The sequence below is a fragment of the Dactylosporangium sp. NPDC049140 genome (assembly GCF_040648435.1).
The window spans coordinates 471,397-586,739 of record NZ_JBEZDS010000001.1; the positions used below are offsets into that span (position 1 = coordinate 471,397).

A 115,343-nucleotide genomic window follows, 5' to 3' on the forward strand; every position below is an offset into this window, starting at 1 on the left:
CGCGAAGCGAGGGTCCTCGCCATTTCTCCTGGGGCCCGAGCCCCAGACCCCACGATCGTGGGTGATCGCCGCGGCTGTTCTCCGCCGCTAAGCCGCGAAGCGAGGGTCCTCGCCATTTCTCCTGGGGCCCGAGCCCCAGACCCCACGATCGTGGGTGATCGCCGCGGCTGTTCTCCGCCGCTAAGCCGCTTAGCGGACCTGTCGAGGGGGAATCGCAGCTTGCTTGTCTTGCCGCCGAGATGGCGTGAGTAGGGTTCGCCGAGCGTCTCGGCGACGGGAGTCGAAGTCTTGGCGTCGCAACGCGACGAGTTTGCCGTGGCGCAGGCTGATGAACCCATGGTTGACACGTGCGGTGTCACAGAGGCACAGGGCAGGCGCCCTACCATGATCCGCATGACCTCAGACGCGGAACGCCGACTCCAACAGCGCGGCGTGTCGATCCAGGACGAGCCGGATGTCATCGGCGGTGTCACGGTAGAGCCGGTCGACGGGGCTGTGGCTGAGCTGCCGCCGTATCTGGACCGGCAGGACGAACTGGCAGCGGGCGACGTGCGCGGTCAGGGGGCTATGGCCCTGGTCGTCAGCCCGGAAGGCATCGTCCTCCATCTGCGCGACGACAAGTCCTGGATCCCCCATCCCGGGTGCTGGTCCTTGTTCGGTGGTGCGGTCGAGGACGGTGAGAACCCGGACCAGACGATAGTCCGCGAGCTATGGGAGGAACTGCACCTGACGGCCAGCGAATACCGGCCGCTGTGGCGGGTCGTCGACGCGGAGGGTGACGGCCGGTTACTGACGGTCTTCGAGGTAGTGACCTCCATGCTTCCTGCGGACATGGTGCTGACCGAGGGGCAGGGTCTGCGGGCCTTCAGCCGGGACGAGGCCCTCCGGCAGCGACTCGCACCCTTCTGCCGGCGGGTACTCGATCGGTACCCGGGCTGCAGCGGGATTCGGTAGAGGCGGAGGCATCATGACGACCGTCGACAGCTCGGCCAGCCCGGAGCGGCGACCGGCCGTGTGCCCGATCCGTGCCCGATCTTGTGTGGGCCCGAGTCGGAGCAACTGACCTGTATACAGGAGCGTAGACAGCTGCGTCTTCGGCTTGGTATATTTAGGTCATGGGTAGCGTGATGATTCGCGTGGACGAGTCCACCCGCGACGACCTGACCCGCGTCGCCAGCGAGGACCTCGGCGGCGCGACGGCGGACGAAGCAATCCGCCGGCTACTGGCTGAGCACTGGCAGATGAAGGCCATCGCCGCGCTCGACGCGTATCGGGCGAGCGACCCGGAGGGCTGGGCCGAGTACGTCGCCGAGGCCGACCGGGAAGACCAAGCCTCCGCGTCAGCAGCCGACCCATGGGACGAGGCTGCATGACGGTCATCCGGCCGTGGCAGGTCTGGTGGGCCGACCTTGACCCAACCGAGGGTCGTGAACAGGCTGGACGCCGCCCGGCTCTCGTGGTCTCCAGCGCGTTTCACCTCCGATTGACGGGGGAGGCGCTGGTCACCGTGCTCCCGGTGACGACGCGGGAGCGCTCAGGCTGGCTGCACCGAACTCCGGTGCACCCCGCCAACCGTCCAAACGGGTTCGTCATCACGGAGCAGGTGCGGACGATCTCCCGGTCGCGCCTGCAGGGACAACGGCCGGCGTGGGTGCTCACCGATGACGAGGTGACAGCCGTAAAGAATGTGCTCCGACAGATGATCGATGTGTAGCTCCAGTAGTCGAATTCTCACATTGCTGGTCAGCCCGTAGTTCGTCACGTCGAGTAGGGCGACGGGCCACTGAGACACGTCGGGCCATTAGCGGGCCATTAACCCGGGAAGTGGATGGCCGCCAGCGCCGGGTCCGCGCCCGCCACCACGCCGATTCCGGTCGTTGCGAGGCCGGCCAGGATCGTGATTCACGAGGCCGCGATCGTGGCCCGCCGGAGGCATTTCACCGCCCCGATTCGGGGTTGTCCAATGTGGTCGGACCGCGCATAATCGGCGCGCGCCGCTGGATGATCAGTGGCTGTGCAATCCCGCCGAGTGCCCCCGAAAGAGGAGCAGCGTGGGTAAATCGATCCTTTCCGGCCTCACGACCGTCGTGGTGGCCGCCGGTGTCGGGCTGGTCGCGGGGGCCGGCTCCGCATTCGCCGCAACGGCCCCGTTGTACGTCAACAACACCTTCGGCGCCGGCTGCTCCGACACCGGTGGGGGCAGCCAGAGTAAGCCGTTCTGCACGATCACGGCCGCGGTCGCGGCGTTGGCGCCCGAGCAGACGGCCCAGATCACCGGCGTGTTCAACGAGCGCGTGACCGTCAACAAGTCCACCGTCGTGCTGCGGGCCTCCGCGGCGGGGGCGGCGCGGGTGTCCGGGCCGAACGCCGGGTTCACCATCGACGGGCAGCACGACGTTGCCATTCTCGGCATCAACGTGCTGAACGTGGTGAGTGCGCCCGCGTTCGCGGTGAGCAACGGCGCGCGGATCTCGGTCGTCGACGCCAGTGTGACGATGGCGAACGAGGCGACCGGGCCGGCGATCAAGCTCGCCGCCGTGACGGACTCGGTGCTCAACGGCGTGAAGGTCAGCGGCGGTGCGGTGTCGGCCGGCGTGGCCGTGGACGCGGCGACGTCCCGGACCGTGCTCAAGGGGCTGACCGTCAGCGTCGGCAGTCCGGCCGGCAGCGTGGGCGTCGATGTCGCCGGCTCGAACAACACGATCCTCAACAGCAGCGTCTTCGGCGGAGCGGTCGCGGTCGTCGCGCTGCGGCCCGGGGCGGCGGGCAACACGGTCGTCAACAACACGGTGATGAGCGGCCACGGCGTCGGCATCCTCAACAACGGTGCCACCGGTACCGCGATCACGAACAACTCGCTGGACTTCAACTGCCTCGGGGGCATCCGCGTGGCGGGCGCCTCGACCGGCGTGTCCGTGCAGAACAACGTCGCGACCAGCAACGTGTCCTCCACGACCGGCTGCGACCCGGGAGTTCCGAGCGGCCCCGAGATCGGCCTGTACGACGGCGCGGCGGGCACCACGGTGGTCGACTACAACGCCGTCTCCCGGTCGGCCGCGCCGAACTCGCTGTACTGGTGGAACGGCCCGCTGGGCCTGACCGGCTTCCGGGCCGCCTCCGGTCAGGCCGCCCACGACACCGACGTCGTCGACCAGGCGCACATGGAGGACTCGGCGAACTCGGCCGCGCCCGGCTACCAGAGCACCGACGCCTACGGCAAACCGCGCGAGGACAACCCGGCGCAGCCCGACACGGGCACCGGTCCGGTCACCTACGCCGACCGCGGAAACTCCGAGATGATCCCGGGCCCGTACCCGATCATGACCATCACGGCGGACCAGGCCGCCAACTCGGTCACGGTGGACGCGTCGCGCTCGGCCCTCGGCTACGTGCCCATCGCCACGTACCGCTTCGACTTCGGCGACTTCACCGACCCGGTGACGCAGACGTCTCCGGTCGCCGCCCACCACTACTCGACGCCGGGGACCTACGGCATCTCCGTCACGGCCGTCGACGTCAACGGCTTCAGCGGGACCCGGCAACAGGTCAAGTCGCTGTGGCCGGCGGCCCGGACGTTCGCCCTGCTGGCGCACGACAACAACCGCTACGTCAGCGCCACCGAGGGTGGCAACATGCAGATGCGCGCGTACCAGCCCACGATCGGCGTCGGGGAGCAGTTCGAGCTCGTGAACGTCGGCGGCGAGCTGGTCGCGTTGCGGTCCCGTGTCAACGGCGAGTACTTCGCGGTGAACGTCGGCCCGGACGTTCCCGCCGGGTCGAACGTCGTGTGGGCCTGGAGCGAGTCCACGAGCAGCAACGACACGCTGTTCACGATCACGAACAACGCCGACGGCACGATCAGCCTGCGTTCGGTGGTCAACGACAAGTACCTGAGCAGCAACCACGGCGTCAGCATGATGACCGCCGACCGCGCCGCGATCGGCCCGTGGGAGGAGTTCAGCCCGGTCGACGTGGCCAACGCGGCGGTCTCCCTGCGCGCTCACGCCAACGGCAGGTACGTGACAGCGGAGAACGGCGGCGCCAACGCGCTGATCGCCAACCGCACCGCGATCGGCTCGTGGGAGCAGTTCGACCTGGTCGACGTGGGCGGCGGCTGGGTGGCGCTGTACTCGCGGGCCAACGGTCTCTTCGTCACCGCGGAGGCGGGCGGCAACCAGCCCCTCATCGCCAACCGGGCGAGCGTCGGGCCGTGGGAGAAGTTCAAGGTGATCGCCAACGCCGACGGCAGCATCAGCCTGCTGGCCGGGGTCAACAACCGGTATGTCACGGCGGAGAACGGCGGCAACTCGTCGCTGATCGCGAACCGCACGGCGATCGGCCCGTGGGAGGAGTTCGACCGCTGAGCTGATCGAACGCAAAGAGAGAACACAAAGAGAAACGCAAGAGAGAACGCAAAGAGAAACGCAAGAGAGAACGCAAAGAGAAACGGCAGGGTCCGCGTCAGTGCGGGTCCCTGCCGTTTCCGGTTGGGTTATTGGCGCCGGCGGGTGGCCAGCTGGCCGGCCGAGGCGACAACGGCCAGCGCGGCGCCGGCGGCCAGAACGGTCCACAGTGGAGCCGACGACGGGCGGGGCGCGTCGATGGACAGGGACGGCAGGAACAGGCCGATCGTCGCCCACGCGACGACCGCGGCCACCAGCCCCGCGACAACGCCGGCGATCACGACGCTGAGAGCGGTGGCCGCGTCGGTCCGGGCCGTCACCCGGCGCGACACACCCTGGACGCGCAGAACGCCGTACGCGTCGGTCGAAGACGCCGCGACCACCACGATCCCGGCCCCGCCGAGCAGTGCGGCCAAGGCGCCCGCGACGAGGAAGAACCGCAGGGCCAGCGGCGCCCCGCGGCGGCCCAGGGCGGCGCGCTCGTCGGCGACCGTGTGGTGGGCGACGACGGTGATCCCTCGCGAGGCCAGGTCGGTCTCCACCGAGGGCGGCGCGCCCGCGGCCAGCCACACCTGGCCCTCCGTGACCTCGCCGGAGTCGGTCGAGAGCAGGTCGGCGCGCTCCAGGTCGACGAGCACGCCGCGCCGGCCGAGGCCCGGTACCGCGCGCACCGGGGCGGCCACGGCCGCGGTGGCCGCGTCGCCGTCGAACAGGCCCAGCGCGCCGTCGGGCGGCAACGGGCCCGTCGACAGGACCGGCAGCGGGGCGGTGAGGTCCAGTGGGCGTACCGTGCCGGCGTTGCTGCGGCTCGTGCTCGGCAGTGTCAGCGCCAGGCCGTCGGCGGTCGCGGTGGCCGTTGCGGACGGGGCGGCCTCCCAGTGCCGGGTCAGGTCGACCGGGGTGCCGTCGGCGTCCAGGCGGTGCACGGTCAGGTGGCAGACGGGGCCGATGGCCGTCGTGATTCCGATCTTCAGGGCCACGAGGCGGCAGCCGGCGGCGCAGGCCGGGTCGTGGGCCTGGTAGGAGTGCCGGCCGGCCTGGAGGGCGCCGAACCCGACCGCCACCGCCGGGGCGCCGTTGTCCGGGGCCAGCACGGCGTACAGGGTCGACACCACCGTGCCGGGGTCGGCCAAGGTCAGCTCGACGGTGAGCGTCGTGCCGCGCAGGCGCATGGGATCGGGCGCGGGGCCGGCCTGCAGGCGCGCGGCCAGGTCGCGCAGCGGCAGCTCGGCGTAGCCGGGGCGCCAGAGCGCGACCGCGGGCAGCCGGGACGAGTCGACGGCGAGGACCGGGCGGGCGCCCGAAGAAAGGGCCGGCAGCGGTACCGCCGCCATCGCGAACCTTCCCCCGGGATCCACGGCCCGGGTCGCCGCCAGCAGCGCGGACCGGGTCGTGCCGTGCACGGTCAGCACGGTCGGAGCGCCGGCGGCCAGGGCGGCGTCCTGGTCCACGGTCGCGGCGGACACGTCGGTCGCGGTGGCCGCGAAGCCCAGCGAGCCGATCGCCACGATCAGCAGCACCAGCAGCCTCCGGCCGGTGGGCTGACGGGAAAGCCGGGTCGCCGTCAGGGCCGTGACCAGCCGCCCGCGGTGCAGCGCCCAGCCGGCGATCCGGGCGGCCAGCGGGCCGGCCAGCCGCGCGGCGATCAGGCCGACGGCCAGCATGAGCAGCGGCGGGGCGAGCAGCGCGACGCCGGACAGCGTGCCGCCGCGGGCCTGCACCTGGGCCACGGCGACCGCGGCCAGCACCACCACGAGGATCTCGAGGGTGAGCGAGCGCCAGTGACCGGAGCGCCGGTCGGTCTCGCGCAGCAGTTCGGCGATGGGGCGGCCGGCCGAGCGCAGCTGGGCGGCGACCGCGACCGCGAGCGCGCCCGCGGTGGTCACGCCGGCCGCGGTGAGCATGAGCGGGTCGGCGTACCGGCCGCCGAGCACGGCCACGGCCAGGTAGCCGATCGGCGCGCCGGCCAGCACCGCCAGCGCCGTCTCGGCGGTGGCGAACCAGCCGCGGCGCACCCCGGTGACCCCGCGCAGCGCGACGACGCCGAGCTCCTGGCGGCGGGCGCGGGCCGCGGCGGCGGCCGCGAAGACGACGAGCGCCCAGCTGAGCGCGGCCAGCGGTACCGCGGCCACGGGGGCGACGGCACGGGCCTGGGCGAGGTCGGCGTCGATCCGGCCGATCAGGTCGGGCAGGCGCGTGCCGAGCTGGGTGCCGCCGTCCTTCTGCGCGCCCGACGCGGCCAGCCAGGCGCGCAGGGCCGGCAGCGTGGCGACCGGGACGCCGCGCGGCGCGAAGTACGCGGCGAGGTGCTGCGTCTCGTCGGGGTGGTCGATCCCGTCGAGGGTGGACCGCGAGATGTAGAACGGTGCGTCGCCGACGGTGCCGCACCAGTACGGCTCGGCTCCGTCGCGGGCGCGCACGACCCCGACGACGGTGAGCAGGACGGACGCGCCGGCGGGCCGGTAGATCTGCTCGGTGCCGGAGTAGGTCCCGGCGCTCAGGTCGAGCGCATCGCCGAGGCGCACGCGGAGGGCGGCCGCGGCGCGCTCGGTGACGACCACCTCCATGCCGCCCATCAGGCAGCGGCCGGCCACGACGACGACGTGGTCGCAGAGGTCCTGCCGGTAGCCGACCCGCCGGGAGTCGGCCGGGGGGACCTTGTCCGGGCCGGCCGGGATCATCGTGATCTCGGCGCTGAACACCTGGGTGAGGCCGGGGCCGGCCAGGCGGGGCGTCGCGTCCCGCTCGAACCCGACGTCCAGGCGCGGTACCGTCGCCGCGAGCTCGACCGTGCGCTCGACCGTCGAGGCGGCCGCGAACTGTCCGGCGACGATCTGGGCCTCGACGGCGCCCAGGTAGGCCGGGGTGGCCACGGCGGCCGCGGTGGCCAGCGCGGCCAGGACCAGGGTCAGCCCGAACTGCCCGCGCCGGCCCCGCACCATGTCCCACAGCAGCCCGGTCATGCCGCCTCCCCGCGTCGCCGCGCACGGGCGGTGAGCAGGGCCACGGCGACGAGACAGAGCACGGCGGCCGCCGCGGCGGCGGCGAGCGGTACCAGCGCCGGGCCGGTCGGCGGCGGCAGCACCGACCAGCCGTCGGCGAACGGGTCCACGGGCGGGGCGGCGAGCAGGCGCGCGATCACGGCGGTGAGCAGCCCGATCAGCACCGCGGCGACCGCCGGCACCGTCGCCGCCACGAGCCCGGCGGCCCGCACCACCCGCTGCGGGGCGCCCTGCACGCGCAGCGCCAGCAGCTGTGCGTCTCGGTCCGGGCGCTGCGTGGCGCCGGAGACCGCGAACGCGCCGGCCACGAGCAGCAGTGCCAGTACACCCGCCAGCAGGTCAAAACGCAGGGCGGCGGCCGGACCGTAGCCGTCCAGGCGGCGGTGCGCCGCGGCCGTGGTGTCCTCGGCGACGATTTGCAGGCCGGCCGCGCGCAGGTCGTCCACGATGGACGGCGGCGCGTGCGGGGCCAGCCACACCTGCTGCAGATCGCCCGGGATCGCGGTGCCGGCCAGCCGGGCGGCGTACTCGAGGTCGACGATCGTGCCGTCGGCGCCCGCCCGGGGCAGTACCGCCGACGGGTCCGGCGCGATCGGCACGGCCACGCCGCCGAAGGGGCTGGCGGTGGCGGGGTTGTGCTCGTCGCCGACGGCCACGTAATGGCCCGTGACCAGGGCGGGCAGGGGCACCGGAGTGTCCACCGCGTACACCTTCGGGTCGGTCGAGCCGGCATTGCCCGGCGGGAGGGCGGTCAGGACCAGCGCGCCGTCGCGGTGGGCCGGGCTGACCGACGGCACGGTGTCGCCGAGCGCGGTGCGCCAGCGGGCCGGGTCGCCGAACACGCCGGCGGGCACGGTCACGGCGCCGTCGGCGCTGAGCTGCCGGATCGTGACGGTGGTGCGGGCCCCGGTGAGCTCGACGGTGGTCATGCGGCAGCCGCGCCGGCACTGAGGCACGTCCACAGTGGACGCACCGACCGGAAAAACCGCAGAAACCTTTTCGCCGGTACCGCCGGCAACGAGCCCGACCACGACGGACACGCCGGGCGCATCGGCGGTGGCGTCGAGCCGCAGCGCCGTGCCGGTCACGATCAGCGGCCCCGGCGCGGGCGGGTGCAGCCGGGCCGCGACGGCCGCGCCGATGCCGGTGACGGCGGCCAGGCGGGACGAGTCGACGGCGAGCACGGGCCGGCCGTCCGGCCCCGCACTCTGCACGACCGCCATGGCGAAGGTCCCGGCCGGGTCGGCGCCGCGCACCGCGGCGAGGAGCCGCTCCTGGTCGCCGGCGTCGACGGTGAGCACGCGCTCGGCCCCGACGGCGATCGCGGCCCGGTCGGCCCGGGCCTCGTCGGCCGCGACCCAGTCCTGCACGGCGACGGCGAACAGGCACGCGCCGGCGGCGAGCAGCGGCACGAGCCGGTGCACGGCGCCGCGCCGGGCGAGCAGCAGCACGCCGATCCCCGCGCCGAGCCGGCGGTGGTCGTCGCTCGCCACGGCGGCGGCGTGCCCGGCCCGGGCGGCGAGCGGGAGCAGCAGGCGGGACAGCAGGACCGCGGCGGCCAGCGCGAGCAGCAACGGCACGAACGCCTCGAGGCCGAGCCCGGGGTCCGGCCGCCCGTGGCGGCTGACCGCCTGGAACACCGCCGCGCCGGCCAGTGCGAGCGCGGAGACGTCGAACGTGGCCCGGCCGAGCCGCGAGACGTGCGGGGCGCCGGGCTGCAGCAGTCGCTGCACCGGGGTGCTGATGGTGCGCCAGTCGGCGACGATCATCGCGCCGAGCCCGCCGGCGGCGACCGCCGCGACGGCCGGCGGCGGGTACCGCCACGCGAACCCCCCGAGCGCGATGCCCGCCAGCAGCGGCAGGGCGCCCTCCCCCGCGACGAGGACGAGGATCCGCGAGCGCGCGGTGCCGTGCAGGGCCATGCGGGCGATGTCGAGCCGGCGCGCCTCGGCCGCGTACCGCGCGGTGACCGCGAACGCCAGCAGCGCGACCACGAACAGCTCCGCGGTGGCGAGCTGCACCCCGCGCCGCACCGCCCGCCCGTCGTCGGCGAGGTGGGCGTCGAGCTCGGCGGCGCCGGACGAGTACGCGAACTGCAGCCCGTGGAGGCGGTTCAGGGCCGCGTCGATGCGGCCGGGCTCGGCGAACAGCCCGGCGGGCAGCAGCGCGTCGAGCGCGGCGTCGGCGAAGCCACTGCCCGCCAGCACGGTGTCGGCGGTGCCGTAGAACGCGGTGCCGCCCGTCCCGAACCAGTACCAGTCGGCGGGGTCACGGGCCCGGTAGGTGCCGACGACCGTGAGCGCCAGCGGCTTCGCGCCGGCCTCGGCCGTGTAGCCGGCCCGGTCGCCGACAGTGATGCCGAGCGGCAGCTGCGCGCTGACGACGACCTCGCCCCGGGCGGCCGGGCAGCGCCCCGTGACCAGGACGGCCTCGCAGAAGTTGTCGCGGTACCGCAGGTCGGCCGCGATCGTCCGGCCGCCCAGGTAGAGCGTGCCGGCGCGCCTGAGCCCGATCGCGGTCCGCTCGGCCGGCAGTTCCAGCCCGACGCTGTCGCGGAACCGCCGCAGCGCCGCCGCCGCGACCTCGGGCCGGTCGTCGCCGCCGCTGCTGACCCGGCCCTGCACGCTCAGCGTCCGCTGCGCCGGGGTGGCGTCGCGGACCAGGGCGGCCGCGCTGTCCCGGGCCGCCGCGGCGGAGTACGCCGGCGCGGCCGCGAGTGCCGCCACGGCCAGGGCCGCGAGCAGCCCCAGGGCGAGCGACGAGACGCGGCGTGCGCGCACCGCGTCCCAGATCAGCTCCAGCACCGGAAAAGGGTACGACGGATCGGCGCGAAGCAATGCGCGAAAGTTTCACGAATGTGACGTCACTGGATGGGTTGCTCAGGAAAGCGCTTGCCTGGTCCGCGCCGGGCTGACATCGTCCGATGAGTAATCGACTTATCTGGATGCGTTGCCCTGGGAGGACAGATGCGTACCGGAAGAATCTCGCTGGTCGTGCTCATCGCCGCCGGCGCCGTGGCGGCCGGTGGGGGGACGGCGTCGGCGGCCACGACCGTCACCGTGGCCGCCGACGGCTCCGGCAACTACCGCACCGTGCAGGCCGCGATCGACGCCGCCCCGGCCGGTAACAGCAGCACCTACACGGTGAACATCAAGGCCGGCACGTACCGCGGCACGGTGAACATCCCGTCGAACAAGCCCTACATCAGCCTGGTCGGCACCGGCTCGGCCGCCACCGCCGTGGTGCTCGTCGAGGGCCACGCGTCCGGGCTGACCAAGCCGGACGGCAGCACCTACGGCACGGCCGGCAGCGCCACCGTCACCATCGCGGCCGCCAACACCACCGTGTCCAACCTGACGATGTCCAACGACTTCGACGAGGCCGCGCACAACCTCAGCGCCGAGCAGGCGGTGGCGGTCAACACCTCCGGCGACCGCGTGCAGTTCAGCAACGTGCGGATCCTGGGCAACCAGGACACGCTGCTGGTCAACACGTCAGGGACGGCGGTGCGCCGGCTGTACGTGCGCAACTCCTACGTGGAGGGCGACGTCGACTTCATCTTCGGCGGCGGCACGATGGTGTTCCAGAACGGCGAGGTGCGGTCGCTGACCCGCGGCTCGTCGTCGAACAACGGGTACATCACGGCCGCCGCGACGAACATCAACAACAAGTTCGGCTTCCTGTTCTGGGGCACCCACCTGACCAGCAACGCCCCGGCCAAGACGGTCTACCTGGGCCGGCCCTGGCACCCGGGCGGCGACGTCAACGCGATCGCCCAGGTGCTGTACCGCGGCGTGACGATGGATGCCCACATCCGCGACGACCCGTGGACGGACATGTCCGGCTTCTCCTGGCGCAACGCGCGCTTCACGGAGTACAGCAGCACCGGCGCCGGGGCCGTGGTCAACAGCAACCGCCCGCAGATGAGCGCCTCGACCGCCGCCCAGTACACCCCGACCCTCTACCTGGCCGGCTCCGACGGCTGGAACCCGATCCACTAGTCGTTCGGCCCCACCGGTTCAGCCGGCGAAATGCGGGTTCTCGATGACCCCGACGATCGTTCCGGTGGGGGCGACGACCGTGCCCACCACGATGGAGTCGCCGACGTCGTGCGGCTCCTCGCGGCCGGTCGCGCCCCGGGCCAGCAGCTCGGCGTACGCCTTGCCGGCGTCCTGGACGCCCCAGTACACGATCGGGCCGGCCGCGGGGTCCGTCGACGGGTCGAGCGCGAGCTCGTAGCCGGCCGCGTCGAAGCCCACGTAGTGGGGCGAGTCGTAGTAGGGCGGCTTACCCAGGACGCCGGTCCACCAGTCCTTGGCGTCGGTCAGGGCGGGGGCGGGGTAGACGACGGTGCGCAGGCCGGTGAACATGGGCGGACCTTTCGGGACTGGGAGGGTGGTACCGGTCACCGGCGGCGCGCGACGACCAGGGAGCTTCCGGCCCCGGGGAGCCGCTCGGTGCGCACCGGCGTGAAACCGCAGGACTCCGCGTCGGCGATCAGCTCGGCCGCGTCGAGGTCGAAGCACGCGCCGCGGGCCATCCAGTCGATGATGACGCCGCTGTCCAGGCGCGGACCGAGAAAGTCGTGTACCAGCAGCAGGCCGCCGGGCTCGAGGCCGTCGGCGATCCGCGCCAGCAGGTCGAGCCGCTCGGGCGCGTCCAGCAGGTGCAGCAAGTGCGAGACCAGGACGGCGTCGCCGCGGACCGGGAGCGGGTCGGTGTGCAGGTCCCACCGCACGACCTGGATGCGGTCCCGGAGCTCGGTGTGCCGCGCGACGCGGTCGCCCGCGTGGGTGAGCATGGGCTCGCGGTCCAGGGCGGTGACCCGGAGCTCGGGATGCGCGCGGCACAGGGCCACGGCGTACTGCCCCGAGCCGGCGCCGACGTCGACGAGGTGGCGCACGCCCCGCAGCTCCGGGCGGCGGCTGATGAGCAGGGCGGGCACCGCCCCGCCCACCTCGACCGCGGAGGCGAGCACCGGGATCAGCGGTTCGGGCAGCTCGGTCGGCACCTGCCGGCCCCGCAGTGCCGCCTGCAGGCCGGGCAGGCTCACGTGCTCGCGGGCGCCCCACGCCTCCAGCCGCAGCAGGTGGTTGAGCGACCTCGGGTGGAAGGCGCTCAGCCGGCGGCCGGCCTCGGTCAGTACGTAGCCGTCGGGCCCCTCGGCGACGAACCCCGCGCTGTCCAGCGCGCGCAGCAACGAGCGCAGCGGCGCGGGCAGGGTGCCGGTCCGCGCGGCGAGCTGCTCGACGGACAGCGGGCCGGACTCGTACAGCAGATCGGCGACGCCCTCCTCGACCGCGGCGAGCAGGCCCAGGAACAGCTTCGCCGACGACATCACGTCCAGGATCTCGGCCTTGGCCACGCCGGCTCAGCTCCTGACGGGTTCGGGCACGGGGTCGCCGGCGTCGAGTGCGCTCAGCGCGCCGAGCACCCCGACCAGGTCCAGCAGCAGGCGCTCGAGCTCGGCGTCGGTGAGGAAGCCGTTGTCCGCGAACAGCTCGAACCGGAACCCGCCGTCCGACCTGATGGCGGTCAGGTGCAGCCGGCTGTCGCCGGCCGGGGCCACGACGCCCCAGCTGAAGGCGGGCGGCCGGGGCGGGGCGGCCGTGCTTGGCCGGGTACCGGCGACGTCGTTCACGAAGAAGCACCGAAGGACCCGGCCGTGCCCGTCGGCGCTGATCTCGTCGTGGAGCTCGTCGACGGCATGGGGGTCGTAGAGGGTGTACCGCACGGCCCGCAACAGGGCCGCCGCGGACGCCGTGAGCAGCTGAGCAACGCTGCCGGGGGCCACGGTCAGCAGGAACGGGCCGTTGGTGGCGTACCGGCCCACCGCCGGCACCCGCGGATTGGCCTGGCTGGAGGAGATCACCTCCAGGAACGCGGTGTCGGACCCGGTCAGCTCGGTGAGCAGGAGCGAGAACGCGGCGAGCAGCGCGGCGCTCCGGGAGACGCCGTAGCGGGCGGCGAGGGTCTCCAGCGACAGGTCGGCCGCATCGCACACGAGCACGCCCTGGCGGAAACAGGGTTCGCGGTCGCGTGCGACGGTGCGCAGCTCCTGCTCCCGGACCGACCGCGTGAAGTGCTGCCGCCAGTACGTCACCGCCCGGGCGTTGCGCGCGACGCCGACCGGTCCGGTCTCGAAGAGCGCCTGGTCGAGCGGCTGCCAGCAGTCGCGCCGCGGGGTCATTGACGCGCCGCCGAGCCGGGCGAGCAGGTCGTCGGTCAGGGTGTCGAGTCCGGCCGCGTCGATCAGGAACTTCGAGATGAGCATCCCGACGTGGCACGCCTCGCCGCCGTGGGTCTGGATCACGAGCCGGTACAGGTACTCGCCGGAGGTCGGGTCGCCCACCTCCGGCTTGCGGGCGAGCAGGAGATCGCGCAGAGCCTCCGAATCCGCCGCCGCGGTCTCGACGACGGACAGCGGTACCGGGCCGGCCGGCTCCACCACCTGTTCGAGGTCTTGGCCCGCCGTCGGCCGGAAGATCGTACGGAAGATGTCGTGCTCCTCGACCATGGCGGCCAGCGCGGCCCGCACCGTCGCCAGCGGTGCGGCGGGCAGCGCGACCACCCGGATGCCCGACAGGCTCTCCGGCGCGTGGTACTCGTGCCGCACCCGGTTCCAGATGGCCCGCTGCGCCCACGTCATCGGGCCTGAGCGCCGAGCCCCTCCAGCGTCATCCATCGATACCCCTCATCTGTCAGCTCACGAACGCGTCGCGGCTGATCCCGTAGAGCTCGGCGTACAACCGGCCCGCCGCGACCAGGTCCCCGTGGCGGCCGAACTCTGTGACCTTCCCGCGCTCCATCACGACGATCAGGTCCGCGTCGGCGACCGTCGAGAACCGGTGCGAGACGATCACCGTGATCGTGCCGTGGGTGGCGCCCAGCCGGCGGGCCCGGGCGATGTAGTGGTCGAAGACCGCCGCCTCGCTCGCGGCGTCGAGGGCCGCCGTCGGCTCGTCGAGCACGAACAGCAGCGGGTCGGGCTTCATGCACGCGCGGGCCAGCGCCGTCTTCTGCCACTGCCCCTCGGACAGCTCCACGCCGCCCAGCTCGCCGCCGAGCGGGGTGTCCAGGCCGTCGCGCAGCAGCCCTGGAAGGTCCGCGGCGCCGGCCGCGGCGAGCGCCTCGGTGACCCGCTCGTCGTCGTCCATCCACGGTGGACGGCCGAGGCCGACCGCCGCGCGCAGCGTCGTCCGGTACCGGCCGAAGTCCTGGAACCCGACCGACACCCGTTCCCACCAGTCCGCGGCCGGTATGTCGTCGAGCGGCACCCCGTCGACCTCGATGCGGCCGGACCCGGGGCGGTACAGCCCGCACAGCAGCTTGACCAGAGTGCTCTTGCCGGAGCCGTACTCGCCGACGATCGCCACGACGCTGCCGGCCGGGATCTCCAGCGAGACGTCGTCGAGGGCCGGTTCGGTGGCCGCGGCGTACCGGTAGCGCAGCCGGTTCAGCGTGATCCCGCGGTGCAGCCGCCTTGGCACCGGGGCGCCGGCCGTGCGGGTGGACTGCGCGGCGGCGTACCGCTTCAGCCACAGGTACGGCTCCAGCAGCCGGCCGTGCCCGGCGGTCTCGGTGATCCGGCTGACCGCCCCCTGGATCGCGGCCCGCAGGTTCGTCGCGACCGTCACCGTCAGCACGATGTCGCCGAGGCCGGCGTGGTGCCGCTGCGCCCGCCAGATCACCAGCGCCAGCCCGCCGGCGAACCCGATGGTGAACACCAGCCAGCCCGCCGCGCGGGCCAGCAGCATCACGGTCTGGGCCCGCGAGCGCTCCCGCGCCACCTGCGCCCACAGGCCGGTGGCGCGCTCCGCCAGGTCCGCGCCGGCCCCGGTCAGGGCCAGCTCCTTGTTCGACCCGGGCGCGGCCAGCAGTTCGAACAGGTGCCGCTCCAGACGCGCCGCCTCGGCGGTCCTGGTCTCCGTCCGCACCACGACCCGCTGGCCGCGCGCCTCGAGCCACAGCGGCACCAGCGCGAACGCCGGCAACGCCAGCAGCCAGAAGCTGATGCTGCTGAGCAGCAGCAGCGCGGCGGCCAGGCGCAGGATGTTGAACACCGACTCGACGAGGCCCCAGGCGTAGTCCAGCAGGCCCCAGGAGGATCCGCGCAGCACCTCGAGGCGGTCGAGGTACCGCGGATCCTCGAGGTGGTGCACGCCCTCGATGCCGCAGATGTCGCGCACGATCTCGCTGTCGAGGTCGATGAGCGACACCCGCTCCACCACGTACAGCCGGAGGGTGTAGCAGACGCCGGTGAGGATGTAGTCGGCGCCGAGCACGACGGCGGCGCCCACGGCGGCGAACGCCGCGCCGCGCATGGACCCGCGCTGGGCCGAGTCGACCAGGTGCCCGAGCGCGAAGCCGCCGGCGGCGAAGGTGACCGCGGTCAGCAGCCGCAGGACGATCGCGGCCGTGGCGGACAGCGGCGTGGTCCGGAAGCACAGCGCGAGCAGCCGCGCCCCGACCGCCATCGTGTCCGCCGCCCGGCTCACGGCTCGACTCCGGCCGCCACGTACCGCCGGGACTGCGTGTTGAACATCGTGCAGTACCGGCCGCCCAGGGCCATCAGCTCCGCGTGGGTGCCGCACTCGGTGATCCGGCCGGAGTCGAGCACGGCGATGCGGTCCGCGTGCCGGACCGTGCTGAGCCGGTGGGAGATCAGGACCCGGGTGAAGTTCCCGCCCGCCGCGTTGATGCGCGTGAAGAACTCCCGCTCGGTCCGCACGTCGAGGTTCGCGGTGGGCTCGTCGAGGACGAGGATCTGCGCGCCCCGCCTGATCCGGTACAGCGCCCGGGCGAGCGCGAGCTGCTGCCACTGCCCGCCGGACAGCTCCACCCCGCCGGTCCGGTCGGTGCCGAGCACCGTGTCCAGGCCCTCGGGCAGCCGGGACAGCACCTCGTCGAACCCGGACACCGACAGGGCGTGGCGCAGTGCCGGTTCGTCCAGCGGGCCGTCCGGGCGGCCGAGCCGGATGTTGTCCGCGACCGACAGGTGGTACCGGACGAAGTCGGTGAACGCGAAGGCCAGCAGGCCCCGCCACCGCTCCGGGTCCAGCGCGTCCAGCGCCACGCCGTCCGCCTCGATGCGGCCCGCGTCCGGCCGGTACAGCCGCGCGAGCAGCTTGACCAGGGTGGACTTGCCCGCGCCGTTCAAGCCGACCAGGGCCAGCAGCTCCCCGGAGCGGATCTCCAGGTCGAGCCCGTCGAGCACGCGCCGGCCCGCCGCCGGATACCCGAACCCGACCCCGACCAGGCGGATCGTCGGCGGGCGGGCGGCGACCGGCGCGGACTCCGCCCGGGCGGGCGGGCCGGCCGGCAGCCGGCGCAGCGCCTGCCACGCCCGCACCGCGGGCATCGCCCCGGCGATCTCGACCGAGTCGACGACCGTGCCGAGGCTCGTGTAGATGCCGAACACCGAGGCCATCACGGCGACCTGCAGCCCGGCCGCGATCCGCCCGTGGATCACGTCGGCGGCGGCGGCCAGGTAGAGGGCGGCCATCGGGACGGCGGCGAGGAAGAAGATGAGCGACTGGCCGAAGAAGCCCTTGTGCAGGTTGCGCCAGACCGGCGCGAACATCGCGAAGACGCTGCGCCGGATGGTACCGACGACGAAGTCGGTGTACCCGAAGATGCGCACCTCCTTGCCCTCCGACGCCGAGGTGACAGCCTTCTTCCAGTACTCGGCGCGCCGGCCGTCGGTGATCCCGCCCGACCACAGCCGCAGCGCGGCGAGCAGCCGGTGGATGCGCAACAGCCGGCACGCGACGGCGGCGGCGAGCACCACGAGCGGGGCCCACCACGCGTACCCCGCCAGCACCGCGCAGAGCATCGCGGTGGACAGGTACTGCCCGATCAGGGCGAGCTGGGCGACCATGCCGTCGCCGACGGTCTTCTCGGTCCAGCTGCGCGGGTCCGTGGACGCGAGCCGGACGAGATCCTGCGTGCCCGGCTGCTCCAGCGTGGCCAGGTCCATCCCGCCGGCCAGCAGCGTGGCGAGGCGATGCCGGAACCGGCCGTCGATACGCGCCTTGGCCCGGTAGGTGAGCGCGCCGATCGCGGCCTCCACCGCGTGCCCGACCAGGTAGGCGGCGCCGAACAGCGCGAGCCAGACCCACGCCGCGGCGGTGGCCGCGTGGGCCACGAGCTGGCCCCAGGTCAACGCGATCCCGGTGGGCACCGCGCTCTGCAGCACCAGGCATCCGGCGAGCCCGGCGAACCAGCCCCGCCCGCTGCGGAAGAACCCGGACAGCAGGTCGAGGCGGTCGCGGAGGCTCGCGCGCAGGACCGTCACGGGGTGCTCGCGAGCTTCGGTGGCGTTTCCGGGGGTACCACACCCGTCACGAACGTGAAGATCCGCTCCTGCGGTGCCAGCGGCCGCGGCGGCCCCGCGTACCGGTTCAGCACCACGGCCACCGGATCGGTCTCCGGGTTGACGTACTCCTCCACGAAGCCGTTCGCGGTGAACCAGGAACGGATCGCCGGAACGCAGTCCGGCGCGCCGCGGTGCCGGGTCCACACCACCAGGCCGTCCGGGCGCACGGCGGACGCGGCGAACGCGGCGCAGCGTTCGATGTCGGAGAGCACGAGGTTGCCGAAGACACCGCACAGCAGCAGTAGGTCCACGGGGATCGCGCCGGCGTAGAGGCGCCGCAGTCCCGCGTCGTCCACGACGGTCTCCACGCGCCCGGCCCCGGCCTCGCGCACCAGTCGGTCGGCGATCTCGGCGTTGCGCGGGTCGAGCTCGATCATGCGGACGTTCACGTCGCCGGGCCGGGGCCGGCGCTGCAGGGCGCCGACGATCTCGCGACCCTGGCCGGCGCACAGGCTCAGCAGGTCGATCGGGCCGTCCGGCAGGCCCTGCAACGCCTGGAGGACGACCTCCTGCATCTGCGCCAGCCGCTGCGCACGCTTGGACGTGGGGTCGTTGTACAGCCGGTGCCAGGCGTACCAGTCGATCGCGACCATCACGCGGGTCCTCTCTCGTACGGGATCAGGGGTGGCGCAGCAGGCGGTTCCCCAGCACCAGGTAGTCCAGCCGCATCCCGGCGAACGCCTCGACGGCCTCCTCCGGCGTCTCGATGATCGGCTGCCCGGCGACGTTGAACGAGGTGTTGAGCAGCACCGGGACTCCGGTGCGGGCGGCGAAGGCCTCCAGCACCGCGTGCAGCCGCGGGTTTACGGCCCGTTCGAGGGTCTGCAGGCGGGCCGTGCCGTCCACGTGGGTCACGCCGGGGACCTCCTCCGGCCGGCGCACGCCGGCGACGAGCAGCATGTACGGCGACGCCTGGGTGATGTCGAAGTACTCGGCGGCGCGCTCGGCGGGGGTCACGGGCGCGAACGGCCGGAACCACTCGCGGAACTTCACCAGCCGGTTCAGCCGGTCCCGGATGTCGGCCGGGAACGGTGCGGTCAGGATCGAGCGGTGCCCGAGCGCGCGCGGGCCGAACTCCGAGCGTCCGTCGTACCATCCGACGAGCGCGCCGCCGGCGAGCAGCTCGGCGACCCGGTCCGGCAGGTCGTCGCAGGGCTCCTCCTCCATCCCGGACGCGACGGCGGCCGCGGCGACCCGGTCCGCGGGGTAGCCGGGCCCCAGGTACGCGTCGGCCAGGGCCGGCAGCTCGGCCATGGGCACCCCGGCGAGCTGGTGCGCGGCGTAGTACGCGCAGCCGAGCGAGATGCCGTTGTCACCGGCGGCCGGGACGACGAACACCTCCTCGAACGGTGTCTCCCGCAGCAGCCGGCCGTTGGCGACGCTGTTCAGACCGACACCGCCGGCGATGCACAGGCGGGTCATTCCGGTACGGCGGTGCAGCGCGCGGGCGGCGTGCAGGAGGGCGAGCTCCAGCGTCGCCTGCGCGGCGCGCGCGACGGCCGCCTTGGCCTCGAAGTCGCCGCCCTCGACCAGCCGCGCGAAGCACTGCTCGGCCTTCTCCGCCTCGATGGTGAAGCCGCCGTCCGCGGTGAGGGAGACCAGCTCCGCCACGTCGTCGACGAACCGCTCGTCGCCGTACGGCGCCAGCCCCATCGTCTTGCCGTCCTCGCTGATCGGCCAGCTGTCCGCACTCTCCTGATAGGACAGCCCGATGGCGAGGCTCGCGCTGCGGTAGAACTGGCCGAGCGAGTTGTCGGTCAGGCCCGGCCGGAAGAAGTCGGACTCGGTCCGCCCGTCCAGGTAGTGCCGGCCGCCGACGCGGTCGAGCAGCCGCAGGCCGTCCCGGTCGCCGGCGAAGAAGCTGAGCGTCTCGGCGATCCGGTCGCCGGCGCCGGCCCGCTCGCCGGCCAGCAGGCTGCCCGCGTTGTCGCACACCAGGACCGCGGCCTCCGGGAAGCCGGACGCGGCGAACGTGCTGTACGCGTGGGCCAGGTGGTGGTTGATCCGCTGTACCCGGCCGCGGAACGCGTGGGCGAACGAGCGCGGCACGAGGTCGCAGGCCACGACGTGGTCGAGCGCGGCCGGCTCGACCCCGGCCGCGGCCAGCACCGTGCGGCGGCTGACGCCGGCGAGCAGGTCGGAGCCGACACCGTACTTGCGCCGCGTAAGGCGCTCCTCGTCGATTGCGACGAGGAAGCCGTCGTTCAGGCAGCAGGACGACCAGTCGTGGCCGGAACCGCCCAACCCCAACACCGCCGTCATGGCGAGTCCACCCTTTCCCTATCGGATTGCCGTGGCCGGGCGCAGGTCTGCCGCGCGGTAGCAGGCGTCGATGACGGCGAGCACGTCGCCGGCCCGCGCGAGCGACCGCTGCGTCTCCGCCGCGGTGCGCGGCCGGAGGAACTCGTCGAGCTGCCGGTCGTACTCCTCGCCGGTCGCGTGCCGCCCGACGTCGATCTCGGTGACCGTGCCGCCCCGCTTCAGGCGCAGCGAGGAGCCGGGCAGCCGGTTCGGGCTGAACCCGAACGTGGTGCGCAGCTCGGCGGTGGCCTCGGTACCGTGCAGCTCGATGACGGTACGGTCGACCGCTTCGTGCGACGACCAGGCGAACGCGAGCGCCAGCGCGTAGCGCTCGGTGGTCACCAGGCCCGTGATCCGGTCCTCGACGTCGCCCGGGACGTCCGCGGGGCCGGCGGCGTCGGCGTGCCACGCGGCCAGCCGGCCGGGATCGTGCAGGAAGTCCGTGCTGGCGAACGCGGCGGCGTCGCGCACCGCGCCGGAGCCCCACAGGTCGAGTACCACGTCGATGAGGTGCCAGCCCAGGTCGAACAGCACCCCGCCGCCGGCGGACCCGGCGTGCCGGAACCAGCTCCCGCGCGGGATGCCGCGCGCACGTATCCAGCTCAGGTCGGCCACCCGCGGCTCGCCGAGCTCGCCCGCGGCCACGAGCGACCGCAGGGCCGTCACATCGCGCCGGTGCCGGGCCGCGGCGGAGAGCATGAGCGTGCCGGCGCCCGCGCGGGCCGCCTCGGCGAGCACATCGAGCTCGGCGAGATCCGTGCAGGCCGGCTTCTCCAGCAGCACGGCGAGGCCGTGGCGCAGGCACCAGGCGGCGATCCGGGCGTGGGTGCCGTTCGGGGTCAGGACGAGCGCGGCGTCGATCCCGTCGGCCGGCAGGTCCTCGTGGCCGCCGTACACGGGAACGCTCCCGAGCAGCCGGGCGGCGCGGGCGGCGGCCTCCGGGTCGGGCTCCACCCCGGCGACGACGGTGCAGTCGGCCCGCGCCAGCAGCCGGGGCAGCCAGACGGCGGTGGCCACCCAGCCGAGCCCGATCACGGCGATCCTCATGCGACTCCCACCGAGGACCGGGCGCCGAGCGCGGACAGCACCTTGTGCAGCGCGGCGGCCACGTCCTCGAGGTCCGCGGGGGTGCCGAGCAGCACGCGATGGTGCAGCCAGATGCCGTGGCGGCCGAGGTTCTCCGAGACGGGGCAGCGCTCGGCGTACTCGTCCGGGTGCCCGGGCTGAGGGGTCGGGGCGGCCCAGAACGCCTCGGTGCGGTACACCGGCGGGTAGTTGAGGAAGGCCGGGATGCCCTCTGCGACCAGGGCCTCCACCACGCGGTCGCGGTTCACCCCGGCCCAGACGGCCGGATCGACGGTGAACATGGCCATGTAGTGCGGGTCGAGGTCGCAGCGGGGGTCACGCCCCTGCGGCGTGACGCCGTCCAGCGCCGAGAGGAGGCCCTCCAGGACCTGCCAGCTGCGCTCGCGGCGCTCGTTCTGCTCCGGGAGGCGGGCGAGCTGGGCCCGCAGCACCGCGCCGCTGAACTCCGTCATGCGGAAGTTGCTGGAGACGCTCTGGTGCCGGTACGCCAGGTCGCCGATCGGCCGCCCGCAGCTGTGCCGGGCGAACGCCTCCGGGTACGCGTCCGCGTCGGCCAGCAGGAGCGCGCCGCCCTCGCCCGCCGTCATCAGCTTGCCGTTCTGGAAGCTGAAGCACGCCGTGGTACCGAGCTCGCCCAGCGGCCGGCCGCGCCACCGCGCACCGTGTGCGTGCGCCGCGTCCTGGATGACCTCGATGCCGTGCGGCCGCGCCCACGCCAGGATGGCGTCCATGTCGGCGACGTTGCCGGCGAGGTGGACCGGTATGACCGCCCGGGTGCGATCGCTGCGCACGGACTCCAGCAGCGCCGGGTCGAGGCAGTAGGTCTCCCGGTCCACGTCCACGGGGACGGCCACGCCGCCCAGTCGCTGCACCGCGATCGACGTGGAGATGAAGGTGAACGCCGGCACGATCACCTCGTCGCCGGGGCGCAGGCCGATCATCTCGAGCGCCAGCTCGAGCGCGTGCGTGCCGTTGGTGAGCGCGATCGCCGCGGGTGCGCCGTGGAAGGCCGCGAACTCCCGCTCGAACGTGGTGACCTCGTTGCCGGCCACGCGCCACCACTGCCCCTGCTCCAGGGCCCGGATCAGGCCCTCGCGCTCGGTGTCGTCGTACTGGGGCCAGGCAGGGAACGGGGTGCTGCGCGTCGGTGTACCACCATCGATGGCGAGCGTCATCGCCACTCTCCTCCGTCTGACGGGTCTGATGACGGGCCGGTCGAAACCGCCCGCAGGTAGCGCGCGGGATCCCCGGCCGGGGACAGGAGTTCGGACAGGGCGGCGACGGCCGGGTCAGGGTGGCGGTCGTGGAAGCGCCGCAGGTTGGCCTCGTGCTCGTCCCACCGCGCCGGCCGGGCGTGGCTGAGATGTACGCCGTCCGCCTCGGCCGCGTACCGGAAGGCCGCGCCCGCGGCGTGCAGGCGGTAGCCGAACTCGAGGTCCTCGCAGCCCCACACCTGGCCGTAGCCCTCGTCGAAGCCGCCGAGCCGCCGCCAGGTCGCCCGCGGCAGCGAGACGTTGGCGCCCACGCACGCCGCCCACGGCACGGGGGCCGGGAGCAGGCCCTCGGCCATGTCCCGGATGAGCCGCTCCAGGCTGTTGACCACGGTGCGCCCGTAGCGCCGGGACATGGCCGCCGCGTACGGGTCGTCCGGAGCGTCGGCGACCAGGCGGGCCGAACCGGGCAGCTCCCGCAGCGGACCGTGCACGACACGTTCGCCGTCGCGCCGCGGACCGAGGGCCACGGCCGCGGTGGTGTCGCGGTGCGCCCGGACGTGCGCCGCGACGAAATCCGGCGGGGTCAGGATGTCATCGTCGAGGAACAGCAGCAGGTCGCCGCCGGCCGCGGCGGCACCGGCGTTGCGGGCCCCGGCGCGCCCGACGCCACCGCGGTGCACCACGTGCAGCGGCGGGCCGGCGGGCCGGTGGGCGGCGAGCATGGCGCCCGTCCCGTCGATCGATCCGTCGTCGACGACCACGATGTCGAACCGCTGGTACGACTGGGTCGCCAGGCCGCCGAGGGTCAGGCGCAGCCGGTCCACCTTGTCGCGGGTCGGGATCACGACGCTCACGGACTCGGCGCCCGCACCCGGATCGGGGCTCAGCCCCATTCGAGGCCGCCGGGGGCCGCCCGTTGCCGCTGTTCCATCACGTCCTCAGCATCGCGTCCGGTCCCGGCGGTGTCAGGAGGTGTGCGCTGCGCGGAAACGCTCTGAGAGCAACCTGTCGGACGGGTCAGCGGGTGGTCCTGGCGGTACTGGAAATCGAACCGCAGGGCCAGCTCCGCCTTGGCCAGCTCGGCGCCGAGGTAGCCCGCGTGGGCCGGGTCGGTGAGCAGGCCCGCGCGCACCAGGCCGAGCACCAGCGCCTGCGCGCTCCGGCCGCTCATCTCGCGCCCGCCGCGCAGGTCGGTGTCGTAGTGGCGCACCACGATGCGGCGCGCGGCGGGGTCGATCGAGACGACGAAGTACCCGTCGTCGTCGGTGTTCGGGGGCCGGGCGCCGCCGGCCGGGACGCGGTGCAGCCGCGCGACGCTGGCCGCGAGCTCGGCCGCGAGGTCGAGGGCCGGTTCTTCGGCGTGGCGGGGCAGGTCGGCCACGGCCGCGGCGAGCACCTCGCGGTCCCGGACGCCGACCAGGTCGTGCACCGCGACGCGACGGCGGAACTCGGCGACCACCCGGGGCCGCAGGTTGGCGACCCGGGCCCGGTAGCCGGTGGCGCCGACGATGGTGCCGTCCCCGCGGCAGCCGTTGGCGGCCAGGGCGAGCAGGCTCTGCCCCTGCCGGAAAACCGGCGAGTCGCGGCCGCACACCACCAGGTGACCCAGGCCCGGGGCGGACACCATGGCGAGCACGAGCTGCTCGATGCCGAGGTTCGCGGTGGCCAGGGGCGCCGCGACCGCCAGCCGGGGAACGCCGCCGAGCGCGGCCGCGAGCGCGTGGTCGGTCAGCGTGCAGGCGGCCACGTCGGCCCCGCCTACCATGTCGGCGCGCCGCCGTTGTACGTTCGCGGCGCACCGCCCGCCGAGGGCCGCGGCAGGCTCGAGCTGATCGCGGAGATGTCCGCCCCGATCCGGTGCAGCGCCATGCCGACCCGCAGCTGCGCCGTGCGGATCGAGTCGATGGCGGCCCGGAAGCGCGCCTCGACCTCGGCCACCTGGCGGCCGCGCTTGGCCTCGTCGATCCGGTCGGCCAGCACGTCGTCGAGGTTCTCCATGAAGAACTCGTAGTTCGCCTGGCCCATCGCCTGCCGCCGCTCGTGCAGGAACGAGGTGAAGCCAGCCAGCGTCTCCCGGGCCCCGGGCAGGTCGTGGAAGCGCCGGTAGATCCGGGACACGAAGGTCTGCACCACGACGTTGAAGGTCTCGAACTCGAAGACCGCGGACTGCTCGGTGATGACGCCGTGCTCGTGGTAGCCCTCATTGTTGTACAGCGAGGCGAAGTGCAGGGCCAGGCGCTGGACCCGCTCGTCGGCGTACCGGTAGTCGTACGGGTCGAGCGTCTCGGCGTACCGGTCGCCGATCAGCCCGTCCTCGGTGAGCCGGGCCACGATGCCGGTCCCGGGGTAGATCTCCAGCCGCTCGGTGAGCCGGCGCAGGTTGTGCCCGGAGTGCGCGCGCAGGAACTCGGCGTTCTGCACCAGAGTCTCGGCCGTCGCGTACGGGTGGAACGGGATGAAGCCCATGGCGAGGTAGATGCCGTGCTCCCGCAGGAGCCGGATGATCCTGATGTTGTCCTCGACGGTCGCCCGCTTCTCCCACAGCTCCAGCTCCGCTGGTACGCCGGACTCGATGCCGACGTTCACCTTCTCCAGGCCGCTGCGCACCAGCAGGTCGAGCAGGTCGTTGTCCTCCGCGGTGTCGGCCCAGTTCTCGGCCCGCATGCAGACGTTGTAGTAGATGTCCAGGCCCCGGTCGAGGATGCCCTGGGCGATCTGCCGGACGCGTTGCTTGCCGACCCGCCCGCCGTCCGGGTCCTCGAAGGTCGAGTCGACGAAGTCGAGCGTGCGGAACCGGTGCGTCCGGACCAGGTGCTCCACCTCGTCGACCACGGACTCGGCGGTCCGGCCGCGCCACGCCTTGCCCGGCTGCACCCGGTTCCCCAGATTGGGCGCGGAGCAGAAGGTGCACCGGGCGACGCAGCCGCGGCTGGTGCTCAGCCGCACGTACTCGAGCTTGTTCCCGTGCGCGACGAGCTGGTCGCGGGCCGGGTACGGCAGCGCGTCGAGGTTGTGGATGAGCGGCCGCGGCGGGTTCTGCCGCAGCCGGCCGTCCGCCGCCCGGTAGGCCACGCCGGCGACCGTGTCCAGCGGCTCGCCCAGCGCGATCCGCTGCGCCAGGTCGAGGATGATCGGTTCGCCTTCACCGGTCGCGACCACGTCGGCGAAGGGGTTGACCCGCAGCACCTCGGTGCCGGTGAAGGTGCCGGCCGGCCCGCCGCAGGCGATGCGCACGTCGGGGCAGACCGCGCGCAGCCGCCGGCAGAACTCCACGCAGCTGGGCACGTTGAGGCTCATCAGCGTGAAACACACCAGGTCCGGCGGCCGGCGGCTCAGTTCGGCCACCGCCTGCCCGTGCTGTCCGTGCTCCACCTCGTGGATCGCCACGGTGAACCCGGCCTCGCGCAGCACCGCCGCCATGTAGGCCACGCCGAGGTGCTCGGGCGACATCACCAGGTCGCCGTCGAGGAGGATGACGAACGCGATCCGGGTCGCCGCGGGATCGGCGATCCGCTCGTCCCGGACGATGGCGAACTCGCCGGGCGGCGGCGTGCGCCCCACCGGTGTCAGGCTGATTGCCATGCGGGTGCGATTCCCTCCATAGTCCGGGGCGGTTGGATGCCCAGCGCGGCGAGAATCGCCGGGGCGACGTCTCGCATGTCCGCCGCGGAGGTGCCGAAGTCGCCGCGCGACCAGAGCAGCGCGTCTTCCCGGGTGTGCGTGCCGGTGAGCGGTCCGTCCACGGCGAGCGCATCGGTGGTCCAGGCCCCGCGGACCTGTACGCCGGGGGCGGCCTCGACATACAGGTCGCAGGCCGCCGCGGCGCACGGACCCCGGTAGAGCTCGGCCCCGCGCAGCACCCGCGCGACGACCGGCTCGCCCGGGCCGGCCGCGGTGATGGTGCCGTCCGCGGCGCGGCGCAGCGCGAGCAGCCCGGCGCTGATCCGGGCGAGCGTCTCCTCGGCGGGCAGGTCGCGCCCGCGGGGGAAGCGGTCCCGGTGGTTGAGGAAGATCCGCCCCGGGTCGAGGGCGAAGGCCGTGGTGCGCTCATCGATCTCGGTCAGCGCCGTGGCCGTGCTGGGCAGGGCGAGGTACCCCGCCTCGCGCAGCCAGGCGTTCACGTGGAACTGGGTGTGCACCGGGCCGAAGCCGTGGTCGCTGACCAGCATCAGGCCGCCGTCGCCGGCCGCGCCGGCCAGTTCGGCGATGGCCGCGTCGAGGCGGCCGTAGAAGCCGAGGATCCGGTCACGGTACGGCGAACCGGGGTCCATCAGATCCCGCCAGAGGAAGTGGTGGATGCGGTCGGTCTCGGTGAAGACGCATATCGCCAGCCGCGCCTCGGGCTCGCGGTCCAGCAGGTGCCGCAGGCCGCGGCGGCGGCCGGCCAGGGCCTCGTCCACGCGGTCCAGGAACGCGGGCACGTCGGCCCGCACGTCACCGACCTCGACGTCCAGCTGGTAGCCGAGATCGCGCAGCGGTCCCCGATGCTCCGGCGGCGCGATCGCCCGGTCGAAGTCGGGGGCGACGAAGCCCGACACGAGCGTGCCGGTCAGGCTCGGGGCGGGATACGTGCCGGGCACGTTCACCACGAGGCTGCGCCCACCGTCGGAGGCCACCGGCTGCCACAGCGGCGGCGCCTTGAGGTCGCGCAGGTTCGGGAAGTAGGTGGCGTAACCGCCGGGCACGAGCTCGACGAACCCGTAGATGCCGTGCCGGCCCGGGTCGGCCCCGGTGAGGAAGCCGGCCCAGGACGTGGAGCTGATGTCCGGGATCGGCGCGCGCAGCGGCCGGAGCCCACCCTGGGGCAGCACGGCCGCGGTCGCCGGCATGACCCCGGCCTCGGCCAGGTCGCGCAGCAGCCAGAAGGGCACGCCGTCCAGCCCGACCACCAGCATGTCGCCCGGGCGCCCGGTCATACCGGCACCCCGTTGCCCCGGCCGGCCGGCGCCGCCTGCGCGACCCCGTCGACGAGGCCCAGACCGACCGCGACGCCCTGCACGTCGCAGAGCATGAACCGGCCGGTCGCCGGGCAGTGGCGGGCCGGGTCGGCCGCCGCGGGGGCGTCCAGCCGGATGCGGCCACCGGCGATCTCGGCGAAGCCGATGCCGTCCGGGGGATGGGTCGCGTCGAGCACGCCGGACGCGCGGGCGCTGGCGTAGCGGATCGTGCACGGATCGCCGGCCCGCAGCGGCCGGTCGCCGATGTTGAGCAGGCGCACCGACCACAGGTCCCCGAACATCGGCGGATCGGCGGGCGGGGCGAGGATGGCGCCCGCGGCCGGCGGCCCACCGCTCACCCGCAGGCCGACGCTGTCGCCAGGACCGGCGCGGTCCAGGGGCGGCTCGCCGTACCGCTCGATGGCCTCCACCCGTACCGGCGGCCCACCACCCACGGCGACGAGCTCCACCCCGGGGCGCAGCACCCCACTGGCCACGTGGCCGAGGACCCGGGCGCCGAGGCGCGACTGGACGGCGAAGCGCACACAGGCCGAGTCCTGCCGCCGCGCGCCGACCTGACCGACGGTGTCGAGCAGGGACGGCCCCCGGTACCACGGCATCTGCGGCGCCGGCGCCTGCGTCACCAGGGCGCCCTCGAGTGCGCTGACCGGCACGCCGGCGACGAGGTCGATGCCCACCTCGGCGGCGATCCGGCCGACCTGCGCGGCCACCGCGGCGAACGCCTCCTCCCGGTACCCGGCCAGGTCCATCTTGGTCACCGCGCAGACCGCCGCCGTGACCCCGAGCAGCTCGAGGATGCGCAGGTGCCGGCGGGTCTGTTCGGCCGCCCCGGTCACCGCGTCGACGACGACCACGCCGAGGTCGGCGCGGGAGGAGCCGGTGACCATGTTGCGCAGCAGCGCGAAGTGGCCGGGCACGTCGATGAACACGACCACCTGGTCGCCGACCGTGACCACCGCCTCGGCGGTGTCGAGGGTGAACAGCTCGGCGCGCTCCTCGGCGAGCGCGTCGAGCAGGAACGCCAGGCCGCCTTCCCGGACCGGGACGGCCAGGCGGCCCATCGCGCCTCGGGTGTCGAGCAGCAGGCGGCCGACCAGCGTCGACTTGCCGTGGTCGACCTCGCCGACGAAGGCGATGCGCAGCGTGCGGGCGGAGCTGGGGGCTGACATCGAACCTCACATGTATCCGAGGGCGCGCAGCTTCTGCATCGCCGCCGCGTCCTCCTTGTCCTGGGCACGGCCCTCGCGCTCGCCCTGCTTCGAGCCGCGGATCTCGACGAGGATCTGCGGTACGGTGCCGGCCTCGCTCGGCATCGGCGCGCAGCAGCAGGCGCAGCCGATCGAGCGGTAGCGGCGGCCGCCGTCGGAGAAGTACAGGTCCGGCAGCGGGATGCCCTCGGCCGCCACGTACTCCCAGACGTCGATCTCGCGCCAGCGCAGCAGCGGGTGTACGCGCACGTGACCCTCGGGAGCGACGGCCACCTGGTGCTGGCCCCAGAACTCGGCCGGCTGGTTGCGGTAGTCCCAGGCGAACGACGCGTCGCGCGGGCTGAACACGCGCTCCTTGGCCCGGACCCCGTGCTCGTCGCCCCGGATGCCGAGCAGGACGGCGTCGTGGCCGTGCACCGCGATCGCCTGCTTGAGCGCGTCGGTCTTCAGCGCGGTACAGCACTCGAGGCGACCCCGCTCGGGCCCCATGCCGCCGGCCAGCGCCGCCTCGTTGCGATGGACCCGCAGGTCGAGCCCCCACTGCTCGGCGATGCGCTCGCGGAACTCGTACATCGCCGGAAACTTGTACGACGTGTCGATGTGCAGGACCGGCAGCGGTACCTCACCGAAGAACGCCTTGCGGACCAGCCACAGCAGGGTCGTCGAGTCCTTGCCCATCGACCAGAGCAGGGCCGGCCGCTCGAAGCGCTCCACGGTCTCCCGGATGTGGTGGACGGCCTCGTCCTCGAGCTCCCGAAGCATGCTAGGCGCCCTCGTGCACGGCGCCGACCCGAGCGTCCACATAGGACGTCAGGGTGTCGATGGAGTCCACGAGCTCCAGGTTGAGGTCGCCGTCGTCGATCTGGATGTCGAACTCCTGCTCCACCTGGATGAGCAGCTCGACGGCGGCCACCGAGTCGATGCCGAGCGTGTTGCGAAGGCCCTCGTTGGGGATCGTGTCGGGATCGCAGTCGAGGTTGAGCGCGGTGATGATGGTGCGCCGAAGGCGTTGTTCGGTCTCGTTCATCTGGATCCTCACGGTCGGTGCCACGCCTGTCACTTGTCCGGGTCCCCTGTCCGGAGACTAGGAATCGGGCCGGTCCGGCACAATGCGCCGGTCCTGACCGGTTCCGCTCACGACCCGAACCGCTCGGCCGGAGCACGGATCCGTCGCCGGGCGAAGACGGGACAGTGGGAGGCGTGCATCGGATCGTGCTCAGCCCGCACCCGGACGACGCCATGTGGTCCTGCGGCGGCGCCATCGCGGAGTGGGCCCGGTGCGGCGACGCGACGACCGTGGTGAACGTCTTCGACGGCGACCCCGCCCGCCGGGCCGAGGACTCGGCCGCGTTCGACGGCTGGCCGGTGGCCCGGTCCGGGCTCGGTCTCGCGGACGCCGTGGGTCGCCGCGCGGACGGTGCGCCGCTGTACCGCTCGCCGCTGGCGCTGCGCCGCCGCCCGCACCCGGCCGACGCGTGGCTGGCCGAGGTGCTGATCGCCGCGCTGCGGCCGATCGTGGCCGGCGCGGACCACGTCTACGCGCCCATCGGCCACGGCGCCCACGTGGACCACGTGCTCGTCCGGCTGGCCGCCGACGCCGTGGTCGGCCCGGGCCGCCTGTGCCTGTACGCGGAGTTCCCGTACCGCGTCGCGCCGCCGCGCGAGCTGGTCCGGGTCGACGCGACGGTGGACTTCACGCCGTGGCTGGGCGGGGGTCTGGCGTACCGGTCCCAGGTGGCGGCGATGTTCGGCGGCCCGCTGGCGTTCGCCCGCACGCTGGCCCGGCACGCCCGGCTGCGGCCCGACGGCACGTCCCGGTGGCCGCATTGGCGGTCCGCGCCGGCGAATGCGCCGGTGTGAGCCGAGGGTGCCAGGTCACCACCGGGCGCCGCCGTCGACCGCGATCGTCTGCCCGGTGATGAAGGCGGCGCCGGGACCGGCGAGGAACGCGACGGCGGCGGCCACCTCCGCGGCCCGGCCGAGGCGCCGGACGGCGGTACGCGCGGCCGCCGTCTCGTCCTCCGCCGCGCTGTACGCGCCCCCGCCGTTCTCCGGGTCCGGCTCGACCGCGCCGGGCGCCACCACGTTCACCGTGATGCCGAACGGCCCCAGCTCCCAGGCCGCGCTCGCCGCCCAACCGGACAGCGCGGCCTTCGTCGCCGCGTAGTCGGCCTGCCCCGGCAGGCCGACCACGCCGGCGCGCGAGCCGAGCAGCACGATCCGGCCGTACCGGGCGCGCAGCATGCCCTTGGCGGCGACCCCGGCCAGCGCGAGGCCGGCCTCCACGTTCAGCGGCCACAGGTCCGCACCGTCACCGGCCGGCCCGAGCAGGGGCCGGCGCAGGGTCGCGCCGTGCGCGCACACCAGGATCTGCGGCGGCCCGGCCAGGCCCCGCACCTGCGGAAGGAGCGCCGACCTCGCGGCCGGGTCGGTCAGGTCCGCGGTCACGACATGCGCGACGACACCCTCGTCCGCGAGCCGGGCGAGGCTCGGCGAGGACCCGCGGCCCGCGCCCACCACTGTCGCGCCGCACTCCGCGAGCGCGCGGCAGATCGCGCGGCCCAGGTGGCCGCCCGCCCCGGTCACCAGGGCCACGCGCCCGGCGAGCTCGTCCTTGCTCACGACGGGACCTCCGGAGTCATTTCGCCGGCCGTGGCCAGAAGCAACGTCACTGCAGGTGTACCGGTGGGGACGGCCCGCCGCACCGAGAGCCCGACCCGGGCCAGGCCCCGCTCGAGCGCCGCCACCGTCGGCCAGTACAGGCCGCCGTGGGTGAGCCAGTCCAGCCGTACCACGCCGGGAATTCCGCCGTCGACGGCGAGGAACACGTCGTCGAACAGCAGCCGGCCGCCGGGCGTCAGGCGGGCCGCGAGGCCGGCCAGGTCGCTGCCCGCATCGGACAGGTGCACCGCGTTGCTCACCACCACGACGTCGAACCGCTCGTCCGGTTCCGGCTCCTCCGGATCGCCGCCGTCCGGGGGCGGGCTGAGCGGGCCGACCCGCAGCAGCCTTCCCGCGGTACCGGCCGCCCGCGCGTACCGGCCGGGACCGCAGGCCACCTCCAGCAGCCGTTGCGACGGCCGGTAACCGGCCAGCGCCAGCCCCAGCCGGGTGCGCCGTTCGGCGGCGGGCGAGTTCATCGCCGCCTGGTAGACCGCGGAGATCTCCTCGGGGCCGGTGTCGCCGGCCTTACCCAGGGCCATGTCGACGAGGCGTTCCCGGGTCACGAACGAGCGCGACAGGAGGTCCTCCAGGCGCAGGATCGGGGCCGACGCCACGTGCGGCCCGCCGTTCGCGTCCGGCCGGTCCGGTCGCACGATGCCCAGCTCGGCGGCAGTCTCGAGCAGCACGTCGCACACCTGGCGGTCGAGGCCCAATGCGGCGGCGATCGCGGCGGCCGCGGACGGGCCGCGGGTCAGCAGGTCCAGGACGCCGAGCCTCAGCAAGGCGAACACGAGCTCGCTGCGCTTGTAGGCCAGCGCCTCGGCGACAAGCGCCGCCTCGTCGCCCAGCCGGTACACCGGTTCCGGCAGCACCTTGCCGGAGCCCCCGCGGGGCACGGCCGGCACCACACGGATCCGGTCCGGCACCTTGTGCGGGGCGAGCCGGGTGCGCAGGTGGTCCCGCAGCGCCGGGAGATCCGTCGCCGCCGTGCGCACGCTCACCACGTCCATCTCGAGGAGGGTGGACCCGGCCGCCCCGGGGGTCGTACGGCAGCGCGCGTCCACCACCTCCGGATGGGCGCCCGCGACCGCCTCAACCTCCTCGGGCGCGACCCACCGGTCCCCGCGGCGCAGCGCCCGGGTGCGCCGGCCCACGATGCGCCCGCCGCCGGGCTCGAAGAGCGCCACGTCACCGGTGTCGTACCACTCCCCGGCGTCGACCCGGACCTGGAGCGTGCCGGCCTCGCCGTCGGGCATCGGCGCGCCGTCCGCGTCCACGATGCGCGCCTCGACACCGTCCATCGGCACGCCGATGCCGGCGTCGGGGCAGCCCGGGCGGCCGGCGAACAGCGCACCGGTCTCGGTCGACCCGTAGTTGCGCGACAGTCCCACCCCGAACGCGTCCCGGAACCGCCGCTCGAGGTCGGCCGAGACGGGCCCGGCCCCGACCACGGCGAGGCGCAGGGAGTGCCCGGCGCGCAGGCCCCGGGCCGCGCGGGCGGCGAGCGGCGACACCGTCGAGGGCACCAGCGCGAGCACCGTGCAGCCGTCGTTGACCAGCTCCAGCGTCCGGCCGGGGGCCCCGGGCGGCCCGGCGTGCAGTGCGCAGCCCGCCTCGGCGGCCGCGTGCACCCAGCCGAGGGCGAAGGCGTGCCACATCGGCAGCGGCAGCGCGACCCGGTCGTCGGGCGTGAGCGGCGCCCAGGTGACGTACCGGCGCCCCTCGGCGTCCAGCGAACCGACGCCGCGCCGGACCAGCTTGGGCGATCCGGTGCTGCCCGAGGTGCACAGCAGGACCCCGCCGGGCTCGTTCCGCGGCTCCGACGGGGTGCCGAGCAGCCGCAGCTCACCGTCCGGGGACTCGGCCAGTGTGCGGGTCGCGCCGGCCAGCGCGAGCCACCGCTCCCGCTCCGCCGCCGGGCTGGACGGGTCGAGCAGCAGCGGCACGGCGCCGGCGGCGAGCAGCGCACGGTACCCGTCGAGCCAGCCGGGCCCGTTCTCCGCGACGAGCGCGACCACCTCGCCCGGCCGCACATCCACGTTCAGCGCCGGCTCGCGTCGTACTCGTGCTTACGCTCCTCGATGAGTGCCCGGATTCCCGCGGGTGCGTAGGTCGGCGCGGCACACAGCTCGTCGAGGGTGATCTCGTCCTCGAAGTACATGGACAGCGTGTCCCACGGCGTGAAGCAGCCGTGGCAGGCCTTCAGCCGCGGCCGGGGCGCGAGCAGCGCGTCGTACATGGGGCTGTGGCCGACCTTCGCCAGCGCGCTCGGATAGTCGTCGTCCAGCAGGTTGCCCATGTCGGAGAACCAGATGTTGGGGCACGGCGTCACCATGCCGTCGCTGAAGGTCGAGACCACGAGCCGGGGAAGGTGGCAGCGGAAGGTGCGGCGCCCGTTGTGGAAGAAGCTGAGGAGCCGGTCGAAGTACGGCCGCGGCGGCAGCACCGGGGCGAACTCGTCGTACCGCTGCACGAAGCGCTCCACGTGGCCCAGTTGGTCGGCGCGCACCATGAACTCCTGCGCGCCCGGGCCGCGGACGGGGAACGGGAAGAACACGCAGGGGTTGGCCCGGCCGGCCAGCCACTCGGCGAACGGCTCCAGGTCCTCCACGCTGCGGTCGTTGAGCACCGTGTAGATCTCGACCGGCAGCGCGCTGTCCAGGATCGCCTCGACCCGCCGGAGGACCTTGTCGTGCAGCGACTCGCTGCCGACGCGGTACGAGTTGCCGTGGTACCGGTGGCTGTCCAGGGAGACCTGGAGCACCACGTTGCCCCACGACTCGAACTCGGCCAGGTACTCGTCCTTGACCAGCACCCCGTTCGTCTGCACCACCAGCACCTCGTGGTGGTGCGACTGCTCCCGCAGGAACTCCATGATGCCGGCGACCAGGAAGATCTCGCCGCCGGTGACCTTCAGCAGCGGTACCCGGAAGGCGTCGTCGATCCGCTTGTCGATGAGCGGCAGCCGGGTGCCGAGCGGGGTGCCCGGCGCGTAGCGGTCCTTGGTCGGTGGCTGGAATATCAGCTGGTCCACATGGGACTCTTTGAGGTTGCTCTGCCCGGTCAGGCAGTACGTGCAACTGAGGTTGCACGAGTCCTCGTTGACGACCAGGTCGTTGCCGACCAGCGAGTTGATCACGTGCGCCCCCTCGTCACCGCGCCTGGATACGAATACTTCGCGAGGGACCGCACCGGGGCAATGCAATGCGGTGAGCGCATGTGCTCATGACCGGCACCTGCCAATGTGAGGTCCTGGACAGCGGATACGGCGGGTGGTCGACTCGCGCCAGACGGCGCGAAGGAGGATGGGCCCTTGTCCGGCAAGCCCGTGACCGCAGTCGTGTTCGACCTGGACGGCGTGCTCATCGACAGCATCGAGCTGATGCGCGCGGCCTTCCAGTCGGCCTATGCGGAGGTGGTGGGCGACGGTCCCGCACCGTTCGAGGAGTATCTGAAGCAGCTCGGCCGCCACATGCCCGACATCCTGGCGATCATGGCCCTGCCCGCGCGCATGTACCCCGCTTTCGTCCGGCACAGCAACGCGCTGGTGCACCTGACCCCGGCCGCCCCGGGCGCCCACCGCCTGCTCGACGAGCTCGCCGACGCCGGCCTGGCCCTCGCCGTCGCCACCGGGAAGTCCCGGGAGCGGGCGGAGCAGGTGCTGGCCGTGGTGGGGCTGCGCGACCGCCTCGACGCGGTGTGCGGCTCCGACGAGGTGCCCGCGGGCAAGCCGGCGCCGGACATCGTGGAGCTCGCCCTGCACCGGCTGGGCGCGGCCCCGGCGGAGGCGATAATGGTCGGCGACTCGCCGCTCGACCTGCGGTCCGGGCGCGCCGCCGGCACCCGTACGGCGGCGGCGCTGTGGGGCCAGGGCTCGGCCGAGGAGCTGCTGGCCTGCGAGCCGGACCTGGCCGCGGCCTCCTGCGACGACCTGCTCGCCCGGCTGAGCGCGCTCATCGGAGTACGCCGATGAGCGTGCGACCGGCTACGTGCTGGCCGCCGACGCCCGCGCCGCGGCGCTGCCCGCTCCCATCGACCGCAGCCAGCCCCGTTCCGCGGCCCGTACTCCCGCCTGGAACCGGCTGCGCGCCGACAGTCGCGCCATCAGGCCGGCCATCTGCCGGCGCACCGTGCTCAGTGACACGCCGAGCCGGCGCGCGACCATCTCGTCGGTATGGCCCGCGCACAGCAGCTCGAGCAGGTGCCGCTCGGTCGGGCTCAGGCCCTCGTCGTCCCGCGCCACGCTCTGCCCGAACGGCAGCGCGGCGTGCCACAGCTGCTCGAACAGCGTGATGGCGAGGTTCACCAGTCCGGGCGCCGTGACCTCGATCGCCCCCGCGCCGGCGTCGGCCGGGTCGATGGGGACGATCACGCCCTGACGGTCGTACACCACCATGATCGACGGCACGATCGGCACCGTGCGCACCTCGCCGCCCATGGACGTCATCCAGTCGGCGTACTTCACCAGATTCGGGTAGTTGGTGAAACTTTCCTGATAGATGCAGCGCACCTGGGCGCCCCGTGCGAAGAGCATCTCGTTGAGCGGCCGGCTCGCCGCCTTCGCGTCGGGCGACTGCGCGGAGACCGGATTCATCGACAGGCACTCGTGCCGGATCTGGGTGGCCAGCCGCTCCATGTGCCGGCGTACCGCATCCAGGCCCATCAGCCGCACGAAGCCCTCCCGGCTGGCCCGCTCGGCCACCTCGGTCGACAGCGCCACCATGGCCAGCCGCACCGACTCGATGTACTGCCGCTGGGCCTGGATGTCCGCCTCCGCCCGGGAGACCAGAGTGGCCAGGCCGAGGGCCGGGTCCACCAGCCTGAACGGCGTCGGGCTCGTCTCCGAGCGGGTCAGCAGCGACAGGTCGGCCAGCTCGGCCAGGGCCGCCTCGACCTCAGCCTCCGTGCTGGACAGATGCGCGGCGATCTCACGCGCGGTCCAGTCGGCGTGCGTGAACATTGCGCGGTACACGGTCTCGGTCGAGGCGTCCACGCCGATCGCTTCGAGCAGCCGCCCTTGGCCACCCTGACAAGAGCAGAATTCGAGATCCATCATGCGCTCCCCGTTCCGGTGGACAGGCTTCGTCGCGGCCGGCGGCATGTGGGCACTGGCGCTGCCGCGGGCCGCATGACGGTCGTGATGTCTGCCAACTCCGGTGGCGTCCTCGAAGGCGTCGAATACAATCGAATCGCTTCGATAGGCCGGTCCGACCTTAAGTTGCTCATGCTTGCCCGTCAAGGGCGTGACATCTTCCGCTCGCGAGCGCTTGCACTCAGGACCGGCCCCCCTTTCCTCGTGAACACTGGAGTTCGACGACGGCTTCAGAGGGGGGCCTCACCATGCCCGGGAACCGGGTCATCCCGCCCACGGCGCTCATCATCGGCATCGACGGCGGCGGCCTCGACGCGATCGAACCGCTCGTCGCCGCGGGTCGCCTGCCCAACCTGGCGACCCTGCTGGGCGCGAGCGTCCACGGGCCCACCACCACGACCTGGCCCGCGCACACCGCACCGGGCTGGTCGACCTTCGTCACCGCGGAGCAGCCGGGCGGGCACGGCGTCTTCCAGTTCTTCGACACCCAGCACCCCGAGTACGGCGACCGGATCACCACCAGCGCGCAGCTCGGCGCCGCCACCGTCTGGCACTGGCTGGCCGACCAGGGGTACACGAGCGGCCTGATCAACGTGCCGATGTCGCACCCGGCCCTGGATCTGCCCGGCTACCAGGTCACCTGGCCGCTCGTGCCCACGCTCCGGTACAGCCGGCCGCCCGGCCTGATCGGCGAGCTGTCCGCCGCCGGCGTGCCGTTCACCAGCGACCTGCTGACGATGTACCAGGGCCAGGCCGACTACGCCGACCGCGCGGTCGGCAACGTCGCGGCACGCCGGCGCTCCATCGCCCACCTGCTCACCACGCGCCCGGCCGACATCGTCATGGCCGTCATCACCGAGGTGGACCGGGTGAGCCACCACTACTGGCACCGCGCCGACCCGACCCACCCCCGGCACGACCCCGCCGACCCAGCCGGCCGCGACGCGATCACCCGCGTGTACGCCGCCGTCGACGAGCTCGTCGGTGAGCTCCTCGACCTGGTCGGCGAGGAGACCGCCGTGATGCTCGTCAGCGACCACGGCTCCGGCCCGGGCTACACGCATCTCAACGTCAACACCGCGCTCGCGGAGGCCGGCCTGCTGAGCCTGGGCACCGGCCACAGTGGACCGGCGAGCTGGTTCACCGACCCGGAGACCGGCCGCACGGTGGACTTCGCCCGCACCACGGCGTACATGCCCACGCCCGGCTGCAACGGCGTGAACCTGAACCTCGCGGGGCGGCAACGGCTGGGCCCGGTGCGGCCGGCCGACGTACGGTCGCTGACCCGCGAAATCACGCAGCTGTTCACGGAGATGATCGACCCGCACTCCGGGCGCCCCGCCTTGTCCGCGGTGCTCAGCCGCGAGGAGGCGTACCCCGGTCCGTACTGCGCCGGGGCGCCCGACCTGCTCCTCGTGCCCGCGGTGGAGACGGTGCTCGCCGATCCCCGGCCGGCCCGCGCCGTGTGGAGCCCCAGCCACCAGACCGGCATGCACCGGTACACCGGCATGTGGTCACTGCGTCATCCCGCGCTCCCCCCGTCGCGGCTGGCCGGCCCGGTCGCCCTGCACGACCTGGCCCCGACGCTGCTGCACGTGCTGGGCCTGCGCCGGCCCGGCGACGTCCTCGGCCGGCCCGTCCAGGCGGTACTCGACGGCCACCACGAGTCGCAGCCGCTGCCGGCGAGCGCGCCGCGCCCGGGCGAGGTCCAGGACGAGGTGTACCTCCGCGACCACGAGGAGACCCGGAGCATCCTCGCCACGATGGGCTACCTGTGAAACGGAGTCGTTAACATGCCTCCCATGCCATCGCGATTCAACGGCACCTGCCTGATCACCCGCGACGTGCCGGGCCTGGCCGCGTTCTACGCGGAGGTGCTGGACAGCGAGGTGAGCGGCAGCGAGGTGTTCGCCACGGTAACGGTGACCGGGGCGGTGCTGTCGTTCTTCGCGGCCGGCAGCATGGAGCAGATGGTGCCCGGATGCCTGGAGGGCGCGGGCAGCGGGAACTTCACGCTCGAGTTCGAGGTCGACGACGTCGACGCCTGCCACGAGCGGCTGCGGGAGCGGTACACGATCGTGAAGCCGCCGACCAGCCAGGCGTGGGGGCGGCGGTCGGTGTGGCTGCGCGACCCGGACGGGAACATCGTCAACCTCTACCGGAACGTGCCGGCTCCGCAGGAAGCCTGAGCACCGCGGGTCAGGAGAACCGGATCCGCACCGGGCTGGCGGAGGCGGACCGGGGCGCGTAGGCGAACGCGGCCAGGGCGTCCTTGACCACCGAGAGCGTCTCGTCGCCCACGAGCTCGACCCAGGAGCGTTCCGCGGCGGCGCCGGCCGCCCGCATCCGCGCGACCGCCTCCGTGCCCGCCGGCGTGAGCGCCAGGCGGCGGCTGCGCGCGTCGACCTCGTTCGGCTGGCGCTCGAGCAGGCCCTCCACAGCCAGGGTCGCGCAGATCTTGCTGATCGCCTGCGTCGTCATGCCCAGCCGCTCGGCCAGCTGCGTGACCGTGTCCAGGCCGTCGCCGATGAAGAGGGCCGCGAGGGACTGCGACGGGGTCAGGTGGCCGTAGCCGACGCCCGCCAGCTCGCCCAGGATCTCGCGCACGAGGCGCTCGCAGGCGGCGGCGAGCAGCACGCCCAGGTCCGGCTCAGCGGTCATGGCCAAACCCTAGCCAATCCTTGACCAGGAAACCCAGTTACGTATCTAATGTTGGTAACTCAGTTACGCATGGAGGGAGCGGGTCATGGGAATCGACATCGACGGGCTGCGCGGCGACGGCAAGGGACTGGTCCTGTACTTCATTCGAGCGGCGAACTGCCCGGTCTGCCTGCGTCACGCCAGGAGCCTGGCCGGGCTCGGGCTGGCGGCCCGCGGGGTCGCCGCCGCCGTCGTGGTGCCGGGCGGGCCGGCCGAGGCGGAGAAGGTGCGCCGGGTCGCCGGCGGGCTCGCCGTCGTCTCGTCGGAGGGGGTCGCCGCACACCGCGCCGCGGGGCTGGACAAGACGCTGATCATGCAGCACAGCGGAACGCTGCTGTTCGACGCGGCCGGGCAGGAGCGCTACCGCCTCGTCGCGACGCTGCCGACCGGGAGCTTCGACGCCGCCGCCCTCGGCGCGGCCGTCGACCGGCTCTGAACGCCGGCCTCTCGTGCGGCCTCGGCGGGCGAACCAGCCGGGCGGCTCCCAGATTCGGAAGCCGCCCGGTGCGAGGTCAGAACCTCATGTTGAACTTCTCCCACGCGCCGATCGCGGTGCGGTTCGCGATCAGCGGCTGCTTGCCGCCGGCCTCCGCGGTCACGTACTTCCCGTTGACCCCGGCCGCCAGGGAGCCCGTGCCGTCGTCGTTGCGGACGAGCCGGAACTTCTCCCACGCGCCGATCGCGGTGCGGTTCGCGATCAGCGACTGGTTGCCGCCCGCCTCCGCGGTGACGAACCGGTAGTCGGCGTGGGCCAGGATCGCGACCCAGCCGTCGCCCGCGTCGATCAGGTCGAAGGTCTCCCAGGAGCCGACCTGCGCACGGTTGGAGATCAGGGGCTTGGCCCCGGCCGCCTCGGCGGTCACGTAACCGTTCACGCCGAAGATGAACGTGCTCACGGAATGGGCGGTCGCGAACTGCTCCCACGGGCCCAGCGCCGGGCGGTCCGCCGTCAGCGGGCCGGTGCCGTTGTTGCCGCTCACGAACATCCCGTTGCCGCGGTACCGCAGCCCGAACGCGCCGTTCGCGCCCGTGACGAGCTCGAAGCGGTCGGGAACGGCGCTGTCGGCCCGCAGGCGCGTCGTGCCCGGGTCGACCGTCAGGTACTTGGCGTTGGTGTAGGACTGCAGGCCAACGTCCCCGTGGCCGAGGTCGACCAGGTCGAAGACCTCCCACGGGCCGGCCTCGGGTCGGTTCGCGACCAGCGGCTGGTTGCCGTTGTCCTCGGCGCTGACGAACCGCAGGTTGGACAGCGACAGCAGCGCGGCCGACCGGAGGTGCGACAGGGCGGGGGCCGTTCGCGTGGAGGTGCTCGTCGCGCCGGCGGCGTCGGTGACCGTCAGCGTCACGGTGTAGTCGCCGGGCTGCGCGTACTCGTGCGTCAAGCCCCAGTCCGCCGTGGTGACGACGGTACCGTCGCCGAAGTCGAAGGTGTACGAGCTGATCCGGGCCAGGCCCGCGATCGATCGCTGGCCGTCGGCGAAGACCGTCGGCTTCGGGCCGCCGGCGGCGACCTCGAGCTGGGCCACGGGACCGTCGGCGGTGATCGCCCCGACGGCGATGCCCACCGCGGCGTGACCGAGCGGGATGGCCGCGGCCGCGGTGTTCGTGGTGGTGTCGATCGGCGTCACCGAGTCGCCGGTGACGTACGCGCGCTTGCCGTCGCCCGCGATGTCGACGCCCTTCGGGTGAGCGGCGACCGGCACCGTCGCGACGACCGCGTTTGTCGCCGTGTCGATGACCGACGCGGTGCCGGCCCCCGAGTTGGTGACGTAGGCGCGCTTGCCGTCCGGCGTGAACGCCACGTCGTAGGGCTCGGCGCCGACCGGGACGGTCGCGGTCACCGTGTTCGTCGCGGTGTCGATGACCGACACGGTGGCGCCGCTCAGATCGGTGACGTAGACGTGCTTGCCGTCCGGCGCGACGGCGACGCCCCACGGGCGGGAGCCGGCCGCGACCGTGGCGGTGACCTGGTTCTTCGGCGCCTCGACGACCTGCACGCCGCCGGCGGTGGTGACGTAGACGTGCCGGTTGTCGGGGGCGACCGCGACGCCCTGCGGGTGCTCGCCGACGGCCAGCCGCGGATAGGGCGAGTAGGAGAGGCCGTCCAGGATCGCGAGGGTGTTGGCCGCGTAGTTGGCGACGTAGACGCGGTAGCCGTCCGGCGAGACGGCCACGCCGTGCGGCTCCGTCCCGACGGTCACGGACCGGACCACCGCGCTGCGGCTCGGTTCGATCACGCTCAGCGTGTCCAGGTCGGAGCTGGCGGCCAGCACGTAACCGGTTCGCGGGGCGAACGCGATCTCGCCGTCGCCGCCACCGGTCGGGATCGCGTTGAGATCCTTGCCGGTCGCCGCGTCGAGCACCGATGTCGTGGTCGACCCGGTGCCCGACACATAGAGAATGTCCTTCGGACCCGCCGCGGCGGCGGGAGCGGCGCCGGCCAGCAGGCCGACGCCGGCCGTCACGACCACTGTCGTGAAGCCGGCCAATATGCGGTTGTGCACGACGGGATTATTGCCGGTCTTGAATAGCGTCGCTGCCCGTATTTCAGGCGGGTTGGGGCTCGTTGACGACCGGCGCGCCGACGACCGCGGTAAGCACGTCGTCCAGGGTCACCACGCCCAGCGGCACGCGGCCGTCGCTGACCAGCACGATGTGCTGACGCTCGCGGCGCATGGCCAGGAGCAGCTCGGCGAGCGTACGGGTCGGCGGCACGATGCCCAGCGGGCGGATCAGGTCAGCCGGAATGGGCGCCCGGCGCTGGGGGCCGACGAAGCCGAGCACGTCCTTGACGTGGACGAAGCCCAGCACGCGGCGGCTGGCGCGCTCGACCACGGGGAAGCGGGATCGGTTCGTACGGGTCGCGAGGACCTCCAGCGACGCCGGGGAGACGTCCTCGGCGATCGTGGTGATCTCGGACCAGGGGCGCAGGGCGTCGCGGGCGGTGCGGTGGGACAGGGCCAGCGCGCCCGTGATGCGGGCGTGCTCCTCCGGGGCCAGCAGGCCCTCGGTGGTCGCCTGCGCGGCCAGGCCGGCCAGCTCCTCGGCGGTGAAGACGGTCTTCACCGAGCCGGTCGCCTCGATCCGCCACAGCGACAGGATCGTGCGCGACGCCCACTTCATGGCGACGAGCACCGGCTTGGTGCCCATGCAGAAGGCGTACATCGGCGGGCCGAGCCACAGCACGGCGCGCTCGGGGTTGGCCAGGGTCAGGTTCTTCGGCACCATCTCGCCGGCCACCGTGTGCGCGAACACCACGACCGTCAGGGCCAGGGCGAACGCCACCGGGTGCACCAGGTTCTCCGGCAGGTGCACGGCCTCGAAGGGGCCCTGCAGGCCGTGGGCCAGGGCCGGCTCGGCCATGGCGCCGAGGCCCAGGGTGCAGATCGTGACGCCCAGCTGGGCACCGGCGATCATGAGCGGGATCTCGTTCATGGCGCGCATGGCGGTGCGGGCCCGCCGCGATGTCGCCGCCATCGGCTCGATCACGGTGCGGCGGGAGGCGATCAGGGAGAACTCGCCCGCGACGAAGAAGCCGTTGCCGAGCAGCAGCACGATGGTGGCGATCAGCTCAATCATCTTCGGGGACCTCCGGACGCACCACGCGGACCTGCTCGATGCGGCGGCGGTCGACCTCGACCACGGTGAACTCCCAGCCGTCCTCGTTCCAGGTCTCGCCGACCGTCGGGATGTGACCCAGCCGCGCCATCAGGAAGCCGGCGAGCGTCTCGTACGGCCCCGGCGGCACGTGGAACCCGGTCAGCTCGGCCAGCTCGTCCTCGCGAAGCACGCCGTCGACCAGCACGGTGCGCTCGGCGCCGGGCGCGGTCAGGTCGGGCATACCGTGCGCGGTGGCCGGCTCGTCCTCGACGTCGTGCTCGTCGGCGATCTCGCCGACCAGCTCCTCGACGAGGTCCTCGACGGTGACCACGCCATCCGTGCCGCCGTACTCGTCCACGACGATCGCCACGTCGGAGTTGCCCCGGCGCAGCGCCGCGAGGACGCCGTCGAGGTCGAGGCTCTCCGGCACGAACAACGGCTCCCGGGCGACCGCGCTGACCCGGGTGGTCGGGCGGCGCACGGGCGGCACGCCGAGCGCGTCGGTCACCGTGACGACCCCGGTCACCTGGTCGAGGGTCTGCTCGTAGATCGGGAAGCGGCTGTAGCCGGTCTGCACCGAGGTGGCCAGCAGGTCGGCCACGGTGGCGTCGGCCCGCAGCGACACCACGTCGACCCGCGGGGTCATCGCCTCCGCCGCGCGCTTGTCGCCGAAGCGAATGGTGCGCTGCAGCAGCACCGCGGTCTCTTTCGGCAGTGCGCCGGCCCGGGCGGAGATCGCGGCGAGCAGGCCGAGCTCCTCGGGCGAGCGGGCGCTGGCCAGCTCCTCCTGGGGTTCGATGCCGAAGCGCCGCACGATCCAGTTGGCGGAGCCGTTGAGCAGCGTGATCAGCCACGAGAAGAACTTGGAGAAGCCGCGCTGCGGTCCGGCCGTGGCGCGGGCCAGCGGCATCGGCTTGGCCAGGGCGGCGTTCTTGGGGACGAGCTCGCCGAAGAGCATCGAGAGCAGGGTGGCCACGATCAGGCCGCAGACGTGCGCGGCGGTGTCGGTCACCGAGCCGAAGATCGGGTGGAGGGCGGGCTCGAAGAGGCGCGAGAGGGCGGGCTCGGCCAGGTAGCCGGTGAGCAGACCCGCGAGAGTGATGCCGAGCTGGGCGCCGGAGAGCTGGAACGACAGTTCGCGCAGGGCCTGACGGACGGTGCGGGCCTTGCGGTCCCCGGCGTTGGCACGCTGCTCGATCTCCGCGCGGTCGACGGTGACGAGCGAGAACTCGGCGGCGACGAAGGCTGCGTTCGCGGCGGTGAGCAGCACGAACGCGAGCAGGGGCAATAGTGTGGTCAACACGCTCGCGCGATGGTCCCTTCAGGTGTGATCCGATTGTTCCACGTGAACCCAAGCCGTGCTGAAGCTGCCCACGGGTCCGTGTCGAACGAGCCACCCGAAGATCGAGATACGTAGATCACCTTCCCTCTTTCGAGGGCTTTGCGCCGTGTTGAACAGCGCCGATGCCGGTGCCAGCGGGGGTCATAGCAAGCATCGAGGGGAACTTTGATGGGTGCGGCGTTGATCGGCGCGTGTACAGCGCTCGCGGTGGGCAACGCCGGCGCGAGGGCGAAGCGGGCCCGTCTCGACTATGTGCGCACCAAGGCGCTGGAGCGTTGACGCAGGGCGCCGAACCCCTACTTCTGCACCGCCCGGAGCAGCACGGACGCCACGTCGACGACCTCGACCTCCTCCGGCGCGGCCCCCGCGGCCTTCTTGCCGGTGACGCCGTCGCCGAGCATCGTGAGGCAGAACGGGCACGCCACCGCGACCGTCTTGGCGCCGGTCGACAGCGCCTCCTCGACCCGCTCCACGTTGATCCGCTTGCCGATCCGCTCCTCCATCCACATGCGCGCGCCGCCGGCGCCGCAGCAGAACGAGCGCTCCGCGAACCGGTCCATCTCGACCAGGCCCTTGTTGTCGTCCGCCGGCCCCGCGACGGCGCCGAGCACCTCGCGCGGCGGGGCAAAGACGCGGTTGTGCCGGCCCAGGTAGCAGGGGTCGTGGTAGGTGACGGCGCCGTCGAGCGGCTGGACCGGGGTCAGCTTGCCGGCCGCGACGAGCTGGGCGAGCAGCTGCGTGTGGTGAATGACGTCGTAGTGCCCGCCGAGCTGGCCGTACTCGTTCGACAGCGTGTTGAAGCAGTGCGGGCAGGTCGCCACGATCTTCTTCACGCCGGCCTCGTTGAGGGTCTCGACGTTCTGCTGGGCGAGCATCTGGAAGACGAACTCGTTGCCGATGCGGCGGGCCGGGTCGCCGGTGCAGGTCTCGCCCTGGCCGAGGATGGCGAACTTGACGCCGGCCTCGTGCAGCAGGGTCGCCACGGCGCGCGTGGTCTTCTTGGCCCGGTCCTCGAATGCGCCGGCGCAGCCGACCCAGAAGAGGTACTCGAAGTCGCCCTCGTCGATCTCGGCGACGTTGGGGACCTCGAAGTCCAGCCCCTTGGTCCAGTCGTCGCGGGTGGACTGGGCCGCGCCCCAGGGGTTGCCCTTGTTCTCGAGGTTGCGCAACATGACGCCGGCCTCGGTCGGGAAGTTCGACTCGATGAGCACCTGGTACCGGCGCATGTCGACGATGTGGTCGACGTGCTCGATGTCGACCGGGCACTGCTCGACGCACGCGCCGCACGTGGTGCACGACCACAGCACGTCGGGGTCGATGATGCCGTTCTCCTCGGCGGTGCCGATGAGCGGCCGCGCCTGCTCCGCCAGCGCGAGCGCGTTCACGTGCGAGTGGTCCTCGCCGGCGAGCAGGTACGGCGCCTTGGCGTAGGCGTGGTCGCGCAGGTTGAGGATCAGCAGCTTCGGCGAGAGCGGCTTGCCGGTGTTCCAGGCCGGGCACTGCGACTGGCACCGCCCGCACTCCGTGCAGGTGGTGAAGTCGAGCATGCCCTTCCAGCTGAACTGCTCGACGGTCGCGACGCCGAACTGGTCCTTCTCGGGGTCGGCCTCCTCGAAGTCCAGCGGCTTGCCCTGGCTGGTCATCGGGCGCAGGGCGCCGAGGCCGGAGCCCTTCCGGCCCGGGGTGCGCTTGAAGAAGATGTTGAAGAAGGCCAGGAAGCGGTGCCAGGCCACGCCCATTGTCACGTTGCTGGCGATCACGATGACCCAGGCCATCGAGATGATGATCTTCAGCATGGCCACGATGCTTACCGCGGCCGGCCAGGCGGGCAGGATCGAGCCGAGCGCGTGGCTGACGGGCGCGGCCCAGGTCGGCCACTCGAGCTCGTCGTTGGCGGCCTTGAAGCCCCGGATGAAGAAGCCACAGATCAGAACGCCGAGGATGGTGTACTCGACGTAGTACGCCTGCCACATGGTCGAACCGGTGAAGCGCGACCGCCGGTTGGGGTTGCGCGGAAGGTTGCGCAGCCGGATGCCCATCAGCACGAGAATGCCGATGAAGCCGAAGACGCCGATCCACTCGGTGACCAGGCCATAGACGTTCCAGGCGCCGATCAGCGGCAGGCCCAGGCCCGGCTTGACGACCTCGAAGTAGGCCTCGACCACCAGCAGCGAGAGCGCCAGGAACGCGATCATGACGAACCAGTGCGCGGCGCCGACGACGGTCCAGCGCAGCATGCGCGTGTGGCCGAGCGTCTCGGCGAGCATGGTGCGAAGCCGCAGGCCCTTGTTGTCCCCGCGGGTCGGGTCGGGCTGGCCCAACCGGATGACCGCGAGCATGCGCCGGACGGTCCGCACGACCAGGACCGCCGCGACGATGGTGATCGCCGCGGCGACACAGGTCGTCACGATCTGCACTGCACCCATGCCGAAGCCTCCCACGGTCCGGGCTGGAACATCTCCAGAAGGACCTTAGTCCCTCTTGTTACCCATGAGTAACGTGAAGTTTGTCGCAGCACGAGGGGGCGACGGTCAGTTGATCAACGCCACCTGGAGAAGACCGCGAGCGACGCAACGAGGAAGCCGAAGCCGATGGCCAGGTTCCAGTACTTCAGGTCCGCCAGCGTCGAGAGCCAGTTGACGTCGAAGAACCCCTGCGTCAGGTAGTACGACACCAGCCACGCGATGCCGATGACCACGAACGCGACGGCGAGCGCGGGCACCCACACCGGGCTCGGCCGGCGCCTCGCGGACACAGTCTCCTGCGGTCGGAGCTCCGCCGGGGCGGTGTAGACCTTCTTCTTACGAACTGTCGACTTCGGCACGGCGCTCTCCTGGAGGGGTCGTCTGGCCAACACTATCCACGTGACGCCGCCACCTCCGCCAGCGTCGGCCTGAATAATGTTCTCCGTCTAGCGTAGTCAAGTCGGCACGCGCATGCGGGGAGGGGTCGTGGTGGAGTACACATCGGGCGGCTCTTCGTGGACCCACGCCCTGCGGCGGCTCGGTCGCGCTATGCTTCCGCGCCGCCCTCAGAAACAGGGTTTCGCCTGGTCAGTGCTGACGCCGGTGGTGCTGCTGGTGGCCGGGACGCTGTTCTCGCTGAGCGCCGCGACCGCCCACGGCACCGACCTGCGCGACGACCGGCGGCCGGAATTGACGAACCTCATCACCGAGCGGAAAAAAGAAATCGCGGACGCCCGGTCCCGGGCCGCCCGGCTGCGCGCCGAGATCGACAGGCAGCAGCAGGGCCAGGCGGGCGCCGACGGACAGGTCGACGAGCAGCGCCGGCGCGGCGCCGCCGAGCAGGCGGCGGCCGGGCTGACCGCCGTGCACGGGCCCGGCCTGCGGGTCACGCTCAACGACGCCCCGCGCCGCGCCGACGGCACCCGTCCCGCCGGCGCCACCCCCGATGACCTCGTCGTTCACCAGCAGGACGTGCAGGCCGTGGTGAATGCCCTGTGGGCCGGCGGGGCGGAGGCGATGACGCTGATGGGCGTCCGGGTGATCTCGACGAGCGCGGTACGCTGCGTGGGAAACACGCTGCTGCTCGACGGGCAGGTCTACTCCCCGCCGTTCGAGGTCGCCGCCATTGGCGACCAGGCAGCCATGCAGCGCGCGCTCGACGCCTCCGAGGGGGTCCGGTTGTTCAGTGAGGCCGCCAATTCCTTCGGGCTCGGCTATCAGGTGAAGGTGGAGGCCGACGTGCAGGCCAGGGCGTACGACGGCTCGACGGCACTGCGCGCCGCGCAGGCCGGGTCCTGACCGGAGCCGCGGCCGTGGACCCGCACCGCCCCCGCCACCGCGCGCTCGACCAGGACGACATCGCCACGACGGTGATTCCGCGCCTACCACCGGCTCCGACGCCGCCGCCTCCCGCTCCGGAGCCGGACGCCACGGCCGTGATTCCGCGGATTCCGGCGGCTCCGGAGGCGGACGCGACCGCGATAATCCCCAAAATCACCTCGGACGCCGCCGAAACCGCCTATATTCCGAAACTCAGCGACACCTCGACGGCCGGTCCCTCCGCCGCCGAGGCCGAGAAACTTCCACCGACTCCCACCCCCGAGGACGAGGACCAGCCGGCCGCACCGCCGGCGCCGAAGGGCGCCGTGGTGGTTCCATTGCGCCCGGTCCGCACCGAGGAAGGGTACCGGAGCGTGTACTCCGAATACACCAGGACCACGTTCGGCTCGGTGGTCCGCGCCATCAGCCGCGGCACGGGCGAGGTGCTTATCACCTTCGGCCTCGTCGTGCTGCTGTTCGCCGGCTACGAGGTCTGGGGCAAGTCCGCGATCGTCGACGCCCACCAGAACGACCTCAACCGCCAGCTCGAGCAGCAGTGGGCCCAGCAGCCCACCGTCGGGCCCAGCACCGGAGCCACGCCGCAAGTGGTCAAGCCGGCCAACGGCGCCGTCATCGCCTCCGTGCACATCCCGCGACTGAAGAAGAAGTGGGCAGTCGTGCAGGGCGTGACCCCGGCCGACATCCGCTACGCGCCCGGGCACTACCCGGACACGGCCCTGCCGGGGCAGATCGGCAACTTCTCCATGGCCGGGCACCGCACGCCGGCCATCTGGTGGGACCTCGACCAGCTCAAGCCCGGCGATCCCGTGCTGGTCAAGACCGCCGACACCTGGTACGTCTACAACGTCACCGGCCACGAGATCGTCCTGCCCACCGCCGTGCAGGTGGTGGCGCCCGTGCCCGACAAGCCCGGCGAGGTGCCGACCAAGGCGCTGCTGACGATGACCACGTGCAACCCGAAGTTCAACAACTACCAGCGCCTCGTGGTGCACGCCGAGCTCGCCCGCACCCAGCCCGCCGCCGACGGCGATCCCGCCGAGCTGAAGGGCTGAGCGCGTGTACTCCTGGCTCTGGCGCCACATCCCCTTCAAGCAGTGGCAGCTCAAGGCGCTCGTCTCCGGCGTGCTCGCCCTCGGCGTCGCGGCGCTGCTCTGGTATCAGGTCTTCCCCGCGGTCGAGCCGATCCTGCCGTTCGACGACGTGCAGGTCGAGACCAACGACCCGGGCGCGGACATCACGATCGAGAGCCCGGCCGCGTCCGTGGCCCCGTCGGCGAAGACGGGCGGCACCAGCCCGGCCCCCCAGGTGGTCCTCCCCAGTTAGGAACAACGTGCGCGTCCTGGTCATCGACAACTACGACTCGTTCGTCTTCAACCTGGTCCAGTACCTGGGCCAGCTGGGCGTCGAGTGCGAGGTCCGCCGCAACGACGAGATCACCGTCGCCGAGGTGGCCGCGGCGAACCCGGCCGGGGTGCTGCTCTCCCCCGGGCCGGGCACCCCGGAGCGCGCCGGCATCTGCATGGCGGTCATCCAGGAGCTGGCCGGGAAGCTGCCCATCTTCGGCGTGTGCCTGGGCCACCAGGCCTTCGGCGCGGCCTTCGGGGCCACCGTCACGCGCGCACCGGAGCTGCTGCACGGCAAGACCTCGCTCGTCGAGCACACCGGGCAGGGCGTGCTCGCCGGACTGCCGAACCCGTTCATCGCCACGCGGTACCACTCCCTCGCCGTTCTCGAGGAGACGCTCCCGCCGGAGATCGAGGTGACCGGGCGCACGGAGTCGGGCGTCGTGATGGCGATGCGCCACCGCGAGCTGGCGATCGAGGGCGTGCAGTTCCACCCCGAGTCGGTGCTGACCCAGGGCGGCCACCAGATGCTCGCCAACTGGCTGGCGACCTGCGGGCGGCCGGACGCGCTCGAGCGTGCCCCGGAGCTCGTCGCCGAGGTCGAGGCCCGCCGGGTCGCCGCTTTCGCCTAGGGGTTGTGCACAACCCTGTGGATAACTGCCGAGTTATCCACAGGGCACGGACCGTCAGGGTCAGCCGCCGGCGCTCTTGCTCGGGTTGGCCGACGCCGGTACGGACGGCGTGTTGTCGGCCTGGCCGACCCGCAGGACGATCTTCTCGGTCTTGAGGTAGACCTTGCCGATGGTCTGCGTCGCGCCGACCACGAGCCCGACCTTCGAGTCGTCGGTGACCGTCACGTTCTGCGTGGTGACGTTGGTGAAGCCGTTGGCCTGGAGCAGGCCCTGGGCCTCGCCCGGGCTCTTGTCCAGCACGTTGGGCATGGTCGCCTGGTTGAACTTCGAGACGTAGATGGTGACCGTCGAGCCGACCTTGACCTGGGTGCTGGCCGCCGGATCGGAGTTCTGGACCTCGTCCTTGGGCTCGATGCCGTCGCGCTCCTGCACCTGCACCAGCAGCTTGAGGTTCTGCAGCCGCTGCATGGCCTCGTTCTTGCTCAGGTGGGTCAGCGGCGGCACGGTGACCAGGGCCGGCGCGCCACAGACCTCGTAGTCGACCTGCGAGCCGTGCTTGACCTCGGCGCCGGGCGTCGGGTTCTGCACGGTCACGACCCCGGTCTGGCAGTTCTCGGTCGAGCCGGCACGCGGGTCGCCGGTCAGGCCGGACTGGCGCAGCACCTCGGCCGCCTCGCCCTCGTTGCGCCCGGTGATCTGCGGCACCCGCACCGGCGGCTCCTGGTTGGCCAGGTAGAGCCCGATCGACAGCGCGGCCACCGCGAGCAGGCCGAGCACCGTCAGCGCCACCACGACGCCGGTGGAGCTCTTGCGCTTCTGCCGCTGGTTGGCCCGGGCCGGCTGGCGCGAGGCCGGCGGCGGCCGGTACTGCGCGGTCTGCTGCTGGGCCATGACCGCGGCCATCTCGTCCTCGGTCATCACCGGGGGCGCCGAGACCGGGCGGCCGGCCGCGGCGCGCATGACGTCCGCGCGCATCTCGCCGGCCGACTGGTAGCGGTTGAGCGGGTTCTTGGCCAGCGCCTTGAGCACGACCGCGTCGATGTCGGGCGTCACGTCGCGGTTGCTGGAACTCGGCGGCCGCGGGTCCTCCCGCACGTGCTGGTAGGCCACCGACACCGGGTTGTCCCCGACGAACGGCGGATGGCCGCAGAGCAGCTCGAACAGCACGCAGCCGCTCGCGTAGACGTCGCTGCGGGCGTCGACCGGCTCGCCGCGGGCCTGCTCCGGGGAGAGGTACTGCGCGGTGCCGATCACCGCCGAGGTCTGCGTCATCGTCGTGGCCCCGCTGGCCAGGGCCCGCGCGATGCCGAAGTCCATCACCTTGACCTGGCCGGTCTGCGTGAGCATCACGTTGCCCGGCTTGATGTCGCGGTGGATGATGCCGTGCCGGTGGCTGAACTCCAGGGCGGCGCAGATGTCCGCCGTGATCTCCAGCGCCCGGCGTGGCATCAGCCGGCCCTCGGCCGCCAGCACCTCCTTGAGGGTGCGGCCGTTGACGAACTCCATGACGATGTACGGAAGTTCCTCGCCGGCCGGCCCGCGCTCCTCGCCGGTGTCGTAGACAGCGACGATCGCCGGGTGGTTCAGCGAGGCGGCGTTCTGCGCCTCCCGGCGGAACCGCAGCTGGAACGTGGCGTCGCGGGCCAGGTCGGTCCGCAGGGTCTTGATCGCGACGTCGCGGCCGAGGCGCAGGTCACGACCCCGGTGGACCTCGGCCATACCGCCATAGCCGAGCAACTCCCCGACCTGGTAACGGCCGCCGAGGAGGCGTGGCTGGGCGGTCATGTCGTGTCGTCCTTCAGTCATCGACTATCTACCTTGCCACGTCTTGCGACCGGGGCACATTCGAGGTGGTGAAACCTTAACTCCGGTCATCCTCCGACGCAGGCGCCGTTGATCACGATCTTCGGCGGCTCGCAGGTCACGCTCGCCTTCGGACCGCCGTTGGACTGCGTCGCGCCGGGGTTGCCGGTCGGGTTGCCCGTCGCCGTGGGCTCCTCGTCGATCGTGCCCTGGTTGACCGTCAGCGTGATCGTGGTGCCCTGCGGGATGTTGGGACCGCACGGCTCCACCTTGGTGACCGCGTTCGGGAACGCGCCCTTGGTCGCCTGGGGCACGAGGGTGACCTTCATGCCCTTCCGCTCGAGTTCACGCTTGACGATGTCGCCGGTGCCGATCGGCCTGCACGCCACGTCGATCGGCTTGCCCGTCGCCTTGGCGGAGGTGGCCGCCTGGGTCGGGGCGGCCGACGTGCCGGTGCCGCCGACCGGGTTGCTGGGCTTGTCGTCGCCCTTGGTGGCCAGGTAGATGCCGCCGATGCCGACGAGCACCAGCAGCACGACCGCGGCCACGCCGATCAGGATCATGTTGTTGTTGCGGCCGCTGCCACCGGACGTGTTCCGGGGCGGCGGGGGCTGGTAGCCACCGGTCGAGCCGAGGTAGGTCGCGGTGTCGTTGGACGGCGGCGGGGGCACGCCGGCCGCGCCGCGCGCCTGGTGGCCGCCGAGACCCGCGGCCGCACCGGCGGCCGCGCCCGGCACGGCGCCGGGCATGATCCGGGTGCCGCCGCCGCCCGAGGTGGGCGGGCCGGACATCGGCGAGCCGGACATCGGCTGGTTGCCGTAGCCGGGCGAGACGGGCGACGCGGAGACCGGGCCGCCGGAGACGGGGTTGCGGCCCATCGGCGAGCCGGGCGGGCCCATCGGGGCGCCCATCGGCGGGACCGCGGGGCCGGTGGCCGTGCCGCCGGAGAACTGGCCGGAGACGCGCCGGGCGGCCTGGGCGAACGCGGCGGCGCTGGGCCAGCGGGCGGCCGGGTCCTTGGCCATGGCCCGCTCGACGAGCTGGGCCACCGGCGGCGGGATGTCGGCCGGCAGCGGCGGCGGCATGTCGCGGACGTGGCGCATCGCGATCTCGAGCGGGTTGTCGCCCTCGAACGGGCGAACGCCGGAGAGGCACTGGTAGGCCACGACGCCGAGCGCGTACACGTCGGACAGCGGGGTGGCCTGGGAGCCCGAGGCCTGCTCGGGCGAGATGTAGGAGGCGGTGCCGAGCACCGAGCCGGCCGCGGTGAGCTGCGCGACGGCGGCCGAGCGGGCGATGCCGAAGTCGGTGAGCACCAGCGTGCCGTTGGGGCGCACGAGCAGGTTGCCGGGCTTGACGTCGCGGTGGACGATGCCCTTCTCGTGCGCGGCGTGCAGCGCGTCGGCGGCCTGGGCGATGAGCGCCATGGCGCGCGCCGGGGTAAGCCGGCCGACCCGGGAGAGGGTGCGGGAGAGCGCGTCGCCCTCCACGTACTCCATGATCAGGAAGGCGGTGCCGTTCTCGCTGCCGTAGTCGTAGATGTCCACGACGCCCGGGTGGTTGATGGTGGCCATGGTGCGGGCCTCGCCGCGGAAGCGCTCGGCGAAGCCGGGCTCCTCCATCAGCGCGGACAGCAGCACCTTGATGGCCACCGTGCGGCCGAGCACCTCGTCGGTGCCACGCCACACGTCACCCATACCGCCGCCGGCGATGCGCTCGTCCAGGCGGTAGCGACCGCCGAGGGTGGTGCCGGCGCTCAACATGTCGCGCACCTCATTATCGAATGCCCTTTTCGTCCGCGTATGCCTTCATGATCAGGCCGGCAATCCGAGCCGCCTCGCCGCTGCCGCCCTTGCCAGCGTTCTCGAGGAAGACCGCGACCGAGATGATCGGCTTGCCGTCCTTGAGCGCGAAGCCGATGAACCAGCCGTGGTCCTCCGACTCCTCGCCGTTCTCCGCCGTACCGGTCTTACCACCCACGTCCAAACCCGAGATGCGAGCGCTGCGGCCGGTGCCGTCGTTCGACGTCACGACGCTGAACATCATGGTCTGCAGCTCTTGCGCCACGCTGCCGCTGATCGGCGTGCGCAGCTCCTTGGGTTCGGTGTGGTCGGCGATCGACAGGTCGGAGTTCTGCAGACGGTCGACAATGTAGGGCCGCATCTGCTTGCCGTTGTTGGCAACCGTCGCCGCAATCATGGCGCCTTGCAGCGGAGACATCTTCACCTCGCGCTGTCCGATGCTCGACTGAGCGACGGCGGGAGGGTCGACGCGGTTGTCGGTGCCGGCGGTCATGGGGCCGGTGTGGCTGGCCACGATGCCGCAGTAGTTGCGGTCCTGGTCCTCGATCAGGCGGGGCTCCTGCTCGAAGCCGAAGGCCTGGGCCATCGCCTTGAGCTTGTCGGCGCCCACCCGCTCGACCCCCATGCGGGCGAAGACGGTGTTGCACGAGACGGTCAGCGCCTGCTTCACCGTGATGCTGTCGGGGCAGATGCCTTCGTGGGAGTTCTTGATGCGGAACGACGAGGTCTCCGGCGGCTGGTAGAACTCGCCGCCCTGCACGCTCGAGTCGGGCGTCAGCGAGGAGTCGGCCGTCATGGCCGCCGCCGAAGTGATGATCTTGAAGGTCGAGCCGGGCGGGTACACCTCGGAGGTCGCCCGGTTGAGCAGCGGCTTGTTGGGGTCGCCGTTGAGCGTCTTGTAGTTCGCCGCGGCCGCGTTGATGTCGTGCGTGCTCAGCAGGTTGGGGTCGTAGCTGGGCATCGAGACCTCGGCGAGGATCGCGCCGGTGGCCGGGTCGAGCGCGATGGCCGCGCCCTTCTTGATGCCGAGCTTGTTCGTCCCCAGCGCCTGGTAGGCGGTGTCCTGGGTGCCCTTGGACAGCGTCAGCAGCACGTTGCCGCCGGCCGGCTCCTTGCCGGTGAACATGCCGGCGATCCGGTCGGCCGCCTGCTTGTCCGAGGTACCGATAAGGAAGTCGTTGTTGAGCTTTTCAAGCTTGGTGGCGCCCAGGTTGACCGGCTTGTAGCCCAGGACGGAGGCGTACTCCTCCTTGAGCGGATACGTCCGCAGGTACTTCAGCGAGTCGCCGGTCAACTGCGCGTCCGCGAGCACGTTGCCCTTGGCGTCGACGATCTTGCCGCGCGGCCGCTCGTACTCGGTCGCCTGCACACGCCCGTTGCGCGAGCTCGTGCGGTAGTCGTCGGCCTTGACCACCTGCCGGTAGTTCAGGTTCAGGAACAGCATGGCGAACAGCACCATGACCACGACCCCGACCCGGCGCAGCGGGGCGTTCATCGCACGACCTCCGTGGGCATCTCTTTGATCTGGACCGGCGCGCCGCCGCCCCCGCCGGACGCCGAGCCGCCGAGCCCACCCGAGGGCGCGCCCCCGGCGGGCCGGCGCGACGCGTCGGAGATGCGCAACAGCAGGCCGATCAGCAGCCAGTTGGCCACCAGCGACGAGCCACCGGCCGAGAGGAACGGCGTGGTCTGCCCGGTCAGCGGGATGAGCTGGCTGATGCCACCCACGATGACGAACACCTGCAACCCCAGCGTGAACGCGAGGCCACCGGCGAACAGCTTGCCGAAGGAGTCGCGCACGTTTATCGCCGCCCGCAGGCCGCGCTCGACCAGCAGCAGGTACGTCACCAGCAGCGCGGTCAGCCCGAAGAGCCCGATCTCCTCGCCGAGGCCGGAGAAGATGAAGTCGGTCCAGACCTCGGGCACCTTGGTCGGCTGCCCGGCGCCGGGTCCGGTGCCGGTGAGCCCGCCGGTGCCCAGCCCGAGTAGCGACTGGACCAGCTGGTAGCCCTTGTTGTCCGCGTCCGCGAACGGGTCGAGCCAGGTGGTCGCGCGCTCGGAGAAGTTCAGGAAGGGGCCGCCGACGGTCTTGCCCAGGAAGTACGCCAGGAAGGCCCCGCCGAGGAAGAGCCCGAGACCGATGATCAGCCAGCTGACCCGCTCGGTGGCGACGTAGAGCGTCACGACGAACAGGCCGAAGTACATCAGCGAGGTGCCGAGGTCCTTCTCGAAGATGAGGACCATCAGCGACATCAGCCACACGACCACGACCGGGCCGAGGTCGCGGCCGCGGGGGAAGTCGATGCCGAGGAACCGCTTGCTGGCCAGCGACAGCACCTCGCGCTTGCGCACCAGGTAGTAGGCGAAGAAGACCAGCAGCGCGATCTTGGCGAACTCGCCCGGCTGGATCGTGAAGCCCGGCAGCTTGATCCAGAGCTTGGCGCCGTGGATGGCCGAGTACCGCGCGGGCAGCACCGCCGGGATGAGCACGAGCACGATGCCGGCCAGGCCGAGGGTGTACGCGTAGCGCGACAGCGAGCGGTGGTCGCGCACGATCGCCATCAGCGCGACCGCGCCGACCACCGCCGCGGCGGTCCAGCCGAGCTGGCGGAAGCCGTCGCCGCCGAAGACGCTGAGGTCGGGCCGGTCGGCCACCTTCGTGGTGGCCAGGTCGAGCCGGCGCAGGAACCCGACGCCGATCCCGTTGATGAGCGCCACGGCGGGCAGGATCACCGGGTCGGAGTACGGCGCCAGGAAGCGCACCGCCACGTGTGCGGCGAGGAAGATGATCGCGATGACGGCCGTCTGCACCCAGAAGTCGCCGGTGACCTTGCCGATCGCGTTGCCCTCGACGACCGCCGCGTAGATGGCGAGGATGGCGATCACGAAGAGCAGCAGACCCAGCTCCACGTTGCGCCGGGTCTGCGGGCGGGCGGAGGACGCCGGGATGCCGGCTCCGCCGCCCATGGGCGACGGAGCCGGGATGGCGGTGGCGGTCACGACTGTCTTCCTTTTCGCCTCAGCACGTCAGCAACTGGCGCCGGGGGCCGGGGTCGGCATGGTGGACGGGTCGGTGGTCGACGACGGCGGGATGGCCGGGTCGCCGCCGGGCACGGACACGCCGCCGCTCGGATTCGCTGTCGTGGCCGACACGGAAAGAGACGCCGAGCTGGAGTCGGAAGGTTGCGCCGTCGGGCAGGCCTGCTTGCGCGAGGGGTTGGTCGGGTCCTCGAGCTGCGACAGCTTGTCCTGCGCCTGCGCGAGGGTGTCGACCTGGATGCCCTGCCTGACGGTGCCCTGCGCGGCCGGGGTCAGGTCGTCGAGGGTCAGCGTCGGGCTCTCCATGTAGACCTCGGAGAGCTTGAGCCAGGCGATCTTGCCCGGGACACCCTTGAAGATCGCGACCCGGCCGGCGTCTGTGGCGCCGACGTAGTACTGCGACTGCGTGACGCTCCAGCCGTACCAGAGCCCACCGCCCAGCAGGCCGAGCAGCACCACGAGGAGGATCGCGGTGCGCACCGGGTGGCGGCGGGAGCGCTGCTCGCCGTCCTCGCGGTTGCCCGCGCCGGCGCCGCGCTGGTCGACCTCGTCCTCGGGCACCGGCGGGCGCGGCGCGGCCAGCGCGGCACCCCGGGCCGAGGACATGGACTGGTCGGCCGAGGTCGCCATGCCCCGGTCCTGGGCCGCCGCGCCACCCACGATCGGCCGGGCCTCGACGATGTCCTCGTCGGTGACGTCGGCGATGATCACGGTGATGTTGTCGGGCCCGCCGCCGCGCAGCGCCAGCTCGATGAGCCGGCCGGCGCACTGGTTCGGGTCGACGTACTCGCGCAGCGTGGACTCGATGGTCTCCGCGCTCACCACGCCCGACAGGCCGTCGCTGCAGAGCAGGTAGCGGTCGCCGGGCTTGACTTGGCGGACGGAGTACTCGGGATCCGCGTCGCGGCCGTCCAGCGCCCGGGTCAGCAGGGAGCGCTGCGGGTGGCTGTTGGCCTCTTCCAGACTGATGCGGCCCTCGTCGACGAGCATCTGGACGTAGGTGTCGTCCTTGGTGACCTGGGCGAACTCCCCGTCGCGCACGAGGTACGCGCGAGAGTCGCCGATGTGCACCATGCCCATCTTGGAGCCGGAGAACAGCATGGCGGTCAGGGTCGTACCCATGCCCTCCATGGCCGGGTTCTCCTCGACCGCGTCTCGGATCTGCTGGTTCGCCAGATCGACGGCGCCCCGAAGGGTGTCGATCATGGCGTTGCCCGGCACATCCTCGTCGAGTGGCGCCATGGTGGCGATGACGATGTTGCTGGCGACGTCACCGGCGGCCATGCCGCCCATGCCGTCGGCCACGGCGAGTAGCCGCGGTCCGGCGTAGACGGAGTCCTGGTTGCCGCTCCGAATCAGACCGCGGTCGCTGCGGGCCGCATAGCGCAAGGTGAGGGTCATGGCCGTAACTCGAGAGAAGTGCGCCCGATGCGAATCGGCACGCCGAGGGGGACGGGGGTAGGCGCGCTGACCTTGGTCTTGTCGAGGTAGGTCCCGTTGGTGGAGCCCAGGTCCTCGAGGTACCACTGGCCGGCGCGCGGCACGAGACGGGCGTGCTTGGACGAGGCGTAGTCATCCGTGATCACCAGCGTCGAGTCCTCGGCGCGCCCGATCGTGATCGGGGCCTCCCCGAGGGTGATGCGGGTGCCCGCCAGCGCGCCGGCGGTCACGAATAGCTGGTTGGCGGTCTTGCCCCGTTTCACCTTCGCCGGACGGCCGGGAGCCGCCACCGCACCAACCCCCCGGGGTGCGGCGACGATCCGGCTCGAACGCGAGCCCGCGAACAGGTCCCGGCGGATCACTCCCACTACCGTGAACACAAAGATCCACAGCAGCACGAGCAGCCCGTACCGGGCGACCGTGATGACGAATTCCATCTACGACGCGCTCATTCAGATCCGCCTACGTGAAGTACGGTCATCCATCCACGCGGTAGGTCAGCGTGGTCGTGCCGAGCTGGATCATGTCACCCGGGTTCAACGCGACGGCAGAGACGCGCTGACCGTTGACCATCGTGCCGTTCGTGGAGCCGAGATCGGTCAGCACGACCTGAGCCCCGTCGAAGTCGAGCCGCGCGTGGCGACGCGAGATCCCAACGTCGGGGAGCCGCATGTTGGCCTGGTCGCCCCGGCCGATCACGGTCGAACCGATCGACAGAGGGTAGCTTCGCCCGTCGCCGGACACCAGTCGAACATTGCGGGCCGGCCCACCGGGCCCCCCGGGCGGCGGCCCGTAGCCCCCGGCCGCCTGCTGCTGGTTGTACCCGCCGTAAGGGTCCGGGGTCGGCGGCGGCGCGACGTCGGCACCGGTGTAGACCTCGGCGGTCACCCGGAACATGCCCGTGTCGAGCCCGTCGCCCCGCTCGATCTCGACGATGACGTCGCCGTAGACCGTCCAGCCCTGCTCGCCGATGAACTCGGCCTGCGACTGGGCGAGCTCCTGCGCGAGCGCGGCGGCATAGGGCGCCAGCCGGCTGTGGTCATAGGGCGACAGGTCGATCACGTAGCGATTCGGCACGAGCGTGCGCCCGCCGGCCAGAATCGCCTTGTGGGCTTCCGCCTCACGTTGCATGGCGTTGAGGATCTCCACGGGGTGGACGACCCCCTTGAAGACCTTGGCGAAGGCCCCCTCGACCAGGCCCTCTAGGCGCTTCTCGAAGCGCTGCAGCACACTCACCGGTTCCTCCTCGGGTTCCGAGGTCATGATGGTATCCGGACGTCGCACGCCCGTATGCAAGCTGACCGGTTGGCCCGTGCTACTCTTCCGTGGCGCCCAGGGAAGCCTAGTGCCTACCCGGTGATTCTGCCGAGTGGGGCTTAAGTTATGCTCTGACGCGCAAGCCACTGGGGAAGTGGCGGAATGGCAGACGCGCACGGTTCAGGTCCGTGTGCCCGAAAGGGCGTGGGGGTTCAACTCCCCCCTTCCCCACCACGATAGGCGGCTCCTGCTCACCGGCTGGAGCCGCTTTCGCCGTTTCGTGGCGGCATTCCTCGCGCTCGCTCCGCATCGCTCCCCATTGGGGGGCTCCGCCCACCCAAACCCCCGGATCCCGGGGCTGGGGTCTCAGGTTCTCAGGTCCTCGGGTCTCAGGTCCTCGGGTCTCAGGTCCTCGGGTCTCAAGTCCTCGGGTCTGGTCCTCGGGTCTCAGGTCCTCGGGTCTCAGGTCCTCGGGTTTCTCGGGTTTCTCGGGTCCGTCGGGTTCATGACTCGTGTCTCTGCTTCTGCGGTTGGTTTGCGGGGTGGAGGGCGCTGGCCGGGCCACGGGTATGCTGCCGTCTCGTGAGCGTTGCACTAGTCACCGGGTCGGCCGGACTCATCGGATCTGAAGCCGTGCGCCACTTCGCCTCGCTGGGGCTGGACGTTGTCGGCATCGACAACGACATGCGCAAGCGCTTCTTCGGCGCCGAGGCCTCCACCGCGTGGAACGTGGTCCGCCTAACGAGTGATCTCGGCGAGGCCTACACCCACCACGACGTGGACATCCGGGACCGCGACGCGCTCGCCTCCATTTTCCAGCGGTACGGCAAGGACATCGCCGTCGTCATCCACACGGCGGCCCAGCCGTCGCACGACTGGGCGGTCCGCGACCCCTTCACCGACTTCGACGTCAACGCCGGCGGCACCCTCAACCTGCTGCAGAACGTCCGCGAGCACTGCATCGAGGCGCCGTTCATCCACTGCTCGACCAACAAGGTCTACGGCGACCGGCCCAACTCCCTGCCCTACGACGAGCTCGAGACCCGCTGGGAGATCCAGGCCGGGCACGAGTACGAGGGCGGCATCAAGGAGGACATGTCGATCGACGCCTGCCTGCACTCGGTCTTCGGCGCCTCCAAGGTCGCCGCGGACGTCATGGTGCAGGAGTACGGCCGCTACTTCGACATGAAGACCGCCTGCTTCCGGGGCGGCACGCTTACCGGTCCGGCGCACTCCGCCACCGAGCTGCACGGCTTCCTGGCCTACGTCATGCGGTGCAACATGGAGCGCCGGACGTACCGGATGTTCGGCTACAAGGGCAAGCAGGTCCGCGACGCCATCCACAGCCACGACGTGACCAGCGCGTTCGAGGCGTTCTTCCGCAACCCGCGCTCGGCCGCGGTGTACAACCTCGGCGGCGGCCGGCACTCCAACACCTCGATGCTCGAGGCGTTCGCGCTGGCCCAGTCGATCACCGGCAACGAGATGACCACCGAGTACCACGAGGCCAACCGGGTCGGCGACCACATCTGGTGGATCGGGTCCAACGAGCGGTTCCAGCTGGACTACCCGGACTGGAAGCAGGTCTACGACGTGCCCATGATCTGTCAGGAGATCTACGAGGCCAACGTCGGCAAGTGGACGCCGGAAGCCTGAGCCGTGATCGATCAGGGCAAGCAGAACGTCCTCGGCGTCGAGGTCAGCGCGGTCGACTACGACAGCGCCGTCGACAAGGTGATGAGCGCGGCCCGGGACGGGCGTCCGCTGGCCGTCACCGCCCTCGCCGTGCACGGGGTCATGACCGGCGTGCAGGACAAGGCGCACGGGGCCCGGCTGAACTCCTTCGACCTCGTGACGCCGGACGGGCAGCCGGTGCGGTGGGCGCTCAACCTGCTCCACCACGCCCAGCTCGCCGACCGCGTCTACGGCCCGGACCTGACCCTCAAGGTGCTCGCCGCGAGCGCCGAGGAGGGCCTGCCGGTGTACCTCTACGGCTCGACCCAGGAGACCCTGGAGCGCCTGGCCGCCAAGCTGCACGAGCGCTTCCCGGCCCTGAAGATCGCCGGGATGGAGCCCTCGAAGTTCCGCCCCGCCGCCGAAGGCGAGCCGGAGGAGATCGCGGCCCGGATCAAGGCCTCGGGCGCGCGGGTCGTTATGGTGGGCCTCGGCTGCCCGCGCCAGGAGGTCTTCGTCTACGCGATGAAGCACCTGGTCGACGCGCCGATGCTGGCCGTGGGGGCGGCGTTCGACTACCACGCGGGCGGCCTCAAGAACCCGCCTGCCTGGATGCAGCGCTATGCCCTCGAGTGGCTCTGGCGGCTCGGGCTCGAGCCGAAGCGGCTCTGGCGGCGGTACATCCTGCTCAACCCCAACTACCTGGCCCGCCTGGGCGCCCAGAAGGCCCGGCTGTGGCGGGCGGCGCCCCCGGCCCCGGCGACGGAGCCGCTGAAGACGTTCGCGGTCTGAGCGGCCGCTCACGCCGACGGGCGCCCGCGTGGGGCGCCCGGTCCGCAAATTGGGGATTTGTCACACCAAGCGGACAATCCCGCAGTGTGGGAATTAGCGACCCGTGATCGCGTCGACCTTGGCGGTGCGGCGCTTGAAGGTGCCGCGCTTGTCGAAGGCGCGCTCGGCCGGCCAGAGCATGAGCGCGAGCGGAGCGGCGATGTACCAACGGTCGAGCATCACGTAGGCCACGATGTTCGCGACGACGCCGACTACGTACAGACCGATCAGCCAGTCGACTCGCTTCTCGCCGACACCGCGCTTGTGATACGCGTCCAGCACACCGAAGGCCCCGACGCTGAGGGCCAGCAGGCCGAAGCCGCTGACACACGCGAAGATCAGATCGGTCACGTCAATCCTCCTTGCTGCCCGTTACGTCACCGGGAACTTCGACCCAAGCTAAGCGGACATTTCAAGATCGACCATCAACTTTGCGACACGGCCCTCGGCCGAAAGGGGCGCGACCAATCGGACATTCGGCCGATACTACTGATCTTGCCCACCATGCTGCATCGGCCGCGTACTCGCGGTCTTGAGGCGTCTTTGCCGTCATGTGGGCGCCGGCCGCGCCCTGGGTCGAACATCGGTTGCACGGGGAGCACGTGAGGTGCAAGGGCCACTCATGACGGGCCCCGGCCACGCGGTCGGCGCACCCGGAGCCCGTCCGACCTCCCCAGGTCGAGTCCTCCCTGCTTTCTACAGGGTGCGGATCGACCTGTCGATAGACGGGCAAGGTGCGCGCTCGCGCTACTTCAGCTGCCGCGACTCCTGGGAGTAGATGAGTTCCAGGATGCTGCGGGCCGCCGGCGACCGTCACAAAAAACGACCGGCCCGGCCCGCGGGCGAAAACGCCGCGGACACGGGCCGGCCGGTTACGTCGGGCGTGTCGTCACGCCAGGTCGAACTCGCCGTCCTTGGTACCGCCGACGAAGGCCAGCCACTCCTCCGGCGTGAACAGCAGCACCGGTCCGGTCTTGTCCTTAGAGTCGCGGAGCGCCACTGCCCCGCCGACGAACGCGACCTCGACGCAGTTGTCCGAGTACGGACCGCTGCGAGTGCTCTTGCGCCACGCGGCACCCTCGAGGTTCACGCTGAAGCCCTTGGCCTCGGTCTCCACTACAGCTCCTTTGTCAGCTTGACGAACATCGACACTGACTCGTCCGGACGGAGTGCATTGGCGCGCAAGTAGTCAAAGATGAATCCGTAGCGCTGAAGCTCGTCGTCCTTCTCGAGAAAGAGGCCGCCGGCCGCATTCGACGCGAATACGAAGTTCTGCCCGGCAGACTCGTCGTACAGCAACATCGTGAACGCCCCGTCCATCCCCGCGTGGGATCCGGCGGAGAAGGGCAGGACCTGGAGGGTCACGTTCGGCCAACTCGCCGCCAAGCTCAGATGTTCGAGCTGGCGACGCATGACCGCCCTTCCGCCGACCGGGCGCCGCAGGACCGCTTCGTCCAGCACCACCCAGAGATCGATCGGGTCATCCTGAGTGAGTAACGACTGTCTGCCCATTCGGACACGCACTCGTTTGTCGACATCTGTGGCGCCGATGTCGGGACGGGCGGCGTGGATCATGGCCTGGGCGTACTCCTCGGTCTGCAACAGGCCGGGTACGACGAGCGCCTCGTAGGAGCGGATGTGGTCGGCGGCGGCCTCGAGCCCGACGTAGGCGCTGGTGAGCACATCGCCGTACAGCTGCCACCAGCCCTTCTGCCGCGCCTCGCGCGCGATCTTCAGCAATTGATCGGCATATTCCGGGTCGACCCCGTAGATATCGAGCATGTCGCGCACATCGCGCGGCGTGACGCCCGTCTGCCCGGTCTCGATCCGTGAGATCTTCGATCCGGAGCACTCGAGCCGCTCGGCGACGTGGTCGATCGTGACGTGGGCGGCCTCGCGCAGCCGCCGCAGCTCCATGCCCAGCTGCCGGCGCCGGAGGGTCGGGCTGCCTCGTCGACTTGCCACGTCTGTCGTACCTCCGCGCCGCGGGACCTACGTAGATGACTTACGTATAGATCAGCGCAACATCGTAAAGCCGCGCAAGGCGACTCGGCACAACAATCTGTGACTCATACCTGCGGTGGAAAATTCGGGTTGCAAGTTGCATTGATCACCGTTGTGGGGCAACCTGTCCGTGTGGCTGGGGTCACGGATTGTTCATTCGCTCGACCAATCCGCCTCAGGTGGACGCAGCGACAAACGATCGAACCGATCGGCGGTTACGGGACTTCCTCCGCGAGGGGGTCCCGCGGCCGACCTTCCCCAAAGCCGACGGAAGACGGGAGTCCCACCGTGTTACCGAGGACCGGTGACGTGCTGCGCGTGACGAAGACCGCGAGTGTGCAGTTCACGCAGCCCATGCTGTTCCGGGTGATCCGCGTGCACGACTGGCAGACCTATGACGGCTGGGCCTGGCTCGACGGGTACCAGCTCAATGCCTCGGGCGACGCCGTGGAGCGCCGCTCGATCTTCGTGCTGCTCCAGGGCCTGCAACCGGGCTTCGTCGCCCGCAACCAGCGCTCCGCCGCCCCCGCTCGGGCGGGCGTTCCGGTCGCCGTGGGCTGACCGGCCACACAGTTTGTCGCGCGAAACTCCGCCGTAGCCCCGGGCTACGGCGGAGTTTCCGCGTCTACCCGCTCGCCGAGGCGCTGGGCTGCGGCTTCGTGGACGGCGGCGGTGGGGCCACCGCGACGTACAGGGTGATCGTCTCCCCCGGCAGCACCGTCGCACCCTCCCCGGGCCGCGCGGACAGCACCTCGCCCGGCGGCAGCGAGTCGTCGGCCGTCCGCTCCACCCGCACGTTGAGCCCGAGCGCCTGCAGCTTGACCGTGGCCTCGGCCAGCGAGTTGCCCCGCAGCGGCGGGATCGTGACCGGGCCGGGCGGAGCACTCGCCGGGGCCTCCGAGGACGGCGCGGCGGTGGACGGGGCCGGCGCGCTGGCCGGCGGCGCGGACGAGGTGACGGCGGACGCGGTGCTCGACTCGACGACCCCGGGCGCGTTCCGGCCGTCGGCGGTGGCGCGGTAGATGAGGTACAGCCCGATACTGAGCGCGCCGACCAGCACCAGCGCGACGATGCCGACGACCACCGGCATCAGCCAGGAGCGCCCCTGGTACGGGTCCTCCTCCTCTTCCACCCACTCCTGCGGGGCAGACCGGCGCAGGGCCGGATCGCCGGGCGCGGGCACCCCGGCGCGCGCCGACCAGCGCTCGCGCGGCTCGTCCTGCTTCTCCTGCTCGATCCGGGCCGTCGGGCGTACCGGCCGCGTGGCATCGCCGGGATCCTGGATCCGCGTCGCGTCCGGGTCGGTCTCCGGGCCGTGTTCGTCCTGCTCACCCTCGAGGGGCGAGAACGGCTGCGTCGAGGATTCGTCGTCGCGCTCGTTCGCCATGTCTCCAGTTCACCACCATGTCCAACTTGTCCGCCGCAGCGCCGCGACATGCCCACCCACGCGCCCCACCCTGGGGTCTTGACGTACCCCCGACAAGGACTCGCCGACGTGGACCGGTGGGCTTATGCTGCGCGGCATGGCGGCGAGAAGCTGGGCTACCTCAATATCTACGGCGATCGGCGTCGCGGCCGGCGCCGGTGCCGCGCAGCTCGGGCTCGGCTACGGGCTGGGCATCATCTCCTGGCAGCCGACCGGCAACAGCGCCACCGTGTGGGTGAGCAGCCTCGCCTGGGTGGCCTGGCTCGCCGCATCGTCGACGGTCATCGGCGCCATCTGCGCCGACCGGCTCGCCGGCACCGGGGCGCCCGTGCCCGCCAACCCGGACAGCGCCGCCGGTCAGGCCCTGGTCGTCGCCTGGCGCGTGGTCGTCGCGCTCGCCGCGGCCGTCGGCTCGCTGATCATCGTGCCGCTCGTGGCCATCCCGTCGCGCCTGCCGCGGCCGGACAACGCCGCGCCGTACTTCACCGCCGGCGGCTACGCCATCGCCGGCATCATCGTCGGCCTGCTCATGGCCATCGGCGCCCTGACCGCCCGCGCCATCGCCGCGAACGTCATCGCCTCGTCCGCCTGGCTGTGGGCGCTGGCCGTGGTCGCCGTCGCCGACGTCGTGCGCGCCGACGGCGACACCAGCACCGCGGCCCAGCTCGGCACCTGGCAGTTCACCGACGCGACGTGGATCCACGGCATGGTCAACCTGCCGGCCGCGCTGCTCATGATCCTGATCGCGCTGCTCATCGGCGCGCTGGCCGCCTGGCCCGCCGCCCGCCGGGGCGACAACCGCGTCGGCGTGGCCGTGTCCGGGCTGGCCGGGCCCCTGCTGGTGGCCATCGCCTACCTGCTGGCCATCCCCGGCCTCGGCGACAACGACCAGCACCTGTCGGCATTCGTCATCTCGCCCTACGCGGTGCTGGCCGGCCTGGCCGGCTCGGTCATCGTCTCCTCCATCGGCCCCCGCGGCTCCCGCGCCCAGGCCCGGGCCAACCGGCGGGCCGCGGCCGAGGCGCGCGACGCCCGCGCCGCCTCCGACTACTCCGACTGGCACGCCGCGCTCGCCGAGGCCGACGCGAAGGCCGACGCCAAGGCCGACGCCCGCCGCGACGGCGAGGACGAGCCGTCGCCGGACTCCTGGACGAAGGAGCCGGTCGCGGTCGGGGCCGCCCCCGAGCTCGACTCGGCCACCGACCTGGAGTCGGACGCCTACGCGCCGTCGCGGGCGTACGGCACCAGCAGCGTCGAGCCCACCGGCCGCACGTACTCGTCGGACGCCTCCAAGCGCGCGTACGCCGAGGACACCGTCGACGACGAGCCCGCGCCCGCCGCGAGCGGCGCGCCGGCCACCTCCACCGGGCGCGCGTCCGTCACGCCGCTCTGGCCGGAGGAGTCGAGCACCGCGGACAAGCCGGCCGACAAGCCCGCCCGGGGCCGGGGCCGCGGCCGCGGCAAGCCGTCCTGATAAACACGTCCGAGCGAGCACGGCAACCGTCCGAGTGGCCGAGCCCACGCGTACGGCCGATGTCCGGCCGTACGCAAGCCGTGCTTGCATACTCCGATGTTCGCTGCGTGGGTCGCGAAGCTCCGCTGGGTCGTCGTCGGTCTCTGGCTGGCGGTGACGATCGCCGGTGCCGTCTTCGGGGGCGGCCTGTTCGACCGCCTGGCCACCACCGGCACGAACCGCGCCGACAGCCAGTCCGCCGTCGGCCAGCGCCACGTCGACGAGCTGACACCGACGGGATCGCACGTCTACGCGGTGGTGGAGGGGCTGGCGCCGTACGACCCGAAGCTGGTCGCGAGCGTGAGCGCCGCGGCCCAGGAGATCCGCGCGATGCCCGGGGTCAAGGAGGTCAACGACCTCTACACCGGCGTCGGCGGCCGCATCGGCGCGGACAACCGCAGCGTCAGCGTCGAGGTCGAGCTCGACCCGGCGCTGGCCGAGGCCCCGCGCGAGGCCCTCGAGGACCGGGTCCACGACCGCCTCGAGCGCATCCAGGCGCCCAGCGTGCACGTCGGCGGGGACAAGCTGGCCGAACGCGCGTTCGCCGACCAGTCCGTGCACGACCTGGCCATCGGCGAGAGCGTCGCCTTCGCCGCCCTGCTCGTCGCGCTGTACCTCTTCTTCGGCGGCTTCCTCGCCGCGGCGCTGCCGCTGGCCGTCGCGGTCGCGAGCGTCCTCGGCTCGCTGCTCGTGCTGCTCGGGCTGAGCCACGTGACGAAGGTCAGCGAGTACTCCCTAAACGTCGTGACGCTGCTCGGCATCGGGCTGGCGGTCGACTATTCGCTGCTCATCGTGGCCCGGTACCGCGAGGAGCGGCAGCACCGCGACCCGGACGAGGCGCTGCGCGTGGCCGTGCGCCGGGCCGGCCGCGCGGTCGCGATCTCGGGCCTCGCGGTGACGCTGACCCTGGCCGGGCTGACCACCTTCGCCGAGCCGCTGCTGGCCGCGGTTGCGCTCGGCGGGGCCGCGGTCGTCGCGCTGGCGACGCTGGCCGCCCTGACCCTGGTACCGGCGCTGATCTCCCTCACCGGCGACCGGATCCGCCCGGCCGCCGCGGTGCGCTGGGGCGGCCTGCTGCCCCGGCTGGCCGCGCGGGCCCAGCGGGACCCCGCCCGGGTCGCCCTGCTCGCGACCGTCGGGCTGCTGGTGCTGGCCGCGCCGCTGCTGGGGGCCAACCTCGCCAACTCCGATGCGCGGGCGCTGCCCGGCTCGAACGAGGCGCGCCAGGCGTACGACGTCATGGAGTCGAAGTTCCTCAACGACGCGCCGCCGCCGGTCTCGGTGCTGCTGCAGGCCGGGCCGGAGCGGGCCGACGTGCGCGACCTCATGAACCGCATCGCCGCGCAGCTGCCGGGCGAGCTCCTGCGCCAGGACGTGCGCAGCGACGTCCCGGCCGGCTGGACGATCCTCGACCTGACCCCGAAGGGCAAGGTCGGCGACCGGCCCGGCTATGACCTCGTGCGCGCCATCCGCGCCATGCCGACGCCCTTCGCGAAGTGGGTGACCGGCCCGGCGGCCGAGGTCGTGGACTACCGCGACTCCATCGCCGGGCGCCTGCCCGGCGCCGCGCTCGTCGTGCTGCTCGTCACCGTGCTGCTGCTGTTCGCGCTGACCGGCTCGCTCGTCATCCCGCTCAAGGCCGTGCTGATGAACCTGCTGACCCTGGCCGCGACCCTCGGGGTGATGGTCGTGCTGTTCCAGTGGGGCTGGGGCCAGGTGCCGCTGTTCTTCGACTCGTGGGGCGGGCTGGACCTCACCACGCCCGTGCTGCTGTTCGTGTTCATCTTCGGCCTGTCGATGGACTACGAGGTCTTCCTGCTGGCGCGGATCAAGGAGGAGTACGACCTGCGCCCCGACACCGAACGAGCCGTGCTCCGCGGCATCACGCACTCGGGGCCGGTCGTCACCGCGGCCGCCGTCTGCATCGGGATCGTGTTCCTGGGCTTCGCCGCCGGCGGTCTCGTGGCGGTGAAGGAGATCGGCGTCGGCATGGCGGTGGCGATCCTGATCGACGTGACGGTCGTGCGCGGGCTGCTGCTGCCGGCCTTCATGGGGCTGTTGGACCGGGCTAACTGGTGGCCGCGCGGCCCGGTTAAATATTGACATTCGTCGTAGTTCTGACGCCCAGGTACTGCGCCGCACCCAAGCTCAGTACCCTTCCAGAACATGTCTCCAGTTGCGGATCATGATCCGCGCAACGCCGGGGCAGGCTTCGCCGCGACCTTGCGGGCCAGCCGCCTGGCCAGGGGACTGACCCAGGACGAGCTGGCCGCGCGGGCCGGCCTCGGCGTGCGCACCCTCCGCGAGCTCGAGCGGGGCCGGGTCGCCCGGCCGCAGCGCAACACCGTGGCCCTGCTGGCCGACGCGCTGGACCTCACCGGCCCTGCCCGTGACGCCTTCCTGAGCTCGGCGACCAGCCGCGCGCCGCTGCCGCCGAACGGGGGCCGGCACGACAACGTGGCCCGCCGGTCGCGCGCCGGCAAGCCGGCCGACGTCGTGGAGCCGCCGGTGCTCGCGGGGCTCGACCCGCCGCTGCCGGCGCCGAGCCACGCGGCGCGCACCGCGCTGCCCCTGCCCACGATGCCCCCGCTGGTCGGGCGCGACGCCGACATCGCCGAGCTGCTGGGCCGGCTCGGAACGCAGGCCGAGGTCATCGCGCTGATCGGGATGGCCGGGGTGGGCAAGTCCGGGCTCGCGCACGCGGTCGCGCACCGTGCGGTCGAGGCCGGCTGGACCGCGGTCTCCGTGACCGTCGTGAACGTCTCCGAGCCCACCGACATCTTCTCCGCCGTCGCGGCTGTCTTCTGCGTGGCCCGCGCCGAGGAGCTGGGCGAGCGGTTCGGCGGTCCCGGGGCCCCGCCCGCGCTGCTGGTGCTCGACGGCGTGGACCGCGCGCCGCGGGCCGCCCTCGAGGCCATCGCGTGGCTGCGGGCCCGGGTGCCGGCCGTGCGCATGCTCCTCACCAGCCGGCAGCCGCTCGCCGGGGTGCTGCCCGGGGCCCTGGACTGGCAGGTGCAGCCGCTCGAGGTACCGGTCGGGCGGCGACTCGAGCCGGCGGCGCTGCGCGAGGTGCCCGCGGTGGCGCTGTTCGTGGAGCGGCTGCGGGCGGTGCGCCGCGAGCCCGCCCGCGACGACGAGCTGTCAACCATCGCCGAGCTGGTCCGGCGCCTCGACGGGCTGCCGCTCGCCATCGAGCTCGCGGCCGCGCGGGGGCGGGTGCTGGAGCTCGGGGAGCTGCTGGCGCGGTACGGCAACCGCGTCCTCGACCTCGCCGCCACCGACCCGGCCGGGCGCCGGCTGCGCGACGCCGTCGCCGACAGCTACGCACTGCTGGCCGGGCACGAGCAGGCGGCCCTGCGCCGGCTGTCGACGTTTCGCGGGAAGTGGTCCGTGGAGCTCGCCGAGGCGCTGCTCGACGGCGTGGTCGACGACGTCGAGGCGGTGCTCGACCGGCTGGTCGGGCTCGGGCTGGTGAGCGTGCGCGGCCCGGGCGACCTGCGCTTCCGGCTCCTCGACGTGGTCTTCGACTTCGCCGCCGAGCGCTGCGCCGACGCCGGGGAGCTGCGCGCGGCCCGGCTGCGCCACGCCGAGGTCGTGACGCGCACGGTGGTGCGGACCTCGGCGGAGCTGACCGGGCCCGGCACCGCCGCGGCGGTCCTGCGCCTGGACTACCTCAACAGCGACATCCGGACGGCGCTGCGGTACACCTCGGTGCGGGAGCCCGAGCTCGCGCTCCGGCTGGTGGGGGCCATCCCGCGGTGGTGCCGGCTGCGCGGGCGGGACGTCGAGGCGTACCAGCTGCTGCACCGGCTTCTGCGGGACCGCCGCACGCAGGGCTGCGACCCCGCGACCCGGGCCTGGGCGCAGGTCGGCGCGGCCATGCTCGCCACCGCCCACGGCCGCGGGGTCGAGGAGCTGTGCGCGACCGAGGCGGCCCTGCTCGTGCTCGCCGAGCGCGGCGACGTCACCGGCGAGCTCACCGCCCGGGCCCTCCTCGCCGGGATCTGGCAGGCGCTCGGCGGCAGCGACCAGGCGCGCGCCCACAACGAGGCGGCCCTGACCCTGGCGATCCGGGCCGGGCGGCCGCGCGAGATCGCGGTCGCGCAGAACAACCTCGCCTGGCACGACGTGCTCGCCGGCGACCTGGGCACGGCCGGGCGCCGGCTCGAGGGCGCGGGGCGGCGCGCGCTGGACGTGGGCGATGCCCGGCTCCGCGCACTCACCGAGGCCAACCTCGCCGAGATCGCCCGGCTGGACGGCCGCTTCGACGAGGCGATCGCGCTGGCCCGGCGGGCCGCGACGGCGATCGCCGAGGTCGGCGACCCCACGCACCGGGTCCGGGTGCTGGGCACCCTGGGTCAGGCGTACGCCGAGACGGGGCAGGTGGGCGAGGCGTCCGCGGTGCTGGCGGAGCTGGCGGCGGTGCCCGGCAGCGCCGGCGCGGCCGCGCTCGTCAGCGGCTACCTAGCCCTGGGGCGCGGCGATCGGCCGGCCGCGGCGGCGGCGTTCGAGACCGCCGCCAACTTCCTGGCCGCCCGCGACGACGTCCGCGATGTGCTCGAGGCGCTCGTGGGGCTGGCGGCGAGCGCCGGGCCGGCGGGGCGGGAGCGTGCGCTGTCGGACCTCGCGGGGGTGCGGGAGCGATCAGGGATCCGGCTGCTGCCGCGGGAGCATCGACTGCTCGACGCGGAGTTTGGGCGCACGGACGAAGACCCCCTGGTGGCACTGGTACACCTGCCCACCTAACTTCGCCCGTGCCGGGAGAGGCTAGACGAGCCCCGATCCGGCGTAAGCGAAATGTCGGACTTGCCCCCGCCGCAAGTCGCGGACCTGCCGGTGGTTCTGCCGGTGCGGGTTCAGGCGGCGGTGCGCATCGACGGCACACCCGACGTGGCGTCCGGACGCACCGCGTCGCGGATGGTGCGCAGCCCGCCCAGCAGCCCGTCGAGCTCGTCCGGCGCGAGGCGGCCGGTGAACCACTCCTCGATCAGCGCGAGATGGCCGGGCAGGATCTCGCGCATCTTGGCCAAGCCGCTCGCGGTGATGACGGTGAACGAGCCGCGGCGGTCGGTCGGGCAGGCCCGGCGCGTGGCGAAGCCGTCGCGCTCGAGGCGGTCGACGACCCGGGTCACGCCGCTCGTCGAGAGGCCGGTCTGCGCGGCGAGGTCGGTCATGCGCAGCTCACCGCCCGGGGAGCGGGCGAGGCGCATCAGCACCTCGAAGTCGACGTTGCCGAGACCGTGCTCGGCGAGCTGGACGTTGAGCCGCGCGTTCACCCCTGAGAAGGCCTCCACGAAGAGGCCCATGGCGGTGATTCGCGGATCGTCCAGCATTTCGTCGGTCACAGTGCGAGTCTAACAGAAGAGCTTGACGGACGAGAGTCTGTCGAGTGTATATTTGCTTCGGCAATCTTCTTTACAACCGCACAACTGAGGGAGTCACCATGACGGCACCCGTCAACACCCGCGAGTACAACGGCCTGACCATCCCCACCGCCGGCAAGTTCGAGATCGACCCGGCCCACACCCGGGTCAGCTTCGTCGCCCGGCACATGATGGTCAGCAAGGTACGCGGCGGCTTCACCAGCGCCAGCGGCAGCATCGTCGTCGCCGAGGACCCCCTGGAGTCGAGCGTCGAGGTCACCATCGACGCGGCAAGCATCGACACCGGCGTCGCCGACCGTGACGGCCACCTGCGCAGCCCCGACTTCCTCCACGTCGAGCAGTGGCCGAACCTGACCTTCAAGAGCAAGCGCGTCGTGGGCCTGTCCGGCGGCGAGTTCAAGCTGGTCGGCGACCTGACGATCCGTGACGTCACCCGCGAGGTCGAGCTCGACGTGGAGTTCGAGGGCCACGCGAAGAGCCCGTGGGGCCAGGAGGTCATCGGCTTCTCCGCGACGACCGAGATCGACCGCGAGGATTTCGGCATCACCTGGAACCAGGCCCTCGAGACCGGCGGCGTGCTCGTCGGCAAGAAGGTCAAGATCGAGATCGGCGCCGAGGCCGTCCGCCAGGGCTGACCCAAATTGCCGGAAACTCCGGCAATTGCCGGAGTTTGACCATCGTGCAGAGGGTGGGCGAAATCTCCCACCCTCCGCAAGGTTTCGCTCACCCTCGGCTGCCATGATGTCTGTTTTGTCCCTAGCGGTACATCTGGACTACTCCTAACGTGAGGGGTCCAAGAGGGCCGGAGGGCAGGGCATGGGCCAGGACGTCACACGGGGAGCTTTCTCGCGTGAGGACCGCGCTCGATACCGACGCAAAGTGCGGCGCTGCCTGGACGTTTTCGCGCTCATGCTCAACGATTTCCGCTTCGACTCCGACCGGCCGATGACCGGCCTCGAGATCGAGGTCAACCTGATCGACCCGGATGCGCAGCCCGCGATGCGCAACGCCGAGGTGCTGGCCGACCTGGCCGATCCGACCTTCCAGACCGAGCTGGGCCAGTTCAACCTCGAGGTGAACGTCGCGCCGCGGCTGATCGAGGGCGACGGGCTGGAGGTGTACGAGCGCGAGGTCCTCGCCAGCCTCGTGCACGCCGACGAGCGGGCCCACAAGTCCGACGCGCGCCTGGTGCTGATCGGCATACTGCCGACGCTGCGCCCCGAGCACCTCGTGCTGGCGAACATGTCGGACAACCCGCGGTACCGGCTGCTCAACGACCAGATAATCAACGCCCGCGGCGAGGACATCGCGCTCGACATCCGCGGCCACGAGCGGCTGGAGTCGCAGTCCGAGTCCATCGCCGGCGAGTCGGCGTGCACGAGCGTCCAGTTCCACCTCCAGGTCGCGCCGGAGGCCTTCGCCCAGCACTGGAACGCGTCCCAGGCCATCGCGGGCGTCCAGGTCGCGGTCGGGGCGAACTCGCCGTTCCTCTTCGGCAAGCGCCTGTGGGCCGAAACCCGCATCGCGCTGTTCGAGCAGGCCACCGACACGCGGCCGGAGGAGCTCAAGGCGCAGGGCGTGCGGCCTCGGGTCTGGTTCGGGGAGCGCTGGATCACCTCGATCTTCGACCTGTTCGAGGAGAACGTCCGGTACTTCCCGCCGCTGCTGCCGATCACCGAGGAGGAGGACCCGGTCGCGGTCCTGGAGGCCGGCGGCGTGCCCCGCCTCGGCGAGCTGCGGCTGCACAACGGCACGATCTACCGCTGGAACCGCCCCGTGTACGACATCATGAACAACCGCCCCCACCTGCGCGTCGAGAACCGCTGCCTGCCGGCCGGCCCGACCGTGGTGGACCAGCTCGCCAACGCCGCCTTCTACTTCGGGCTGGTGCGGGAGCTGTGCGAGCAGGACCGGCCGATCTGGACGCAGATGTCGTTCTCGGCCGCGGAGGCGAACTTCCACACCGCCGCCCGCGAGGGCCTCGATGCCCAGGTCTGGTGGCCCGACCTGGGCGAGGTGCCGGTCGGCGACCTGGTGCTGCGCGAGCTGCTCCCGGTGGCCGCGGCCGGGCTCGACCGCTTCGGCGTGGCCGCCCCGACCCGCGACCGGCTCCTCGACGTCATCGAGGGCCGGTGCCGCACCGGGCTCAACGGCGCCACCTGGCAGACGCTGGTCGTGCAGGACCTCGAGGCCCGCGGCGCGACCCGGCCGGAGGCACTGCGAAAAATGCTGCAGCGGTACACCGAGGGCCTGCACGAGAACGTGCCGGTTCACACCTGGCCGGTCTAGAGCCCCATCGACCTCGAAATGATCATGCGCTGGACCTCGGACGTCCCCTCGCCGATCTCCAGGATCTTGGCGTCGCGGTACATCCGCCCGACCGGCGTCTCGTTCATGAAGCCGTACCCGCCGTGCACCTGCGTCGCCTCGCGGGCGTTGACCATGGCGGCGTCGCTGGACGCGAGCTTCGCGATGGCGGCCTGGCGCTTGAAGTCCCGGCCGTTGACCAGGCGGCTCGCCGCGTCGTAGTACGCCAGCCGCGCGGTGTGCGCCCGGCTCTCCATATCCGCGATCTTGAACTGGATCGCCTGGTACTCCCCGATCGCCTTGCCGAACGCGTGCCGCTGCCGGGCGTAGGCCACCGACTCGTCGACGCAGCCCTGCGCGAGGCCGACCCCGAGCGCGGCGAACGCGACCCGGCCCTCGTCGAGGATGCGCAGGAACTGGGCGTAGCCGCGGCCCCGCTCGCCGAGCAGGTTCTCGGCCGGCACCCGCACGTCGTCGAAGCTGAGCTCGTGGGTGTCCGAGGCGCACCAGCCGACCTTGGAGTACGCCGGCTGCACGGTGAACCCGGGGGTGCCGCTCGGCACGATGATGGCCGAGAGCTCCTTGCTGCCGTCGGGGTTGACCCCGGTGACCGCGGTGACCGTGACGAGCACCGTGATGTCGGTGCCGGAGTTGGTGATGAAGGCCTTCGACCCGTTGATCACCCACTCGCCGGTCCCCTCGTCGAGCACGGCGCGAGTCACGGTGCCCGACGCGTCGCTGCCGGCGCCGGGCTCGGTCAGGCCGAACGCGGCGAGGGCCTCACCCGAGGTGAGCCGGGGCAGCCAGTGTTCCTTCTGGGCCGCCGTGCCGTACCGGTAAATCGGCATCGCGCCGAGCGAGATCCCGGCCTCCAGGGTCACCGCGATCGAGGAGTCGACGCGGGCCAGCTCCTCCAGCGCGATGCACAGGGCGAAGTAGTCGCCGCCCATGCCGCCGTACTGCTCCGGGAACGGCAGCCCGAACAGCCCCATCTTGCCCATCTGGCGGACCAGGTCGTAGGGGAAGGCGTGCCGCTCGTAGTAGTCGCCGATCACCGGCGCGACGACCTCGCGGGCGAACTCGCGGACGCTCTCGCGCAGCGCCTCGAGCTCCTCGCCGAGGGTGTAGTCGACCATGACAGTGCCCTTCTATACCGGTGTCACGCCGTGACGGCGACGAGAGAACGTGCGGTCCTTGCCCCGGGCCGCGGCGAATCGGCGCACCAGCTCACCGCGCAGCGCCGCCGGTTCCACGACGGTGTCCACGACGAGCTCGCTGGCCAGCCGCATGATGTCGATGTCGCGCTCGTAGTCGGCCCGCATCTGCGCCACGAACGCGGCCCGCTCGGCCTCGTCCTCGATCGCGGCGATCTTGTTGGCGTAGACCGCGTTCACGGCCGCCTCGGCGCCCATCACCGCGATCTTGGCGGTGGGCAGCGCGATCGTGGCGTCGGGCTCGAAGCCCGGGCCGGCCATCGCGTAGAGGCCGGCGCCGTAGGCCTTGCGCAGCACCACGCAGATCTTGGGCACGGTGGCCTCGGAGATCGCCGTGATCATCTTGGCTCCGTGGCGGATGATGCCCTGCTTCTCCACCGCCGAGCCGACCATGAAGCCGGGCACGTCGGCGAGGAAGAGCAGCGGCACGTTGAAGGCGTCGCAGAGCTGGACGAACCGGGTCGCCTTGTCCGCGGAGTCGACGAAGAGCACGCCGCCCTTGAACATCGAGTTGTTGGCGACCACGCCGACCACGCGCCCGTCGAGGCGGCCGAAGCCGACGGTGAGCTCGCGCGCCCAGAGCGCGTGGATCTCGAAGAAGGAGTCCTCGTCGAGCAGGCCCTTGACGACCTTGCGCATGTCGAAGGCCTGCCGCTCGCTCGCGGGGATGTCGGGCATCCCGGTCTCGGCGCGGGTCTCGGCGGCCGGCGGCTCGGCGGTCCAGTTCGGCGGGAGGTAGGACAGGTACCGCCGGATCGTCTCGATCGCGTCCTGCTCGGTCTTGCACAGGAAGTGCCCGACGCCGCTCTCGGCGCAGTGCACCCGGGCGCCGCCCATGGCCTCGAGGGTGGTCTTCTCGCCGGTGACCATCTCGACCATGCGGTCGGAGCCGAGGTACATCGAGGCGTTGCCCTCGACCATGGCAACGACGTCGCAGAAGGCGGGGATGTAGGCGCCCCCGGCCGCGGACGGGCCGAAGAGGGCGCAGGCCTGCGGGATGCTGCCGCTGGCCCGGACCTGCGTGTGGAAGATCTTGCCGGCGCCGCGCCGGCCGGGGAACAGCTCGACCTGGTCGGTGATCCGCGCGCCGGCGGAGTCCACCAGGTACACCATCGGCACACCGGTGGCATAGGCCTGCTCGATGATGCGGATGATCTTCTCGACGGTCCGGGCCCCCCAGGAGCCCGCCTTGACTGTCGAGTCGTTGGCCATGAGGCAGATCGACCGTCCGTCGACGGTGGCCGAGCCGGTGATCACCCCGTCGGCCGGGAGCCCGTCGGCCAGCGCGTTGGCGAAGAGCCCGTCCTCGACGAAGGAGTCCTCGTCGACGAGCAGGGCCACCCGCTCGCGGGCGAACAGCTTGCCGCGTGCGGCGTTGGCCGCGTGGTACTTCTCCGCGCCGCCGGCCTCGACCCGCTTGCGCGTCTGGATGAGGGCATCACCCTCCATGGTGCGACCTCCGCGTCGGCTGCCTGAACGATCGTTCATGTCTAACGATCGTTCAGGCTAGCCGACGCGGAGGTGAAGTTCCAACCTTCGCGTAGGACCGCTACCGGACACGGGTCCGGCCGGAGACACACCACAACACCGGGCGAATCGGACACAAGCCTCACAGGGGGAGGCGGGGACCCGCCTTGAGCACGCCCGACGGGAGTTCGCGGCCGACGATTTCCTGGGCCAGCCGCGCGGCCTCCAGCAGCTCTCCGAGGTCGACCCCGGTGTCGTACCCCATGTCGTGCAGCATGTGCACCACCTCCTCGGTGGCCACGTTGCCGGTGGCGCCCGGCGCGTAGGGGCACCCGCCGAGCCCGCCCACGCTCGCGTCGAACTCGGTGACCCCCAGGCGCAGCGCGGTCAGGATGTTGGCCAGCGCCGTACCCCGGGTGTTGTGGAAGTGCAGCAGCAGCGGCAGGTCGGGCTGGCGCTCGCGGACCAGGCCCACGACGTCCTCGACCCGCCGCGGCGTGCCCATCCCGGTGGTGTCGCCGAACGCGACCCGGTCGGCGCCGTCGGCCACCACGCGGTCGACGATCCCGGCGACCCGCGCGGGGTCGATGTCGCCCTCGAACGGGCAGCCGAAGCTGGTCGCGATGATCACCTCGGCGCTCGCCCCGGCCGAGTGGAGCAGCTCGATGAGCCCGGCGATGTCGTCGAGCGACTCGCCGGTCGAGCGGTTCACGTTGCGCCGGTTGTGCGTGTCGGACGCGGAGACGACGACCTCGATCTCGGTGAACCCCGCGGCGAGCGCGCGCTCGGCGCCCTTGCTGTTGGGCACCAGCGCGCTGTACCGAACCCGGGGGTTCTTCTTTGCTCTTTCCCACACCTCGCCGGCGTCCGCCATCTGGGGAATCGCCTTGGGGTGGACGAACGAGACCGCCTCGATCCGCCCCACCCCGGTGTCGGAGAGCGCGTCGAGCAGCCGCACCTTCGCGTCGGCCGGGACGGGGTCCTCGTTCTGCAGCCCGTCGCGCGGGCCCACCTCACGAATGGACAGGAACGTCATTTCTTGCCCTCCCGCATCCGCCCGACGATGCCGGTGTCGTAGTCGCCGCCGACGAACTCGGGGTTGTCCAGCAACTCGGCGAAGAAGGGCAGGTTCACCTTCGGCCCGGCGATCTCGAACGCGGCGACCGCGGCGCGGAGCCGGCGCAGCGCGTCGGCCCGGTCGGCGCCGTGCACGACCAGCTTCGCCATCAGCGAGTCGTAGTTCGGCGTCACGAGGTTGCCGGCGGTGTACCCCGAGTCGACCCGCACGCCCTCGCCGGCCGGCTCGACCCAGGTGGTGATCGCGCCCGGCCCGGGCAGGAAGCGCCTGGGGTCCTCGGCGTTGACCCGCACCTCGATCGCGTGCCCGGTGACGGTGAGCGCGTCCGGGTCGAAGCCCGGCGCGAGCCCGGAGGCGACGCGCAGCTGCTCCTCGACCAGGTCGAGGCCGAACACCGCCTCGGTGACCGGGTGCTCGACCTGCAGCCGCGTGTTCATCTCGAGGAAGAAGAACTGCCCGGCGGCCGGGTCGAACAGGCACTCGACGGTGCCGGCGTTGCGGTACGCGACCGCCTCCCCGGCCCGCACGGCCGCCTGCAGCAGTGCGCCTCGCTGCTGCGGGGTCAGCGCGGGCGACGGGGTCTCCTCGACGAGCTTCTGGTTGCGCCGCTGCACGGAGCACTCGCGCTCGCCCAGCGCCACGACCCGCCCGTCGGCCAACCCCAGAATCTGTACCTCGATGTGCCTGACCCGCGGGAAGTAGCGCTCGATCAGCACCGAACCGTCGCCGAACATCCGCTCCGCGAAGGCGCGCACCTTCTCGTACTCCGCGCGCAGCCCGCCGGCGTCCTCGGCGACCGCCATGCCCATGCCCCCGCCGCCGGCCGCGGCCTTGACCATGACCGGGAACCCGATCGCCACGGCCGCCTCCAAAGCCGCGTCCGCGCTCGTCGCCGGGTCGGTCGTGCCGGGCGCCACGGGTACACCCGCCGCCGCCATCAGGTTGCGAGCGTTGATCTTATCGCCCATCGCCGCGATCGCCTCGGGCCCGGGCCCCACCCAGATCAGCCCGTTGTCGACGACGGCCCGGGCGAAGGCCGCGTTCTCCGACAGAAAGCCGTACCCCGGGTGGATCGCCTCGGCGCCGGTCGCCTTCGCCGCGGCGAGGACGGCCTCGGCGTTGCGGTAGGACTGGGCCGGGTTCGCGGGCCCGATCGGCACCGCCTCGTCCGCCTCTTTCACGAAGGGCAGATCGGCGTCCGCCTCCGAGTACACCGCGATGGTCCGCACATCGAGCCGCCGCGCGGTGCGCAGGATCCGGCGGGCGATCTCACCTCGGTTCGCGACGAGCAACGAGCTCAGCATGTCGGCGTCTCTCCTGTGGACAACTCTGTGGAAAGGAATGCGGCGCACCTGTGGATAACCCGATTTACCCAGGTCATCACGGTGACGCTCGTCGTTACTTCGGTTGGCCGGCCATCCCCCGGGCGTTCAACCACACGACGCATTCCCGTCCGCCCGAGTTAGCCCTGCAACGCCGAGAGCGTCGCGGCGCGCAGCAGTTCGGCACGGCGGGTGCGGTCGACCTCGCCCCCGAGGAACGGCGTCGAGTTCATGAGACCGAACGCGGCGTGCGCCAGGACCCGGGCCTCGCCGTCGTTGAGCTCCCCGGACCGCAGCGAGGTCAGGGTGCTGACCCACTCCTCCACGTAGAGGCGCTGGAGCCGCCGGATCTGCCGCCGCGGCTCCTCGGGCAGCCGGTCGAGCTCGTGCAGGTGCAGCGCGATGACCGCGGGGTTGGCGAGCGCAAACTCGACGTGGAAGTCCACGAGCGCGGCGAGCGCGGCACGGGGGTCGTCGCCGGCCTCGACGATGTGCGCCTGCCCGCCGGCGAGCAGCTGTTCACTGACGGGGATGAGCGCGGCCGCGAGCATGGCTTCCTTGCCCGCGAAGTGGTGGTACAGCGCGGGCCCGGTAACCCCGGCGGCCGCACCGATGTCGTCCATGGAAACGCCGTGATACCCGCGCGCGGCGAAGAGCCCGACGGCGATCTCGAGGATCTCGTCGCGCCGCGAACGCCGCCGAGGCTGACCGCCCTGCTGCTGACCAGCGGCCCCGGCCCCGCGAGACTGAGCGGGCGGACGTACGGCTTGCCGTTCCAGCGTCATTGGAAAAGCCTATCCCCCTGTCAAGCCTGCGGCTGAACGCTCGTTAAGTACTGTACCTCTAGCTCGCTGGCGCTCACGGTGGGGGAGCTTCGCTCCACCCACACCCCCTCAAGATCTACGCCACCGCACTCGATCGACGGACGGGCGCGCAATGACGGGGCCGCCACGCTCGCGACGACACGACTGGGGCACTGCCGGTCCATGCACGCCAGCGGGCGCATCACGCACGGCTCGGCCGCACGGACCCCCGCCGCACGGCCGACCCCCGAACCTCACAGGGCCGCCGACCTCACGAGACAACCGACCCTCACGGCGCCGTCACCTCCCACGGCGCGACCCGTGCCCCGCACGGCGCGGGCTCCGCACAGCGCAACGCCGCGCAGACCGATGCCACAAGGACATTGCGCAGCTCATGACCCACTCAAGGCCCAGGCTCCGCACAGCGCACGCCGCTCGCGGCCGGGGAGCCGCGCACATCAAAGCCACACGCACATCGCGCGGCGCAAGGCCCACCCAACGCGCAGCGCAACGCCTCCGCACACGTGGCACGGCGCGACACAGCGCCCGACGCGCGCTGTGCGGAACGAGCCGCCGCGGGGGCGTTGAACCATCCAAATGGTATTTATGCCCTGTCGGGGTATAAATACGATAAGTCGCGGCGCGGAGCGCCCGACTTATCGACCAACCAGGAAACTCGGCCGGCGTCACGAGGACCAGAAGCACCCGGCCTCCGCGGACAAGGACCTAGGCCAGATACTTGCCCCGGACCTCGTCCGCCTCCTCCGACCGACCCTGCGCCTCCAGCGACTCCGCCAGCATCCACGCCGAGTTCTGCTCCAGCTGCGACCCCCGGGGCGCCGCCCCCAGCACCGACCGCAACCGTCCCTCGGCCCCGGCCGGATCCCCCGCACGCATCAACGTCTCCGCGTGCAAGAAGTCCGCGTCCAGGGCGTCACTCAGCGAGCCGATCGACCGCAGCGCCTCCGCCGCCCCCGCCGAGCGCGTCGCGGCCTCGTCCAGGCGGCCCGCGCCGATGTAAATGCGCGCCGCGTCGCTGTTCAGCATGGCGCGCTGCCAGATGAGCCAGGGCTCAGACGCGTCGACCTGGCCGTTGAGGGAGTGCGACAGGTCGTCGGCCTCCGCGAGGGCGGCCAGCGCGGCCTCGATGTCGCCCGCCCAGCGCAGGGACAAGGCCCGCAAGCGCCGGGTGTACATCTCCGCCTGCACGATGCCCGCCGCGCGGAACGCCTCCGAGGCGGCCGCGAACCGCTCTGCGGCCTGGGCGTCGCGGTCGGCCTCGTAGAGCAGCTGACCCGCCTCCTGCAGCATGCGGCCCCGCGCCGGGAGGTTGTCGAAGCCGTCGAGGTTTGCCGCGAGCGTCTCCAGCAGGCCGAGCGCCAGGTCGAGCTCGTCCAGCTCGCGGTACACACTCGAGAGCAGGTACCGCGTCTGGTCCGCCTGCTCCTGGGCGCCGGCGCGGTCGAGGGCGTCCAGGGCGCTCTCCGCCGCCTCGGCCGCGTCCGTGGGCTGGCCGGCCTGGTGGTACGCGGTGGCGAGGTCGTAGCGCAGCAGCGCCGCCGGCACGTCTTCGCCGTGGGCGACGTGGTCGGCGACGGCCTCGACGAGGTCGTCGACGGCGGCGGCCGGGCGGTCGGCGGCGAGGCGGGAGCGGGCCCGGCCCACGAGCGCGGAGAGCCGGTAGTTGCGGTCGGAGGCGAGCGTGAGCGCCTGGTCGAAGCCGGCGGTCGCGTCGCCGAAGCGCTCGAGGTTGCCCAGCGCGTGGGCGCGGATGAGGGCCGGGATGCCGGCCGCGGGCGGGGTGCCGATCTCGGCGTACTGCCGCAGCGCCTCCTCCGCCGTGGCCACCGCCTCGTCGTACCGCTCCAGCATGAGCAGGGCCCGGGAGCGCCGGGACACGAGCTCGGCCCGCAGCGTCGCCTTCGGCGGCTCCTCGGCGATGGCGGCGTCGATGGCCGCGAGCGCCTCGTCCGGCCGCTCCAGCCGCATCAGCGCGCCCTCGGCCCGCAGGCGCGCCTCGGCGCGCAGGTCGGCGTCGGCGCCGGGGTGGGCCACGATCCGCTCGGTCAGCGTGGTGAGCTCGGCCAGCATCACCTCGTCGGCCTCGCGGGCCAGAACCTCCCGAGACTCGGCGGCGAGTGCCTGCACGTCGTGGCCGAGCGCGCGAACCTCGTGACCGAGGGCCTCCGCCTCCTGGCCGAGCGCCCGATGGGCCCGGGCCGTCTCCTGGAACAGGGCCCCGGCCGCCGGCCCGCCGTCGTCGCGGATAGCGGTGAGCCGGGCCTGCCCGTCGAGGCGGCGCACGGCCAATTCGGGCGGCGGCTCGGGGTGCAGCTCGTCGAAGCGGGCGAACGCGGCCTCGACGGCGTCGATCCGATGCTCGTCGTACAGCGCCCAGGCCCGGTCCATGAGCGCCGCCGCGTCGGTGGGCAGCTCCTCGACCGGCACGGCCGCGGCGGTGGCGGCCGGGGTCGCGGCCTCGGTGCGGCGCGCGACGGCGCTGAGCGGCAGCTGCCCGATCAGCGGCGGCGCGCCGAGCAGCGCCTCGATCCGCTCGGAGACCGCGGCCGAGCCGTTGCGCTCGTCGAACTTGGCCGACCACTCGCGGGCCCGCGCGGCGAGGCGGGCGCCGAGCTCGCCGGCGGTCGTCGTGCCCAGCGGCAGGGCCGGGTCGATCCGGCCGAGCAGCAGCGCCGACGCGGCGCAGAACCACATCTCGGCCTGCGGGCTGGGCGCGCGCTCCAGCCACGGCAGGTGCCGCTGCACGATCTCCAGGCCGCGGGTCTCGTTGCCGGTCCGGGCGCAGAACTCGATGTGGTCGGCGATGCTCTGCATGTCGGCGAGGTTGCCGCGCAGCCGCCGGTAGGCCTGCCGGTGCGCGTCCGCGGCCTCGCTCAGCCGGCCGGTGCGCACGTAGGGCACCATCAGCGAGGTCAGGATCGACTGCGGCTGCTCGACGCAGGTCAGCCGGCCGGCGAGGACCGGGGCGGCCATCGCCACCGCCTCCTCGTCGCGGCCCCGGCCGACGAGGTGGTCGACCTTCTCGCCCGGGTCGCAGCCGGCACAGTCGGAGTTCTGGTCGCGGGGCGCGGCGCTCCACTTGCCGTACCAGTCGTCGGCCGCCGGGTCGCCCACGTGCGCGGCGACCTGGTACCGGTACGCGTAGACGGCGTGCAGGCTGTGCCCGCCCGCGCGGAACCGGCGCTCCATGTCGTCGAGCACGTCGTAGGTGCGCCCCAGCGGCACGGCGGGGAACTTCAGCAGGCCGTTGACCATGTACTTGAAGTGCCAGAGCAGCATGTGCTCGTCCTGCTCGTCGAAGCGCTCCGGGTGCGCGTCGTACTCCGAGCGGCACCACGAGAACGTCACGAACGACTTGGCCGTCTCCCCGCCGTGCACGTAGGCCGTGGTCGCGAACAGCCGCGAGGCCAGCCGCAGCTCGTCGTGGCCGCCCGCGTCGGCGTGCTGCATGACCTGCTCCACGAGCGCGATCTGGGCGCCGCCGTAAGGCATCTGGTAGGCCTCACGGAGCAGCGACCACAGCTCCTCTTCAGTCTTCATGTCCGACCGCCTTGTTGAGCAGGCCCAGGAACGAGCCGTTGAGCAGCGCGGCGTCGGCCGGCCGCAGCGGATGGTGGCCCAGCAGCAGGGCCTGGCCGTAGAGCCCCTCGACCGCGAGCCGCACCAGGTCGGCGTCGGGGATCTCGGTGACCCGCCGCACGAGCGGGTTGCGGTAGTTGAGGACCAGCTGGGAGCGGTCCTGCTCGTCGGTGCGGGCCAGCGCGTCGAGCACGTCGGCCCACACGTCGTCGACGCGCTCGCGGGTGGCCCGCAGCTCGGCCGCGAAGGAGGCCGAGCGGCTGGTGAGGTACATCGCCGGAACCCCCGCCGGGTCGAAGGCGCGCAGCACCACCTCGCACCCGAGGCGGTCCAGCGCCCGCTGGGCCAGCTGCACGAAGGGCCGCTTGGCCAGCTCGACCTCGGGCTCGAGCGCGTCGAACGCGGTGCTCAGGTCGCCCGGCTCGACCCGCTCGATGAGCGCGCCCGGCTCGACGTGCGGCAGCCGCTCGATGATCTCGGTGTCGTAGATGTATCCGGCGTTGACCAGCGGCATCCCCTGCGCCGCGGCGACCGCGCCGATCTGGCGGAACTCGTCGAGCTGGGCCGAGTAGCGCACCAGGCCGTGCTGGGCGCGGAAGTCGGCGAGCGTCATCCGGCCGGCGTTGGTCTCCATCGGCCACCAGCGCTCGACCAGGCGCAGCATCTCGTCGTCGTGCAGCGCGAGCGCCTTGACCCCGAGGTGGTGCACGTCGAGGAACTCCCCGAGCCGGCGCGGGTTGCGCCCGGCCAGCTGCATCAGCCAGCCGCGCAGCTGGTCGCCGAGCGCCTCGCGGGCGGCCTCCAGCAGCGAGTCCTCGTAGAGCGCCTCGCGGCTGGCGGTCGGGCGCAGCTCGCTGGTGTCGATCACGCAGCGGGCGAAGAACGCCCAGGGCGGCAGCACCCCCTCGGCCCCCTCGGCCAGCAGCATGCGCTTGAGATAGACGCGATGCCCGGCCCGGGCCGCCGGATTCGCCGGCGTGGGCAGCACGAACGCGACCCCGGTCAGCCCGGACTCGGGCACCGTCAGGTCGATGACGTCGAAGGGCACAAAACCGAAAACCTCGCGGCAGTACTCGCTGAGCCTCTCCCGCCGCCCCGCGGCGCCCGGCGCCCAGGGCAACCCGTCTCCGCTCACGGGCACGCCGGCGATCTCGACCCGGAAGGGCAGCAGCGAGCCGTAGAGCGCGGCCAGCTCGGCGACCGTCCGCCGCTTGAGCCACTCCTCGGCGTCGCGGCGCGGGATGAGGGTGACCGTGGTGCCGACGTCCGCGCGGTGCTGGTCGTCGGTCTGGACGCTGTAGCGGCCGTCCGCATACCCGCGCCAGAGCACCGCCGGCCCGCCCTCGGCCCGGGTCAGCACCCGGATCTCGTCGGCGACGAGGAAGCAGGACAGCAGGCCGATGCCGAACTGCCCGAGGAAGTCGTGCCTGGCGAAGCCGAGGTCGTCGCGTTTGGAGCTGCGCCCGATGGTGGCGAGGAACTGGTGCACCTGCTCCTCGGTGAGCCCGATGCCGGTGTCGATGACCCGCAGGGTGCCGTCGCCGGTGACGTCGGGCGGCTCGATGAGGATCGCCGCGGGCGCGCCCGGGTCGTCCGCGCGCCGGGCCGTGATCGCATCGACGGCGTTCTGCAGCAGCTCCCGGACGTAGACCCGGGGGCTGGCATAGAGGTGGTGGCTGAGCAGGTCGACGATGCCGCGCAGGTCCACTTGGAACGTCCGATCCACGCGGGCACGCTACCGCGTGGGTCTGACATTTCCCGCCCCGTTTATCTTCGGTCGATGAATCGTCACGCCGCGGCCGCGAGTCTGACCGGTCTGTCCGTCGGCGACGCACTGGGTGCGCCGTTCGAGATGAAGCCCGCGCTGGCCGACGGCGCGGTGTTCGAGCCGCCGCCGGCGCCCTGGCGCTGGACCGACGACACCGAGATGGCCTGCACGCTGCTGGAGGCGCTCGAGCGCGACGGGCGGGTCGACCAGGACCGGCTGGCCCTCGCGTTCGCGCGGCGGTGGAGCGCGGACCGCGGGTACGGCCGCGGCGCCGTTTCTTTGCTGGCCTCGATCCGGGACGGGGTTCCGTGGCGCACGGCGGCGGGCGCGCTGTTCTCCGGGCGCGGGTCGGCCGGCAACGGCGCCGCGATGCGGGTCGCGCCCCTGGGCGCCTTCTTCTCGGCCGACCCGGACCTGGCCGCGCGCGAGGCGGCGCTCTCCGCGGAGGTGACCCACCGGCACCCGGAGGGCGTGGCCGGCGCGGTCGCGGTCGCCCTCGCCGCCGCGCACGCCGCCGGCGACCGGGCCGGGGACGCCCCGGGGCTGCTGCGTGCGGTACTGCACCACCTGCCGCCGTCGGACGTCCGCGACGGCATCGGCCGGGCGACCCGCATCGCGCCGGGCACCGACCCGCGCGTGGCCGCGGCCGACCTCGGCAACGGTTCGCACGCGCTGGCGCAGGACACGGTGCCGTTCGCGCTGTGGGTGGCGGCCGCGCACTTCGGGGACTATCCGGCGGCGCTGGAGGCCTGTGTGCGCGCGGGTGGCGACGTCGACTCGATGTGCGCCATCACCGGCGGGATCGTCGCGGCTCGGGTCGGTACCGCCGGCATTCCGCGTGAGTGGATCGTCGCCCGTGAACCGCTCCCGGATTGGCTCCAGGCACCCACGTAACCGTACGTGGTCAATGAGCTGTCGCGCAGGCGAATGCAAGATATTGACCACTATCGTTGGTTTACGCGGGGTGAAATCGGGCATGAGCTGCTGATCGACCAAGTTCGGGCACGTTCCTCATCCGGGCGAATGAAGGTTTTTCGGAGTCGCCCGGGGTAACAATGTGCTCATGCCACACCCTGCCGTGACCTATCGACTCGGTATCGTGTCGACCTATCTGCCTCGCCAATGCGGTCTCGCGACGTACACCGCGGACCTCCGCGAGGCGCTGGGTGTCGCCACCGACGATCTGGAATCAGTCGTCGTGGCCATCGACCGTGACGGGCTCACCTACGGCGACGAGGTCGTCGCCACCATCACCCAGGACCGCATCGAGGACTACTCGTCGGCGGCCCGCATCCTGCGCGAAGCCGGCGTCCAGGTCGTGCTGATCCAGCACGAGTACGGGATCTTCGGGGGTCCGGACGGCTCGCACCTGCTCGAGCTCACCCGCGCGCTCAACGCGTGCGGCATTCCGTACCTGTTGACGCTGCACACCGTCCTGCCGCACCCGTCGCCGGGCCAGGCCGCCACGCTGCGCGCGCTGTGCGCCCGCGCCGCCCGCGTCACGGTGTTCACCGAGACCGCGCGCCGGGTCGCCATCCGCACCGGCATCGCCGCCGGTCACCAGCTGGTCGTGGTCCCGCACGGCGCGCCCGACGCGATGCGCCGCCCGCCCGCGTCCGACACGCTGCGGCCGGCCCTGCGCGGCCTGCTCGACACCGTGCGGGGCAAGCCGACCCTCACCACCTTCGGCCTGCTGGGCAAGGGCAAGGGCATCGACATCGCGATCGACGCGCTCGCCGAGGTCGTGCGCAAGCACCCCGACGTGCAGTACATCGTCGCCGGTACGACCCACCCCGAGATCAAGCGGCAGGAGGGCGAGGTCTACCGCGACAGCCTGCACGAGCAGGTCCGGCGGCTGGGGCTGACCGGCAACGTGCACTTCGTCGACGCCTTCCTCGCCCTCGACGAGCTCTCCGCGATCCTGCACGCGAGCACGCTGTTCGTCACGCCGTACCGCCAGCCCGAGCAGATCTGCTCGGGCGCGCTCACGTTCGCGCTGGGCGCGGGGCTGCCCGCGGTCTCGACGGCGTACTCCTACGCCGAGGACATGCTGGCCGGCGGGGCCGGCCGCGTCGTGCCGATCGGCGACGGGGCCGCGCTCGGCGCCGAGATCATCGACCTGCTCGGCGACACCCGGGCCCTCACCGCGGCCAAGACGGTCGCCGAGGCGTGCGCGGCCTGGCTGCCGTGGCCCGCGGTCGCCGCCCGCGAGGCGGACCTCATCGCCGACGTCGTGCGCCAGTCCGAGGCGGCCAGTGCCCGCCCGGGGCACGCGACCGCGGCCGCGCCGCCGCTCAACCTCGACCATCTCGTCCGGCTCACCGACGAGATCGGCATCATCCAGTTCGCCACCGGCCCGAACCCGGAGCTGTCCTCCGGATACTGCGTCGACGACGTGGCCCGGCTGGCCATCGTGGCCGCGGACCTGCTCGCGGTCGGCACCGACGCGCGGCAGACCGCGGAGGCGACCCGCTGGCTGCGGCAGTCGATCCGGTTCCTGACCGCGGCCTACGACCCGTCCGGGGCGATGCACAACGTGCTCAGCTACGGCGGCACCTGGCAGGACTGGCCGCACATGGGGGACCACGTCGGGCGTACCGTCTGGGCGCTGGGCGTGCTCGTGGGCACCCCGGCGGTACCGGACGACATCCGCCGGCCGGCCGCGGCGCTGCTGGACGAGCTCGGCCCGCGCACCGATGCGCTCGGCGCGCTGGGCCTGCGCTCCGCGGCGTACGCGCTGATCGGCCTCGCCCGGGCCGGCCGCACGGAGCTGGCCGCCCCGCTGCTCAACCGGCTCGACGAGGCGCTCGTGGAGACGTCGACGGCCGACCCGGCCTGGCGCTGGTTCGAGCCCGAGCTGACCTACGACAACGCCCGCCTGCCCCAGGCGATGCTCCTCGGCGCGGCACTGCTGGAGGACGACGCCGCGGCCACGCGGGCCCTCGCCGCCCTCGACTGGTACGCCCAGCACGTGGGCCTCGCCGACGGCACCCTGCGCTGCGTCGGCAACAAGTGGCACCACCGGGGCGAGCCGTCGGGGCTGTGGGTGGCCGACGATGGCGACGAGCAGCCGCTGGACGCCGCCGCGGTGACCGAGGCGCTCGTGGACGCCTGGCAGCACACGTCCGACCCGCACCTCGCGGGGCTGGCCGGCTGGGCGTTCGCGTGGTTCCTGGGCCGCAACCGGGCCGGGGCTCGCATGTACGTCGACGCGACCGGTGCGTGCCATGATGGTTTGTCGTCCACTGAGCCAAATGGGAACCAGGGGGCCGAGTCCACGCTAGCCTATTACCAAGCGCTCTTCAGCCTTCTCCGGGCCGGTTTGGCCGCCCTGCCGCATCCTGTGGCGGCTACGACACCGGTCCCGACCTCCCTGCCGTCCACTACGCTCGCCAAGCCCACCAACAAGGGGCGAGTGGTCGGACGGGCGTCGGCGGGCTACAGCGCGACCGCGACACCGCCCCGTCTGCGTTCCACGGAGGACCATTCCGATGCACTTTGACGCGGAGCTCTTCCATCGGGAAGCCACGAACCCCCTGCTGAACGCGGGGGACTGGCCCTATCCGATCAACAGCGTCTTCAACCCGGGCGCCTGCATGTACAACGGCGACACGGTCCTGCTCTGCCGGATCGAGGACCGCCGCGGCATCTCCCACCTGACCGTCGCCCGCAGCAAGGACGGGCGCACCGGCTGGGTCGTGGAGGGCAAGCCGCTCATCACCGACGACCCCACCGACGCCCACAGCTGCTGGGGCGTGGAAGACCCGCGGGTCACCTACGTCGAGGAGCTCGGCGGCTACGTGATCGCCTACACGGCGTACGGACCGGGCGGCCCCTGCGTCGGGCTGGCCCGGACCGAGGACTTCCAGACCGTCGAGTCCCTGGGCATCGTCATGCCGCCCGAGGACAAGAACGCCTCGCTGCTCCCACGCAGGATCAACGGCGACTACGTGCTGTTCCACCGGCCCGTGTCGGTCCTGTCGGCCCGCGCCGACATTTGGCTGTCCAAGTCCAAGGACCTGCGCTCGTGGACGACGCCCGAGCCGGTGATGCAGTCGCGCTCCGGCCCCTGGTGGGACGCCACCCGGATCGGCATGGGCCCGCCGCCGGTCGAGACGCCGCACGGCTGGCTCGCGGTGTACCACGGCGTGAAGCAGATGGTCGCGACGTCGATCTACCGTGTCGGCCTGATCATGCTCGACCTGGACGACCCGACCAAGGTCATCCGTCGTACCCCGAGCTGGGTGCTCGGCCCCGACGCCGACTACGAGCGCGTCGGGGACGTGCCCAACGTGGTCTTCCCGACCGGCCTGGTCCACGACGAGACCCGCGACGAGCTGCGGATGTACTACGGCGCGGCGGACCTCACCGTAGCGATGGCGAGCGCCAAGTACTCGGAGGTCGTCGACTACCTGGTCTCGCTGCCACCCGAGGACGAGTAACGCGGTGCGGGGCCCGGTCCGGCTACCTTGTGACAGCTACTTGGGATCGGGCCCCTTCACCACCGGAACGCGAACCAGGTTCCCCCACTCCGTCCACGACCCGTCGTAGTTGCGCACGCGCTCGTACCCGAGCAGGTGCGTCAGCACGAACCAGGTGTGCGACGAACGCTCCCCGATGCGGCAGTACGCCACGATGTCGTCGTCCTTCGCCAGTTCCCCGTAGAGCGTTCGCAGCTCGTCGGCCGGCTTGAACGACCCGTCATCGCGCGCCGCCTGCTTCCACGGCCTGCTCACCGCACCCGGGATGTGGCCACCGCGCAGGGCGCCCTCCTGCGGATAGTCCGGCATGTGGAGCAGTTCGCCGGTGTACTCCCCCGGCGACCGCACGTCCACCAGCGGCCGTTCGGTGCGAATATGCTCGAACACGTCCTCGCGGAACGCGCGGATCCGGGCATCATTCCGCGGTACCGCCGGATAGTTTGTGGTTTCCCGGACCGGCACGTCCCGGGTCATCGCCCGCCCCTCGGCGATCCACTTCGAGCGCCCGCCGTCGAGGATCCGCAGGTCACGGTGCCCGAACAGGGAGAACACCCACAGGGCGTAGGTGGCCCACCAGTTAAAATTGTCGCCGTAGAACACGATCGTGTCGTCCGGCCCGATACCTTTGGCGCGGCAGAGCGAGGCAAAACCTTCGGCGTCGAGGTAGTCGCGGGTGACCTGGTCGTTCAGCTCGGTGTGCCAGTCGACCTTGACCGCACCGGGAATGTGCCCGGTGCCGTAGAGCAGCACGTCCTCGTCGGACTCGACCACGACGAGCCCGGCGTCCCCGAGGTGCTCAGCGAGCCAGTCGGTGGTGACGAGCCGCTCCGGGTGCGCGTACGCCTTGAGCTCCGGCGCTGAATCGGATGCAACAGCCATGATTCCGACCCTAGCTCCAGATCCCGGGACCTTCGCGCAGTTGGCTGGGCTCGACCTACCCGACCCGACGACACTGTGGATACGTGCACTTTGACGGCCGGCCGGGACGCGTGGAACCACGCCGCGCGGCCAAAGCGTCCGCGGCTTGGGCACGCGCGGACTCATCGCCGAGCGCGGTCAACGTTGTGGCTGGAGTCGTTCGGTCAGCCAGGAATGGAGCAACGCCACCTGGTCGCGGCTTGCCCAGCGCACGGTCGTTGCCAGGCCGTAGACGATGACCACGCTCCATGTAAACCCTTGAGCCCGGGGCGACACATACGTGGTGAGTGTCGTCTACCCGGGGAGGGCTGTGTGGAGCGGGGCGAGGAGTGGTTCACCCGGCTGTTTGCCGCGCACTTCGAGGCCGTCGTGCGCTATGCGTTTCGGCGGGTTTTCGATGCCGGGGTGGCTACCGACCTGGCGCAAGAGGCGTTCATCGTGGCCTGGCGGCGGCGGGATGACGTGCCCGTGCGGGAGTTGCCGTGGCTCTACGGGGTTGCCCGGAACGTCATTGCCAATCATCGGCGGGGAAAAGCGCCGCCCGTTGTACCGCACGAAACCGCGCTGCGCGCGGGGTTTGAGGACACCTCGGCCGAGATGGTCGACGTGCTCCGGGCGATCAGTGCGCTGCCCGAGCGGGACCAGGAGATTCTCCGGCTCGTGGCGTGGGAGGAGCTCGAGCTGCGCGAGGCCGCCGTTGTGCTCGGGTGTTCCAAGTCGGCCGCCGCGGTGCGGCTGCATCGGGCGCGCAAGCGGCTTCAGGCGGCGCTGGGTGAGTACAGGGAGGTGGAGCATGTCTGATCAGCAGAAGGTCACCGAAATGCTCCGGCGCTTCGATCCGGCCCGGGGGCTGCAGGTCCGCGCCGTCGACGCCCGGGCGCTCATGGTCGATGCGCCGGGGCACCAGCGGCGGGCGTCCCGGCTGGTGCTCGTGGCCGCCGCGGTGCTCGTGCTGTTGGTGGGCGGCGGAGCAGTGGTGGCGCTCCGAGCGATTCACGCACCGACGGGCGCCACGCCGGAAGGGGCCGTCGTGGATGACATGGCGCTCGACTTCTGGCCCGTCGTCCGGCCCATGGCGTTCGAGCAGGGTGATCCGCCGGCGGCGCCGAAGGCCGCGGCTTACGAGTCGCAGCACGGGAAGTACACCCACATCGGCGTCGTGTCGTGGAACCAGGTGTTCGACGACGCGCCCGGCGGCAACTCGCAGATCATCGTTCCGCAGGAGCGGGACATCTGGTTCGACGAGCAGGGGGCCGGGCGCATCGTCACCCGGCAGCTGCCGGCGGTCTTTCCGAACGAGGCATCCCGGCAGTACTGGAAGAACAGGAAGCAGCCGACCGGGGAGCCCGGGCCGCACACCGATGACCTCGGCGCCGGCATGGTGGGTTCGACCAAGCCGCTGCCCACCGTCGACCACCTGTTCGAGCGGGGGCCCGGCGAGGCCTGCTGGGCGATCCGGGACCTGTTCAGCGTCCACGTTGTCCCGCTCGACCTGCGGGCGCGGCTGCTCGACCGGCTCGCGCACACCGAAGGCGTCGAGTGGGTCGGGCGGACCGTCGACCGGGCGGGGCGCGCCGGCGTCGGGGCGCGGGTGCGCAACGGGGACATGACGGAGGTGCTGGTGTTCGACCCGACGACCGGGGTGCTGCTCGCGTGGGACGAGATCGACCAGCACAACGCCGTACAGGGCGCGACGCTGTTCCTGAAGACCGAGAGGACCGATCGGCTCCCGGCGTAGTGATCGTTAAGAGATTCGTGAGTTGGGTAACAAGTCGGCAACGAGGTTCTGGAGGGTCTTGGCGATGGCGATGCAGACAGTCCGGGACGTGATGACCACGAATGTGGTCTATCTGCCGAGCGAGACGACTCTCGCCGAAGCGGCGCGGACCATGCGGGAGCAGGATATCGGCGATGTGGTCGTGGCAGACGGGCCCGAGCTCACCGGGGTGGTGACCGACCGGGACATCGTGGTTCGGGCCGTTGCCGAGCGGTGTGACCCGGCGGCCACGACGATCGGGGAGATCGTCACCAAGGCGCTGGTGACCGTGCGGCCGGAGGACTCGATCCACTCGGCCGCGCTGCTGATGCGCGACCAGGCCGTACGCCGGGTGCTGGTCTGCGACGACAACAACGGCCTGGTGGGCATCGTGTCGATCGGCGATCTCGCGGAAGAGATCGACCCGGAGTCGGTGCTCGGCGGAATCAGCAAGGCCGCGCCCAACAACTGAAGACAGCGCAACAGAACACGCGCGCCCCGGCTAATCGGAGTCGAGGCGCGCGTGTACGTGCATGTCGTGCCAGCCGTCCTGGTGCAGCAGCGAGCCGCGCTGCACGCCCTCGGCCGGGAAGCCGGCCACGGTCGCCACACGGCACGACGGCTCGTTGTCCATCGAGTGCCGGACCTCCAGCCGGTGCAGGCCGAGCTCCCCGAACGCCCAGGCCGACAGGGCCGCGAGCGCCCGCGGGGCGACGCGCCGGCCGCGGTGGGAGGGCAGCACCCAGTACGACACCTCGGCCTGCCCGTCGGTCAGCTGCAGGGCCCGGAGCGAGATCTGCCCGGCCACCTCCTCGCCGTCCGTCGTGATCGCCCAGCCGGCGCGGGTCTCGGTGCTCCACCGCTCCGGCCAGGCCGCGAGCCAGGCGGCCGCCTCGTCGTCGTCCATCGCGCGGCAGTGCCAGCGCTGGATGGCCGGGTCCGAGTACGCCGCGACGACCGCGGGCTGGTCGGCGAGCCGCCACGGGCGCAGCAGCAGGCCGTCGGCGGGCAGGACGGGCTGCGGCAGCGCGGCGAGCCGGCCGGGCACAACCACATCTGCGACAAGGTTCGGCACAGCGGTACGTTAACAAGGTGGAGATGCCCGGCAAGCTGGCCGCGATCGTCGAGGAGTTCGCCTCCGCGCCGCGCGATGTGGTGCTCGAGATGTTGCTCGAGTTCTCCGACGCTGTGCCGCCGCTGCCGCCCGAGCTCGAGGGGCACGCGGGCATGGAGCAGGTGCCCGAGTGCCAGACGCCCTTCTTCCTGAAGGTCGAGGTCAACGAGCAGAAGACCGTTCGGCTGTACTTCGACTGCCCGCCCGAGGCCCCGACGACCCGCGCGTTCGCCGGCATCCTGGCCGAGGGGCTCGAGGGCGCGACGGCCGACGAGGTGCTCGCGGTACCGCCGGATCTCTATCAGCGCATGGGCCTGGCCGAGGCGATCAGCCCGCTCCGGGTGCGCGGCGGCACGGCGATCCTGCAGCGGCTCAAGCGCCAGGTCTCAGAGAGCCAGGCCGTCCACGACGGTGGCGCCGGGCATTGAGGCCAGCACCGCGCCGGGCAGCACGATCTTGCTGCCGCGGATGCCGGAGCCGATGACGGCGGCGTCGACGGACGTGACGCGCGCGTCGACGTACACGGGCCAGCCGACGGGCAGCCCGATCGGCGTGATCCCGCCGTACTCCATCCCGGAGAGCCCCACCGCGTCGTCCATCGGCGCGAAGCTGGCCTTGCGGGTGCCCAGCAGCCGGCGGACCGTCCCGTTCACGTCGGCGCGGGTGGTCGCCAGGATGACGCACGCCGCGTAGACGCCGGCGGGCTTGCCGACAACGATCACGCAGTTCGCGGATTGTTCGAGGGTCACGTCGTACGCCGCGCAGAAGGCCGCCGTGTCGGCGAGCCCGGGATCGATCGGCGCGACCCGCACCTGGTCGGCGCCGGGCAGCGACGGCAGCGCGGCGAGGACGGGCGGGGCGAGCAGCGCGGGCGTTTCGAGCGCCGGCGAGAGGTCGAGGTTCACGTTCAGCGCCCGTCGTCGAGGGCGAGGGCCTTCATGAAGATGTCCCCGATCTTGGACGGGTCGGGGGCGATGAAGACGGCGCCGCCCGTGGCGTCGACGACGCGCTGCATCTCGGCCTGGTTGACCTCGGAGCCGACCCCGATGACGATGATCTGCACCGGCTGGTCCTGGTGCTCGGCCTTGTGCAGCGCGGTGACCAGCCCGTCGAGCGAGAGCCCGCTCGGATCGTTGTTGCGGCCGCCGGTCACCACGACGACCGAGTTGCCGCGGCCGGAGTCCCAGCCCTGCTGCACCGTCTGGTACGCGGCGAGGATCGTGTCGTACAAACCGCTGCCGCCCTTGGGGTTCGGCTTCAGACCCCCGAGGGCTCCGCGCAGCTGGTCGCGCTGGGTGGTGAGCGGGCCGATCGGCACCAGCTCCTGGTAGTCGTGCCCGCCGGGCATGGCCGTGGAGAAGCACCACAGCCCGACGGCCCACGAATCGGGGAACAGGTCCAGGCCGCCCTGCGCGGCCTGGACGGCGACCTGCCCCTTGGTCAGTCCGCCGGCCGTGGGCACCGGCGTCTTCATCGCCGCCGAGACGTCCACGACGGCCAGCATGCGCGACGGCTGGGTGATCTCGGTCCACATCTGCAGGGCCTTGGAGATCATCTGGGCGTCGGGCACCGGGGTGACCTGACCGCCGGGCGGGGCGCTGGGGCTAAGCGTCATGCCGGTGCCGACCGTGCCGTCGTTCGCGCGCAGCTGGTGCTGGGCCAGCAGGTTGCGGAACGAGGAGCCGGTAAGCTGCTGGCGGAACGCGTCGGCCGCGGCCTCGCGGTCGGGGGCCAGGCGGGGCATCGCCGCGTACGGGAAGTCCAGGGCGATGGGGGCCGGGTCGGGGTACACCGCGATGAGCGGAACGGCCGGTCCGGCGGCGTTGTAGGCGTGCAGCGCCTGCTCGGACAGCGGCGCGAGGGTCACCGCGGTGGACAGGGTCTTGGGGTCGGCGTCGCGCGGGAACCGCCCGATGAGGCCGGACTGCTGCTCGTTCTTGCCCGACATCAGGGACTTGACCGCGCCGACGGTCAGCGAGTCGCCCTCGGGGCCGAACTGGTCGCGCACCGAGGCCATCGCCACCAGCGTCGACACGCCGACCGAGTCGCGGTTGGGGTCGACGATGCCCGGGATGATCTGGCTGTTGCCGACGATCTGCTCGAGCACCTGCTTCCAGGTGACCTTGTTCTCGACCCAGCCGAGCTGCTTCGCGGTCGGCTCGGGCACGGCCAGCACGATGGGGCTGCGGGCCAGCGACGGCGACGCGAGGGTCACCAGGTCTTCGCGGGCCGCGCGCATGCGCTGGATCCAGATCGACGAGTCGGGGATCCAGACCTGGGGTACCTGGGTCTTGCCTTCGGCCTGGCCGAGGCCGGGCACTGTCGCGCCGCTCTCTCCGGCGATGGCCGCGGCGACCTCGCTGGAGGCGACCGAGACCACGTCGACCGCGACGCACTCGTCGTTTACCCGCGGACCGGTCTTCACCCACCGGGCCGCGACGTCCTTGATGACCGGCGCGATCTCCGGGCTGGCGGCGATGGACAGGCGCACCGTCCCCGCGCAGCCCGACGTCGACATGGCGTGGTACCCGCTGTAGACGGCACCGATGGCGACGAGGGGAAGGATCATGCCGGCCGCGAGGGCGACGAACCCGTTGCTCCTCAGGTCCGTGGCCCGATGCCGTCCTCTCACAGCTACCAATATTCCCTAGACAAGCGCTTCTTGGGTCACGCGTTCGGCCAATCGTGAAGGTGTTTCGCGGGCGCTCAATACACTGTGCTTTTGTGCGATTACTTTGAGTTCGAAACTCTGTGGGTTTGCTTTAGAGACTCTTAGTAAGCGCGGCGATCAAATTCCGCCGTTGAGCATTGCCGCCGTCGGGCCGCCAGGTGCAGGCGATGTCCAGGCCGGCCACTCGCCCGGTGGCCACGAGCTCGCGCACCGAGGTCAGGAGCGCGTCCGCGGAGGGCCCGCCGCCGACCGGATACATCAGCCCGGGCAACTCCGTCGGATCCACGACGTCCAGATCCACGTGAACGAGAAACTTACCGTCCGGAGGACGAATTGCATTGATGTTGTACTGCACAAGCGTAGCCGTGGCCAGATATTCGATCTCGGCGGGATCGAGATCCCTCGCTCCGGCGAGCACCGCACGCTCTTCGGGCACGGCCCGCAGCCCGAGCCGCTCGGCGATGAGCTCGCGGCGATACCCGACCAGCAGGCGCAAAGGCATGCCGCCGATGTACCCGGAGGTCGTCGTCTCCAGCGTCTGCACATCCCCGTGCGCGTCGAACCACACGACGCCGACGTCCTCGCCGGCGCGCTGGAGCCCGGTCACGGCCGCGAGCGAGACGGTGCAGTCACCGGAGACGACGATCGGCGTCGTCTCCTGCGCCGCGACCACGTCGGCGACCCGGTCGTACAGCGCCGCGAGCCGCGCCCAGACGTCGCCCTCGGCCAGCTCCGCGGTCACCGTCGTTCCGGGCGCGGCGGGCAGGTCGGCCTCGAGCCCGGACAGCCGCTCATCGAGGTGGTACGGCACGAAAATCATGATCCGACCCTAGTTGTGCACAGCTTTTCCACAAGTACACAGGCGTTATCCACAGGTACCACCGGTGAAAGTGTGGTGTGCGGCAAAGTCGCTTTCGCACGTACTTGGGCCCTGAAAGGATGCGGAACGGGGGTTTTGTCAACGGGGAGGAGCACGACCTTGGAGCGGTGGGGGAGCTTTGTGGCGGTGGGCGACAGCTTCACCGAGGGGCTCGATGATCCACGGCCGGACGGGAAGGGGTACCGCGGCTGGGCCGACCTTGTGGCCGGCGTCTTGGCGGTCGGCCGCCCCGAGTTCCGGTACGCGAACCTGGCCGTCCGCGGCCGCCTGTTCGACAACATCGCGGCCGAGCAGGTCCCGCTGGCGGTGGCCATGAAGCCCGACCTGATCAGCTTCGCCGGCGGCGGCAACGACGCGCTGCGCCGCAACTGGGAGCACGAGGGCATCGTGGCCCGCTTCGACCGCACCATCGAGAGGCTGTGCGCCACCGGCGCCGACGTGGTCATGTTCCGCTGGGCCGACATGACGGGCCGCATGCCGGGCGGCAAGATGCTGCGCCCCCGGGTCGACCTGTTCAACAACGCCATCGAGGCGGTGGGCGACAAGTACGGCGCGCACGTGGTCTCGCTCTGGGACGACACCGAGTTCGCCAACCCGCGCCTGTGGGGGATCGACCGCCTGCACCTGTCGCCGGCGGGCCATCGCCGCGTGGCCGCGCACGTGCTGAGCAAGCTCGACGTGGCGTGCGACCCGGACTGGCTGGCCGCGCCACCGCCGCCGGAGGAGCTGTCGTGGATGTCGCGCAAGGCGGCCGACGCGAAGTGGGCGACCCAGCACCTGGCCCCGTGGGTGAAGCGCCGGCTGACGGGCAAGTCCTCGGGCGACATGGTGACCGCGAAGCGTCCCGAGCTGGCCCCGCTCTCCGAGGCCTGAACGTCTACGTCTACGGATACGACCGTAGAAGGCTGCGCGGGATGCCCTCCCGGGCAGCTACGGTGGCACGATTCGGGGATTCCATCTACTACCTCTCTTAGTAGTGTTCTTCATATCGGCGCTGACGAACGGCGTCGAGCGGTTGACCACCACCCCGAGAGGAACACGCAGATGAGCGAGTACGGCGACTACAGCATGGGTCACGAGTCCGGTGAGCTGGAGCAGGTGCACCAGGAGGCCGGCAGCGAGCAGGACTACAACTCGCAGTTCGGTGTCTTCGCCCAGGACCACAGCGCGGCCGAGTCCACGGACTTCGAGACCGGCCGCAGCGTCGAGTACACCGGCGCGGACGGCAGCCACTTCGAGTCCAGCGACTACACCAGCTACTCCAACGACTCGCAGGAGTCCGACTCGGTGTTCGCCGCCCAGGGCAGCGAATCGTCGCACTTCGCCGAGTTCTCCGGCCTGGACGCGCTGAAGGCGCAGTTCGAGACCAACTTCGCCGAGGGCACCTTCGCTGAGGGCCCCGCGCTCGGCACCGGCGACGGTGGCCTGTCGATCGCGTCGAGCTGAACGTGAATGGCTGGGCTGATCTTGTTCCCCCGGGTCGGCTCGGCCATCTACTATCGTGGCCCGTAGGCGACGCAGCGGAGGTGCGCATGCAGGGACTCGGCGAGCTCGAGGCGGCCCTGATGGACCTGATGTGGAGCCGAGGAACCGCCACCACCGTCCGCGAGGCGCTGACCGAGCTGCAGTGGCATCGCGAACTGGCGTACACCACGGTCATGACCGTGGTCGACAGCCTGTACCGCAAGGGCTGGCTCACCCGCGAGCCGGACGGCCGCGCCTACCGGTACACCCCGACGATGACCCGCGACCAGTACGTCGCGAAGACCATGCACGACGCCCTGGTTGACAGCGGCGACCGGCTGGAGGCCCTGACCGCCTTCGTCGGCAAGATGACAATGGACGAGGCCGCGGCACTGCGGGCCGCGCTGGTCAGCTACGAGCATCGGATCAGCGGCCGGTGAGTCCGCTGCTGCTGCTCTTCGCCGGCGCCGTCGCCGCGCTGGCCCCGCGCCTGGCCGCCGCCGACTGGCCGGTCCGCGCCCCACGGCTGGCCGTGCTGGTCTGGCTGGCCCTGACGAGCGCGATGGTGAGCAGCGTCGCCCTCGCGGGCCTGTCCCTGGCCTTGTACTGGGACCGCACCCACGACCTCGTCGACGGCGCGTGGCACGTCTGCCTGGACGCCCTCCTGGGCCACCACGGCTGGCCGGGCCGGGTCGCCGCGGCGGCCGGCCTGCTGGGCCTGGTACTGCTGGCGGCCCGACTGGCCCTCAGCGCGTGGCGGCTGCTGGGCGCCCAGCGTGCCCGCCGGTCCCAACTGCGGCTGCTGGTGCGCGTGGCCGCCGTACCCGGAGCGCTGCCCGGCGCCACGGTGATCGACCACCACGAGCCCGCCGCGTACCTCATGCCCGGCAGCGCCGACATCATCATCACCTCCGCGGCGGTCGAGCAACTCGGCGAGGCGGAGCTGTCGGCCGTCCTGGCCCACGAGCGCGCCCATCACGCGGGCCGGCACTACGCGCTCACCCACTGGATGCGGCTGCTGTCGCAGGCCTTCCCCTGGGTCCGCTGCCTCCAGCTGGGCCGCCGCCAGGTCGACCGGCTGGTCGAGCTGTGCGCCGACGACCGAGCGACCCGCAGCAGCTCGAGGCTGGACGTGGCCCGGGCCCTGGTGACCATGGCCCAGCCGACATCCAGTTCACCGCCAGACGGCCTGCTGGCCATCCACCCGGGCAACAGCATGGAGCGGCTGCAACGCCTCCTGACGCCGCCGCCAGCCCTGTCAAAAATGAGAAAAGCACTGCTCCACGGCGCGGTCGCGACCCTGCTGCTGGCCCCGATCGGCCTGGCCACCGTAGACCGCTACGCCGCCTGGCTGCCAAACTTGCTACCGCTGTAACCAGGCGCTGGCCAAGTAAGGCGACGAATCCCAGAGGCCAAAGCGACCAACTGGCTCTGCGAGCGAAGCGAGCGGGAAGGACCCACCGTCGCAACGGCGAACAGGGCGCCGACCTGTGAGCAGGGTGCGCCCATCGACGGTGGAAGCGAGGGACTCGAACCCCTGACTCGCCCACCTATCTGAAGATCACCCGAATCGGACAGAGGGTGACGCGATGGACGACTGGCCACGCCGGCACACGGACCTTACCCGGTGCTGCAAGCCGCGCTCGACGGTGTCCACGGGCCGCCTGACACCGGCGGCCGGGTGACGGGCGCGGCCGGCAGGCGTTATGCCCGCAACGGAAGCTTGGATGCCACGATGTCGGTGTGGGTGAACGACGGCGGCCCGGCGAGCATCTCCAGATACGCGTTGTTGGTAACCCGGATCTTGCCGGCGTCGAGATGGAATTGCCGGCCGGCGTCATCCGGAAACGCGTCAACTACCGCGAAGCTGGTCGGCCCGAGACGGATCGCCAGCCAGGCCGTGGTGTCAGGTTCCGCAAGAACCGCAGCGAGACCAGACTTGAGGGACGCCTCGAGGTCCGCCTCCCGGCCGGGCTTGGCCTCCAGCCGGACGAAGAGCCCCTTTGTCACTTCCGGTCCGACGTTCGCGGTGTGCTGGGCCATCTCTGTTGCTCCTTCTGGGGTTTCCATTCTCCGACTCCCTTTTTGTAACGTCGGGTCAAAAATGCGGGTGCGATAAGTCATCTGATCGGAAGATCAGGTCAGAGGACTGCCATCACCGCGTCGATGGTTCGCCGCAACCGTTGCGCATCCGCGGTCTTCGCCAGGACAGACATGCCGATGAACGAGGCGAGGATCAGGCCAGCCAGCTGCTGGGAATCCCGGCCTGCCGCGATCTCTCCACTGCGTTGCCCTTCCTCGATCACCGCCCGGAACGCAGCCTCGATGCGATCGAACAACCGCCCGACCACCTCGGCTGCCGCCTCGTCCTGGCCGGCCAGCTCCACGGCCGTGTTGACCCCAAGGCAACCACGGGAGGTCAGCGTGACATCCGCGTCGGCGAGCCGCCGCAACGCCACCCGCAGGCGTTCGGTGACCGGGCCAGGCCGTTCCAGCGTCTCGACCACGCCGGCCACCCGCATCTCGACGTAGCGCCGCAGCGCAAGGTCGAACAGGGCTCGCTTGCTGGCAAAAGTGTTGTAGAGACTGCCCTTGCCGATATCCAGCTCCGTAACGAGATCCTGAGGTGTGGTCTCGGCGAATCCTTTGCGCCAGAAGAGTTCCATCGCCTTGTTCACGGCTACGTCGGGATCGAACTGCTTCGGCCGGCCCATGTAGGTGACGCTAGTCATTCTGTACCTACAAGTCAAGAATCCGGAGCGCGGTCGCGGGTCTACGGCCAGCCTCCGCGCCCATCTGGAGCACGGCCGGGACGAAGCCGTCCGCGCCGCGCAATGGGATCAGGTGGGTGAGGTCGACGACGCGATCCGCGAAGTTGAGGAAGCAATCGCGCCGTCGTACGACAGGCCGACGGAGCCGAAGCGGCAGCGGTCCACGAAGCGGCGGCAGGACGCACCCGCACTGCCCCGGCAGAAGGTCGACCCGCGCACCATCGGCCGGGTCTGCACCGCCCCGGTTCGCCCGGACGGCTCCCCTGTCGACCCGAACAGCTACGACTACCGGCGGGCGGCGTGGGTCGCGATCGCCTTCCCGCGGCTGCTCGACCGGTTCTGGCGGGAACTGCGGGTCACGCCGCGTCGCCTGGGTCCGCGCTCGGCGTCGAAGCGCCCGAGCCTGAGTCGCCGGCGCCGGTTGCGTGGGAGCTGGCCCGGCCGAACGATCCGGACCTGCCGCCGATGCGGCACCGGCTCCTCCGCGCGCTCGCACAGCGCATCCAGTGGCGCAACGCCCTCAACGCCGCTCGGGACCGGGCCGCGCAGTACGAGGGCAGCGGCGGCGACGTCGGGTGGTGGCCCAAGCGGGTCAAGGCGCGCGGCATCTTCGGCGAGGCTCTGCTGGCCGCGCGCGGCAGATGAGGTTTACCCGAGACTTACCGGGCGATCTTGGCGCCTGCGCAACTGCAGGTCAGACGCCGTTCATGGTGGAAGCGAGGGGACTCGAACCCCTAACCCCCGCCTTGCAAAGGCGGTGCTCTGCCAGTTGAGCTACGCCCCCGCTCGGGGTGGGCTACAGACTAGCGCAGGTCCGGAGCGGTCGTCGCCTCGTGCCAGAGGGCGCGCTCTTCGTTCGCGGACTTGACGCGCTTCGCGACGTAGGCGGCGGCTCCGACGACGGCGACCACCAGAAGCACCTTTTTCCACATGTGGGGCTAGCTGGAATCGAACCAGCGACCTCAGAGTTATCAGCTCTGCGCTCTAACCGACTGAGCTATAGCCCCAGCAACACAGCCGCTGGGAAGAACTCCCCGAAGCGGTGCGAACAGAAGGTTACCGTACCCCACGCGCCCGGCTCAAACCGGTTCCCCCCTGGCACGGCGAGCCGCCGCCAGGGGGGACGAAACCGCAGGTCAGTCCTTTTCGGCGAGCGTGAGCTCGATGCCGCCGACCAGGTCGGCGCACACGTTGTAGATGAACGAGCCCAGGGTTGCCAGGGCCGTGAAGAGGACCACGTTCACGACGCCCAGGAGGGCGGCGCCGCCGATGACGCCCTTCGCGGTGATGCGGAAGGTGCTGTCGGCCGAGCCGCCGGTCGAGCTGACCAGGTCGGCCAGGAGCTTGTTGATGCTCTTGAAGACGTCCATCGCGTCCAGGGCCAGGTACAGGACCGAGGTCGCGACGATCAGGACTACGAAGAGGACGAAGCTCACGGCGAAGGCGAACTTCATCACCGACCACGGGTCGATCCGCTTGAGGTGCAGGCGGGCCCGGCGCGGGCCGCGGCCCACGGCGGAGCTGACCGTTTTGCGCGCCGCGCGGACGGCCTCGGTGACGCGGGCCGAGCCGCTCACCGCCGGGGTCGGCGTGTGGATGGCCTGCGTCGCGGCCGCGGCCGGCGTGCGCACCGCCGCGCGGGCGATGGCCGAGACGCTGGCCGTGCCCGTGGCGGTCGAGCCCATGGCCGAGCCGGAAATCGGGGCCGTTGCGCCGCCGAGGCTCGCCGGTGACTGGATCGGCACCGTGAGTGAGTCGGGCGGCGGGGCCATGCCGGGGGCACGCTGGAACTTCGGCGTGCCGCCGCTCGTGTGCTCGGCGGGCGAGCCCAAAGAGCTCGACGAGCCGAACGAGCCGGCCCCGTTGACCGAGCCAGGCTCTCCACCGGCGGCAGGCGCCCCCGAGTCAGATCCCGTCATGGCAGCCTCTCCGGCCCTCTTGGCCTCATCGGTTGCCGAGGCGGTCCCCGACTTCGCCTGAGTGTCTGTCATCCAACTAGTCCTGTTCGTCGGGCTCATCGGCGTTACGGGCGATCGCGACGATGGTCACACCCTCGGGAAGGTCCATGAGCTTGACCCCCATTGTGTTCCGATCTCTCGTACGCCGTACAGGCTTCACGGGAGTCCGGATCACGCCACCGTTGGAGGTGATGGCGAACAGCTCGTCATCCGGGCTGATCACCACCGCGCCGACGAGACCACCGCGCCGCGACGTGATTTTAGCGGTCAGGACGCCCTTGCCGCCGCGCCCTTGCACCGGATACTCCTCGATGGGAGTCCGCTTGGCAAAACCACCGTCGGTGGCCACCAGAACGTCCAGGTCCATCCCCTCGCGCACCACTTCCATGGCGAGCAGCTCGTCACCCTCGGCGAAGCGCATCCCGATCACGCCGGAGGTCGCGCGCCCCATGGGTCGCAGCGCCTCGTCGCTGGCGGTGAACCGGATAGCCTGGGCCTGCTTGCTCACCAGGAGGAGGTCGTCCTCCGGGCCGAGCAGCGCGGCGCCCACCAGCTCGTCGTCCTCGCGCAGGTTGATCCCGATGATGCCGCCCGACCGGTTGGAGTCGAACTCCTCCAGCCTGGTCTTCTTCACCAGGCCATCCTTGGTCGCGAGGACCAGGTACGGCGATACCAGGTAGTTCGGAATCTCGATCACCTGCGCGATGTGCTCGTCGGGCTGGAATGCCAGCAGGTTGGCGACGTGCTGACCCTTCGCCGACCGGCTGGCCTCGGGCAGCTCGTAAGCCTTTGCCCGATAAACCCGACCTTTATTCGTGAAGAACAACATCCAGTCGTGCGTCGAGCACACGAAGAAGTGGCTGACGATGTCGTCCTGCCTCAGTGTCGCACCCGAGACGCCCTTGCCGCCGCGCTTCTGGGAGCGGTACAGGTCGACCTTCGTGCGCTTCGCGTAGCCGGTCCGAGTGATCGTCACCACAACGTCCTCGCGAACGATGAGGTCCTCCATGGAGACCTCGCCGTCGAACGGGATGACCTGGGTGCGCCGGTCGTCGCCGCGCCGGGCGACGATCTCGGCGAGCTCCTCGGAGACGATCTGCCGCTGCCGCTCGGGCTTGGCCAGGATGTCCTTGTAGTCCGCGATCTCGATCTCGATCTTGGCCAGCTCGTCGAAGATGCGCTGGCGCTCCAGGGCGGCGAGCCGGCGCAGCTGCATGTCGAGGATCGCGGTGGCCTGGATGTCGTCGATGTCGAGCAGGTTCATCAGGCCGTTCTTGGACTCCTCGGCGCTGGGCGACCGCCGGATGAGGGCGATGACCTCGTCGAGCATGTCCAGGGCCTTGACCAGGCCGCGCAGGATGTGCGCCCGCTCCTCGGCCTTGCGCAGCCGGTACCGCGTCCGCCGCACGATGACCTCGACCTGGTGGGCCACGTAGTGCCGCACGAACTGGGCCAGGTTGAGCGTGCGCGGCACCCCGTCGACCAGGGCCAGCATGTTGGCGCCGAAGGTCTCCTGCAGCTGCGTGTGCTTGTAGAGGTTGTTCAGCACCACCTTGGCGACCGCGTCGCGCTTGAGCACGATCACCAGGCGCATGCCGGTGCGGCCGGAGGACTCCTCGCGGATGTCGGCGATGCCGGCGAGCTTGCCCTCCTTCACCAGGTCGGCGATGCGCTCGGCGAGGTTGTCGGGGTTGACCGCGTAGGGCAGCTCGGTCACCACGAGGATGGTCCGGCCCCGGGGGTCCTCCTCGACCTCGACCACGGCGCGCATGCGGATCGAGCCACGGCCGGTGCGGTACGCGTCGACGATGCCCGCGGTACCGACGATGAGGCCCTTGGTGGGGAAGTCCGGGCCCTTGACGATCCCGATCAGCTCGTCGAGGGTCTCGGCCTCGTCGGCGTCCGGGTGGTCGAGGCACCACTGCACCGCGTTGGCGATCTCGCGCAGGTTGTGCGGCGGGATGTTTGTCGCCATGCCGACCGCGATGCCCGTGCTGCCGTTGACCAGCAGGTTGGGGATGCGCGAGGGCAGGATGGTGGGCTCCTGGGCCCGGCCGTCGTAGTTCGGGACGAAGTCGACGGTGTCCTCGTCGATGTCCCGCAGCATCTCCATGGCCAGCGGGTCGAGGCGGGCCTCGGTGTACCGCATGGCCGCGGCGGGGTCGTTGCCCGGCGAGCCGAAGTTGCCGTTGCCGTCGATGAGGGGGTACCGCAGCGACCAGCTCTGGGCCATACGCACGAGGGCGTCGTAGATGGACGCGTCGCCGTGCGGGTGGTAATTGCCCATCACGTCGCCGACGACGCGGGCGCACTTGACGTACCCGCGGTCGGGGCGATACCCGCCGTCGAACATCGCGTAGAGGATCTTGCGGTGCACCGGCTTGAGACCGTCGCGCACGTCGGGCAGGGCGCGCCCGACGATCACGCTCATCGCGTAGTCGAGGTACGAACGCTGCATCTCGACTTCGATGCCGACCGGCTCGATTCGGCTGGCGACCGCAGACCCACCCTCAGCCGGAGTCTCTCCCGGGTTCTCAGGGGTGGAAGTCGGTTCCGTCACGCTGGATATTCCTTATCTCTGCTATGCCAGTCTTCGGTTGGACCGAGCCAGATCAGATGTCGAGGAACCGGACGTCCTTGGCGTTCCGCTGGATGAACGAGCGGCGCGCCTCCACGTCTTCGCCCATGAGGACGCTGAAGAGCTCGTCCGCGGTTGCAGCGTCGTCCAAGGTCACTTGGCGGAGCATCCGGGTCTCCGGGTTCATCGTGGTCTCCCACAGCTCCGGATAGTTCATCTCGCCCAGACCCTTGAACCGCTGGATGTCGTCCGGCTTCGCGTTGGGCTTGGTGCGCTGCCGCAGCTCGATCAGGCCGTCGCGCTCCCGGTCGGTGTACGCGTACTGCGCGTCGTCGCCCTTCTTGTTCCATTTGATCTTGTACAGCGGGGGCGCCGCGAGATACACGTGCCCGAGCTCGATCAGCGGTCGCATGAACCGGAACACCAGGGTCAGCAGCAGCGTCTGGATGTGCTGGCCGTCGACGTCGGCGTCGGCCATGAGGATCAGCTTGTGGTAGCGCAGCTTCTCGATGTCGAACTCGTCGTGGATGCCGGTGCCCAGCGCGGTGATGAGCGCCTGGACCTCGTTGTTCTTCAGCACGCGGTCGATGCGCGCCTTCTCGACGTTGAGGATCTTGCCGCGGATCGGCAGGATCGCCTGGACCCGCGGGTCGCGGCCCTGCTTGGCCGAGCCGCCGGCCGAGTCGCCCTCGACGATGAACACCTCGCACAGGCGCGGGTCGTTCGACTGGCAGTCGGCCAGCTTGCCCGGCATCGAGCCGGACTCGAGCAGCGACTTGCGCCGCGCCAGCTTGCGGGCCTGGGAGGCGGCGATGCGCGCCCGGGCGGCCTGCGAGGCCTTGGTGATGATGGTCTTGACCTCGGCCGGGTTGCGGTCGAACCAGTCGACCAGCCGGTCGTTGCACACCTTCTGCACGAAGCTGCGCGCCTCGGTGTTGCCGAGCTTGGTCTTGGTCTGGCCCTCGAACTGCGGGTTGGCCAGCTTCACCGAGATGATCGCGGCCAGGCCCTCGCGGATGTCCTCACCGGTGAGCTTCTCGTCGCCCTTGAGGAACTTCTTGTCCGCGCCGTACTTGTTCACCACGGACGTCAGCGCACTGCGGAAGCCCTCCTCGTGGGTGCCGCCCTCGTGCGTGTTGATCGTGTTGGCGAACGTGTAGACGCTCTCGCCGTAGGACTCGTTCCACTGCATCGCGATCTCCACCGCGATGCCCTCACCCTCGGAGCCGAACTCGACGACGGTGCGGTGGATCGGGGTCTTGGTCGCGTTGAGGTGCCGGACGAAGTCGGCGATGCCGCCCTCGTAGCAGAAGACGACCTCCCGCTTCTCCTCCGGCGTGTCCGGGCGCTCGTCGCGCAGCTCGATCTTGAGGCCGCGGTTGAGGAAGGCGTACTCCTGGATGCGCCGGTACAGCGTCTCGTAGACGAACGTGGTCGTCTCGAAGATCGTCGGGTCGGGCCAGAAGGTGACGCTCGTGCCGGTGCGGTCGGTCTCCTCGCCCCGCTGCAGCGGGTCGGGCTTGGAGTTGTTATAGGTCTGGCGCCAGACGTACCCGTCCTTGTGGATCTCCAGGTCGATGCGCGTCGAGAGCGCGTTGACGACCGAGATGCCGACGCCGTGCAGACCGCCGGAGACCGCGTAGGCCTGGCCGTCGAACTTGCCGCCGGCGTGCAGCACGGTCAGCACGACCTCGACGGTGGGCCGCTTCTCCTTGGGGTGCATGTCGACCGGAATGCCGCGGCCGTTGTCCACGACCCGCACGCCCCCGTCGGCGCGCAGCGTGACCTCGATCGTGTCGCAGAATCCGGCCAGCGCCTCGTCGACGGCGTTGTCCACGACCTCCCACACCAGGTGGTGCAGGCCGCGCTCGCCCGTGGAGCCGATGTACATGCCTGGCCGCTTGCGGACCGCCTCGAGCCCCTCGAGGACGGTGATCGAAGAGGAGTCGTAGGACTGTTCGGGCTTGTTTGTTGCCACCCTCGGTCGCTTTCTCGCACTGGCCGGCCACGCGGAGGGCGTCCCGGGTCTCGTGCGGAGTCGGTGCGGGCGCGTCCGGAGCGGAGGAGGCACGCCGGTATCCGGCGCCGCTCTGGCAGGCGCCCTCAACTCCGGCGGGCCGACCACCGCTGTGACGTGCACGCGGGATGTGATCGACTGTTCTCTGAGCCGATGTAATCCTACTGTGTCCGGGCGACAATTTCGCACCGGGACGGGTCTGTAATCGCCGTAGCGGCCCGAACGGTGCGGGGCGAAGGTCCCCCCATGCACGAGGGGTCCTGGCGCCTGGTGGCGGGCGGCACAGGCAGTACGGCATCCGGATCCACCATTTGGAGGTTCCGGGGGTCGCGCAAGGGGCCGTTCGTGCCGTATGTTCCCCGCCGCGGGGGCGGGCGTACAGAAGTGAAAGATGAGGGGTGCGCGATGGGGCTGGACAACGTCGCCGTGCAGTGGCCGCGCACCGGTCGTTTCTACGACCCGGTCGCGCCGGCCGAGTTCGTCGACTTCGCGGACCTGGCGGAGGCGCTGCCGCTGCACGCCGGGCCGGCCGCGGCCCTGGCCGATCACGTGGCCAAGACGGGCACCGTGCGCGTTACCGGGTACACCGAGCTCGTCGACCTCCTCTTCGGGCTCAACGGCGTGCTCTTCGCCACAGATGCGGCCGCCGAGGACGAGGATCCGGTCATCAGCCCCGATGACTGCGCCTGGATCGCCGGCGGGTTGGAACGGTTCGTCAACGGCCACGCCGAGTACGGCGACGAGATCACCTTCGAGACCGTGAGCGCCGTGCTGCGCAAGGCCCTCGAGGGCTCCCGCCTCGCCGAGCAGCAGCTGCGCTGGCTGCAGAGCCGGCTCGACGCGCTGCGCGACGACGCCGGCAACGCGCCGCAGTGGTCGTATTCCATCGCCGAGCTCGACGTCCTGGCCAAGTTCTACCGCCGGTGCGCCAACCGCGGCTTCGCGGTGTACGCGGACTTCTAGGTCCTGTCCTGCCGGTCATGCCGGCCTGCGCCGGGCCCGGATTTCGCCTGCGCGCACCCCGCGAAGGCCGGGTTACGACACCGGTAGCCAGGCCTCCGCGGGGCACACGCAGGCGAAATCTGGACCTCGTCTCGGCTCGACATGACCGGCAGGACAGGACCTAGCCGTAGGTATCGCGGGGCCCGCGGCCCCGGATGCGGCGCGGCCCGCTGCTCCACGACGGCGTGCTCGGCCCCTGGATGTGCAGCCGCTTGACCACGTTGTGACCGACCTCACGCGCGATCTGGGCCAGCAACCGGGTCGCCAGCATGCGCAGCTGGGTCGACCACGCCGTCGACTCGGCCTCGATGGTCAGCTCGCCGTCCTCCAGCTTGAGCGGGCGGCTGTGCGCGGCGATGTCGTCGCCGACGACCTTGGCCCACTCGCCGAAGATCCGCGCCTCGCGGGTCGGCTGCGACCAGCCCCGCTGCTTGACCAGGCGGTCGAGGACCGCACCGAAGGGCTGCGGGTCGCGCTGGTCCGGGCCCGGTCCGGTGTACCCGCGCCGGCGCGGCTGGGAGTCAAGCGCGGACCTGCGCCGCGGCTGCGCGCGGTGCTTGGCCAGCGCGGCCTCGACCGCGGCCCGGGCCAGCTCGGGACCCGACTGTTCGGATTTGTCAGACACGTCGCACCTCACCCCCGCCGACCTCGAAGCGCATTCCGCGCAGGGCCGACGGGACATCATCCTCCACCGCGCAGGTCACGATCAGCTGACTCGCCCCGCCGACGAGCCCGGCGAGCCGGTCACGCCGGCCCGCGTCGAGCTCGGCGAACACGTCGTCGAGCACGAGCACCGGCTCCACGCCGTCGTCGCGCAGCAGGTCGTACGCGGCCAGGCGCAGGGCCAGCGCGTACGACCACGACTCGCCGTGGCTGGCGTACCCCTTGGCCGGCAGCTCGCCGAGGGTCAGCGTGAGCTCGTCGCGGTGCGGGCCGACCAGCGTCACGCCCCGGTCGATCTCCGACGGTCGCGATTCCGACAGCGCGGCGAGCAGCGCCGCCTCGAGATCGTCGCCGAGCGGGTAGGAGGCGCTGTAGGCGATCCGCGCGTCGGAGCGGCTCGCGCTGACCGCGGCGTACGCCTTGGCCACGTGCGGCGCGAGCGCGTCGACCAGGTCGAGCCGGGCACGCACCAGCTGGGCCCCGTGGCGGGCCAGGTGCGTGTCCCACACGTCGAGCGTGGACAGGTCACCGCCGCGGCTCCCGCCGGTCTTGCGGGCCAGGTAGGAGCTGCGCAACAACGCGTTGCGCTGCTTGAGCACCCGGTCGTAGTCGGAGCGGACCCCGGCGAAGCGGGGCTGGCGGGCGACGAGGAGCTCATCGAGGTACCGCCGCCGCTCTGAAGGGTCTCCGCGAATCAGCGAGAGGTCTTCGGGCGCGAAGAGCACCAGGCGCAGGGCGCCGAGGATGTCGCGCGTCCGGGCGACGGGCGCCCGGCCGAGGCGGGCCTTGTTGGCGCGGCCCGGCTCGATCGAGAGCTCGATGAGCAGCTCACGCTCGTCGTGCACGACGGCGCAGCGGACCACGGCGCGGCCGGCGCCGAAGCGTACGAGCGGCGCGTCCGTGGCGACCCGGTGTGACTCCAGGGTCGCCACGTAGGCGAGGGCCTCGACGAGGTTGGTCTTGCCGACCCCGTTGGGCCCTACGAACACGCACGGCCCGGGGCCCAGCTCGACAACGACCCGCTCATAGCTTCGGAAGTCGACGAGCTCCAGGCCCCGGACGTACACATTCAGTCCTTCTTGACCGCGTGGCCGCCGAACTGGTTGCGCAGCGCGGCGACGGCCTTCATCGCCGGCGAGTCGTCCTGGCGGGAGGCGAAGCGGGCGAACAGCGAGGCGGCGATGACGTTCATGGGTACGGCGAGGCGGATGGCCTCCTCGACGGTCCAGCGGCCCTCGCCCGTGTCGTCGGCGTAGCCCTTGATCCTGGCGAGCTGCGGGTCCTCGTCCAGCGCGCGGTCGAGCAGGTCGAGCAGCCACGACTGCACGACGGAGCCGGCCCGCCAGCTCTTGATGACCTCGGGGATGTTGTCGACGTACTCCGAGGCCTCGAGCAGCTCGTAGCCCTCGGCGAAGGCGTGCATCATGCCGTACTCGATGCCGTTGTGGACCATCTTCGCGTAGTGCCCGGCACCGGGGCCGCCGGCGTGCGCGAAGCCGAACTCGCCCTCCGGCTTGAGGCCCTCGAAGATCGGCATGCAGTGGTCGACGTGCTGCTTCTCGCCGCCGACCATGAGCGCGTAGCCGTTGGTCCGGCCCCAGATGCCGCCGGAGACGCCCACGTCGAGGTAGCCGATGCCCTTGGTGGCGAGCCGCTCGGCCCGCGGCTTGTCGTTGCTGAAACGCGAGTTGCCGCCATCGATCACGATGTCGCCGGACTGCAGCAGGCCCGAGAGCTCGTCGATCGTGGGCTCGGTGAACTGCACCGGAACCATGATCCAGACCACGCGGGGCGCGGCGAGCTTCTCGACGAGCTCCTTCAGGGACGGCACGTCGGTGACGTCGGGGTGGTGGTCGAAGCCGATGACCTCGTGCCCGGCGGCCCGGAGCCGCTCGCGCATGTTGAAGCCCATCCTGCCCAGGCCGATAAGACCGAGCTGCATTTGTGGTGCCTCCGAATCAGCTGCCGATGCGAACCGGCATGATCAAGTACCAGTACCCAGGGACGATTTCTCCATCATCCTTTGCCGGGGACATGACCGCAGGCTTCTTCGGGTCAGTGAAGGACAACACGGCGATCGGCGCGTCGAGCGCCTTGAGACCGTCCAGCAGATACTGGTGATTGAAGGCGATCGTCATCGGCTCGCCTTCGTACTGGCAGTCCATCGCCTCGCTGGCCTTCGCGTCCTCGCTGCCGCTGGCCTCCACGACGAGCCCGTCGGTGCTGAAGGACAGCCGCACCGGGGTCTGCCGCTCGGCGACGAGTCCGACGCGCCGGACGACCTCGTTCAGCGCCGCGACCGGGATCCGCGCCTGGGCGTTGTGGGTGTCGGGCAGCAGCGCTCGTACCTTCGGGAAGTCCCCGTCGAGCAGGCGTGATGTCGTGCGCCGCGCGCCGCCGGCAAAGCCGATCATGCCCTCACCGATCTTGCCGCGGGACAGCGCGACCGAGACGGAGCCGCCGAGCGGGCCGAGGGTCTTGGCGGTGTCGTCGAGGGTGCGGGCGGGCACCAGGGCGGCGACGCTCATGTCGGGCTCGTCCGGGCGCCACTCCAGCTCGCGGACGGCGAGGCGGTAGCGGTCGGTCGCCAGCAGCGTGAGCTTGCTGCCCTCGATCTCGATGCGCACGCCGGTCAGCATCGGCAGGGTGTCGTCCTTGCCGGCCGCGATGGCGACCTGCGAGACGGCCCCGGCGAACACGGTCGCCTCGACGCTGCCTGCGGACTCGGGCATCTCCGGCAGGGTCGGGTAGTCCTCGACCGGCATGGTCGGCAGCGTGAACCGCGCGCTGCCGCAGGTGATCTCGACGTGCGCCCCGACCGCGGCGAAGTCCACCGGCTTGGCCGGCAGGGCCTTGGTGATCTCGGCGAGCAGCCGGCCGGACACGAGCGTCGCGCCGTCGGCGTCGGCCTGCACCTCGACGGTGACCTGGCTCGAGACCTCGTAGTCGAAGCCGGACACCTGGAGGCGGCCGTCGGCGACCCGCAGCAGGACGCCGGCGAGAACTGGCACCGAGGGGCGGCTGGGCAGGCTCTTGGCCGTCCAGGCGACGGCATCGGCAAGCGCGTCGCGCTCGACTCGGAACTTCATCGCGGTCCTCCCGCATCGTCATCGGTACTTCATGTTCGCCGCTAGTCGCACGCCACATGCCCGGGCCGCCAGCTTTTCGCTCCGGGGCGTACATGGCCGTGGGTTCGATGCTCGGCGGTGCCGGGGTCGCTCATCGAACCTTAGGGCCTCCGGGGCGGGGTCGTGCACCGACCCCGCCGAATCCGGCGGCCCGGCTCGATCCACACACTGATGATTGCTTTTCTTCTCTCTTTAAAAGAAAAACTACTCGTAATCATAGGTGGTGTGGAAACTGTGGAAAACCGGTGTTCGCCCAGCTCAAACCACTTATAGCACTGGGTATGAGCTGTGCATGACCCGGTGGGCTCAGCCCTGTGGATTGTGGATGAAGCTTTGTCCACAGCCTTTGTCCACCGGTTGTCCACCGGTAATCCCCAGGGTTTTCCCGTGGCTGTGGATATCGTAGGGCCCGAACCTCGTTCACGTTCGGTCGGTCATCCGCTTACTCTCCGGATGCATCCACAGGTCTTCCACACCTAGTCCCCAGAAGTTATCCACAGCCTGTGGGGCCGGCCTGTGTGCGAACGGTAGCCACCCGGTGACTCACCCCCGGAATTTGGCACGAACCGAGTTATCCACAAGATTTCTGTGGACAGCGTGTGGAAGCTGGGGACAACCGAGCCGATCGGGGCCCGAACCGGCTGTGGACGACCGGCCTCAACCTGTGGGCGGGGTGTGGACAACGTAGGGCCATTTGGCAACTGCCACGAGGTCAGCCGCGGCTGCGGCATGTGGACAACCCGTTGTCCACACCCTGTGAAAAGGGCCGGTGGACGACCATTTTTCTGTGGAAAAGCCGATCAGGTCGTCTGCTTGATGCGGTTCGTCAGCTCGGCGATCTGGTTGTAGAGCGAGCGCCGCTCGGCCATCTGCTGCCGGATCTTGCGGTCGGCGTGCATGACGGTCGTGTGGTCGCGGCCGCCGAACGCCTGCCCGATGCGGGGCAGCGACAGGTCGGTGAGCTCGCGGCACAGGTACATCGCCACCTGGCGCGCGTTCACCAGCACCCGCGACCGGCTGTGCCCGCGCAGGTCCTCCAGGCTCACCCCGAAGTAGTCCGCCGTCGACGCCATGATCTGGTCGGCGGTGATCTCCGGGCCGGAGCCGTCGGGGATGAAGTCACGCAGGACCTCCTCGGCCAGGCTGAGCTCGACCGGGGAGCGCGTCAGGTTCGCGAACGCCGTGACGCGGATCAGGGCGCCCTCGAGCTCGCGGATGGACGACGCGATCCGCGACGCGATGAACTCCAGCACGTCCGGCGGGGCGAAGAGCCGCTCCTGGGCCGCCTTCTTCTGCAGGATCGCGATACGGGTCTCGAGGTCCGGCGGCTGGATGTCGGCGAGCAGGCCCCACTCGAACCGCGTGCGCAGCCGGTCCTCCAGCGTGGCCAGCTGCCGCGGGGAGCGGTCGGAGCTGATCACGATCTGCTTGTTGGCGTTGTGCAGCGTGTTGAACGTGTGGAAGAACTCCTCCTGGGTCCGCTCGCGGGTCTCCAGGAACTGGATGTCGTCGATCAGGAGGATGTCGACGTCGCGGTACCGCCGCTGGAACGCCTGCGTCTTGTCGTCACGCAGGCTGTTGATGAAGTCGTTGGTGAACTCCTCCGTCGACACGTACCGCACGAAGCGCGCGTTGCCCAGCATCGTGGCGTACTGCCCGATCGCGTGCAGCAGGTGCGTCTTGCCGAGGCCGGAGCCGCCGTAGATGAACAGCGGGTTGTAGGCCTTGGCCGGCGACTCGGCGACCGCGACCGACGCGGCGTGCGCGAAACGGTTGGAGGAGCCGATGACGAAGGTCTCGAACGTGTACTTCGGGTTGAGCCGGTTCCCCGCCGAGTCCCCGGCCGGCGTGGGAGCGCCGCGGCGGTCCTCGCGGCCGGTCCCGGGCGTCGACGGGCGCGCCGGCGGAAGCTCGTCCCGCGGCGGCTCGTGCGGCTCGTACAGCGACTCGTACTTCGACGGCTCGTAGCGCCCGGCGTCGGCCGCGGCTTCCACGGCGGTGCCGGAGTGCTCGTTGCGCCAGGAGTCGGCGGGCTTGGGATCGCCGGGAAGCTCGAAGAGGCGGTCATGCTCCGGCGGCGGTACCTGTGCAACGCCCCGGTGCTCGCCGATCCGGCGCTCCGGGGCCAGGCCGCCGGCGCCGCGGTCGGTCGGCTCGTCGCCCGGCAGCGGGTCGCGCAGCGACGCCGACGCCCCGTTGGACCAGTGCGACGCCGAGGGCGCCGGCAGCGATGGCGCGTCCTCCGGCGGGCGGACGGTCACGGCCACCTGGATCGCGCGGCCCAGCAGCCGGGAGAGCGCCTCGGTGATGACCGGGCGCAGCCGGCTCTCGATCATGTCGCGTGAGTACGGGTCCGGCACCGAGAGCAGTGCGGTGTCCTCGACGATCGCGCGCAGCCGCGTCATGCGCAGATACGCACGCTGCTGCGCCGAGTCGAGCCCGTCGGCGAGCTGGTTCGTCGCTGCGTTCCAGATCGCTGCG

The 115,343-nt window shown here is 71.7% G+C and carries 98 protein-coding genes, 3 tRNA genes and 1 pseudogene (1 of these 102 running past the window's edge); 37 read left to right on the forward strand and 65 right to left on the reverse strand.

The annotated features are described in order from the left end of the window. The first annotated feature begins 393 nt into the window (after positions 1-393). From AB0B76_RS02105 to AB0B76_RS02120, 4 genes are all read left to right on the forward strand, one after another. On the forward strand, positions 394-954 hold the full coding sequence (locus tag AB0B76_RS02105) for an NUDIX domain-containing protein (RefSeq protein ID WP_360367836.1): 561 nt from the start codon (positions 394-396) through the stop codon (positions 952-954). 161 nt (positions 955-1,115) lie between these two features. Then, the gene (locus AB0B76_RS02110) at positions 1,116-1,373 is read left to right on the forward strand and encodes a hypothetical protein (protein ID WP_360367839.1); all 258 of its coding nucleotides are present in this window, start codon (positions 1,116-1,118) and stop codon (positions 1,371-1,373) included. After that, positions 1,370-1,714, forward strand: coding sequence for a type II toxin-antitoxin system PemK/MazF family toxin (locus AB0B76_RS02115; RefSeq protein WP_360367842.1), 345 nt, complete (start codon positions 1,370-1,372; stop codon positions 1,712-1,714). The genes AB0B76_RS02110 and AB0B76_RS02115 overlap by 4 nt, the downstream gene beginning before the upstream one ends. Positions 1,715-2,051: 337 nt before the next feature. Continuing rightward, positions 2,052-4,364: a PKD domain-containing protein gene (locus AB0B76_RS02120; RefSeq protein ID WP_360367845.1), complete on the forward strand. Its 2,313-nt coding sequence runs from the start codon at positions 2,052-2,054 to the stop codon at positions 4,362-4,364. 128 nt (positions 4,365-4,492) lie between these two features. Here the strand turns inward: AB0B76_RS02120 and AB0B76_RS02125 are convergent, their stop codons facing one another. Then, positions 4,493-7,366, reverse strand: a complete 2,874-nt coding sequence (locus tag AB0B76_RS02125) for a hypothetical protein (protein WP_360367848.1) — start codon at positions 7,364-7,366, stop codon at positions 4,493-4,495. Beyond that, on the reverse strand, positions 7,363-10,209 hold the full coding sequence (locus tag AB0B76_RS02130; protein WP_360367851.1) for a hypothetical protein: 2,847 nt from the start codon (positions 10,207-10,209) through the stop codon (positions 7,363-7,365). The genes AB0B76_RS02125 and AB0B76_RS02130 overlap by 4 nt, the downstream gene beginning before the upstream one ends. A 162-nt stretch (positions 10,210-10,371) precedes the next feature. On the opposite strand from AB0B76_RS02130, the gene AB0B76_RS02135 reads away from it, so the two are divergent. Beyond that, positions 10,372-11,406 carry a pectinesterase family protein gene (locus AB0B76_RS02135; protein ID WP_360367854.1) on the forward strand — a complete coding sequence of 345 codons (1,035 nt, stop codon included), beginning with the start codon at positions 10,372-10,374 and terminating at the stop codon, positions 11,404-11,406. 18 nt (positions 11,407-11,424) lie between these two features. On the opposite strand, the gene AB0B76_RS02140 is transcribed toward AB0B76_RS02135, so the two are convergent. The 16 genes from AB0B76_RS02140 to AB0B76_RS02215 are packed head-to-tail and all read right to left on the reverse strand — an operon-like array spanning position 11,425 to position 29,577. After that, entirely contained in the window at positions 11,425-11,775 is a 351-nt protein-coding gene (locus AB0B76_RS02140) for a glyoxalase (RefSeq protein WP_360367857.1), read from the reverse strand. A 35-nt stretch (positions 11,776-11,810) separates the two neighbouring features. Further along, a complete protein-coding gene (locus tag AB0B76_RS02145) occupies positions 11,811-12,770 on the reverse strand; it encodes a methyltransferase (RefSeq protein WP_360367861.1) in 960 nt (319 codons plus the stop codon). A gap of 6 nt (positions 12,771-12,776) precedes the next feature. Then, positions 12,777-14,054, reverse strand: a complete 1,278-nt coding sequence (locus AB0B76_RS02150) for a hypothetical protein (protein ID WP_360367864.1) — start codon at positions 14,052-14,054, stop codon at positions 12,777-12,779. 52 nt (positions 14,055-14,106) lie between these two features. Next, positions 14,107-15,903, reverse strand: a complete 1,797-nt coding sequence (locus AB0B76_RS02155) for an ABC transporter ATP-binding protein (RefSeq protein ID WP_360367867.1) — start codon at positions 15,901-15,903, stop codon at positions 14,107-14,109. Beyond that, positions 15,900-17,702: an ABC transporter ATP-binding protein gene (locus tag AB0B76_RS02160; RefSeq protein WP_360367870.1), complete on the reverse strand. Its 1,803-nt coding sequence runs from the start codon at positions 17,700-17,702 to the stop codon at positions 15,900-15,902. Before AB0B76_RS02160 ends, AB0B76_RS02155 begins: the two co-directional genes overlap by 4 nt. Continuing rightward, positions 17,699-18,379 carry a class I SAM-dependent methyltransferase gene (locus AB0B76_RS02165; protein ID WP_360367873.1) on the reverse strand — a complete coding sequence of 227 codons (681 nt, stop codon included), beginning with the start codon at positions 18,377-18,379 and terminating at the stop codon, positions 17,699-17,701. The genes AB0B76_RS02160 and AB0B76_RS02165 overlap by 4 nt, the downstream gene beginning before the upstream one ends. Before the next feature lie 22 nt (positions 18,380-18,401). Further along, positions 18,402-20,045 carry a carbamoyltransferase C-terminal domain-containing protein gene (locus tag AB0B76_RS02170; RefSeq protein WP_360367876.1) on the reverse strand — a complete coding sequence of 548 codons (1,644 nt, stop codon included), beginning with the start codon at positions 20,043-20,045 and terminating at the stop codon, positions 18,402-18,404. Positions 20,046-20,063: 18 nt separating this feature from the next. Continuing rightward, entirely contained in the window at positions 20,064-21,131 is a 1,068-nt protein-coding gene (locus AB0B76_RS02175) for a Gfo/Idh/MocA family oxidoreductase (RefSeq protein ID WP_360367879.1), read from the reverse strand. Then, positions 21,128-22,345, reverse strand: a complete 1,218-nt coding sequence (locus AB0B76_RS02180) for a DegT/DnrJ/EryC1/StrS family aminotransferase (RefSeq protein WP_360367882.1) — start codon at positions 22,343-22,345, stop codon at positions 21,128-21,130. Before AB0B76_RS02180 ends, AB0B76_RS02175 begins: the two co-directional genes overlap by 4 nt. After that, on the reverse strand, positions 22,342-23,238 hold the full coding sequence (locus tag AB0B76_RS02185) for a glycosyltransferase (RefSeq protein WP_360367885.1): 897 nt from the start codon (positions 23,236-23,238) through the stop codon (positions 22,342-22,344). Before AB0B76_RS02185 ends, AB0B76_RS02180 begins: the two co-directional genes overlap by 4 nt. Before the next feature lie 29 nt (positions 23,239-23,267). Next, positions 23,268-24,149: a hypothetical protein gene (locus AB0B76_RS02190; RefSeq protein ID WP_360367888.1), complete on the reverse strand. Its 882-nt coding sequence runs from the start codon at positions 24,147-24,149 to the stop codon at positions 23,268-23,270. After that, positions 24,143-25,966, reverse strand: a complete 1,824-nt coding sequence (locus tag AB0B76_RS02195) for a radical SAM protein (protein ID WP_360367891.1) — start codon at positions 25,964-25,966, stop codon at positions 24,143-24,145. Before AB0B76_RS02195 ends, AB0B76_RS02190 begins: the two co-directional genes overlap by 7 nt. Next, entirely contained in the window at positions 25,951-27,300 is a 1,350-nt protein-coding gene (locus AB0B76_RS02200) for an alkaline phosphatase family protein (RefSeq protein WP_360367894.1), read from the reverse strand. The genes AB0B76_RS02195 and AB0B76_RS02200 overlap by 16 nt, the downstream gene beginning before the upstream one ends. After that, complete coding sequence (locus tag AB0B76_RS02205) at positions 27,297-28,511, reverse strand: GTP-binding protein (RefSeq protein ID WP_360367897.1); 1,215 nt, start codon at positions 28,509-28,511, stop codon at positions 27,297-27,299. Before AB0B76_RS02205 ends, AB0B76_RS02200 begins: the two co-directional genes overlap by 4 nt. A 6-nt stretch (positions 28,512-28,517) precedes the next feature. Further along, positions 28,518-29,312: a sulfate adenylyltransferase subunit CysD gene (gene cysD / locus AB0B76_RS02210; protein ID WP_360367900.1), complete on the reverse strand. Its 795-nt coding sequence runs from the start codon at positions 29,310-29,312 to the stop codon at positions 28,518-28,520. A gap of 1 nt (position 29,313) precedes the next feature. Further along, the gene (locus tag AB0B76_RS02215) at positions 29,314-29,577 is read right to left on the reverse strand and encodes an acyl carrier protein (RefSeq protein ID WP_360367903.1); all 264 of its coding nucleotides are present in this window, start codon (positions 29,575-29,577) and stop codon (positions 29,314-29,316) included. Between the two features lie 173 nt (positions 29,578-29,750). Between AB0B76_RS02215 and AB0B76_RS02220 the strand changes: the two genes are divergently transcribed. Then, complete coding sequence (locus AB0B76_RS02220) at positions 29,751-30,410, forward strand: PIG-L family deacetylase (protein WP_360367906.1); 660 nt, start codon at positions 29,751-29,753, stop codon at positions 30,408-30,410. Between the two features lie 15 nt (positions 30,411-30,425). Here AB0B76_RS02220 and AB0B76_RS02225 read toward each other — a convergent pair whose 3' ends face one another. The 3 genes from AB0B76_RS02225 to AB0B76_RS02235 are packed head-to-tail and all read right to left on the reverse strand — an operon-like array spanning position 30,426 to position 34,353. Then, a complete protein-coding gene (locus AB0B76_RS02225) occupies positions 30,426-31,172 on the reverse strand; it encodes an SDR family oxidoreductase (protein ID WP_360367909.1) in 747 nt (248 codons plus the stop codon). Then, a complete protein-coding gene (locus AB0B76_RS02230) occupies positions 31,169-33,253 on the reverse strand; it encodes an AMP-binding protein (RefSeq protein ID WP_360367911.1) in 2,085 nt (694 codons plus the stop codon). Before AB0B76_RS02230 ends, AB0B76_RS02225 begins: the two co-directional genes overlap by 4 nt. A 2-nt stretch (positions 33,254-33,255) precedes the next feature. Further along, positions 33,256-34,353: a radical SAM protein gene (locus AB0B76_RS02235; RefSeq protein WP_360367914.1), complete on the reverse strand. Its 1,098-nt coding sequence runs from the start codon at positions 34,351-34,353 to the stop codon at positions 33,256-33,258. Positions 34,354-34,527: 174 nt separating this feature from the next. On the opposite strand from AB0B76_RS02235, the gene AB0B76_RS02240 reads away from it, so the two are divergent. Beyond that, positions 34,528-35,187 (forward strand): HAD-IA family hydrolase, encoded by a 660-nt coding sequence (locus AB0B76_RS02240; RefSeq protein WP_360367917.1) that lies wholly within the window; start codon positions 34,528-34,530, stop codon positions 35,185-35,187. Positions 35,188-35,199: 12 nt separating this feature from the next. On the opposite strand, the gene AB0B76_RS02245 is transcribed toward AB0B76_RS02240, so the two are convergent. Next, positions 35,200-36,453 carry a helix-turn-helix transcriptional regulator gene (locus AB0B76_RS02245; RefSeq protein ID WP_360367920.1) on the reverse strand — a complete coding sequence of 418 codons (1,254 nt, stop codon included), beginning with the start codon at positions 36,451-36,453 and terminating at the stop codon, positions 35,200-35,202. Between the two features lie 101 nt (positions 36,454-36,554). On the opposite strand from AB0B76_RS02245, the gene AB0B76_RS02250 reads away from it, so the two are divergent. Both AB0B76_RS02250 and AB0B76_RS02255 read left to right on the forward strand, forming a co-directional pair. Further along, positions 36,555-38,084, forward strand: a complete 1,530-nt coding sequence (locus AB0B76_RS02250) for an alkaline phosphatase family protein (RefSeq protein ID WP_360367923.1) — start codon at positions 36,555-36,557, stop codon at positions 38,082-38,084. Positions 38,085-38,108: 24 nt separating this feature from the next. Beyond that, on the forward strand, positions 38,109-38,495 hold the full coding sequence (locus AB0B76_RS02255; RefSeq protein ID WP_360367926.1) for a VOC family protein: 387 nt from the start codon (positions 38,109-38,111) through the stop codon (positions 38,493-38,495). A gap of 10 nt (positions 38,496-38,505) precedes the next feature. Here AB0B76_RS02255 and AB0B76_RS02260 read toward each other — a convergent pair whose 3' ends face one another. Beyond that, on the reverse strand, positions 38,506-38,967 hold the full coding sequence (locus AB0B76_RS02260; protein WP_360367929.1) for a helix-turn-helix domain-containing protein: 462 nt from the start codon (positions 38,965-38,967) through the stop codon (positions 38,506-38,508). 85 nt (positions 38,968-39,052) lie between these two features. Here AB0B76_RS02260 and AB0B76_RS02265 point away from each other — a divergent pair, with 85 nt between their 5' ends. After that, entirely contained in the window at positions 39,053-39,442 is a 390-nt protein-coding gene (locus AB0B76_RS02265) for a hypothetical protein (protein ID WP_360367931.1), read from the forward strand. A 76-nt stretch (positions 39,443-39,518) separates the two neighbouring features. On the opposite strand, the gene AB0B76_RS02270 is transcribed toward AB0B76_RS02265, so the two are convergent. From AB0B76_RS02270 to AB0B76_RS02290, 5 genes are all read right to left on the reverse strand, one after another. Continuing rightward, on the reverse strand, positions 39,519-41,510 hold the full coding sequence (locus AB0B76_RS02270; RefSeq protein ID WP_360367934.1) for a PKD domain-containing protein: 1,992 nt from the start codon (positions 41,508-41,510) through the stop codon (positions 39,519-39,521). A gap of 43 nt (positions 41,511-41,553) precedes the next feature. After that, a complete protein-coding gene (locus AB0B76_RS02275) occupies positions 41,554-42,585 on the reverse strand; it encodes a hemolysin family protein (RefSeq protein ID WP_360367937.1) in 1,032 nt (343 codons plus the stop codon). After that, positions 42,578-43,906, reverse strand: a complete 1,329-nt coding sequence (locus tag AB0B76_RS02280) for a hemolysin family protein (RefSeq protein WP_360368703.1) — start codon at positions 43,904-43,906, stop codon at positions 42,578-42,580. The genes AB0B76_RS02275 and AB0B76_RS02280 overlap by 8 nt, the downstream gene beginning before the upstream one ends. 338 nt (positions 43,907-44,244) lie before the next feature. Then, positions 44,245-46,374 (reverse strand): (Fe-S)-binding protein, encoded by a 2,130-nt coding sequence (locus AB0B76_RS02285; protein WP_360367940.1) that lies wholly within the window; start codon positions 46,372-46,374, stop codon positions 44,245-44,247. 113 nt (positions 46,375-46,487) lie between these two features. Next, a complete protein-coding gene (locus AB0B76_RS02290; protein WP_360367943.1) occupies positions 46,488-46,772 on the reverse strand; it encodes a cell division protein CrgA in 285 nt (94 codons plus the stop codon). Between the two features lie 130 nt (positions 46,773-46,902). Between AB0B76_RS02290 and AB0B76_RS02295 the strand changes: the two genes are divergently transcribed. Genes AB0B76_RS02295 through AB0B76_RS02310 form a run of 4 tightly spaced genes read left to right on the forward strand, consistent with a single transcriptional unit; the run spans position 46,903 to position 49,729 of the window. Beyond that, on the forward strand, positions 46,903-47,712 hold the full coding sequence (locus AB0B76_RS02295) for a DUF881 domain-containing protein (protein ID WP_360368706.1): 810 nt from the start codon (positions 46,903-46,905) through the stop codon (positions 47,710-47,712). 14 nt (positions 47,713-47,726) lie between these two features. After that, complete coding sequence (locus AB0B76_RS02300; RefSeq protein ID WP_360367946.1) at positions 47,727-48,806, forward strand: class E sortase; 1,080 nt, start codon at positions 47,727-47,729, stop codon at positions 48,804-48,806. Between the two features lie 4 nt (positions 48,807-48,810). Next, positions 48,811-49,077, forward strand: a complete 267-nt coding sequence (locus AB0B76_RS02305; protein ID WP_360367948.1) for a hypothetical protein — start codon at positions 48,811-48,813, stop codon at positions 49,075-49,077. Positions 49,078-49,084: 7 nt separating this feature from the next. Further along, positions 49,085-49,729 carry an aminodeoxychorismate/anthranilate synthase component II gene (locus tag AB0B76_RS02310; protein WP_360367951.1) on the forward strand — a complete coding sequence of 215 codons (645 nt, stop codon included), beginning with the start codon at positions 49,085-49,087 and terminating at the stop codon, positions 49,727-49,729. A gap of 60 nt (positions 49,730-49,789) precedes the next feature. Here AB0B76_RS02310 and pknB read toward each other — a convergent pair whose 3' ends face one another. The 7 genes from pknB to AB0B76_RS02345 form a co-directional block, all read right to left on the reverse strand. Further along, positions 49,790-51,514 carry a Stk1 family PASTA domain-containing Ser/Thr kinase gene (pknB, locus tag AB0B76_RS02315; RefSeq protein WP_360368709.1) on the reverse strand — a complete coding sequence of 575 codons (1,725 nt, stop codon included), beginning with the start codon at positions 51,512-51,514 and terminating at the stop codon, positions 49,790-49,792. Positions 51,515-51,600: 86 nt separating this feature from the next. Beyond that, positions 51,601-53,295, reverse strand: a complete 1,695-nt coding sequence (locus AB0B76_RS02320; protein ID WP_360368712.1) for a serine/threonine-protein kinase — start codon at positions 53,293-53,295, stop codon at positions 51,601-51,603. 13 nt (positions 53,296-53,308) lie between these two features. Beyond that, positions 53,309-54,829, reverse strand: a complete 1,521-nt coding sequence (locus AB0B76_RS02325) for a penicillin-binding transpeptidase domain-containing protein (protein ID WP_360367954.1) — start codon at positions 54,827-54,829, stop codon at positions 53,309-53,311. Continuing rightward, the gene (locus tag AB0B76_RS02330) at positions 54,826-56,301 is read right to left on the reverse strand and encodes an FtsW/RodA/SpoVE family cell cycle protein (protein WP_360368715.1); all 1,476 of its coding nucleotides are present in this window, start codon (positions 56,299-56,301) and stop codon (positions 54,826-54,828) included. Before AB0B76_RS02330 ends, AB0B76_RS02325 begins: the two co-directional genes overlap by 4 nt. Positions 56,302-56,361: 60 nt before the next feature. Beyond that, complete coding sequence (locus AB0B76_RS02335) at positions 56,362-57,774, reverse strand: PP2C family serine/threonine-protein phosphatase (protein ID WP_360367956.1); 1,413 nt, start codon at positions 57,772-57,774, stop codon at positions 56,362-56,364. Then, entirely contained in the window at positions 57,771-58,250 is a 480-nt protein-coding gene (locus tag AB0B76_RS02340; RefSeq protein ID WP_344616713.1) for an FHA domain-containing protein, read from the reverse strand. The genes AB0B76_RS02335 and AB0B76_RS02340 overlap by 4 nt, the downstream gene beginning before the upstream one ends. Positions 58,251-58,290: 40 nt before the next feature. After that, on the reverse strand, positions 58,291-59,076 hold the full coding sequence (locus tag AB0B76_RS02345; protein WP_360367961.1) for a DUF3662 and FHA domain-containing protein: 786 nt from the start codon (positions 59,074-59,076) through the stop codon (positions 58,291-58,293). 142 nt (positions 59,077-59,218) lie between these two features. Here AB0B76_RS02345 and AB0B76_RS02350 point away from each other — a divergent pair. The 3 genes from AB0B76_RS02350 to AB0B76_RS02360 all read left to right on the forward strand — a co-directional run bounded on the left by AB0B76_RS02350 (position 59,219) and on the right by AB0B76_RS02360 (position 61,536). Then, positions 59,219-59,304 (forward strand) — tRNA-Leu (locus AB0B76_RS02350). Positions 59,305-59,652: 348 nt separating this feature from the next. Beyond that, complete coding sequence (locus tag AB0B76_RS02355) at positions 59,653-60,726, forward strand: NAD-dependent epimerase/dehydratase family protein (RefSeq protein WP_360367964.1); 1,074 nt, start codon at positions 59,653-59,655, stop codon at positions 60,724-60,726. 3 nt (positions 60,727-60,729) lie between these two features. Then, positions 60,730-61,536 (forward strand): WecB/TagA/CpsF family glycosyltransferase, encoded by an 807-nt coding sequence (locus tag AB0B76_RS02360; RefSeq protein ID WP_360367967.1) that lies wholly within the window; start codon positions 60,730-60,732, stop codon positions 61,534-61,536. A gap of 93 nt (positions 61,537-61,629) precedes the next feature. Here the strand turns inward: AB0B76_RS02360 and AB0B76_RS02365 are convergent, their stop codons facing one another. The 3 genes from AB0B76_RS02365 to AB0B76_RS02375 form a co-directional block, all read right to left on the reverse strand. Further along, positions 61,630-61,926, reverse strand: a complete 297-nt coding sequence (locus tag AB0B76_RS02365; RefSeq protein WP_360367970.1) for a hypothetical protein — start codon at positions 61,924-61,926, stop codon at positions 61,630-61,632. 538 nt (positions 61,927-62,464) lie between these two features. Then, positions 62,465-62,692 (reverse strand): DUF397 domain-containing protein, encoded by a 228-nt coding sequence (locus AB0B76_RS02370; RefSeq protein WP_360367973.1) that lies wholly within the window; start codon positions 62,690-62,692, stop codon positions 62,465-62,467. Further along, positions 62,692-63,540, reverse strand: a complete 849-nt coding sequence (locus tag AB0B76_RS02375; RefSeq protein WP_360367976.1) for a helix-turn-helix transcriptional regulator — start codon at positions 63,538-63,540, stop codon at positions 62,692-62,694. The genes AB0B76_RS02370 and AB0B76_RS02375 overlap by 1 nt, the downstream gene beginning before the upstream one ends. A 327-nt stretch (positions 63,541-63,867) precedes the next feature. On the opposite strand from AB0B76_RS02375, the gene AB0B76_RS02380 reads away from it, so the two are divergent. Then, positions 63,868-64,140, forward strand: a complete 273-nt coding sequence (locus AB0B76_RS02380) for a hypothetical protein (protein ID WP_360367979.1) — start codon at positions 63,868-63,870, stop codon at positions 64,138-64,140. A gap of 64 nt (positions 64,141-64,204) precedes the next feature. On the opposite strand, the gene AB0B76_RS02385 is transcribed toward AB0B76_RS02380, so the two are convergent. Further along, positions 64,205-64,966 (reverse strand): PASTA domain-containing protein, encoded by a 762-nt coding sequence (locus tag AB0B76_RS02385; RefSeq protein ID WP_360367982.1) that lies wholly within the window; start codon positions 64,964-64,966, stop codon positions 64,205-64,207. A 136-nt stretch (positions 64,967-65,102) separates the two neighbouring features. Here AB0B76_RS02385 and AB0B76_RS02390 point away from each other — a divergent pair, with 136 nt between their 5' ends. From AB0B76_RS02390 to AB0B76_RS02400, 3 genes are all read left to right on the forward strand, one after another. Beyond that, positions 65,103-66,479, forward strand: a complete 1,377-nt coding sequence (locus AB0B76_RS02390) for a hypothetical protein (protein ID WP_360367985.1) — start codon at positions 65,103-65,105, stop codon at positions 66,477-66,479. Between the two features lie 96 nt (positions 66,480-66,575). Further along, positions 66,576-68,621, forward strand: coding sequence for an efflux RND transporter permease subunit (locus AB0B76_RS02395; protein WP_360367988.1), 2,046 nt, complete (start codon positions 66,576-66,578; stop codon positions 68,619-68,621). Between the two features lie 63 nt (positions 68,622-68,684). Then, positions 68,685-71,264: a helix-turn-helix domain-containing protein gene (locus AB0B76_RS02400; protein WP_360367991.1), complete on the forward strand. Its 2,580-nt coding sequence runs from the start codon at positions 68,685-68,687 to the stop codon at positions 71,262-71,264. Between the two features lie 110 nt (positions 71,265-71,374). Here the strand turns inward: AB0B76_RS02400 and AB0B76_RS02405 are convergent, their stop codons facing one another. Then, a complete protein-coding gene (locus AB0B76_RS02405; protein ID WP_360367994.1) occupies positions 71,375-71,863 on the reverse strand; it encodes a MarR family transcriptional regulator in 489 nt (162 codons plus the stop codon). Between the two features lie 98 nt (positions 71,864-71,961). On the opposite strand from AB0B76_RS02405, the gene AB0B76_RS02410 reads away from it, so the two are divergent. Both AB0B76_RS02410 and AB0B76_RS02415 read left to right on the forward strand, forming a co-directional pair. Continuing rightward, positions 71,962-72,537, forward strand: a complete 576-nt coding sequence (locus AB0B76_RS02410) for a YceI family protein (protein WP_360367996.1) — start codon at positions 71,962-71,964, stop codon at positions 72,535-72,537. Positions 72,538-72,718: 181 nt separating this feature from the next. Further along, positions 72,719-74,191, forward strand: coding sequence for a glutamate--cysteine ligase (locus AB0B76_RS02415; protein ID WP_360367999.1), 1,473 nt, complete (start codon positions 72,719-72,721; stop codon positions 74,189-74,191). On the opposite strand, the gene AB0B76_RS02420 is transcribed toward AB0B76_RS02415, so the two are convergent. The 7 genes from AB0B76_RS02420 to AB0B76_RS02450 form a co-directional block, all read right to left on the reverse strand. Further along, positions 74,188-75,345, reverse strand: a complete 1,158-nt coding sequence (locus tag AB0B76_RS02420) for an acyl-CoA dehydrogenase family protein (RefSeq protein ID WP_360368002.1) — start codon at positions 75,343-75,345, stop codon at positions 74,188-74,190. The two genes, AB0B76_RS02415 and AB0B76_RS02420, sit on opposite strands and share 4 nt — an antisense overlap. Before the next feature lie 12 nt (positions 75,346-75,357). Further along, on the reverse strand, positions 75,358-76,872 hold the full coding sequence (locus AB0B76_RS02425; protein WP_360368005.1) for an acyl-CoA carboxylase subunit beta: 1,515 nt from the start codon (positions 76,870-76,872) through the stop codon (positions 75,358-75,360). Positions 76,873-77,032: 160 nt separating this feature from the next. Beyond that, positions 77,033-77,926, reverse strand: coding sequence for a hydroxymethylglutaryl-CoA lyase (locus AB0B76_RS02430; protein WP_360368007.1), 894 nt, complete (start codon positions 77,924-77,926; stop codon positions 77,033-77,035). After that, the gene (locus AB0B76_RS02435; protein WP_360368010.1) at positions 77,923-79,272 is read right to left on the reverse strand and encodes a biotin carboxylase N-terminal domain-containing protein; all 1,350 of its coding nucleotides are present in this window, start codon (positions 79,270-79,272) and stop codon (positions 77,923-77,925) included. Before AB0B76_RS02435 ends, AB0B76_RS02430 begins: the two co-directional genes overlap by 4 nt. A gap of 158 nt (positions 79,273-79,430) precedes the next feature. Beyond that, on the reverse strand, positions 79,431-80,075 hold the full coding sequence (locus AB0B76_RS02440) for a TetR/AcrR family transcriptional regulator (RefSeq protein ID WP_360368012.1): 645 nt from the start codon (positions 80,073-80,075) through the stop codon (positions 79,431-79,433). 744 nt (positions 80,076-80,819) lie between these two features. Continuing rightward, complete coding sequence (locus AB0B76_RS02445; RefSeq protein ID WP_360368014.1) at positions 80,820-83,654, reverse strand: tetratricopeptide repeat protein; 2,835 nt, start codon at positions 83,652-83,654, stop codon at positions 80,820-80,822. Next, on the reverse strand, positions 83,644-85,419 hold the full coding sequence (locus tag AB0B76_RS02450) for an HSP90 family protein (protein WP_360368016.1): 1,776 nt from the start codon (positions 85,417-85,419) through the stop codon (positions 83,644-83,646). The genes AB0B76_RS02445 and AB0B76_RS02450 overlap by 11 nt, the downstream gene beginning before the upstream one ends. Before the next feature lie 54 nt (positions 85,420-85,473). On the opposite strand from AB0B76_RS02450, the gene AB0B76_RS02455 reads away from it, so the two are divergent. From AB0B76_RS02455 to AB0B76_RS02465, 3 genes are all read left to right on the forward strand, one after another. Further along, positions 85,474-86,355 carry an ADP-ribosylglycohydrolase family protein gene (locus AB0B76_RS02455; protein WP_360368019.1) on the forward strand — a complete coding sequence of 294 codons (882 nt, stop codon included), beginning with the start codon at positions 85,474-85,476 and terminating at the stop codon, positions 86,353-86,355. A gap of 205 nt (positions 86,356-86,560) precedes the next feature. Then, positions 86,561-88,963, forward strand: coding sequence for a glycosyltransferase (locus AB0B76_RS02460; RefSeq protein WP_360368022.1), 2,403 nt, complete (start codon positions 86,561-86,563; stop codon positions 88,961-88,963). Beyond that, positions 88,953-89,903, forward strand: coding sequence for a hypothetical protein (locus tag AB0B76_RS02465; protein WP_360368025.1), 951 nt, complete (start codon positions 88,953-88,955; stop codon positions 89,901-89,903). Before AB0B76_RS02460 ends, AB0B76_RS02465 begins: the two co-directional genes overlap by 11 nt. A 36-nt stretch (positions 89,904-89,939) precedes the next feature. Here the strand turns inward: AB0B76_RS02465 and AB0B76_RS02470 are convergent, their stop codons facing one another. Next, on the reverse strand, positions 89,940-90,821 hold the full coding sequence (locus tag AB0B76_RS02470; RefSeq protein WP_360368028.1) for a sulfurtransferase: 882 nt from the start codon (positions 90,819-90,821) through the stop codon (positions 89,940-89,942). A 351-nt stretch (positions 90,822-91,172) separates the two neighbouring features. On the opposite strand from AB0B76_RS02470, the gene AB0B76_RS02475 reads away from it, so the two are divergent. From AB0B76_RS02475 to AB0B76_RS02485, 3 genes are all read left to right on the forward strand, one after another. After that, positions 91,173-91,661, forward strand: coding sequence for a sigma-70 family RNA polymerase sigma factor (locus AB0B76_RS02475; protein WP_360368031.1), 489 nt, complete (start codon positions 91,173-91,175; stop codon positions 91,659-91,661). Beyond that, positions 91,654-92,598 (forward strand): hypothetical protein, encoded by a 945-nt coding sequence (locus tag AB0B76_RS02480; protein ID WP_360368034.1) that lies wholly within the window; start codon positions 91,654-91,656, stop codon positions 92,596-92,598. The genes AB0B76_RS02475 and AB0B76_RS02480 overlap by 8 nt, the downstream gene beginning before the upstream one ends. Positions 92,599-92,662: 64 nt before the next feature. After that, positions 92,663-93,088, forward strand: coding sequence for a CBS domain-containing protein (locus AB0B76_RS02485; RefSeq protein WP_360368036.1), 426 nt, complete (start codon positions 92,663-92,665; stop codon positions 93,086-93,088). Positions 93,089-93,118: 30 nt separating this feature from the next. On the opposite strand, the gene AB0B76_RS02490 is transcribed toward AB0B76_RS02485, so the two are convergent. After that, positions 93,119-93,691, reverse strand: coding sequence for a GNAT family N-acetyltransferase (locus tag AB0B76_RS02490; protein WP_360368039.1), 573 nt, complete (start codon positions 93,689-93,691; stop codon positions 93,119-93,121). Positions 93,692-93,714: 23 nt separating this feature from the next. Here AB0B76_RS02490 and AB0B76_RS02495 point away from each other — a divergent pair, with 23 nt between their 5' ends. Next, complete coding sequence (locus AB0B76_RS02495; protein ID WP_360368717.1) at positions 93,715-94,158, forward strand: SufE family protein; 444 nt, start codon at positions 93,715-93,717, stop codon at positions 94,156-94,158. Here the strand turns inward: AB0B76_RS02495 and AB0B76_RS02500 are convergent. From AB0B76_RS02500 to AB0B76_RS02510, 3 genes are all read right to left on the reverse strand, one after another. Continuing rightward, positions 94,117-94,596, reverse strand: a complete 480-nt coding sequence (locus AB0B76_RS02500) for a YbaK/EbsC family protein (protein WP_360368720.1) — start codon at positions 94,594-94,596, stop codon at positions 94,117-94,119. The two genes, AB0B76_RS02495 and AB0B76_RS02500, sit on opposite strands and share 42 nt — an antisense overlap. Positions 94,597-94,637: 41 nt before the next feature. Further along, complete coding sequence (locus AB0B76_RS02505) at positions 94,638-96,362, reverse strand: substrate-binding domain-containing protein (RefSeq protein WP_360368042.1); 1,725 nt, start codon at positions 96,360-96,362, stop codon at positions 94,638-94,640. A gap of 130 nt (positions 96,363-96,492) precedes the next feature. Beyond that, positions 96,493-97,221 (reverse strand): arginase family protein, encoded by a 729-nt coding sequence (locus AB0B76_RS02510; protein WP_360368045.1) that lies wholly within the window; start codon positions 97,219-97,221, stop codon positions 96,493-96,495. Between the two features lie 186 nt (positions 97,222-97,407). On the opposite strand from AB0B76_RS02510, the gene AB0B76_RS02515 reads away from it, so the two are divergent. The 4 genes from AB0B76_RS02515 to AB0B76_RS02530 all read left to right on the forward strand — a co-directional run bounded on the left by AB0B76_RS02515 (position 97,408) and on the right by AB0B76_RS02530 (position 100,120). Continuing rightward, positions 97,408-98,154, forward strand: a complete 747-nt coding sequence (locus AB0B76_RS02515; protein WP_360368048.1) for an SGNH/GDSL hydrolase family protein — start codon at positions 97,408-97,410, stop codon at positions 98,152-98,154. 171 nt (positions 98,155-98,325) lie between these two features. Next, entirely contained in the window at positions 98,326-98,727 is a 402-nt protein-coding gene (locus AB0B76_RS02520; RefSeq protein WP_360368051.1) for a hypothetical protein, read from the forward strand. A gap of 86 nt (positions 98,728-98,813) precedes the next feature. After that, the gene (locus tag AB0B76_RS02525; RefSeq protein WP_360368054.1) at positions 98,814-99,185 is read left to right on the forward strand and encodes a BlaI/MecI/CopY family transcriptional regulator; all 372 of its coding nucleotides are present in this window, start codon (positions 98,814-98,816) and stop codon (positions 99,183-99,185) included. Further along, complete coding sequence (locus AB0B76_RS02530) at positions 99,182-100,120, forward strand: M56 family metallopeptidase (protein WP_360368057.1); 939 nt, start codon at positions 99,182-99,184, stop codon at positions 100,118-100,120. Before AB0B76_RS02525 ends, AB0B76_RS02530 begins: the two co-directional genes overlap by 4 nt. A 329-nt stretch (positions 100,121-100,449) precedes the next feature. Here the strand turns inward: AB0B76_RS02530 and AB0B76_RS02535 are convergent, their stop codons facing one another. After that, positions 100,450-100,788: an antibiotic biosynthesis monooxygenase gene (locus AB0B76_RS02535; RefSeq protein WP_360368060.1), complete on the reverse strand. Its 339-nt coding sequence runs from the start codon at positions 100,786-100,788 to the stop codon at positions 100,450-100,452. Between the two features lie 98 nt (positions 100,789-100,886). Next, entirely contained in the window at positions 100,887-101,459 is a 573-nt protein-coding gene (locus AB0B76_RS02540; RefSeq protein ID WP_360368063.1) for a TetR/AcrR family transcriptional regulator, read from the reverse strand. A 4-nt stretch (positions 101,460-101,463) separates the two neighbouring features. Here AB0B76_RS02540 and AB0B76_RS02545 point away from each other — a divergent pair. Both AB0B76_RS02545 and AB0B76_RS02550 read left to right on the forward strand, forming a co-directional pair. Next, a pseudogene (locus tag AB0B76_RS02545) lies at positions 101,464-101,880 on the forward strand (replication initiator); the annotation flags it as partial. A gap of 101 nt (positions 101,881-101,981) precedes the next feature. Then, a complete protein-coding gene (locus AB0B76_RS02550) occupies positions 101,982-102,161 on the forward strand; it encodes a hypothetical protein (protein WP_360368066.1) in 180 nt (59 codons plus the stop codon). Positions 102,162-102,224: 63 nt separating this feature from the next. On the opposite strand, the gene AB0B76_RS02555 is transcribed toward AB0B76_RS02550, so the two are convergent. The 6 genes from AB0B76_RS02555 to gyrB form a co-directional block, all read right to left on the reverse strand. Then, positions 102,225-102,300: transfer RNA gene (locus AB0B76_RS02555), tRNA-Ala, on the reverse strand. Between the two features lie 19 nt (positions 102,301-102,319). After that, positions 102,320-102,448, reverse strand: a complete 129-nt coding sequence (locus tag AB0B76_RS02560; RefSeq protein ID WP_360368069.1) for a DLW-39 family protein — start codon at positions 102,446-102,448, stop codon at positions 102,320-102,322. A 1-nt stretch (position 102,449) separates the two neighbouring features. Further along, positions 102,450-102,523: transfer RNA gene (locus tag AB0B76_RS02565), tRNA-Ile, on the reverse strand. Positions 102,524-102,652: 129 nt separating this feature from the next. Continuing rightward, positions 102,653-103,507, reverse strand: coding sequence for a DUF3566 domain-containing protein (locus AB0B76_RS02570; RefSeq protein WP_360368072.1), 855 nt, complete (start codon positions 103,505-103,507; stop codon positions 102,653-102,655). Between the two features lie 4 nt (positions 103,508-103,511). Further along, the gene (gyrA, locus tag AB0B76_RS02575; RefSeq protein ID WP_360368075.1) at positions 103,512-106,034 is read right to left on the reverse strand and encodes a DNA gyrase subunit A; all 2,523 of its coding nucleotides are present in this window, start codon (positions 106,032-106,034) and stop codon (positions 103,512-103,514) included. A 52-nt stretch (positions 106,035-106,086) separates the two neighbouring features. Next, positions 106,087-108,030 (reverse strand): DNA topoisomerase (ATP-hydrolyzing) subunit B, encoded by a 1,944-nt coding sequence (gyrB, locus tag AB0B76_RS02580; RefSeq protein WP_360368078.1) that lies wholly within the window; start codon positions 108,028-108,030, stop codon positions 106,087-106,089. A 444-nt stretch (positions 108,031-108,474) separates the two neighbouring features. Here gyrB and AB0B76_RS02585 point away from each other — a divergent pair, with 444 nt between their 5' ends. Continuing rightward, positions 108,475-109,032 carry a hypothetical protein gene (locus AB0B76_RS02585; RefSeq protein ID WP_360368081.1) on the forward strand — a complete coding sequence of 186 codons (558 nt, stop codon included), beginning with the start codon at positions 108,475-108,477 and terminating at the stop codon, positions 109,030-109,032. Positions 109,033-109,192: 160 nt separating this feature from the next. On the opposite strand, the gene AB0B76_RS02590 is transcribed toward AB0B76_RS02585, so the two are convergent. The 5 genes from AB0B76_RS02590 to dnaA form a co-directional block, all read right to left on the reverse strand. Further along, positions 109,193-109,696: a DciA family protein gene (locus AB0B76_RS02590; protein ID WP_360368083.1), complete on the reverse strand. Its 504-nt coding sequence runs from the start codon at positions 109,694-109,696 to the stop codon at positions 109,193-109,195. Further along, positions 109,689-110,801: a DNA replication/repair protein RecF gene (gene recF, locus AB0B76_RS02595; RefSeq protein WP_360368086.1), complete on the reverse strand. Its 1,113-nt coding sequence runs from the start codon at positions 110,799-110,801 to the stop codon at positions 109,689-109,691. Before recF ends, AB0B76_RS02590 begins: the two co-directional genes overlap by 8 nt. Before the next feature lie 2 nt (positions 110,802-110,803). Further along, positions 110,804-111,676: a phosphogluconate dehydrogenase (NAD(+)-dependent, decarboxylating) gene (gnd, locus tag AB0B76_RS02600; protein ID WP_360368089.1), complete on the reverse strand. Its 873-nt coding sequence runs from the start codon at positions 111,674-111,676 to the stop codon at positions 110,804-110,806. Positions 111,677-111,692: 16 nt separating this feature from the next. Then, positions 111,693-112,823: a DNA polymerase III subunit beta gene (dnaN, locus tag AB0B76_RS02605; RefSeq protein ID WP_360368092.1), complete on the reverse strand. Its 1,131-nt coding sequence runs from the start codon at positions 112,821-112,823 to the stop codon at positions 111,693-111,695. Between the two features lie 839 nt (positions 112,824-113,662). After that, a protein-coding gene (gene dnaA / locus AB0B76_RS02610; protein ID WP_360368095.1) for a chromosomal replication initiator protein DnaA crosses the window boundary here: on the reverse strand, positions 113,663-115,343 show its 3' portion. Its footprint extends 17 nt past the window's final position; 1,681 of the gene's 1,698 nt are visible here — the last part of the coding sequence; its start codon lies off the right edge, out of view — the gene reads right to left on this strand; its stop codon occupies positions 113,663-113,665.

Excerpts from the sequence above, each read along its gene's own strand:
- AB0B76_RS02105 (WP_360367836.1), top strand. The coding sequence starts at position 394 with ATGACCTCAGACGCGGAACGCCGACTCCAACAGCGCGGCGTGTCGATC.
- AB0B76_RS02110 (WP_360367839.1), top strand. The coding sequence starts at position 1,116 with ATGGGTAGCGTGATGATTCGCGTGGACGAGTCCACCCGCGACGACCTG.
- AB0B76_RS02115 (WP_360367842.1), top strand. The coding sequence starts at position 1,370 with ATGACGGTCATCCGGCCGTGGCAGGTCTGGTGGGCCGACCTTGACCCA.
- AB0B76_RS02125 (WP_360367848.1), bottom strand. The coding sequence starts at position 7,366 with ATGACCGGGCTGCTGTGGGACATGGTGCGGGGCCGGCGCGGGCAGTTC.
- AB0B76_RS02135 (WP_360367854.1), top strand. The coding sequence starts at position 10,372 with ATGCGTACCGGAAGAATCTCGCTGGTCGTGCTCATCGCCGCCGGCGCC.
- AB0B76_RS02140 (WP_360367857.1), bottom strand. The coding sequence starts at position 11,775 with ATGTTCACCGGCCTGCGCACCGTCGTCTACCCCGCCCCCGCCCTGACC.
- AB0B76_RS02150 (WP_360367864.1), bottom strand. The coding sequence starts at position 14,054 with ATGACGTGGGCGCAGCGGGCCATCTGGAACCGGGTGCGGCACGAGTAC.
- AB0B76_RS02170 (WP_360367876.1), bottom strand. The coding sequence starts at position 20,045 with ATGACGGCGGTGTTGGGGTTGGGCGGTTCCGGCCACGACTGGTCGTCC.
- AB0B76_RS02175 (WP_360367879.1), bottom strand. The coding sequence starts at position 21,131 with ATGAGGATCGCCGTGATCGGGCTCGGCTGGGTGGCCACCGCCGTCTGG.
- AB0B76_RS02180 (WP_360367882.1), bottom strand. The coding sequence starts at position 22,345 with ATGACGCTCGCCATCGATGGTGGTACACCGACGCGCAGCACCCCGTTC.
- AB0B76_RS02190 (WP_360367888.1), bottom strand. The coding sequence starts at position 24,149 with ATGGTAGGCGGGGCCGACGTGGCCGCCTGCACGCTGACCGACCACGCG.
- AB0B76_RS02195 (WP_360367891.1), bottom strand. The coding sequence starts at position 25,966 with ATGGCAATCAGCCTGACACCGGTGGGGCGCACGCCGCCGCCCGGCGAG.
- AB0B76_RS02200 (WP_360367894.1), bottom strand. The coding sequence starts at position 27,300 with ATGACCGGGCGCCCGGGCGACATGCTGGTGGTCGGGCTGGACGGCGTG.
- AB0B76_RS02205 (WP_360367897.1), bottom strand. The coding sequence starts at position 28,511 with ATGTCAGCCCCCAGCTCCGCCCGCACGCTGCGCATCGCCTTCGTCGGC.
- cysD (WP_360367900.1), bottom strand. The coding sequence starts at position 29,312 with ATGCTTCGGGAGCTCGAGGACGAGGCCGTCCACCACATCCGGGAGACC.
- AB0B76_RS02215 (WP_360367903.1), bottom strand. The coding sequence starts at position 29,577 with ATGAACGAGACCGAACAACGCCTTCGGCGCACCATCATCACCGCGCTC.
- AB0B76_RS02250 (WP_360367923.1), top strand. The coding sequence starts at position 36,555 with ATGCCCGGGAACCGGGTCATCCCGCCCACGGCGCTCATCATCGGCATC.
- AB0B76_RS02255 (WP_360367926.1), top strand. The coding sequence starts at position 38,109 with ATGCCATCGCGATTCAACGGCACCTGCCTGATCACCCGCGACGTGCCG.
- AB0B76_RS02260 (WP_360367929.1), bottom strand. The coding sequence starts at position 38,967 with ATGACCGCTGAGCCGGACCTGGGCGTGCTGCTCGCCGCCGCCTGCGAG.
- AB0B76_RS02265 (WP_360367931.1), top strand. The coding sequence starts at position 39,053 with ATGGGAATCGACATCGACGGGCTGCGCGGCGACGGCAAGGGACTGGTC.
- AB0B76_RS02275 (WP_360367937.1), bottom strand. The coding sequence starts at position 42,585 with ATGATTGAGCTGATCGCCACCATCGTGCTGCTGCTCGGCAACGGCTTC.
- AB0B76_RS02285 (WP_360367940.1), bottom strand. The coding sequence starts at position 46,374 with ATGGGTGCAGTGCAGATCGTGACGACCTGTGTCGCCGCGGCGATCACC.
- pknB (WP_360368709.1), bottom strand. The coding sequence starts at position 51,514 with ATGACCGCCCAGCCACGCCTCCTCGGCGGCCGTTACCAGGTCGGGGAG.
- AB0B76_RS02320 (WP_360368712.1), bottom strand. The coding sequence starts at position 53,295 with ATGTTGAGCGCCGGCACCACCCTCGGCGGTCGCTACCGCCTGGACGAG.
- AB0B76_RS02325 (WP_360367954.1), bottom strand. The coding sequence starts at position 54,829 with ATGAACGCCCCGCTGCGCCGGGTCGGGGTCGTGGTCATGGTGCTGTTC.
- AB0B76_RS02330 (WP_360368715.1), bottom strand. The coding sequence starts at position 56,301 with ATGGGCGGCGGAGCCGGCATCCCGGCGTCCTCCGCCCGCCCGCAGACC.
- AB0B76_RS02335 (WP_360367956.1), bottom strand. The coding sequence starts at position 57,774 with ATGACCCTCACCTTGCGCTATGCGGCCCGCAGCGACCGCGGTCTGATT.
- AB0B76_RS02340 (WP_344616713.1), bottom strand. The coding sequence starts at position 58,250 with ATGGAATTCGTCATCACGGTCGCCCGGTACGGGCTGCTCGTGCTGCTG.
- AB0B76_RS02345 (WP_360367961.1), bottom strand. The coding sequence starts at position 59,076 with ATGACCTCGGAACCCGAGGAGGAACCGGTGAGTGTGCTGCAGCGCTTC.
- AB0B76_RS02385 (WP_360367982.1), bottom strand. The coding sequence starts at position 64,966 with ATGGCGAACGAGCGCGACGACGAATCCTCGACGCAGCCGTTCTCGCCC.
- AB0B76_RS02390 (WP_360367985.1), top strand. The coding sequence starts at position 65,103 with ATGGCGGCGAGAAGCTGGGCTACCTCAATATCTACGGCGATCGGCGTC.
- AB0B76_RS02395 (WP_360367988.1), top strand. The coding sequence starts at position 66,576 with ATGTTCGCTGCGTGGGTCGCGAAGCTCCGCTGGGTCGTCGTCGGTCTC.
- AB0B76_RS02400 (WP_360367991.1), top strand. The coding sequence starts at position 68,685 with ATGTCTCCAGTTGCGGATCATGATCCGCGCAACGCCGGGGCAGGCTTC.
- AB0B76_RS02410 (WP_360367996.1), top strand. The coding sequence starts at position 71,962 with ATGACGGCACCCGTCAACACCCGCGAGTACAACGGCCTGACCATCCCC.
- AB0B76_RS02415 (WP_360367999.1), top strand. The coding sequence starts at position 72,719 with ATGGGCCAGGACGTCACACGGGGAGCTTTCTCGCGTGAGGACCGCGCT.
- AB0B76_RS02420 (WP_360368002.1), bottom strand. The coding sequence starts at position 75,345 with ATGGTCGACTACACCCTCGGCGAGGAGCTCGAGGCGCTGCGCGAGAGC.
- AB0B76_RS02425 (WP_360368005.1), bottom strand. The coding sequence starts at position 76,872 with ATGGAGGGTGATGCCCTCATCCAGACGCGCAAGCGGGTCGAGGCCGGC.
- AB0B76_RS02430 (WP_360368007.1), bottom strand. The coding sequence starts at position 77,926 with ATGACGTTCCTGTCCATTCGTGAGGTGGGCCCGCGCGACGGGCTGCAG.
- AB0B76_RS02435 (WP_360368010.1), bottom strand. The coding sequence starts at position 79,272 with ATGCTGAGCTCGTTGCTCGTCGCGAACCGAGGTGAGATCGCCCGCCGG.
- AB0B76_RS02440 (WP_360368012.1), bottom strand. The coding sequence starts at position 80,075 with ATGACGCTGGAACGGCAAGCCGTACGTCCGCCCGCTCAGTCTCGCGGG.
- AB0B76_RS02445 (WP_360368014.1), bottom strand. The coding sequence starts at position 83,654 with ATGAAGACTGAAGAGGAGCTGTGGTCGCTGCTCCGTGAGGCCTACCAG.
- AB0B76_RS02455 (WP_360368019.1), top strand. The coding sequence starts at position 85,474 with ATGAATCGTCACGCCGCGGCCGCGAGTCTGACCGGTCTGTCCGTCGGC.
- AB0B76_RS02465 (WP_360368025.1), top strand. The coding sequence starts at position 88,953 with ATGCACTTTGACGCGGAGCTCTTCCATCGGGAAGCCACGAACCCCCTG.
- AB0B76_RS02470 (WP_360368028.1), bottom strand. The coding sequence starts at position 90,821 with ATGGCTGTTGCATCCGATTCAGCGCCGGAGCTCAAGGCGTACGCGCAC.
- AB0B76_RS02480 (WP_360368034.1), top strand. The coding sequence starts at position 91,654 with ATGTCTGATCAGCAGAAGGTCACCGAAATGCTCCGGCGCTTCGATCCG.
- AB0B76_RS02485 (WP_360368036.1), top strand. The coding sequence starts at position 92,663 with ATGGCGATGCAGACAGTCCGGGACGTGATGACCACGAATGTGGTCTAT.
- AB0B76_RS02495 (WP_360368717.1), top strand. The coding sequence starts at position 93,715 with ATGCCCGGCAAGCTGGCCGCGATCGTCGAGGAGTTCGCCTCCGCGCCG.
- AB0B76_RS02510 (WP_360368045.1), bottom strand. The coding sequence starts at position 97,221 with ATGATTTTCGTGCCGTACCACCTCGATGAGCGGCTGTCCGGGCTCGAG.
- AB0B76_RS02520 (WP_360368051.1), top strand. The coding sequence starts at position 98,326 with ATGAGCGAGTACGGCGACTACAGCATGGGTCACGAGTCCGGTGAGCTG.
- AB0B76_RS02525 (WP_360368054.1), top strand. The coding sequence starts at position 98,814 with ATGCAGGGACTCGGCGAGCTCGAGGCGGCCCTGATGGACCTGATGTGG.
- AB0B76_RS02535 (WP_360368060.1), bottom strand. The coding sequence starts at position 100,788 with ATGGCCCAGCACACCGCGAACGTCGGACCGGAAGTGACAAAGGGGCTC.
- AB0B76_RS02540 (WP_360368063.1), bottom strand. The coding sequence starts at position 101,459 with ATGGGCCGGCCGAAGCAGTTCGATCCCGACGTAGCCGTGAACAAGGCG.
- AB0B76_RS02550 (WP_360368066.1), top strand. The coding sequence starts at position 101,982 with ATGCGGCACCGGCTCCTCCGCGCGCTCGCACAGCGCATCCAGTGGCGC.
- AB0B76_RS02560 (WP_360368069.1), bottom strand. The coding sequence starts at position 102,448 with ATGTGGAAAAAGGTGCTTCTGGTGGTCGCCGTCGTCGGAGCCGCCGCC.
- AB0B76_RS02570 (WP_360368072.1), bottom strand. The coding sequence starts at position 103,507 with ATGACAGACACTCAGGCGAAGTCGGGGACCGCCTCGGCAACCGATGAG.
- AB0B76_RS02585 (WP_360368081.1), top strand. The coding sequence starts at position 108,475 with ATGGGGCTGGACAACGTCGCCGTGCAGTGGCCGCGCACCGGTCGTTTC.
- gnd (WP_360368089.1), bottom strand. The coding sequence starts at position 111,676 with ATGCAGCTCGGTCTTATCGGCCTGGGCAGGATGGGCTTCAACATGCGC.
- dnaN (WP_360368092.1), bottom strand. The coding sequence starts at position 112,823 with ATGAAGTTCCGAGTCGAGCGCGACGCGCTTGCCGATGCCGTCGCCTGG.